At 63.1% G+C, this 103,607-nt stretch carries 77 protein-coding genes, 1 tRNA gene, 2 pseudogenes and 1 CRISPR repeat array; of the genes and pseudogenes, 63 read left to right on the top strand and 17 right to left on the bottom strand.

The features are described from left to right. Both GFD25_RS07335 and GFD25_RS12480 read left to right on the top strand, forming a co-directional pair. Window positions 1-2,738 (top strand): bacterial Ig-like domain-containing protein (locus GFD25_RS07335; protein ID WP_204314817.1); only part of this gene is annotated, 2,738 nt, incomplete at its 5' end. A gap of 214 nt (window positions 2,739-2,952) precedes the next feature. Continuing rightward, window positions 2,953-5,325: an alpha-L-arabinofuranosidase C-terminal domain-containing protein gene (locus GFD25_RS12480; protein ID WP_163231407.1), complete on the top strand. Its 2,373-nt coding sequence runs from the start codon at window positions 2,953-2,955 to the stop codon at window positions 5,323-5,325. A gap of 78 nt (window positions 5,326-5,403) precedes the next feature. On the opposite strand, the gene GFD25_RS07325 is transcribed toward GFD25_RS12480, so the two are convergent. Both GFD25_RS07325 and GFD25_RS07320 read right to left on the bottom strand, forming a co-directional pair. Further along, on the bottom strand, window positions 5,404-6,447 hold the full coding sequence (locus GFD25_RS07325) for a LacI family DNA-binding transcriptional regulator (RefSeq protein WP_163231405.1): 1,044 nt from the start codon (window positions 6,445-6,447) through the stop codon (window positions 5,404-5,406). 46 nt (window positions 6,448-6,493) lie between these two features. Then, window positions 6,494-8,041 carry a glycoside hydrolase family 31 protein gene (locus GFD25_RS07320; protein WP_163231402.1) on the bottom strand — a complete coding sequence of 516 codons (1,548 nt, stop codon included), beginning with the start codon at window positions 8,039-8,041 and terminating at the stop codon, window positions 6,494-6,496. Window positions 8,042-8,413: 372 nt separating this feature from the next. Between GFD25_RS07320 and GFD25_RS12210 the strand changes: the two are divergent. The 19 genes and pseudogenes from GFD25_RS12210 to GFD25_RS07220 all read left to right on the top strand — a co-directional run bounded on the left by GFD25_RS12210 (window position 8,414) and on the right by GFD25_RS07220 (window position 32,547). Beyond that, window positions 8,414-9,652 (top strand): annotated as a pseudogene (locus GFD25_RS12210) (ABC transporter substrate-binding protein). Between the two features lie 121 nt (window positions 9,653-9,773). Further along, entirely contained in the window at window positions 9,774-10,739 is a 966-nt protein-coding gene (locus GFD25_RS07305) for a carbohydrate ABC transporter permease (protein WP_163231396.1), read from the top strand. Beyond that, window positions 10,736-11,569 carry a carbohydrate ABC transporter permease gene (locus GFD25_RS07300; protein ID WP_163231394.1) on the top strand — a complete coding sequence of 278 codons (834 nt, stop codon included), beginning with the start codon at window positions 10,736-10,738 and terminating at the stop codon, window positions 11,567-11,569. The genes GFD25_RS07305 and GFD25_RS07300 overlap by 4 nt, the downstream gene beginning before the upstream one ends. A gap of 6 nt (window positions 11,570-11,575) precedes the next feature. Continuing rightward, entirely contained in the window at window positions 11,576-12,844 is a 1,269-nt protein-coding gene (locus GFD25_RS07295; RefSeq protein WP_163231392.1) for a glycoside hydrolase family protein, read from the top strand. A 200-nt stretch (window positions 12,845-13,044) separates the two neighbouring features. Further along, window positions 13,045-13,704, top strand: coding sequence for an L-threonylcarbamoyladenylate synthase (locus GFD25_RS07290; protein ID WP_163231390.1), 660 nt, complete (start codon window positions 13,045-13,047; stop codon window positions 13,702-13,704). After that, window positions 13,701-14,846, top strand: a complete 1,146-nt coding sequence (locus GFD25_RS07285; RefSeq protein WP_163231388.1) for an MraY family glycosyltransferase — start codon at window positions 13,701-13,703, stop codon at window positions 14,844-14,846. Before GFD25_RS07290 ends, GFD25_RS07285 begins: the two co-directional genes overlap by 4 nt. Window positions 14,847-14,904: 58 nt before the next feature. Continuing rightward, entirely contained in the window at window positions 14,905-16,449 is a 1,545-nt protein-coding gene (gene guaB, locus GFD25_RS07280; RefSeq protein WP_163231386.1) for an IMP dehydrogenase, read from the top strand. A 253-nt stretch (window positions 16,450-16,702) separates the two neighbouring features. Further along, window positions 16,703-19,597: a glycoside hydrolase family 3 N-terminal domain-containing protein gene (locus GFD25_RS07275; protein WP_163231384.1), complete on the top strand. Its 2,895-nt coding sequence runs from the start codon at window positions 16,703-16,705 to the stop codon at window positions 19,595-19,597. A 135-nt stretch (window positions 19,598-19,732) separates the two neighbouring features. Then, window positions 19,733-20,455: a LytR/AlgR family response regulator transcription factor gene (locus GFD25_RS07270; protein ID WP_163231382.1), complete on the top strand. Its 723-nt coding sequence runs from the start codon at window positions 19,733-19,735 to the stop codon at window positions 20,453-20,455. After that, a complete protein-coding gene (locus tag GFD25_RS07265) occupies window positions 20,455-21,801 on the top strand; it encodes an ATP-binding protein (RefSeq protein WP_163231380.1) in 1,347 nt (448 codons plus the stop codon). The genes GFD25_RS07270 and GFD25_RS07265 overlap by 1 nt, the downstream gene beginning before the upstream one ends. Before the next feature lie 116 nt (window positions 21,802-21,917). Beyond that, window positions 21,918-22,568, top strand: a complete 651-nt coding sequence (orn, locus tag GFD25_RS07260; protein WP_163231378.1) for an oligoribonuclease — start codon at window positions 21,918-21,920, stop codon at window positions 22,566-22,568. A gap of 22 nt (window positions 22,569-22,590) precedes the next feature. Then, window positions 22,591-23,451: a Cof-type HAD-IIB family hydrolase gene (locus GFD25_RS07255; RefSeq protein ID WP_163231376.1), complete on the top strand. Its 861-nt coding sequence runs from the start codon at window positions 22,591-22,593 to the stop codon at window positions 23,449-23,451. A 6-nt stretch (window positions 23,452-23,457) separates the two neighbouring features. Continuing rightward, window positions 23,458-24,873, top strand: coding sequence for a PIF1 family DEAD/DEAH box helicase (locus GFD25_RS07250; protein ID WP_163231375.1), 1,416 nt, complete (start codon window positions 23,458-23,460; stop codon window positions 24,871-24,873). 193 nt (window positions 24,874-25,066) lie between these two features. Continuing rightward, window positions 25,067-25,537 (top strand): hypothetical protein, encoded by a 471-nt coding sequence (locus GFD25_RS07245; protein ID WP_163231373.1) that lies wholly within the window; start codon window positions 25,067-25,069, stop codon window positions 25,535-25,537. 115 nt (window positions 25,538-25,652) lie between these two features. Next, complete coding sequence (locus GFD25_RS07240) at window positions 25,653-26,684, top strand: 3-isopropylmalate dehydrogenase (RefSeq protein WP_163231372.1); 1,032 nt, start codon at window positions 25,653-25,655, stop codon at window positions 26,682-26,684. A 77-nt stretch (window positions 26,685-26,761) separates the two neighbouring features. Then, window positions 26,762-27,967, top strand: coding sequence for a lipoate--protein ligase family protein (locus GFD25_RS07235; RefSeq protein ID WP_163231370.1), 1,206 nt, complete (start codon window positions 26,762-26,764; stop codon window positions 27,965-27,967). 109 nt (window positions 27,968-28,076) lie between these two features. After that, window positions 28,077-28,796 (top strand): Crp/Fnr family transcriptional regulator, encoded by a 720-nt coding sequence (locus GFD25_RS07230; protein ID WP_163231368.1) that lies wholly within the window; start codon window positions 28,077-28,079, stop codon window positions 28,794-28,796. A gap of 157 nt (window positions 28,797-28,953) precedes the next feature. Next, on the top strand, window positions 28,954-31,278 hold the full coding sequence (locus tag GFD25_RS07225; RefSeq protein ID WP_163231366.1) for a transglycosylase domain-containing protein: 2,325 nt from the start codon (window positions 28,954-28,956) through the stop codon (window positions 31,276-31,278). A gap of 135 nt (window positions 31,279-31,413) precedes the next feature. Then, window positions 31,414-32,547 carry an NADH:flavin oxidoreductase/NADH oxidase gene (locus tag GFD25_RS07220; RefSeq protein WP_163231364.1) on the top strand — a complete coding sequence of 378 codons (1,134 nt, stop codon included), beginning with the start codon at window positions 31,414-31,416 and terminating at the stop codon, window positions 32,545-32,547. A 126-nt stretch (window positions 32,548-32,673) separates the two neighbouring features. Here the strand turns inward: GFD25_RS07220 and GFD25_RS07215 are convergent, their stop codons facing one another. Continuing rightward, window positions 32,674-33,822 (bottom strand): quinone-dependent dihydroorotate dehydrogenase, encoded by a 1,149-nt coding sequence (locus GFD25_RS07215; protein ID WP_163231362.1) that lies wholly within the window; start codon window positions 33,820-33,822, stop codon window positions 32,674-32,676. 157 nt (window positions 33,823-33,979) lie between these two features. On the opposite strand from GFD25_RS07215, the gene GFD25_RS07210 reads away from it, so the two are divergent. The 19 genes and pseudogenes from GFD25_RS07210 (at window position 33,980) to cas2e (ending at window position 55,210) form a co-directional block, all read left to right on the top strand. Further along, window positions 33,980-34,783 carry a DeoR/GlpR family DNA-binding transcription regulator gene (locus GFD25_RS07210; RefSeq protein ID WP_152358172.1) on the top strand — a complete coding sequence of 268 codons (804 nt, stop codon included), beginning with the start codon at window positions 33,980-33,982 and terminating at the stop codon, window positions 34,781-34,783. 5 nt (window positions 34,784-34,788) lie between these two features. Continuing rightward, window positions 34,789-36,039, top strand: coding sequence for a galactose-1-phosphate uridylyltransferase (gene galT / locus GFD25_RS07205; RefSeq protein WP_163231360.1), 1,251 nt, complete (start codon window positions 34,789-34,791; stop codon window positions 36,037-36,039). 43 nt (window positions 36,040-36,082) lie between these two features. Continuing rightward, the gene (gene galK / locus GFD25_RS07200; RefSeq protein ID WP_163231358.1) at window positions 36,083-37,333 is read left to right on the top strand and encodes a galactokinase; all 1,251 of its coding nucleotides are present in this window, start codon (window positions 36,083-36,085) and stop codon (window positions 37,331-37,333) included. Between the two features lie 492 nt (window positions 37,334-37,825). Next, window positions 37,826-39,337, top strand: a complete 1,512-nt coding sequence (locus GFD25_RS07195; protein WP_163231356.1) for a DHA2 family efflux MFS transporter permease subunit — start codon at window positions 37,826-37,828, stop codon at window positions 39,335-39,337. A 112-nt stretch (window positions 39,338-39,449) separates the two neighbouring features. Beyond that, window positions 39,450-39,722 carry an ACT domain-containing protein gene (locus GFD25_RS07190; protein ID WP_163231354.1) on the top strand — a complete coding sequence of 91 codons (273 nt, stop codon included), beginning with the start codon at window positions 39,450-39,452 and terminating at the stop codon, window positions 39,720-39,722. Window positions 39,723-39,754: 32 nt separating this feature from the next. Further along, window positions 39,755-41,119 (top strand): PFL family protein, encoded by a 1,365-nt coding sequence (locus GFD25_RS07185; protein ID WP_163231352.1) that lies wholly within the window; start codon window positions 39,755-39,757, stop codon window positions 41,117-41,119. Between the two features lie 401 nt (window positions 41,120-41,520). Beyond that, the gene (locus GFD25_RS07180) at window positions 41,521-42,168 is read left to right on the top strand and encodes a tRNA (cytidine(34)-2'-O)-methyltransferase (protein WP_163231350.1); all 648 of its coding nucleotides are present in this window, start codon (window positions 41,521-41,523) and stop codon (window positions 42,166-42,168) included. Between the two features lie 33 nt (window positions 42,169-42,201). After that, the gene (locus GFD25_RS07175; RefSeq protein ID WP_163231348.1) at window positions 42,202-43,101 is read left to right on the top strand and encodes an A/G-specific adenine glycosylase; all 900 of its coding nucleotides are present in this window, start codon (window positions 42,202-42,204) and stop codon (window positions 43,099-43,101) included. 87 nt (window positions 43,102-43,188) lie between these two features. After that, window positions 43,189-43,848 carry a hypothetical protein gene (locus tag GFD25_RS07170; protein WP_204314816.1) on the top strand — a complete coding sequence of 220 codons (660 nt, stop codon included), beginning with the start codon at window positions 43,189-43,191 and terminating at the stop codon, window positions 43,846-43,848. A 229-nt stretch (window positions 43,849-44,077) separates the two neighbouring features. After that, window positions 44,078-45,304 (top strand): Fic family protein, encoded by a 1,227-nt coding sequence (locus tag GFD25_RS07165; RefSeq protein ID WP_163231346.1) that lies wholly within the window; start codon window positions 44,078-44,080, stop codon window positions 45,302-45,304. Window positions 45,305-45,308: 4 nt separating this feature from the next. After that, window positions 45,309-45,971, top strand: a pseudogene (locus GFD25_RS12550) (CRISPR-associated endonuclease Cas3''); the annotation flags it as partial. Between the two features lie 480 nt (window positions 45,972-46,451). Then, on the top strand, window positions 46,452-48,491 hold the full coding sequence (gene cas3 / locus GFD25_RS12200) for a CRISPR-associated helicase Cas3' (RefSeq protein WP_239512463.1): 2,040 nt from the start codon (window positions 46,452-46,454) through the stop codon (window positions 48,489-48,491). A 19-nt stretch (window positions 48,492-48,510) separates the two neighbouring features. Then, window positions 48,511-50,208 (top strand): type I-E CRISPR-associated protein Cse1/CasA, encoded by a 1,698-nt coding sequence (casA, locus tag GFD25_RS07155; protein ID WP_239512462.1) that lies wholly within the window; start codon window positions 48,511-48,513, stop codon window positions 50,206-50,208. Further along, complete coding sequence (gene casB / locus GFD25_RS07150) at window positions 50,205-50,906, top strand: type I-E CRISPR-associated protein Cse2/CasB (protein WP_163231340.1); 702 nt, start codon at window positions 50,205-50,207, stop codon at window positions 50,904-50,906. Before casA ends, casB begins: the two co-directional genes overlap by 4 nt. Before the next feature lie 88 nt (window positions 50,907-50,994). Then, on the top strand, window positions 50,995-52,221 hold the full coding sequence (cas7e, locus tag GFD25_RS07145; RefSeq protein ID WP_163231338.1) for a type I-E CRISPR-associated protein Cas7/Cse4/CasC: 1,227 nt from the start codon (window positions 50,995-50,997) through the stop codon (window positions 52,219-52,221). A 1-nt stretch (window position 52,222) separates the two neighbouring features. Further along, window positions 52,223-53,080, top strand: a complete 858-nt coding sequence (gene cas5e / locus GFD25_RS07140; protein WP_163231336.1) for a type I-E CRISPR-associated protein Cas5/CasD — start codon at window positions 52,223-52,225, stop codon at window positions 53,078-53,080. After that, window positions 53,077-53,763, top strand: coding sequence for a type I-E CRISPR-associated protein Cas6/Cse3/CasE (gene cas6e / locus GFD25_RS07135; RefSeq protein WP_163231334.1), 687 nt, complete (start codon window positions 53,077-53,079; stop codon window positions 53,761-53,763). Before cas5e ends, cas6e begins: the two co-directional genes overlap by 4 nt. Beyond that, a complete protein-coding gene (gene cas1e / locus GFD25_RS07130; RefSeq protein WP_338024634.1) occupies window positions 53,760-54,863 on the top strand; it encodes a type I-E CRISPR-associated endonuclease Cas1e in 1,104 nt (367 codons plus the stop codon). Before cas6e ends, cas1e begins: the two co-directional genes overlap by 4 nt. After that, the gene (cas2e, locus tag GFD25_RS07125; protein WP_163231332.1) at window positions 54,860-55,210 is read left to right on the top strand and encodes a type I-E CRISPR-associated endoribonuclease Cas2e; all 351 of its coding nucleotides are present in this window, start codon (window positions 54,860-54,862) and stop codon (window positions 55,208-55,210) included. The genes cas1e and cas2e overlap by 4 nt, the downstream gene beginning before the upstream one ends. Window positions 55,211-55,434: 224 nt before the next feature. Then, window positions 55,435-58,693: a CRISPR direct-repeat array (repeat unit 29 nt; unit sequence GTTTTCCCCGCACCCGCGGGGATGATCCG). Between the two features lie 258 nt (window positions 58,694-58,951). Here the strand turns inward: cas2e and GFD25_RS07120 are convergent. Both GFD25_RS07120 and murI read right to left on the bottom strand, forming a co-directional pair. Beyond that, complete coding sequence (locus tag GFD25_RS07120) at window positions 58,952-59,824, bottom strand: patatin-like phospholipase family protein (RefSeq protein ID WP_163231330.1); 873 nt, start codon at window positions 59,822-59,824, stop codon at window positions 58,952-58,954. Window positions 59,825-60,184: 360 nt separating this feature from the next. After that, entirely contained in the window at window positions 60,185-60,985 is an 801-nt protein-coding gene (gene murI, locus GFD25_RS07115; RefSeq protein WP_163231328.1) for a glutamate racemase, read from the bottom strand. A gap of 76 nt (window positions 60,986-61,061) precedes the next feature. Between murI and dapF the strand changes: the two genes are divergently transcribed. Continuing rightward, on the top strand, window positions 61,062-61,961 hold the full coding sequence (gene dapF, locus GFD25_RS07110) for a diaminopimelate epimerase (RefSeq protein WP_163231326.1): 900 nt from the start codon (window positions 61,062-61,064) through the stop codon (window positions 61,959-61,961). A gap of 78 nt (window positions 61,962-62,039) precedes the next feature. On the opposite strand, the gene GFD25_RS07105 is transcribed toward dapF, so the two are convergent. After that, window positions 62,040-62,684: a vitamin K epoxide reductase family protein gene (locus tag GFD25_RS07105; RefSeq protein ID WP_163231324.1), complete on the bottom strand. Its 645-nt coding sequence runs from the start codon at window positions 62,682-62,684 to the stop codon at window positions 62,040-62,042. Window positions 62,685-62,768: 84 nt separating this feature from the next. On the opposite strand from GFD25_RS07105, the gene GFD25_RS07100 reads away from it, so the two are divergent. After that, complete coding sequence (locus GFD25_RS07100; RefSeq protein WP_163231322.1) at window positions 62,769-63,653, top strand: PHP domain-containing protein; 885 nt, start codon at window positions 62,769-62,771, stop codon at window positions 63,651-63,653. Window positions 63,654-63,769: 116 nt separating this feature from the next. Here GFD25_RS07100 and GFD25_RS07095 read toward each other — a convergent pair whose 3' ends face one another. Further along, window positions 63,770-63,994, bottom strand: coding sequence for a DUF3107 domain-containing protein (locus GFD25_RS07095; RefSeq protein WP_163231320.1), 225 nt, complete (start codon window positions 63,992-63,994; stop codon window positions 63,770-63,772). A gap of 82 nt (window positions 63,995-64,076) precedes the next feature. Next, the gene (locus GFD25_RS07090; protein ID WP_239512466.1) at window positions 64,077-65,702 is read right to left on the bottom strand and encodes a phosphotransferase; all 1,626 of its coding nucleotides are present in this window, start codon (window positions 65,700-65,702) and stop codon (window positions 64,077-64,079) included. A gap of 179 nt (window positions 65,703-65,881) precedes the next feature. Here GFD25_RS07090 and GFD25_RS07085 point away from each other — a divergent pair, with 179 nt between their 5' ends. Beyond that, window positions 65,882-67,396: an ATP-dependent helicase gene (locus GFD25_RS07085; RefSeq protein ID WP_163231318.1), complete on the top strand. Its 1,515-nt coding sequence runs from the start codon at window positions 65,882-65,884 to the stop codon at window positions 67,394-67,396. An 8-nt stretch (window positions 67,397-67,404) separates the two neighbouring features. Here the strand turns inward: GFD25_RS07085 and GFD25_RS07080 are convergent, their stop codons facing one another. Continuing rightward, complete coding sequence (locus GFD25_RS07080) at window positions 67,405-68,895, bottom strand: zinc-dependent metalloprotease (protein ID WP_163231316.1); 1,491 nt, start codon at window positions 68,893-68,895, stop codon at window positions 67,405-67,407. Between the two features lie 54 nt (window positions 68,896-68,949). On the opposite strand from GFD25_RS07080, the gene GFD25_RS07075 reads away from it, so the two are divergent. Next, window positions 68,950-69,861, top strand: a complete 912-nt coding sequence (locus tag GFD25_RS07075; RefSeq protein ID WP_163231314.1) for a YlbL family protein — start codon at window positions 68,950-68,952, stop codon at window positions 69,859-69,861. A gap of 60 nt (window positions 69,862-69,921) precedes the next feature. Beyond that, window positions 69,922-70,347: a DUF3052 family protein gene (locus GFD25_RS07070; RefSeq protein ID WP_163231312.1), complete on the top strand. Its 426-nt coding sequence runs from the start codon at window positions 69,922-69,924 to the stop codon at window positions 70,345-70,347. 91 nt (window positions 70,348-70,438) lie between these two features. Here GFD25_RS07070 and GFD25_RS07065 read toward each other — a convergent pair. Next, a tRNA-Val gene (locus tag GFD25_RS07065) sits at window positions 70,439-70,512 on the bottom strand. A gap of 166 nt (window positions 70,513-70,678) precedes the next feature. On the opposite strand from GFD25_RS07065, the gene GFD25_RS07060 reads away from it, so the two are divergent. From GFD25_RS07060 to GFD25_RS07035, 6 genes are all read left to right on the top strand, one after another. Further along, the gene (locus tag GFD25_RS07060; RefSeq protein WP_163231310.1) at window positions 70,679-72,304 is read left to right on the top strand and encodes a DivIVA domain-containing protein; all 1,626 of its coding nucleotides are present in this window, start codon (window positions 70,679-70,681) and stop codon (window positions 72,302-72,304) included. Window positions 72,305-72,386: 82 nt separating this feature from the next. Then, complete coding sequence (gene dxr, locus GFD25_RS07055) at window positions 72,387-73,571, top strand: 1-deoxy-D-xylulose-5-phosphate reductoisomerase (RefSeq protein WP_163231308.1); 1,185 nt, start codon at window positions 72,387-72,389, stop codon at window positions 73,569-73,571. Between the two features lie 104 nt (window positions 73,572-73,675). Continuing rightward, complete coding sequence (ispG, locus tag GFD25_RS07050; RefSeq protein WP_163231418.1) at window positions 73,676-74,899, top strand: flavodoxin-dependent (E)-4-hydroxy-3-methylbut-2-enyl-diphosphate synthase; 1,224 nt, start codon at window positions 73,676-73,678, stop codon at window positions 74,897-74,899. After that, window positions 74,896-76,614, top strand: a complete 1,719-nt coding sequence (locus GFD25_RS07045) for an alpha/beta hydrolase family protein (protein ID WP_204314815.1) — start codon at window positions 74,896-74,898, stop codon at window positions 76,612-76,614. The genes ispG and GFD25_RS07045 overlap by 4 nt, the downstream gene beginning before the upstream one ends. Window positions 76,615-76,727: 113 nt before the next feature. Continuing rightward, a complete protein-coding gene (gene recO / locus GFD25_RS07040; RefSeq protein WP_163231306.1) occupies window positions 76,728-77,450 on the top strand; it encodes a DNA repair protein RecO in 723 nt (240 codons plus the stop codon). A 5-nt stretch (window positions 77,451-77,455) separates the two neighbouring features. Continuing rightward, window positions 77,456-78,247, top strand: a complete 792-nt coding sequence (locus GFD25_RS07035) for an isoprenyl transferase (protein WP_163231304.1) — start codon at window positions 77,456-77,458, stop codon at window positions 78,245-78,247. Window positions 78,248-78,378: 131 nt separating this feature from the next. Here the strand turns inward: GFD25_RS07035 and GFD25_RS07030 are convergent, their stop codons facing one another. The 3 genes from GFD25_RS07030 to GFD25_RS07020 form a co-directional block, all read right to left on the bottom strand. After that, the gene (locus tag GFD25_RS07030) at window positions 78,379-79,953 is read right to left on the bottom strand and encodes a glycoside hydrolase family 32 protein (protein ID WP_163231302.1); all 1,575 of its coding nucleotides are present in this window, start codon (window positions 79,951-79,953) and stop codon (window positions 78,379-78,381) included. A gap of 197 nt (window positions 79,954-80,150) precedes the next feature. Further along, a complete protein-coding gene (locus GFD25_RS07025) occupies window positions 80,151-81,569 on the bottom strand; it encodes an oligosaccharide MFS transporter (RefSeq protein ID WP_476727074.1) in 1,419 nt (472 codons plus the stop codon). Window positions 81,570-81,715: 146 nt separating this feature from the next. After that, window positions 81,716-82,780, bottom strand: coding sequence for a LacI family DNA-binding transcriptional regulator (locus GFD25_RS07020; RefSeq protein ID WP_163231299.1), 1,065 nt, complete (start codon window positions 82,778-82,780; stop codon window positions 81,716-81,718). Between the two features lie 280 nt (window positions 82,781-83,060). Here GFD25_RS07020 and GFD25_RS07015 point away from each other — a divergent pair, with 280 nt between their 5' ends. The 11 genes from GFD25_RS07015 (at window position 83,061) to GFD25_RS06960 (ending at window position 96,543) form a co-directional block, all read left to right on the top strand. Next, the gene (locus GFD25_RS07015; protein ID WP_163231297.1) at window positions 83,061-83,774 is read left to right on the top strand and encodes a hypothetical protein; all 714 of its coding nucleotides are present in this window, start codon (window positions 83,061-83,063) and stop codon (window positions 83,772-83,774) included. A gap of 59 nt (window positions 83,775-83,833) precedes the next feature. Further along, window positions 83,834-84,619: a sugar transferase gene (locus tag GFD25_RS07010; RefSeq protein WP_163231414.1), complete on the top strand. Its 786-nt coding sequence runs from the start codon at window positions 83,834-83,836 to the stop codon at window positions 84,617-84,619. A gap of 154 nt (window positions 84,620-84,773) precedes the next feature. Beyond that, on the top strand, window positions 84,774-86,237 hold the full coding sequence (locus tag GFD25_RS12475; protein ID WP_163231295.1) for a polysaccharide biosynthesis tyrosine autokinase: 1,464 nt from the start codon (window positions 84,774-84,776) through the stop codon (window positions 86,235-86,237). Further along, window positions 86,234-87,454, top strand: coding sequence for a glycosyltransferase (locus GFD25_RS07000; RefSeq protein ID WP_163231293.1), 1,221 nt, complete (start codon window positions 86,234-86,236; stop codon window positions 87,452-87,454). The genes GFD25_RS12475 and GFD25_RS07000 overlap by 4 nt, the downstream gene beginning before the upstream one ends. Beyond that, a complete protein-coding gene (locus GFD25_RS12190; protein ID WP_239512460.1) occupies window positions 87,451-89,295 on the top strand; it encodes a glycosyltransferase in 1,845 nt (614 codons plus the stop codon). The genes GFD25_RS07000 and GFD25_RS12190 overlap by 4 nt, the downstream gene beginning before the upstream one ends. Then, window positions 89,292-90,476, top strand: a complete 1,185-nt coding sequence (locus tag GFD25_RS06985) for a hypothetical protein (RefSeq protein WP_163231291.1) — start codon at window positions 89,292-89,294, stop codon at window positions 90,474-90,476. The genes GFD25_RS12190 and GFD25_RS06985 overlap by 4 nt, the downstream gene beginning before the upstream one ends. Beyond that, window positions 90,473-91,570: a glycosyltransferase family 4 protein gene (locus tag GFD25_RS06980; RefSeq protein ID WP_163231289.1), complete on the top strand. Its 1,098-nt coding sequence runs from the start codon at window positions 90,473-90,475 to the stop codon at window positions 91,568-91,570. The genes GFD25_RS06985 and GFD25_RS06980 overlap by 4 nt, the downstream gene beginning before the upstream one ends. Next, complete coding sequence (locus GFD25_RS06975) at window positions 91,567-92,643, top strand: acyltransferase family protein (protein ID WP_163231287.1); 1,077 nt, start codon at window positions 91,567-91,569, stop codon at window positions 92,641-92,643. The genes GFD25_RS06980 and GFD25_RS06975 overlap by 4 nt, the downstream gene beginning before the upstream one ends. 30 nt (window positions 92,644-92,673) lie before the next feature. Continuing rightward, window positions 92,674-93,804 carry a polysaccharide pyruvyl transferase family protein gene (locus GFD25_RS06970; protein WP_163231285.1) on the top strand — a complete coding sequence of 377 codons (1,131 nt, stop codon included), beginning with the start codon at window positions 92,674-92,676 and terminating at the stop codon, window positions 93,802-93,804. Window positions 93,805-93,834: 30 nt separating this feature from the next. Continuing rightward, window positions 93,835-94,848, top strand: a complete 1,014-nt coding sequence (locus GFD25_RS06965) for a nitroreductase family protein (protein ID WP_163231283.1) — start codon at window positions 93,835-93,837, stop codon at window positions 94,846-94,848. A 180-nt stretch (window positions 94,849-95,028) separates the two neighbouring features. Beyond that, entirely contained in the window at window positions 95,029-96,543 is a 1,515-nt protein-coding gene (locus GFD25_RS06960) for a lipopolysaccharide biosynthesis protein (RefSeq protein WP_163231281.1), read from the top strand. Window positions 96,544-96,753: 210 nt separating this feature from the next. On the opposite strand, the gene GFD25_RS06955 is transcribed toward GFD25_RS06960, so the two are convergent. Next, window positions 96,754-97,152 (bottom strand): HepT-like ribonuclease domain-containing protein, encoded by a 399-nt coding sequence (locus GFD25_RS06955; RefSeq protein WP_163231279.1) that lies wholly within the window; start codon window positions 97,150-97,152, stop codon window positions 96,754-96,756. A 95-nt stretch (window positions 97,153-97,247) separates the two neighbouring features. Between GFD25_RS06955 and GFD25_RS06950 the strand changes: the two genes are divergently transcribed. Then, a complete protein-coding gene (locus tag GFD25_RS06950) occupies window positions 97,248-98,678 on the top strand; it encodes an ATP-binding protein (RefSeq protein WP_338024633.1) in 1,431 nt (476 codons plus the stop codon). Between the two features lie 163 nt (window positions 98,679-98,841). Here GFD25_RS06950 and GFD25_RS06945 read toward each other — a convergent pair whose 3' ends face one another. The 3 genes from GFD25_RS06945 to GFD25_RS06935 form a co-directional block, all read right to left on the bottom strand. Then, window positions 98,842-99,363 carry an NUDIX hydrolase gene (locus tag GFD25_RS06945; RefSeq protein WP_163231277.1) on the bottom strand — a complete coding sequence of 174 codons (522 nt, stop codon included), beginning with the start codon at window positions 99,361-99,363 and terminating at the stop codon, window positions 98,842-98,844. Between the two features lie 60 nt (window positions 99,364-99,423). Continuing rightward, window positions 99,424-101,025: an aminopeptidase P N-terminal domain-containing protein gene (locus GFD25_RS06940; RefSeq protein WP_163231275.1), complete on the bottom strand. Its 1,602-nt coding sequence runs from the start codon at window positions 101,023-101,025 to the stop codon at window positions 99,424-99,426. 175 nt (window positions 101,026-101,200) lie between these two features. Continuing rightward, window positions 101,201-103,462 carry an alpha-galactosidase gene (locus GFD25_RS06935; protein ID WP_163231273.1) on the bottom strand — a complete coding sequence of 754 codons (2,262 nt, stop codon included), beginning with the start codon at window positions 103,460-103,462 and terminating at the stop codon, window positions 101,201-101,203. Window positions 103,463-103,607: the final 145 nt, after the last annotated feature.

The following is a 103,607-nucleotide window of genomic DNA, read 5'->3' as shown; positions in this document are numbered from 1 at the left end:
ATAGGTTTAGGCACCACCCATTCTGCCTAGAAGCCTCTAACTATTCCCACCCCTCCATCAGAACAGCAAACACGGTCTACGATTGGACGCTCATTGACAAGTACGTCAAGTGGGCGAAAAAATATGATCTGAAGATCGACTGGGTGTGGTTCGGCACCAACGGCTGCGGCGGTGCGGCGCTCGAATACGACCCGACCGGATGGGGATTCATGGCGCAGACCCCGCAGTGGACCCTGAAGAAGGACAGCAACGGCAAATACGTCTATTGGACCGATCTGAAGCCCAGCGTGGAACGGAACACCCCGTATATTCCGTCTGATCCGAAGGATCCTCATTACGAGTCGTCCAAATACCTCTTCGAGATGGAGAACAAGGCCGTCAGGGCCATGTTCGATCATCTGGCCCAGGTGGACACCACGCATCAGACCATCCTGTTCCAGGTGAACAACGAGGTCGACGGAGCCAAGAACTTCTTCAAGAACAACGAGACCTGGAAGAAGCTCTGCAACGAGCTTGCCGGACAGGTCAAGGAATCCGACTACGTGGTGGCGACGCGCATGAACTTCCACCGCGGCTATTGGGCCAACGGCATGAAGGACAACACCGGCCAGCACAAGGCTTTGGCGGAGTACGGTTCCCTGGAGAACATCGATATCATCGGACCGGATTCCTACGACCGCAATCTGGTGAATCAGCGCAACTATGCGGTGGACGCCGGCAAATACACGAGAAGCGGCATCGGACAGATCCCGGAAAGCTCGGGCAACAGCAACAACAAGTCCGGCCTGTATGCGGTCGTACTGCAGTCGGGCAATAGCGTGAGCTCCTGGCATCTGAACAATTCCCATGCGGCGAATGCGTCGTTCTCGTTCTACGGCGAGCCCAAGGACGGTTACGAATGGTATTACCAGTGGGTTCTCGGAACGATTCCGGAAATGCCGGTATCCGCCCAGCGGGCCACGAACTTCAATATCTCCATCAATAAGATGAACGAACTCATTTCGAGCCTGAACACCACCGACATGGCGGAGTTCAACTCGGGCATCGAAAGCCGAGGCCAGAAGGATCCGGACAAGCAGTACACCGGCACCAAGAAGCTTGGAGGACGCGACGTCACGTTCACCACTGATTCCGGTTCCGTGGCGTATGCCGCCTACGATCCCAAGACGCAAAGCACCTATGTGATGTCCGACGCCTTGGTGGACAGCGGCGATTCCGTGTTCAACCTCGGCAAGGGCATGAAGGCCACCGTCGGATATTTCGACAAGGAAGGATCCTGGGTGGAGACCGATCGCCGGGATGTGGCCGGCAACGGCGACATCGTGGTGAAGCCGACCGAGCTGGTCAGGGTGAGCACGGCCCCGACCGATGGCATCAACCGCGATGCGCTGGAGGACGCCATCAACGCGGCGGGCAAGTACACCGAAGGCGCATACACCGCTTCGACCTGGAACGCTCTGAGCAAGGCCCTGTCGGAGGCGAAGACGGTATATGACGCCAAGGATTCGACCCAAGCCCAGGTCGATGCCCAGACTCAGTCGCTGAATGCGGCGATCGACTCTCTCGAACAGAAGAAGGCAAAGGGTATCGCGGTCACCACTACGCCCACCAAGACCATCTATAAGGTCGGGGAGCGGTTCGACCCGAAGCGTCTCGCCATTACCGCCACGTGGAACGACGGCACGTCGACCCTATTGTCCGAAACGGAATACTCGTTGAGCGGCTTTGATTCCAAGACGATCGGCAAGAAGACCATCACGGTCGCGCTCAAGGGTTCCGATCCTCTGGTGACAACGACCTTCGCGGTTCACGTCAAGAACGAAGACGGGTCGATGGCCGACAAGGGCGATCTGCAGAGCCTTCTGGCCCAAGCCGCCCAGCTTGAGCAGATCATCGACAGTTATCCGGAAGAGCTTCGCCAGCCGTTCCTTGACGCGGTGCGCAAGGCGGGCGCGGTCAACGATAAGGTGAATGCGACTCAGGATGAGGTCGATGAGGCGCTGAAGCAGCTTCAGATCGCCATCAATACCCTGCTTGATTACTCGGATCCCGTCGACGGCATAACGATTACCAGTGCCCCGACGAAATCCACGTACAAGATCGGCGAGGAACTGGATCCGGCCGGTCTGGCGGTGATGGCCACGCGCAAGAGCGGCGAGCAAAGCCCCCTGTATGCTGAAGAATACACGCTTTCCGGGTTTGATTCCTCGGCCGCAGGCAAGGTCGCGGTGGTGGTGTCGCTGAACGCGAATCCCGCCAAAACCGCATCGTTCACAGTGACCGTGATCGCAGACGAGACGCCGGTGCGTCGAGACAAGCTGCAGGACGCGATCGATGCGGCGACCAGGCTGAACGAGTCGGACTACACGCAGCAGTCGTGGTCCGTGTTGGATCAGGCTCTGCGAAAGGCCCGGACGGTGCTCGCTGATTCCGATGCCTCGCAAGAGGAAGTGGACGCCGCGGCGGACGCCCTGAACGATGCGATCTCGGCTCTCGTCAAGATCAAGGACGAGGGCACTCCGTCAAAGCCGAGCGATCCCGGATCGGGCGATGGTCAGACCAAGCCGGGCAACGATCAGACCAAGCCGGGCGCCGACCAGAACAAGCCGGGCAACGATCAGGCCGGATCCTTGGAGAAGACCGGTTCCAGCGTCGTGCCGATGGCGGTGGCCGGCATGCTTCTCGCAGCCGTGGCGGTTGCTCTTTACGAAGTGAGCAGGCGGACGCGACGGCCGTGATGCCATGATGCATGTGCGGCAGGCGATCCGACGTGCAGGATTGCCTGCCACGATGCGGATGGGCGGTACAAACAGGGGGTGCGGTTCAGACGCGCCCCCTGTTTCCTGAATAACGAACATGAGGATTCTTCCGCCGGACCATTGGCAGGGCCGGGAAGCGGACCATCCTCCACGCATGATAAGACTGAACGAAAGCCGGAACATGATGAAACCAGTGTCCATCTCCGTCGCCGATGATGCGGCGGGAACGCCGATCAACCCGAACCGTTGGGGAATTTTCCTGGAAGACATCAGCATGTCGATCGATGGCGGCCTGAACTCGGATCTGGTGCGCAACGGCGCATTCGAATTCAGCGCCGCCGATTCGCCTCGATGGTCCTGGCGCACCGGCTGGCGGTTCCTGCATCGGGGGGATTCGGGCTTCCTGGATGCGACGGTGGACGTCGAGGATCCCGTCGCCCGGCAGAATCCCCATTACCTGTCCGTGCGTGTCACCGGCGGAACGACCTCCGCCGAGAACGAGGGGTACGATGGCATGCCCTTTGACGCGTGCAAGGATTATGAATTCACCGCGTGGGTGCGTGCACGATATGTCGAAGCGGGGGAGCCGGCGGAAGACATGCCGCAATCCGTCCGACTGTCGGTGCAGCTTACCGACGGGGCAGACGCCGTGCTCGCCCAACGTGTGCTGGATGTCCCGCTTGGACGAGGATGGGTGAAGGTCGAGCGGACACTGACCTCCGGGCGAACCTGTGACCGTGGCGCGTTGCGGCTGGTCGTGAACGATGACCACGCATGGCCGTGCGCGTCACGGCATGTCATTGTGGATGTCGATTGGGTGGGACTTCGCTCTGCGGAGCATGCGGCGAAATTGCCGATGTTCCGCAAGGATCTGGTTGACGCCCTTCGACGGCTGCACCCCGCGTTTCTGCGTTTCCCCGGCGGGTGCATCGCGCACGGCTATGCCGGCCTGGACAGCATCTACCAGTGGAAAACCACGATAGGGCCGGTGGAGCATCGCCGCCAGATGCCCACGGGGCGGGGAACCCACCAATCCATGGCCATCGGAATGCATGAATACCTGTTGTTGTGCGAGGCGATAGGGGCGCAGCCCGTTCCGGTGCTCGCCGCAGGGGTAAGCTGCCAATTCGCATTCGAGGGCGCGACGCCGATACCCATCGACCGCATGGACCAGTACATCCAGGACGTGCTTGATTTCATCGAATACGCCAATGGCGACGTCGATAGCGTCTGGGGCGGTCGGCGAGCCGCGAACGGGCATCCGCAACCGTTCAACCTGCGGTATCTGGGCCTCGGCAACGAGGACGCCATCAGCGACGTGTTCGAGGATCGTTTCAGCCGCATCCATCATGCGGTGCATGATGCGTATCCCGACATACAGGTCATCGGAACCCTGGGGCCGTTCATGGAAGGTGACGACCATGAACGCGGCCTGCGTCTGGCCCGACGTCTGAACCTGTCGATCGTGGATGAGCATGGCTATCGTTCCCCGCAGTGGCTGCTGTCCCATTTGGATCATTTCGACCATGTGGACAGGAATGGTGCCCGAATTTATTTCGGCGAGTATTCCGCACGGTCGAACGCCTTGGACGGAGCCTTGGCCGAAGCGGCGTTCATGGCCTCCATGGAGCGTAACGGCGATGCGGTGGCCATGGCCTCATACGCGCCGCTGCTGGCACGGGAGGGACATGAGCAGTGGAAGCCCAACCTGATCTACTTCAACGCTCGAACAGTGCACGAAACGCCGAATTATTGGGTTCAGTCCATGTTCGGCGAACATCGGACGGACACGGCGTTGCCGACATGCGTTTCGGGCGTTTCCGGCATGCGCAGGGCGTTCCCTGTCCGCATCGGGCTGCGCGCGACCGCCGAGCGCGCCGACTTCTCGGTAAGCGATGTCGTGGTGACGGACCGCGACTGCGATGATGCGAATGAGCCGCAGCGGATCCGTCTGAACGACGTCACCGTCCGTGACGGCGAATCCGAGCGTTTCCCCCTGGCGCTGGACGCGTCTTCGTACGACATCGACATGACCTTTGAACGTACCGATGGCGAGGGCGGTTTGGCCGTCTCCTTCGGGGACATCGAAGCCGGCGAATACGGCGAATGGTTCGTCGATTCATGGCAGAACCTGTACACGGGATTCAGGCGGGTCGGCGGAGGAATCCCCGATGAGCCATTGCCTCCTGTGGGTGGCGGAATAGTCGATGGAAAACGATACCGGCTCCACATCGAGGTTCGTGGATCCGACGGCACAGTGCGCGCGTTCCTGGATGGGCGCCTGCTGCAGGAATACCGTGACGATGGCGTCGAACGGCACGTCGTCGCCCAGGCGACGGCCGACAGCGCAACGGGCCGGATCTCCGTGAAGGTGATCAACGTCACCGAGGATACGCTCGACGCGAATATTCGCTTCTCGTCTCGCGGCGAGCGCTTCGGCGCCATTGCCGCCAGAGCGCTCGCGGGCGCCGAGGGGCCTGCCCCCATGCAATTGCGGGAGCGGCCGCTGGAACATGTGACGGTGCCTCCGAAGTCGCTGGTGGAGGTATTGATCGAACGCGCCTAGCTGAATCGCGAGCGTCGGTTCGTGATTCAGACGAGTGTGCGGAAAGCGTTTGTCGTCGCTTTCCGCACACGATATCGCTCATTCGGGCCACACGACGGTGGTGCCGCGACGGGTGATGCCCGTGGGCTCGATCAGATCGCAATGAGGGGCATCCGTCTTGCCGGACAGTCTCTCGAAGAGGATGCTCACCGCCTGAGCCGCCACATCCTGAGGACGTGTCGATACGTTGGTGACCGGCCATTGGAAGGACGTCGCCGACAGGTCGGAACAGTGGGAGACGACCGACAGATCGCGGCCCGGGACAAGACCCCGTTCGTTCAGGGTCCGAAGCAGCCACTCGGTCGGCCGGGGCTGTCTGACGATGATGCCCAGACGGTCGTCAGCATGCTGCAGCAACTGGTCCGCGCCGCGCTGGATGCCTGTCCAGCCATCCACGAGGCGCGGCACGATATTGAAGGTCAGGCCGCGTTGCTCGGCCCGCTCTCGGGCACCCGAAAAGAACTCATTGGCATACTGGAATTCATTCGCGTCGGATTCCATCTCATAGCCGACCATGGCGACGTGATGATGATTGGTGTCCGCCAATTCGTCCACGGCAAGACGCGCGGCCTCGCGCGCGTCGAAATCGACCACGTCAAGCCCCCTCGCGTTGTTGGGACGCCCGACCAATACCACGGGCATATTGAGATCCGCCGCGGTGGCGATCCGCTCGTCTTCGCGCCGCACGTCCATCAGGATGAACGCGTCGCAAATCGATTTTCCGGCAAGACGCTTCAGCGCGGAGGAGCCGTCATGCGTGGTGTTGATGATGACGTCGTAATCATGCCGGCGTGCCAGCTTCACGATCGCGTCGATGTACGGCGTGGTCTCGTTGGCGTCGAACGTCTCGTTCATCTCCGCGAACAGGGCGATGATGTTGGTCCGGTTCGTTTTGAGCGTGCGGGCCACGGCGTTGGGCTGGTAGTTCAGCTTGCGCATCGCGTCCTCCACGCGGCGTCTCGTCGCTTCGGCGACGACGCTTTTCCCGTTGATGACGAAGGATACCGTGCTTTGGGAGACACCGGCCAATGCCGCTACGTCCTTGCTGGTGGGCTGTCGGGTACCTGTATGTTTGACGGTCATATATCCTCTTGTGCGTAAGGGACGATTACGTTCGATGGTAACAGTACTAGTCCTGGCGGGTGAAACGCGGCAACCTGCCGAGGGGGCATGGGGTTTCGACGACGGTCGGCCCCTCGATGGTCTGCCCGTCGTCCGAATGCCACAGTCCGGCGGGAATGGCCACGCGACGGTACTTGGCGCCGCGCTCGGTGCAAGGTGCGACGATGATGTCGCTTCCCAGCATGAATTGGTCGGTTATGGTCTCCATGTCGGGGAAGTGGTAGGACATCGGACGAATGATGGGTTCCCCGGTCCGCGCCGCATGCTCGGCCAATCCAAGGATCGTGGGAAGATACCGTTCCCGTATCTCCAGCGCATGACGGACGGCAGCGAGATGGGCTTCGTCCAGCACCCTGGAAGGGGCCACGGAGAACTGCATCATGGGGGCGAGCGCGGCGATCTGCGCATAGCGGACGAAGAATTCCTGATCGACGCCGGAATGCCTGGCGCTGTTCACCTCGCCGCCGCCGATCATGTCCGGGCAGACGAAGGCGTGGCCGATCATGCCCTGCGCGAGCATTTCGGGGATCAGGGATCCGATGCCGGTCTCGTCCCATGCCGCCGGCTTGTCCTGCAGTCGCTGGGCGAGGGGCTGCCCTCCCATCTTCCAGCATGCGCGGAATTCGTTGAACGGGTAGCCGGCGCCGATGCGCGCCCATTGTTCGCACATGTCGTTGGACGTCATGGGCCGGTGCGAGCGGTCGTCGGGATGGAAGTCGTACAGATCGCCGCCGTCGAACTTGAAGCCGTCCACGCCCAGCGCGCGCAGCGCATCCAGCCTGTCCCGAACCCATGCGCAGGTAGCCGGGTTGCTGAGGTCCAGTACGGCGCTCAGCCCGTTCCACCAGCGGCGGATCGCAGTGCGCCCGTGCTTGTCCCGAAGCATGAGACCCATGTCTTCGAGTTCGCGGAACACCGCGGAATCCGGACTGACGAACGGCACCAGCCAGACGATGACGTTGAATCCACGCGCATGCAGCCGGTCGATCATCGATTGAGGATTGGGAAACGTTGCGGGATCGAACGTCCAGTTGCCGTAGTCGGGACTCCATTTGTCGTCGATCATCAGCACGCCGGCGGGCATTCCGGCCGCGAGCATGGAATCGGCGTATTCCAGCACTCCCTGCTGGGTGGGGTGATAGGGCATCTCTATCCATGTGTTGTATTGGGGTTTGGCGAACATCTCGAGCGCTGGAGTATTGCCGGACGGGGGAAAATGCTGATGGCAGGCTTCGAGATAGGCGTCCCGCAACGTGCCTCCCGGCGTCTGGCGGACCTTGACGGCATGATCGGATCGAATCGTGATGGAGTTCTGTCCGATGGCGAACTCGAAGGGGGCATCGTCCCAGATATACCGTCCCTTGGTGGATACGAGCAGGGGCGCGCTTTGATTGGACGCTTCGGGAAGTTGGCCGGGCTGATGCTGCCAGGTCGCGAGATCGCAACGGAAGTCCGTCGTCCCGTATGGCATGAAACGGCCATCGGTGACCCGTCCTCCCCACCAGCGCTCGTCGGGAAGCTGATGAATGATGGTTCGTGTGTTGTCGTTTGTCATGAGCGTTCCTATTGATTCGATCTCTTTTGTCCGATGCAGCAATGCATCAGAATTAATACGTATTATTAATCATTTTGGCGATGAAGTAAAGTCCGGTGTGCCGCGGTCGTGTGTGTGGTGGTGAATGGGTGCGGAGGCTTTCTGACACTACGGGACGACGCTTAATAGTGGTTAAATTCGTTGGTGTGCGACACGCCGTTAATTGCGCCCGGTGTACCGCGGTGGCATACTGAAGGCACATACGCAATAATACGTATTAAAAATGAAGGCAGTATCGAGGGAAGAAGGCATCGCAGCCTTCGGACCGTCGGCGTTGCACTTCGGTTTCCGACGGTGCCGGCGTTGGCGTCGTCATAGGAAAGGAAAACAGCAATGAAATTCTCCAAGGTTGCGGTCGCGGCCGTTGCGGCCGTCGCGATGCTGGTACCGTTGGCCGCATGCGGCGGGACTGCGGGATCAGGCAAGACCACCATCACGTATTTCGCATGGGAAAACGAGAAGATGACCAAGCCGATCATCGATGCGTTCGAGAAGGAGAATCCCGACATCCATGTGGAGATGAGCACCGCTCAGGGCGCGGCCAACGATTATGCGCAGACGCTGACCACCCGTGTGGCCGGCGGTCAGGTCCCCGATGTGTTCCACATGTCCATCGAGACGCGCAACGAGGTGCTGGACGCCGGTCTGGCCCGCGACATCACGGACGAGCCGTTCGTGAAGAACCTGCCTTCCACCGCCACCGACCTGTACACACGCGACGGCAAGGTCTACGGCATGTCGCCGACCGCATGGATCGGCGGCATCGTATACAACAAGGACCTGCTCAAGGAAGTGGGATACGATTCCGTCCCCGAAACGCTGGACTAGTTCATCGATCTCGGCAAGAAACTGCAGACGAAGAACATCACCCCGTACATGGAGGACATGAGCGTGGTCTCCGGCTCCTTCCAGCCGATGCTGGGCGGGTACTACGCCAAGCAGGGCATCAAGACCAGCGATTGGCCCGAGCAGGATGAAGGCGGCACCTTCGCCAAGCAGTGGACCCCGGTACTGGAGCAGTGGATGAAGCTCGTCGATTCCGGCACCCTGCCCAAGGAGAACGTGGGCGTCAGCAACGATCAGATCAAGCAGAGCTTCATGACCGGACAGCTCGCCATGTTCCGGTCCGGCCCGTGGGACTTCGCCGACCTTGACTCGTCCGGCGTGAATTACGGCATGGCCGCATTCCCCGCGGTCGACGGCGGCCAGCCCTACGTGGGCGGCGGTCCGGACTCCCCGTACGTCATCAGCTCCAAGATCGACGGCGACAAGCTCAAGGCGGCCGAGAAGTTCCTCTCCTTCATCAACAGCGAGGAAGGACTGAAACTCAAGGAGGAGAACATCGGCCAGATCTCCATCTCCCCGGCGTACAAGGCGAACGTCGCCCCGCAGCTCAAGGACCTGTACGACAAGTACGTGACCAATGGCGATTTCTACTGGGTGAATTGGACCCGCAACGGCACCGTGATGGGCCAGGAGATGGCCTCCCAGTTCCAGCTCCTCGTCCAGGGTCAGTCCACCATCGCCGACGTCACCAAGGACCTCGACGCCAAGTGGGCCGACTCCAAATGATCGGCTGATCGGCTGACCGGCTTCATAACTCGGATACGTTTCTTTCCATCTTCTTCGTCCGAGCGCGTACGCCTCGCCCGGACGAAGACCTTCCAATATGCTCCAGAAAGGCAATGCTGACATGTCTCGTCATGACCAGTCGCAGGAAGTGCCCGCCGGTGCATCATCGGCTGGTACCGGCAGCGCCCGGACGCCGTGGTACAAAACCGGCAAATTCGCCGAATCGGCGGCTTCCACGGGATTCCTGTTCCCCATCATCGTGGTGTTCCTCGTACTCACCGCCGTTCCCCTCGTGCAGACCATCTACTATTCGTTCACCGACTACAACGGTTTCCAGCAGCATCCGAACTTCATCGGGCTGACCAATTACCAGAAGGTGTTCACCGACCCGTCGCTGCTGGTGGGCCTAGGATTCACGGTGCTGTTCGCCGTGACGACCACGCTCATCACCACGGCATTGGCCATCCCGCTGGCGGTCGCGCTGAACTCCAGGTTTTACGGACGGTCCTTTGCCCGGTCGCTGTTCTTCTTCCTCGGCGTCCCCTCGCTGATCGTGCTCGGTCTGGTGTGGCAGTACATCCTGTCTCCGATGAAGACCGGCGCCCTCAACTCCGTGCTGGTCTCTCTCGGACTGAAATCGGTGCCCTGGCTCGCCGACGGCAACCTCGCCCGCGCTGCGGTGATATTCGTGGCCATCTGGGCCGCCGTCGGCTGGCATGCCACCCTGTACCTCGCCTATCTGCAGGCCGTGCCGAAGGACCTCTACGAGCAGGCCGCGGTGGACGGCGCGAACGGCTTCCAGCAGTTCATCCACATCACGCTGCCCCAGCTGGTGCCCGGCATCGTGGTCTCCACATTCCTGCTGATCACCAACGGGCTGAAGGTGTACGACCTTCCGTTCGGCATGACCAAGGGCGGTCCTGGGTATGCGACCAACACCATCACCCAGTCCATCATCGTCCAGGGCATCTCCCAATCACAGTATGGATTGGGTTCGGCGCTTGCCGTGCTCTTCACGATCGCCTGCATGATCGTGGTTCTCGGACAGCAGGCCATTACCGGCATCATCACCAGGAGGTTCGCATGACACCGTCGCAACGCGCGCAGGTCGGCAGGATCGTTCGCACAGTACTCATCAATGGCCTGGCCATCATCATGGCCATCCCGCTCTACTACATCGTCATCAACACCTTCAAAACCACGCTCGATATGTCCAAGTCGCCGTTCGGCCTGCCCGAGCACTGGACATTGCAGCATTATGCGGATGTGTTCGGCACGCTGCCCATCGTGCAGAGCTTCATCAACTCGATCATCGTGACCGTGGCCGCCGTGTTCCTCGAGGTGATGATCGGCGCGTTGGCCGCCTACGGCATGATCCTGAAGGACAGCAAGTTCACCGCCGGCGTCGGAGCCGTGCTGATGATCGCCTTCTGCATCCCCGTGCAGGCCACGCTGATCCCGTTGTACAAGATGGAGGCGAAGGTCGAGCTGGTCGACTCCCTGCTGGGCCTGGTCATCCTGTATCTCGCCAATTCGATCTTCTGCTACATGCTCACCATCGGGTACATGCGCAAACTGCCGATGGAGGTTCTGGAGGCCGCCCGCATCGATGGCGCCGGGCCGTTCCGCATCTTCCGCGTGATCGTGCTGCCGATGATCACGCCGATCCTGGCGACGGTGGTGGTCTTCCAGACGCTGTCCACATGGAACGACTTCATGCTGCCGAACATCTTCCTGACCTCCACCGACCTGCGCACCGTGATCCTGCAGGTGTACAACGCCATGGGCCAGTTCACGACCGATTGGCCGGCATTCATGACCATCACGGTCATCGCCCTGGTCCCGGTGGTGATCTTCTTCATCTTCTGCCAGCGTTGGATCGTTTCCGGCCTGGTGGCGGGCTCGGTCAAGGGCTGATGCGTGATGTCACGACAGTCCCTCATCATCAGCGGCGTCCCGTGGTTCGACGACCGTGGCCATACGGTGAACGCGCACGGCGGTTGCATCGTCGAGGACGACGGCCTGTACTACCTGTTCGGCGAATACAAGACCGATGAGGAGAACCGGTTCGCGGGATTCTCCTGCTACTCGTCGCCCGATCTGGTGCATTGGACGTTTCGCCGCATCGTATTGCCGCAGCAGGTCGACGGGCTGATGGGGCCGGGCCGCATCGGGGAACGCGTCAAGGTCATGCGGTCCCCGACAACCGGCCGGTATGTGATGTTCATGCATTCCGACGATCTGGAATACGGCGATCCGCATATCTGCTACGCGGTCTGCGACACCATCGACGGCGATTACTCGTTCGCCGGACCGTTGCTGTTCGGGGGCGAACCGATACGCCGCTGGGACCTGGGCGTATTCCAGGATGAGGATGGCACCGGCTATCTGCTCGTGCATGAGGGCGACATCTACCGGCTGTCCGACGACTATTGTTCCGCCCGGGAACGTGTGGGCGAAGGCATCGCCATCGGCGGCGAAGCGCCCGCAGCGGCCAAACTGGGCGGGCGCTACTGGCTGCTGTTCTCCGGCAAGACCTCATGGGACTGCAACGAGAACTATTGTCTGTCCGCGCCATCGATGGATGGTCCGTGGACGTATCAGGGGCTGTTCGCGCCGGAAGGCACGCAGACCTGCAATTCGCAGGCCCTGTTTGTGCTGCCCATACGTACCTCGAACGGCGTGACGGCCATGTTCATGGGCGACCGTTGGTCGTTCCCGCATCAGGCCTCCGCGGCGAGTTATGTTTGGCAGCCGCTGGCGATGGACGGCGGAAGACTGCGGCTCGAACGGTATCTGCCTTCATGGGATCCGGCAACCGGGCTCGGGGAGCCATTGGACGGACACCTCATTGATGTCGGGTTCCATTCATGCGTTCCGGGGGATTCGGTGAGGATACCGTTCCACGGCTCACGCGTAGCGTTGGCCGGGCGCGCCGATCCATGGGGGTCGTATGCCCGGATCGGCGTCGAGTCGGCGGACGGCGACGTGGCGACGGAACCGATCTACGTGAGTTTCTACGCCAAGTCGCCGGATGAAGGCTATCGGTATGTCTCGCCCGAACTGCCCGAGGACGATTACGCCGTCACCGTGACCGTCACCGGCGAGGTGCCGCAGTGGAGCGACAAGACCGGTCAGCGGTTCGGCTCGGTAGGGGCGGTGGTCGATGTGAAAAACGCCATCGTGCGGTAATGGGGTCGTTGACGCCGACGGGATCCAGATCGCGTCGTGCCGACGCCTCTGGATGGGTGTCGGTCATACGCCGGCACGTGCCTCGTCGTATCCGTCATGCAGCATCGCGCATGCGTGCACCGCAAACGACCCTCCGCATGAGAATCCGGCAATGTCACCGTACGATGGTGCAATGGTAGGTTGTTGGATCAGGAGGTGCCATGAGCGCGGTTGAAACGGTGAACGAGGATTCCCTCGCCGAGGCGAAGCGGATCATCGAGGCGGGCGGACTGGTCGTCATCCCCACGGACACGGTGTACGGCGTGGCCTGCGACCCGCGTAACCGGGCCGCGATCGCGCGCATCTACGAGGCCAAGCATCGACCCCGTTTCAAGGCGCTGCAGGTGCTGCTCGCCGACATCGACCAGATCGACGGTCTCGGCCTCGACCTGCCCGCACCCCTCAACCGGCTCGCCGCGCAGTTCCTGCCCGGAGCGTTCTCGCCGATCGCCGTCGCCCGCGACGACTGCGATCTGGCCACCATCAGTCCCACGCCGAACGGCACGCGCACGCAGGGCATCCGCATCCCCAACTCGGCCACGACCCTGCGCATCCTGAACGCCACCGGTCCGCTCGCCGCGTCCAGCGCCAACCGTTCCGGATCCGAAAGCGCGCAGACCGTCGAGGAGGCGCGCGCCGCGCTCGGCGACATGGTCGACCTGTATCTTGACGGCGGCCCCACCCAGGGTCACGTCGCCAGCACCGTCGTCGCCGCGAACCCGCTGTCGCGCGACGGCATCGACATCCTGCGCGAGGGCGTCATCCCGCAATCCGTGATCCGCAAGGCGATCCACATGAACGGCGGCGGGTTCGGCGCATGAGGATCTACCTGCTCATCGCCGCGCTGGCCGGCGGCATCACCTACCTCGTCACCCCGCTCATCCGCCATCTCGCCATCCGCATCGGCGCCGTCGGCGAGGTGCGCGCCCGCGACGTGCACACCATCCCGACCCCGCGCATGGGCGGCCTCGGCATGCTGATCGGCTTCCTCGGCGCGATGATCATCGCCAGCCGGCTGCCGTTCACCGCCGACCTGTTCCAGACCAGCCGCCAGGCGTGGGTCGTCATGCTCGGCGCGGTCTCGATCTGCCTGATCGGCATGGCCGACGACCTGTGGGATCTCGATTGGATGCTCAAGATGTCGGGCCAGCTGCTGACCGCCGTGTTCGTCGCATGGGGAGGCCTGCAGATCATCTCCCTGCCGCTCGGCTCGCTGGTGACCGCATCCCCGAGCATCTCGATCACGATCACCGCGTTCCTGATCGTCGCCTCGATCAACGCGGTCAACTTCGTCGACGGATTGGACGGCCTCGCCTCCGGCATCGTCGCGATCGGCGGCATCGCGTTCGCGATCTACTCGTACATCATCGCCCGGTCCTCGCCTTCGTACGCGTCCATGGCGACGCTCATCGACGTGGCGATGGTCGGCATCTGCGTCGGCTTCATCATGCACAACTGGCATCCGGCCAAACTGTTCATGGGCGACTCCGGGTCCATGCTGCTCGGCTATCTGATCACCTGCGCGTCGATCATCATGACCGGCCGCCTCGACCCCGCCTCGATCCACGCGAGCATCTACCTGCCGGTGTTCATGCCGATCCTGCTGCCGATCCTCGTGCTGTTCCTGCCTGTGCTCGACATGTGCATGGCCATCGTGCGGCGCCTCGCGAAGGGACAGTCCCCGATGCACCCCGACCGCATGCACCTGCACCATCGCATGCTCAGGATCGGCCATTCGGTGCAGGGCGCCGTGCTGACCCTGTGGGGCTGGGCTGCGCTGATCTCCTTCGGCTCCCTGATGATCCTGTTCTTCAAGGCCCGCTACGTGGCCATCGGCATGGCCGTGGCCGCCGTGATCCTCACGATCATCACCATGTACCCGTACCTCAAGCACCGCATCCCCGAAATCCGCGAGGAAAACGCCGAGATCGAGCGGCGCGCGCGGCATATCAGGGAGGACTGACGGCCCCGCATATCACGGGCGCGTGTCACTCGTCAACACGCGTTCATATAGTGGGTCTATGGCTTTAATTCCTGACACGAATGAGAACAACTACGCCCCGCTCCCTCCGATCTTCTCCCAGCTCGGCCTCGCCTATGACGATGTGCTGCTGCTGCCGAACGAGACGGACGTGATCCCGTCCGAAGTGGACACCACCACCCACCTGACCCGTGAGATCACCATGAAGGTCCCGGCGATCTCCGCCGCCATGGACACCGTCACCGAATCCGAGATGGCCATCGCCATGGCCCGCAACGGCGGCATCGGCGTGCTGCACCGCAACCTGTCCATCGACGACCAGGCCGCCCAGGTCGACGTCGTCAAGCGCTCCGAGTCCGGCATGATCACCGACCCGCTGACCGTCAACCCGGACGTCACCCTCGCCGACCTCGACAAGCTGTGCGGCAAGTTCCACATCTCCGGCCTGCCGGTCGTCGACAAGGACAACAAGCTCGTCGGCATCATCACCAACCGCGACATGCGCTTCATCGCCTCCGAGGACTACGACCACCTCAAGGTGCGCGACGTCATGACCCGCGAGAACCTCATCACCGGCCCGTCCGACATCTCCAAGGAGGACGCGCACGACCTGCTCGCCAAGCACAAGGTCGAGAAGCTCCCGCTCGTCGACAACGAGGGCCACCTGACCGGCCTGATCACCGTCAAGGACTTCGTCAAGACCGAGCAGTACCCGGACGCCACCAAGGACGCCCAGGGCCGCCTCCGCGTGGCCGCCGGCGTCGGCTTCCTCGGCGACGCGTGGCAGCGCGCCTCCGCCCTCATGGAGGCCGGCGTGGATGTGCTCGTCGTCGACACCGCGAACGGCGAAGCCCGCCTCGCGCTCGACATGATCCGCCGCATCAAGTCCGATCCGGCCTTCCGCGACGTCCAGATCATCGGCGGCAACATCGCCACCCGCTCCGGCGCCCAGGCCATGATCGACGCGGGCGTCGACGCCGTCAAGGTCGGCGTCGGCCCCGGCTCCATCTGCACCACCCGCGTGGTCGCCGGCGTCGGCGTCCCGCAGCTCACCGCCGTGTACGAAGCCGCCCAGGCCTGCAAGGCCGCCGGCGTGCCGTGCATCGCCGACGGCGGCATCCACTACTCCGGCGACATCGCCAAGGCCCTCGTGGCCGGCGCGTCCTCGGTCATGCTCGGCGGCGCGCTCGCCGGCTGCGAGGAGGCCCCGGGCGAGAAGGTGCTCCTGCACGGCAAGCAGTACAAGCTGTACCGCGGCATGGGCTCGCTGGGCGCGATGGCCCCGCGCGGCAAGAAGTCCTACTCCAAGGACCGCTACTTCCAGGCCGACGTCACCTCCAACGACAAGGTCGTTCCGGAAGGCGTCGAAGGCGAAGTGCCGTACCGCGGACCGCTGAACGCCGTCCTCTACCAGATGATCGGCGGCCTGCACCAGTCGATGTTCTACATCGGCGCGCACAACATCAAGGAGATGAGCGAGAAGGGCCGCTTCATCCGCATCACCGACGCCGGCCTGCGCGAATCTCACCCGCACGACATCGTGATGACCGCCGAGGCCCCGAACTACTCCGGCTTCCACAACTGACCGATGTGATCGGCCCGATCGGCTGACCTGATCGCACGGCCGGCCGATCACGGCAAGGGCTCCCCGTCTCTCCCGAGGCGGGGAGCCCTTGCCGTCATACCGAACATGCAATAACACTCCCGGTTATGCAACGAGGCATTCCGGACGCATGCGCTCCCGTAGATTCGAAAGTGCGGAACGAACCGTCACGGTCGCGGACGACCGACGAACGCGGACGTTCCCGCACACCAGCAGAAGAAACGAAGGAGACACCATGCTCAGCATCAATATGGACGATGTCGTCGCCGTATTGAAAAACTGTATGCCCTATCTGATCGCCATGGCCGTCGCGCTCGTCGTGATGATCGTCATCGTGGCGCTCGCCGGCAAGATCGTCAAGCAGCAGGCCGGCACCAAGCTGCTGCGCGGCACCACGCTCGTCGCGTTCTTCACCGCGATCGTCGTGATCCTCAATGCCGTGTGCTACGGCCCGATGGCGAACCTGCTCGACCTCGTGTCCGGCTCCGGCTCCATCTCCGCCGAATCGTCGGCCGAGGCGTCCGCCCTCACCGAGGAGCTGACCGACGAAGGCATCACCCTGCTCCAGAACGACGACGACCTGCTGCCGGTCAAGGCCGGTTCGAACATCAACGTGTTCGGATGGTCGTCGATCAGCCCGGTCTACGGCGGCACCGGCTCCGGCGCGATCTCCGCCGACGCCGAACTGGTCACCCTGCTCGACGGCTTCAAGAACGCGGGCCTCAAGACCAACACCGAACTGTCCGACTTCTATTCGAAGTACCTCGCGACCCGTCCCGAACTCGGCTACTTCGAGCACGACTGGACCCTGCCCGAGCCGCCGGCCTCCTCGTACACCGACGAGATGATCGCCAACGCGAAGCAGTTCTCCGACACCGCCGTGGTGACGATCTCCCGACTGGGCGGCGAGTTCGCCGACCTGCCCACCGACATGCAGTTCGACTCCGACACCGAGAAGTACAAGGAGAACTCCGACGAGTACCAGGACTTCCCCGAAGGCACGCACTACCTTGAGCCCAGCCAGTCCGAGAAGGACCTCATCAAGCTCGTGTGCGAGAACTTCGACAACGTGATCCTCGTCTACAACGGCGCCAACACGCTCGAACTCGGCATCGCCGACGAATACAGCCAGATCAAGAGCGTGCTGTGGTGCGCCGGCCCCGGCCAGACCGGCTTCAACGCGCTCGGCGACATCATCGCCGGCAACGTCAACCCGTCCGGCCACGCCGCCGACACGTTCGTCTACGACCTGACCAAGACCCCGTACTTCAACAACATCGGCGAATTCGAATACACCGGTGCCGACGACCTGTCCTACGAGGCCGAGGGCTTCTTCACCTCCGGCACCACCTCGCCGCACTTCGTCGACTACGTCGAGGACATCTACGTCGGCTACAAGTTCTACGAAACCGCCGCCGACGAAGGCCTCATCAAGTACGACGACGTCGTGCAGTACCCGTTCGGCCACGGCCTGAGCTACACCACGTTCGACCAGAAGATGGGCGACGTGACCGTCTCGAACGGCAAGGTCAGCTTCGACGTGACCGTCACGAACACCGGCGACACCGCCGGCAAGGACGTCGTGCAGGTCTACTACAACCCGCCGTACGTCAACGGCGGCATCGAAAAGGCCAGCGCCAACCTCGTGACCTTCGAGAAGACCAAGGAGCTCAAGCCGGGCGAATCCGAAACCGTGGCCATCGAATTCAACCTCGAGGACATGGCCTCCTACGATTCCGCCGACGCGAAGGCGTACGTGCTCGACAAGGGCGACTACGAGATCTCCGTGAACGCCGACTCGCACACCGCGCTTGACTCGAAGACGATCACTGTCGACGAGCGGACCGTCTACGACGGCAACAACGCGCGCAGCACCGACCGGACCGCCGCCACCAACCACTTCGACTACGCCGCCGGCGAAGGCATCACGTACCTGTCGCGCGCCAACCACTTCGCCAACTACGACGAGGCCGTGGCCGCGCCCACCGACTACGAGATGCCGGCCAGCGCCAAGGAAGGATTCCACAACAGCCACAACTACGATCCGAACGACTACAACGACGATTCGGACGAAATGCCGACCACCGGCGCGAAGAACGGCCTCAAGCTCGCCGACCTGCGCGGCGCCGATTACGACGATCCGCAGTGGGACAAGCTGCTCGACCAGATGAGCGTCAAGGACATGGACGAGCTGATCGCCCTTGGCGGCTACCAGAACGTCGCGGTCAAGTCCATCGGCAAGAAGCTCGTCTACGACGCCGACGGCCCGGCATCCATCAACAACAACTTCACCGGCCTGTCGTCCATCGGCTTCCCGTCCGAGGTCATCATCGCCTCCACCTGGAACAAGGACCTCGCCGAGAAGTTCGGCGAAAGCATCGGCCGCATGGCCAACGAGATGAACGTGACCGGCTGGTACGCGCCCGCCATGAACACGCACCGCTCCGCGTTCGACGGCCGCAACTTCGAATATTATTCGGAGGACGGCGTGCTCGCCGGCCACATCGCCGCCCACTCGATCATCGGCGCGCAGTCCAAGGGCCTGTACGCCTACATGAAGCACTTCGCGATGAACGACCAGCAGATCGCCCAGAACGAGATGCTGTGCACGTGGGCCCGCGAGCAGGCCATCCGCGAGATCTACCTCAAGCCGTTCGAGATCGCGGTCAAGGTCGGCGGTTCCAAGGCCGTCATGTCCTCGTGGAACTACATCGGCAACAAGTGGGCCGGCGCGAACGACGACCTGCTCAAGAGCGTGCTGCGTTCCGAATGGGGCTTCCAGGGCATGGTCATCACCGACGGCTTCCACTACACCGGCTACATGGACTCCGACCAGGCGATCCGCAACGGCACCGACATGATGCTCAAGAACTTCGACGTGGCCACCAACCACGTCACGGATCAGACGAGCGCCACCAGCGTGATCGCGATGCGCAACGCCTGCCACGACATCCTGTACACGGTGGTCAACAGCCACGCCTACGATCCGTCGGTCAAGACCGAGACCCCGGTCTGGCGCATCGTCGCCATCGCGGTCGACGTGGTGCTCGGCCTGCTGCTCGTCGGCGCGGAAGTGCTCGCGGTGCGCAGGTACCTCGCCCGTCGCAAGTCGGGCGTGACGGTCGCCTGAACCGTGAACCGTACACGGGCATGACCCGCGACACGGGTTGAACGCGAAGGCGGTCATATGTAGCGTTGGCTCATATGACCGCCTTCGGCCATGCCCGGGCGTCATGAGGAGCAGTCGCAGGAGAAGAGACCAGCCATGATCAGTGTTGCCGTCATCGATGACGATGCGCGATACGTCGCCACCATACGCGACTATCTCACGCGCTACGGCGAGGAAGCCGGCGTGCGGTTTCGCATCGACGGGTTCGCCGACGGCGAGGACATCGTGGAACGGTACGGTGCGGGCTACGACATCGTGCTCATGGACGTCGAAATGCGGTCGATGGACGGCATGACCGCCGCGCGACGCATTCGCGACGTCGATTCCGCCGTGATCATCATCTTCATCACCAACATGGCGCAGTACGCGATCAAAGGCTATCAGGTCGACGCGCTCGACTACGTGCTCAAGCCGATCTCGTACTTCGCGTTCTGCCAGACCATCGCCAAGGCCGTGCGCCGTCTGTCCGAACGCCGGACGGACGGCGGCGGCCGGCATCTGGTGATCAACTCGCGCGGCAACGTGAGCCGCGTGCCGCTCGCCTCCGTCATGTGGATCGACAGCAAGGGTCATCGCGTCGCGTACCACACGGCGAACGGCGTGTTCGAATCGACCGTCAGTTCGATGAAGGAGCTTGAGGAACAGTTGAAGGACGACGATTTCTACCGTTGCGCGAACAGTTGCCTGGTCAATCTCGCCTACGTGCGTTCCATTCAGGGATCGACGGTCACGGTCGGCGGCAACACGCTGGAGATCAGTCGCGCCCGGCGTGCCGGATTCGTCGCCGCGCTCACCAGCTACGCGGGAAGGATGGTGTGATGCTTCCGGTCATCGGCAATCTGATCACGTCCGATCCGCCCAAACTGTGGGTCGTGCTCGCGGAATGGCTGGCATGCATGGTGATCGTGCTCGCGTATCCGAAACGGCGGGCCGTATGGCTGCGCTGCGTCGTGGCCGTCGCGTCGTTCGCGCTGATCGCCGGCATCCAGTACGGCCTGCTGCTGCAGCAACAGGGCGGGATCACGGCGGTATGGTTCCTGCTCATGCTGCTGTCGGTCGTCGCCATGGGAACGTCCGTGGCGTTGTGCTGCGAGATGGGCGTCGCCCTGGCCGTGTTCTCGACGCTGCGTGCGCTGAGCATGGCCGAGTTCGCGGGATCCCTGGCATGGCAGCTGACGTTCTTCGCCACGGATGGCGACGAGCCGGGCGTCGACATGGCCGTGGCCGCAGGCATGCTCGTCGTGTGCTACGGTCTGCTGTTCCCCGCGTTCTTCCTGATGGAACGGAAGCTGGGCGAGCGGCTGGACTACGCGACGTTCGATGTGACGTGGGGCGAAGTGGCCGTGTCGGTCGGCATCTCGCTGTTCGCGTTCGTGCTGAGCAACGCCCGGCTGGTGAGCACGTCCAATCCGTTCAGCGGCACCACGACATCCGAAGTGTTCAACGTGCGCACGCTGGCCGCCGCCGGCGGTCTGATCTGCCTGTACGCCTACCTGTTCCAGCTCGCCGAAGCGCACACGCGCAAACGGCTCGACGCCGTCAACCAGGTGCTCGTCGCGCAATACGCGCAATACCAGCAGTCCAAGGAAAACATCGACATCATCAACCGCAAGTACCACGATCTCAAGCAGCAGCTCGACGTGCTGCGCGCCGAAACCGACGAAGGCAAGCGCAACGGCTACCTCGACGGCATCGAGGAGAGTCTTAAGGAATACGGGGCGCGCGTCGTGACCGGCAACGGCGTGCTCGACACGGTGCTCACCAGCAAAAGCTCGCTGTGCGCGCATCTCGACATCGCGATGACCTGCGTGGCCGACGGCTCGCTGGTCGACGGCATCGACGCGATGGACCTGTGCACGATCGTCGGCAACGCGCTCGACAACGCCATCGAGGCCGAGGAGCGAATCGCCGAGCGCGACCGGCGGCTCATCAACGTCTCGCTGTCGCGGCTCAACGCATTCGCCGTGTTCAAGGTCGCCAACTATGCGCCCGAACGGCCGGAACTGCATGACGGGCTTCCCGTGACCACGAAATCCGACCGGACCAACCACGGGTTCGGCATGGCCAGCATGCGTCACTGCGCCCGCAAGTACGGCGGCGACATGACCGTCGGCTGGCGTGACGGATGGTTCGAGCTGCAGGTGCTGATCCCGCTGGCGTCATGAGCGCGCGTGGTGCCGGACTCGTGGCGGCTGACCTGTAGGGCTACTTGTAGCGGCGGCGCGCTAGCCTGTACTGTTCGATACAGGACGAGACGACATCCAAGGAAAGGTGGCACACGATGGTGGACAGCCATGATGCGGAAACGTACAGCGCGAAGGATTCGCGACTGATCTGGATCGATTGCGAGATGACCGGACTCGACATCTTCGGCGGCGACGAGCTGGTCGAGGTGTCCGTCGTGCCGACCGATTTCGACCTCAACGTGCTCGACGAGGGCGTGGACTACGTTATCAAGCCGTCCGAGGTCGCCGTGGCCCATATGAACGACTTCGTGCGCAACATGCACACCCGCTCCGGCCTCATCAACGAATGGGAGCGCGGCCTGTCGCTTGCCGAGGCCGAGCGGAAGGTCACCGAATACGTGCTGCGGTTCACCCCGGACGGCGTGCGCCCGCTGCTCGCCGGCAACACCATCGGTTCCGACAAGAAGTTCCTCGACCACTACATGCCGAACCTCATGAGCCACCTGCACTACCGCAGCGTCGACGTGAGCACCCTCAAGGAACTCGCCCGCCGCTGGTATCCGGCCGTGTACGAGAACCGTCCTCCGAAGAACGGCGGCCACCGCGCGCTCGCCGACATCATCGAATCGCTCGACGAACTGCGCTACTACCGCGAGGCGTTCATGGCCCCGGCCCCCGGCCCGGACGAGGAGACCGCAAAGCGCATCGCCGCCGACGTCGTCGCCACCAGCATCCTCAACAAGTAGGCAAGTAGGTAAAGGAATCCGCATGACCGCAGCCGACTGGACCGAGATCACCGGTCCCGCAGACATCCGACTCGTCGTCGCCGACATGGACGGCACATTGCTGGACGAACACAGTCAGATCCCGTCCGGGTTCTGGCCGATGCTCGAACGTCTGCAGTCGCGCGGCGTCGAATTCGTGCCCGCATCCGGCCGCCAGTACGCCACGCTGCGATCCATGTTCGCCGACCGCGTGCCGCGCGAACTGTCATATATCGCGGAAAACGGCAACGTCGTCGTCGCGGACGGCGAACTCATCGAGGTCCACGGCGTGGACGTCGCCGTCTCGCGTGCCGTCGTCGACATGGTCGACACGGCCGTCGCGAACGGCACGCACGACATCGGTCTCGTGCTGTGCGGACTGAACACGGCGTACATCCAGCGCACCGATCCCGCGTTCGTGGACGAATGCCGCAAGTACTACCATGCGCTCGAGATCGTGCCCGACCTGCACGCCGTGCTGCCGAGCGTCGAACGCGGCGACGAGACGATGCTCAAGCTCGCGATCTTCGACTTCGGCGACGCCGAGTCGATGGCCGGCGACCTGCTCGGCGACATCGCGCGCGACTGGCAGGTGGTCGTCTCGGGCGCGCACTGGGTCGACATCATGAACCCGCAGACCGACAAGCGGCGCGGAGTCGAGGCGTTGCAGCGTCATCTGAACGTCGCCCCGGCGCAGACCGCGGTGTTCGGCGACTATCTCAACGATCTCGAAATGCTGTCGGCCGGCGAGTACTCGTTCGCGATGAGCAACGCGCACCCCGATCTCAAGGCCGCCGCGCACTACATCGCGCCCACGAACGTCGACCACGGCGTGCTCACGGTCGTCGATCGCCTGATCGGCTGAGATATCATGCGGCAATCCGAGGCGCTGGCGATCCTTGAGGCCGGCGCGAACGTGTTCCTCACCGGCGCGCCGGGCGCGGGCAAGACGTATGTGCTTAACGAGTTCATCACCGCGGCACGCAAGGCCGGCGCGTCGGTGGCCGTCACCGCGTCGACCGGCATCGCGGCCACGCACGTCAACGGCCAGACCATCCATTCGTGGAGCGGCGTCGGCGTGGCGACCTCGCTCACCGCGAACCTGCTGAAAACCATCAAGACGCGTCGCCGTCGCAAGATCGAGTCCGTCGACGTGCTCGTCATCGACGAGGTCTCGATGATGCACGCATGGCTGTTCGACATGGTCGATCAGGTGTGCCGAGCGGTCCGCCGCGATCCGCGTCCGTTCGGCGGCATCCGGGTCGTCCTGTCCGGCGACCTCTACCAGTTGCCGCCGGTGAGCGTTTCCGGGCGCAACAACGATCTGATCGCGCCCACGCCCGAATTCGTCGCCTCGCGCGAACGCTACGCCAAGGCCGGGCTGAATTCGGAAGGGTTCGTCACCGAATCGCTGGTCTGGCGCGAGCTTGACCCGGTCGTCTGCTATCTGACCGAACAGCATCGTCAGGATGCCGGTCGCCTGCTCACCGTGCTCACCGACATCCGCGACGGCCGGGTCGACCAAGCCGACCGCGACGCGCTCGTCACGCGGCTCGGCGTCGCGCCCGCGCCCGACGAGGTGGCCGTGCACCTGTTTCCGGTCAACCGGCAGGCCGACGGGCTCAACGACATGCGGCTCGCCCGGATCGCCGCCGACGAGCATGTGTTCCATGCCGAGCAGGCCGGGCCGGCGAATCTCGTCGAACGGCTGAAGAAGAACATGCTCGCGCCGGAGCGTCTGGTCCTCAAGGCCGGAGCGGCGGTGATGGCGCTGCGCAACGACGCCGACCGGCAGTTCGTCAACGGCTCGCTCGGCACGGTGCGCGGATTCGCGCCCGAAGCGAAGGGCGGCTGGCCGATCGTCGAATTCGAGAACGGCAACGTGGTGACGATGAAACCGGCCGCATGGGAGATGATGGACGGCGAAACGGTGCTCGCCTCGGTCAATCAGGTGCCGTTGCGGTGCGCGTGGGCGATCACGATCCACAAATCGCAGGGCATGACGCTTGAGCGGGCGATGATGGACCTGCGACGGACGTTCGCGCCGGGCATGGGATACGTGGCGTTGTCGCGCGTGGAACGGCTGGATGGGCTGTTCCTGGAAGGTGTCAACGAGCGGATGTTCCTCGTCTCGCCGGACGCGGTGCGATTGGACGGGACATTGCGGGAACGGTCCGACGAGGCCGCCGATCTGCTCGCCCGGGAGGGCGCCGATGCGTTCGACCCGGCTGTGCGGGAGGGCGGGGACGGCGGCGACGACGAATTCGCACAGGGCGAGCTGTTCTGAGGAACCGCATACGGACTGAGTCTCCTGGGAAAGTCTCGCAAATGAGCCGATTTGAGACTTTTGGCCGAAGTGGCCACGTCATGCCGGTTTCAAAAATGCGACGCGGCGGTGAGACGAAAGACGCTCTTACGGTCGCCGCAACGGCCGGTTCTGGTACAGTGTCGTGGGTTTGCCCCTCCATGGGGCGGCACCGTTGACAACCGAAGACAAGAAGGAGCTTGCCGTGGCCGCTGAAGGCGCACAGAAGAAGAACATCAAGGTCATCATCATCGCCGCGATCGTCGCGGTCGTGGTCGTCGTCGCAGCCGTCGTCATCGGCGTGAACGTGTTCGGCGGCCCGGACGTGGCGACGCTCAAGGCCGATTGCGCGACCGCGTCCGACGAGCTGCGCGTGACGCAGAACGACTACAACAACCTCGTCAACGGCGACGCCGCCACGGCCTCCGCCTACACGAAGGACGATGTGAGCGACACGTCGACCCTCGACAAGCTCAACGACGAACTCGCCGCCGAAACCCCGGAACTGGCCTCCTGCAACGTGGACGCGGATTCCGAGTACGAGACCGCGATCGAGAACATCAAGAAGAACACCGCCTGGTACCAGGAGCACACCAAGTCCCTGCAGGCCGCCGTCGACGCCGTCAACGACAGCCTCAAGAAGTGACCCCGTGCGGGACGGGCGGCGAGCCGGCCGGACGGTCGGCCCCGCGCGTCCCGCGATGTCCACAGGCTGAGCGGTTCGCGGCCGGCCTGCGGGCGCGCGTGTAGTCTCGCCTGCTATGAGCAAGACATACACAATCGCCGTGATCGCCGGCGACGGCATCGGCAAGGAAGTCACCCCGTGGGCCCAGCAGGCCCTCGAAAAAGCCGCCGAAGGCGTGGCCGACTTCACCTACGAACCCTTCGATCTCGGCGCCGAGCGCTATCTGCGCGACGGCGCCATCCTGCCCGACGACGAGCTGGAACGCATCAAGAAGACCGACGCGATCCTTCTGGGCGCCGTCGGCGACCCGCGCATCAAGGCCGGCATCCTGGAGCGCGGCCTGCTGCTCAAGCTTCGCTTCGCGCTTGACCAGTACGTGAACCTGCGTCCGTCCAAGCTGTACAAGGGCGTCACCTCGCCGCTCGCCAACCCGGGAGACATCGACTTCGTGGTCGTGCGCGAAGGCACCGAGGGTCTGTACTGCGGCGCCGGCGGCGCGGTCCGCCGCGACACTCCGGCCGAAGTCGCCACCGAGGTGTCCATCAACACCGCGTACGGCGTCGAACGCGTCGTGCGCTACGCCTTCGAGCTGGCCATGAAGCGTCGCAAGCACATCACGCTCGTGCACAAGAAGAACGTGCTCGTCAACGCGGGCGACATGTGGCAGCGCATCGTCGACCGCGTCGGCAAGGAATACCCCGAAGTCACGCACGACTACTCGCACATCGACGCGGCCACCATCTACCTCGTCTCCGACCCGTCCCGCTTCGACGTGATCCTCACCGACAACCTCTTCGGCGACATCCTCACCGACGAGGCCGGAGCGGTCGTCGGCGGCGTCGGCTATTCGGCGTCCGGCTGCATCAACGCGTCCAACGAATACCCGTCCATGTTCGAGCCGATCCACGGTTCCGCCCCGGACATCGCCGGCAAGGGCATCGCGAACCCGACCGCCGCGATCCTGTCCGCCGCGATGCTGCTCGAACATCTTGGTTTCGACGACGCCGCGAAGAAGATCCACACGGCCGTGGAGGCCGACATCGAGGAGCTCGGCTCCACGAAGCGCTCCACCGAGCAGGTCGGCAAGGATATCCTCGCCCGCATCTGACGCGCATCTGACGGATTCGCGCGGGAATTCCCGCATGTGAAGCCCTGCCGGCAACGGCGGGGCTTTATCATTGCCGCATGAGCATATTGCGGGGCGAATGCAAGACGGCGGGCGGCAAACTGGTCGCCGTGAACGTGACGGTCGATGACGCGGACGATGCGGACGGCCGGACCGTGACCGACTGCCGGCTGGACGGTGACTTCTTCATCGACGGCGACGATGATGCGGCGCAGGGACTGATCGGGGCGATCGAACGCGCGTTGACGGACGGCGAGCGGATCCGACCGGTGATCGAACGGTACGCGACGGTGACGGGCGTACGGCTGGTCGGCGTCGACGCGGCGTCGATCGAAACGGCATTCGCGAGGGCGACGGGCGCGGACGATCGCCCGGTCCGGCTTCGCCTCGCCCGACATGACGGCGGAGAGACTGCGTCTGGCCGGCCCGACGATGGGGCAGGCCCATTGACCCCCTCAGTCGGACAATGTCCGACAGCTCCCCCTATCAGGGGGCGCAAGGAGGTTTTGGGTCCTGATGGCCGATCCGGCCGTTCCACTGACGAAGAGGATGAAGAGAATCAAGCGTTCGAACGGCGCTGGGCCGGGCTGCACCCGACGGTGATCCATGACGTGCCGCGCGAGCCGGCGGACCAGATGACCGTCGACGAGCAATGGGCGCGTGAGGTCGCGTCCGGCAAGCGTCCGGCGACCATCCGGTTCTGGGAATGGGCCTCGCCGGCCGTGGTAGTCGGCCGGTACCAGTCGATTCGCGACGAGGTCCATGAGGACGCCGCGGTCCGGGAAGGCTTCTCCGTCGTGCGTCGGTGCACGGGCGGCGGCGCGATGTTCATCGAACCCGGCAACACGATCACGTATTCGCTGTACGCTCCGCTGCCGTTCGTGGCGGGCATCGGCGTGGAGGAATCCTACCGCCTGTGCGACCGATGGCTGATCGGCGCGCTGCGCGAACTCGGCATCGCCGCGCGGTTCGCCGGCATCAACGACATCGCCTCCGACCGGGGCAAGATCGGGGGAGCGGCGCAACGCCGCTTCCCCGGACGCGATGGCGGCCCGGGCGCGGTGCTCCACCACGTCACCCTCGCGTACGACATCGACGCGGACAAGATGGGGCGGGTGCTCAACGTCTCGCAGGAAAAACTGTCGGACAAGGCCGTCAGATCGGCGCGCAGGCGGGTCGACCCGATGCGCACGCAGACCGGTCTGGACCGGGAGGAGATCGTGAGGAGACTGGTGGCGTACCTGCGGGAACCGATTACAATATGAACAGTCGTGACACGTCGGGAACGACCGGCGCCGGGGCCGACATGCGTCGGACGGTGCGGTCCGCCGGCGGACGGCAGGGATGGCAACGGCGGATGGCAAGGAAGGTGCGATGAGCGCGAACAGGCCCAACGAGATACCCGATCAGGGCAACACCCTGCTGCATACCGCGCTGTTCGCCCAGGTGTCGCCGGAGCAGGCCGAGGAACTGCTGCCGTATCTGATGGAGGCGCACTACGACAAGGGCGAATGCATCTTCCGCGAAGGCGACACCGATCATCGCATGTACCTGCTGGAATCCGGCAAGGTCAAACTGATCCGCACGTCGTCCGACGACCGCGTGCAGCTGCTGTCGATCCATGCGCGCGGCGAGATACTCGGGGAGATCCCCGTATTCGATCCGGACGGCGGCCCGCGCACCGCGTCGGCAGTCGCGATGACCAGCGGCACGCGCGTGGTCTGGCTGGAACATGACGCCCTGTTCGACTGGCTCGGCAAATACCCGCGCGTCGCCGTGAACATGCTGCAGGTGATGGCCCGGCGCATGCGCGAGAACAACGAGCGCATCAGCGACCTCGTGTTCATGGACGTGCCCGCGCGCCTCGCCAAGACGTTGGTCAATCTCGGCAGCCGGTTCGGCGAACCGGTCGAGGAAGGCCTGCTCGTGCCGCACGACCTCACGCAGGAGGAGATGGCCCAACTGGTCGGCTCGTCGCGCGAGACCGTGAACAAGGCGCTCACCGATTTCTCGAACCGCGGGTGGATCGCGCGCAAGGGGCGTTCGGTCATCATCTACCAGCCGGGCATGCTGATCCGCCGTTCCAGGCGTTGAGTCCCGACGGGCGGACACGTTCGGGGCCGACGGGCGGACCGGATGCGCGGGGCCGGTTCCAGCGGATATCCAGCAATCGCCATGGTGTTGCGGGTTTTGTAACAAATCCGTTGGCCGGTGAGGCGGCGACGGGTCCCGGTATACCCGCCCCTTTAGAATGAGCACCATGCCCAAGAAGAATCCTCTGACAGTATCCCGTGTGGTATCGCTGGTGCTGGCCTATCTGTCGCTGTGCGTCGCAGGCGGCGTGGTGTCCAGCGTGCTGCTCATGCCCGGCGTGTTCGCCGCCAATCGCGTGGCGCAGGCCATCGTGCCTTCGCTGCAGGTCGAGGGCATCGACTTCGACGTGACCAGCCTGCCGCAGAAGTCCAAGATCTACGCGCAGGACGGCACCACGCAGATCGCCGAGTTCTATGAGGACAACCGCATCGTCGTGCCCATCAAGGACGTGTCCCTGACCATGCGCCAGGCCGTGGTCGCGCGTGAGGACCGCCGATTCTTCGAGCATTCCGGCGTCGACGTGCAGGGCGTCCTGCGCGCGTTCGTCTCGAACTATCTCAAGGACACCAACCAGGGTGGTTCCTCGCTGACCCAGCAGTACGTCAAGAACGTGCTCATCACCACCGCCGAACGCGACAATGATCCGATCGCCCAGTACCATGCCTCAGAGGACACGTACGCGCGCAAGATCCGCGAGATGCTCATCGCCGTGCAGATGGAGAAGAAGTACTCCAAGCTGGAGATCCTGCAGGGCTACCTCAACATCGCGCAGTTCGGCGCGAACCGCCTGTACGGCGTGGAAACCGCCGCGCAGTATTATTTCGGCGTCTCCGCCAAGGACTTGAACCTCGTGCAGTCGGCCACGATCGCGGCCATCACGAAGAACCCGCAGAACTACGACCCGTCGATCGAGGCGAACCAGAAGGAGGCGCAGAAGCAGCGCAACATCGTGCTCGACCTCATGTGGGAACAGGGGTTCATCAAGGACAAGAGCGAATACGAGACCGCGCGCAACACCCCGATCGCCGACACGCTGAGCATTCACCCGATGACCTCCGGCTGCGTGAACGCCGGCGACTACGCGTTCTTCTGCGATTACGTGACCCACAAGATCCTCAACTCCGAGGAGTTCGGCAAGACCCAGGCCGCGCGTGAGCAGCTGCTCAAGGAAGGCGGCCTGTCGATCGTCACCACGCTGGACGTCGACGCGAACAAGCTGCTCATGGAAACCGCCCGCAACACGATCCCGCCGACCGATCCGACCGGATTCGAGATCATGATGGCCTCGGTCAAGCCCGGCACAGGCGAGGTACTCGGGTTCGGTACGAACCGCTATTACGCCGTGGGCGATACCGGCGACGACCAGACCAAGACCTCGATGAACTACATGGTCGACCAGGTCGACGGCGGCGGTTCCGGCTTCCCGGTCGGCTCGTCGATCAAGCCGTTCAACATGGTCGCCTGGCTGCAGGCGGGACGGTCGGTCAACGAGAACCTGCAGACCAGCACCGCGTACACGACCAACGAGTTCGCGTGCGACAACTACAACGGCAAGTCGACGATGTACTACGGCACCACCGAATCGTGGAAGGTGACCAACGCGGACGGCGGCAACGTGAACCCCGAAAGCCCGCTCAACGGTCTGGTCCGCTCGCACAACACCACGCAGGCCTCGATGGGCGCGGTCATCGGCCTGTGCCGCGTGGCCGACGCGTTCACCGCAGTCGGCTACCATGACGCCGCCACCGGCGAGACGATCGACAAGAACGAGACCGTCTACAGCCCGTCCATGATGATCGGTACGGTCAATGTCTCCCCGCTGACCATGGCCAACATGTACGCCACGCTCGGCGCGGACGGCGTCGAATGCACGCCGATCGCGCTGAAGAAGGTCACGCGCAAGACCGGCGAGGAGATCGCGGTGCCGAAGGCCAACTGCCATCAGGCCATAGACAAGGACATCGCGCAGACCGTCGCCTACGTGCTCAACCAAGGTACGATCCGCGCGGACGGCGCCGGCCAGTTCGCCAAGCTGCCCAGCGGCCGCAAGACCTTCGCCAAGACCGGTACGAACGAAACGACCTACATGGCCACCGGCGGTTTCATCCCGAACGAGATCGCCACGTTCGTGCTCATGGGCGACGTGCAGGCCCCGTACCAGAACCAGGTCGCCAACGTCGCCATCAACGGCGTCTACCGCAGCTACTGGGATGGCGGCACGATCGCGGCCCCGGCATGGAAGGCGTTCATGGACGCCTATGCCGACAAGAAGGGCATGGGAACCGACGTCGGCAAGGATTACGGCAACGCGGCGAGCAAGTACACGACCAGCACCGGCGGCGTCACCTCGATCCAGGGCGTCACGTCGTCCGGCAGCACCGGACGACTGTCGTCAGGCAACACGAACTCCAACTCGACCGGCACGACCACGCAAGGCACGACCGGCGACGAGAACGACGACAACACGACCAGCGGTCAGTGACGGTCGCCGGCGGCAATGCTCCGGCAGCCGTCTACGTAGCCGTCCGACCGGTCTCGTAGTCCACATGAACGCCCGTCCCCGCGACGGGCGTTCGTCGTACAATGGGCGAGGACAGCACGCGAAAGGACGGCTCTTATGAGCGACAAGGATGACAAGTCCGACAAGAAAGCCAAGAAGACCAAGCGCGAGGCGAGCCTGTTCTCGCCGATGCCGTTGCGCGGCCTGACCGTACGCAACCGCATCTGGATGCCTCCGATGGACACGTATTCGGCGGTGGCGCGCGACGGCAAACCGACGCCGTTCCATTACCAGCATTACGTTTCGCGCGGCATGGGCGGATTCGGCATGATCATCGCCGAGGCGACGGCCGTGTCGCCGGAAGGCCGCATCTCGCCATGCGACGTGGGCCTGTGGAACGACGATCAGGTCGAAGCCTGGCGCTGGATCGTCGACGGCGTGAAAGAGACGGGCGCCGTGATGGCCGTGCAGCTCAACCACGCGGGTCGCAAGGGTTCGACCGGTTGCTTCGGCGTGGGCTATTCCGGCGACAGCGTGCCCGTGGAGGACGGCGGCTGGCAGACCGTGGCGCCGAGCCCGATCGCCTATGGTCATTACGCGATGCCGCGCGCGCTGACCGTGGACGAGATCCATGGCATCGTCTCGCAGTTCCGCGATGCGGCGGCGCGTGCGGTCACGGCGGGATTCCAGGCGATCGAGATCCATGCCGCCCACGGATATCTGATCTCGCAGTTCCTTGACCCGCTGATCAACGAGCGTGACGACGAATACGGCGGTCCGCTGGCGGGGCGCATGCGTCTGCTGGTCGAAGTGGCCGATGCGATCCGTTCGGTGATTCCCGATGACATGCCGCTGCTGGTGCGTATCTCCGCGACCGATTGGGCCGCCGGCGGCTGGGATCTCGACCAGACCGTCGAGGTCGCGAAGACGCTGAAGGCTCACGGCGTCGATCTTATGGACGTGTCGACGGGCGGCATCGTGCCGAACGTGACGATTCCGGTCAAGCCGAACTATCAGGTGCCGTTCTCCACGCAGGTGCGCGACCGCGCCGGATTGCCGGTCACGGCGGTGGGCCTGATCACCAAGCCGAAGCAGGCCGCGAAGATCGTCGCCAAGGGCGAGGCGGATGCGGTCGAGATCGGACGCGCGGCGCTGCGCGATCCGTATTGGCCGTTGCGTGCGGCCTCCAAGCTCGGCGTGCCGGTGGCGGATGCGCCGTATCAGCCGCAATACGTGCGCGGCGCGTACTGAGCGAACGCCCAAAAAAGACCGATGGGTAGTCAAAGGGTCGCGCATATCAATGCGGATAACCTTTCGACTACCCATCGGTCGGCTTCGCTGCCGGCTCCCCTGACAAGGGGAGCCAAGATGATGTTGTCACGCGTCGGCGCCGACGGCTTCGGCGACGCTGCCGTAGCCGTCTCGGCGCAGCAGTTCGGCCAGTCCGCGCTTCAACACGGTGATCTGCTGCGGTCCGCGGTACATGAGTGCGGAGATGAACATCACGAGGCTCGCTCCGCAGCGGATCTTCTCATATGCCTGTTCGGGAGTGAACACGCCGCCGATGCCGGCGATCGCGAACCGGTCGCCGTATTCGCGGTACACCTGACGGACCAGCGCATTGCTCGCGCGATACGTCGGGCCGCCGGACAGGCCGCCTTCCCAGTCGCGCGGAATCTCCATGCCGGTGCGGTCCTTCTGCAGGTTCGCGAAGCTCACGCCCTGGACGTTATGCTCGGCGAGCACGTCGAGCAGTGCGCGGAACTCCTCCCAGCTCTTGTTGAGCGGCATCTTGACGAGCGTCGGCTGGGGGCGGTCGATCCTGTCGAGCGCGGCGAACAGACGGTCCAATGCCTCCGGCGTTTCGGTGAACGGCTCGCCGGCGTGCGTGTTCGGGCAGGACACGTTCACCTCGACCATTGCGGTGCGTCCGGCCGTGCGGCGCATCGACGCGCAGTAATCCTCGATGCCTTCGTCCAGATCGCCGCACAGGGCGTCGTTCGTGCGTGCGATCGACACGGAGACCTGCATGTCCTTCGCCTTCGTCCACGCCTTTTCCGCGCGTTCGATCACCTTGTCGGAGCCGATGTTCGCGAGCCCCACGTGCACCATCATCGAATCGTATTCGGGCAGACGGTGGAACCAAGGCTTCGGATTGCCCTTGCACGGGCGGGCCGTGGTCGAGCCGACCGTCTCGAAGCCGAAGCCGGCGTTGTCGAGCAGCACCGGCATGTCGCAGTTCTTGTCGAGGCCGGCGGACAGGCCGAACGGGTTGGCGAAGTCCACGCCCATCACGTTCGTTTCGAGGATGGGGTCGGTGTAGTCGAGCATCTCGCGAAGCAGCCACATGAGCGGCGGGATGTTCTTGGTGACGCGGCAGAACTCGATCATCTGGTCGTGCGCCACGTCGGGCGTGTGGTTGAACACGAAATACGGCTTGATGATGTGCTTGTAGCCGAAGGTGAAGAGGTCGCAGGTGGCTTTGTTCACGGCGTCGTGCCAGAAGCTATCAGATACATAGGTCATGCGTCCCATTGTGGCACCGGCGGGGGAGAATCGGAGTCGCGCCGCGCGTGAGGTTTTGTGCGGTTCGGATGAGTGATTTGTGTATTTCTCGGCGTGTTGTGGTGCGAAACGCTCATTTCGGTTTGGTTTGTGAGCTTATGTGTGCGATAATGTTCGAATGATTTCGTCACAACGTCAACATCTGATACTGAGCAGGCTGCGCACCCGCGGTGCGGTGCGCATCACCGCGCTGAGCAAGGAACTCGGCGTTTCCGCCATGACCATCCGCCGCGACATCGCCGAGCTGTCCGACAAGGGACTGCTCAAGCGCGTCCACGGCGGCGCCGTGACCACCAGTACGTTGCTCAGCGAACCGCTGTTCTCCGTGAAGTCGCAGATGGACATCGGTTTGAAGGACGCCATCGCGCAGGAGGCCGTCAGATACGTGGCCCCCGGCGACGTGATCGCCATCGGCGGCGGCACCACGGCGTACGTTTTCGCGCAGCATCTGCTCGAATCCCAGCAGTCCAGCGGCATCACGATCCTCACCAACTCGATCCCCGTGGCCGAACTCGTGCAGGCCCTCGAATCGAAGGACGTCGAAGTCATCGTCACCGGCGGCGTCATCACCCGGTCCAACTCGCTCGTCGGCCCGATCGCGGACAAGGTCGTCGCGTCCCTGCGCGTCAACACCGTGTTCCTGGGCACGCATTCCGTGTCGCTGCCTCGTGGCTTCCTCATGCCCAACTCGCTGGAGGCCGCCACCGATATGGCGATGATGGACATCGCCGATCGCACCATCATTCTTACCGATCACACCAAATGGAGCTGCACCTCGCTGTCGCTGTTCGCACGCTTCGACCAGGTGGATACGGTGATCACCGACGACGGGCTCGACCCCGACTCGGCGAGCAAGACCAAGGAATTGGTAAAGGAGCTCGTGCTGGCCCACCAGAGCGAGCAAACGGAGGAAAGTGAGTGATTCACATGGCAGATTTTGCCAACTACGAACCGGGTGCATACGCGAAGGAGCACATCCGCATCACGCCGACCACGCTGGCCGACGGCCGTGACTTCTTCTACCTGGACGACGATCCGGAGTACGTGTCCGGCAAGAAGACGCGCGAACTCAAGGATCCGCGTCCGCTCGACTACCGTTTCGCGCCGCACCTCGACGCCGACGGCAACGAAGTGCCGTACGCCGCGCCGCAGATGCGCCGCGACCCGCTGACCGGCGACTGGATCCCGATGGCGACCGCGCGCATGAACCGCCCGATCACCGCAGGCCCCGGCGCCACCGCCAAGGGCAACCCGCTGGCCGCGCGCAAGCCCGGCGACCCGTACCAGGACGGCGAAGTGCCGGACACCGATTACAACGTCGTCGTGTTCGAGAACCGCTTCCCGTCGATGGTGCGCGTGCCCGGCGAAGACGATTCCGTGAAGTTCGTGAACGGCAATCCGCTGTGGGAGCAGAAGCCCGCCGCCGGCCGCTGCGAGGTCATCTGCTTCGACCCGAACGAGAACGGCCTGCCGGCCGACCTGCCGGTGACCCGTCTGCGCACCGTGGTCGAGGCGTGGGCGTTCCGCACCGCCGAGATCTCCAAGATGGAGGGCATCGAGCAGATCTTCCCGTTCGAGAACCATGGCCAGGAGATCGGCGTCTCGCTCGCCCACCCGCACGGCCAGGTCTACTGCTACCCGTTCATCGCGCCGAAGATGGAAAAGGAGCTCCAGCACACCGAGGCCTACCACGACAAGACCGGCGGCAACCTGCTCAAGGACATCATGAACGCCGAAATCGAAGCCGGCGAGCGCATCGTCATGCGCAACCATTCGTGGGTCGCCTACGTGCCGGCCGCGGCCCGCTGGCCCCTTGAGGTGCATGTCGCCCCGGTGCGCGACGTGCTCACGCTCGACCAGCTCGACGATCAGGAGCGCTGGGACCTCGCCTCGATGTACTCGCATCTGCTCAAGCGCGGCAACGCGTTCTTCGACAAGGGCGACGGCAAGGGCATGGACCTGCCGTACATCGCCGCCTGGCATCAGGCCCCGGTGCGCGACCCGCGCCGCGAGAACTACCGTCTGAACCTGCAGTTCTTCTCGTTCCGCCGCGCCGCCAACAAGATCAAGTACCTCGCCGGCTCCGAATCCGGCATGGCCGCATGGGTTTCCGACACCACGCCGGAGCTCATCGCCAAGCGTTTCCACGAGCTGGGCGACGTGGACATCGCCGACTGACCGAGATCGTCCACGCAGATCGCAAGCAAGGAAAGAAACACCAATGACTGCTGTTGAATTCATCGAACCGATTTCCCACGAGGCCGGCGTCGAGCAGGCCACCGCGCTGTTCGCCAAGACCTACGGCGTCAAGCCGGAAGGCGTGTGGGCCGCTCCGGGACGCGTCAACCTGATCGGCGAGCACACCGACTACAACGCCGGCCTGTGCCTGCCGATCGCGCTGCCGCACCGCACGTTCATCGCGCTGTCCCCGCGCGACGACACCAAGGTGCGTCTCGTGTCCGACGTGGCGCCCGACAAGGTCGCCGAAGCCGACCTCGACGGCCTTAAGGCCCGCGGCGTGGACGGCTGGGCCGCCTATCCGACCGGCGTGGCGTGGGCGTTGCGCGAGGCCGGTTTCGACAAGGTGCAGGGCTTCGACGCCGCGTTCGTCTCCTGCGTGCCGCTCGGTTCGGGCCTGAGCTCGTCCGCCGCGATGACCTGCTCGACCGCGCTCGCTTTGGACGACGTGTACGGCCTCGGCTACGGCTCCTCCGACGCGGGTCGCGTGACGCTCATCAACGCCGCGATCAAGTCCGAGAACGAGATGGCCGGCGCGTCCACCGGCGGCCTCGACCAGAACGCGTCCATGCGCTGTACCGCGGGCCATGCGCTGCTGCTCGACTGCCGTCCGGAGCTCACCCCGCTCGAGAACGTCTCCCAGCAGGAGTTCGACCTCGACAAGTACGGCCTCGAGCTGCTCGTGGTCGACACGCAGGCCCCGCACCAGCTCAACGACGGCCAGTACGCCCAGCGTCGCGCCACCTGCGAGCAGGCCGCGAAGATCCTCGGCGTCGCCAACCTGCGCGTCACCGCCGACGGCATCGCCAAGGCCGACGACCCGTTCCAGGCGCTCAAGGAGACGCTTGACGCGTTGCCGGACGAGACGATGAAGAAGCGCGTGCGCCACGTCGTCACCGAGATCGAACGCGTGCGCTCCTTCGTGCACGCCTTCGCCAAGGGCGACATCGAGGCCGCGGGCCGCCTGTTCAACGCTTCGCACGATTCGCTTGCCGCCGATTACGAGGTCACCGTGCCCGAGCTCGACGTGGCCGTGGCCGTCGCCCGCAAGAACGGCGCCTACGGCGCGCGTATGACCGGCGGCGGCTTCGGCGGTTCGATCATCGCGCTCGTCGACAAGGGTCGCAGCCACGAGGTCGCCCAGGCCATCGCCGACGAGTTCGAGAAGCAGGGCTTCCACGCGCCGAGGGCTTTGGCTGCCGTGGCGGCGCCGAGCGCGTCGCGTGAGGCGTAATCGCAGTCCGGTGGACTGCGATTAGCCACGGCCGAGACGAGCCGATAGGCGAGTCGAGGTGATGATGAGTCGGCCGTAGGCCGTCCGTAATTGCAGGACGTGGCGGCGCCGAGCGCGAGCCGATAGGCGAGTCCGAGGTAATGATGAGTCGGCCGAAGGCCGTCCGTTGTTGCAGGACTGCCGTGGCGGCGCCGAGCGCGAGCCGCGAAGCATAGCGCGACACGCCCGGGCGTACTTACGAAAAATCGAAAACCGTATTACGATCACGTCTCGTCTTGAATAATCGCATGCCATATGGTGTCTTTTCCGCCGTGTGGCATGCGATTTTTTGTTGCCGACCGTGACCCGGACGTTAGGGGTTGTCGGCGCTCGCCAATGAAGTCGCACACCGCAATCCCGCGGCAATCGTCACGGGAACGGCGATGTGCGGCCGCATGCTTTGACGGGCGCCGCGCGACGGCAACGACATCGATATGAAGAAGAGGATTTCCGTTGTCCGTCAACCAGACAACCGTTCGTAACATCCAACCGTCCAACGAAACGTCCGCGGCGAACGAGCCGCAGCATTTCGACCATCCGCACAAGATCATGCTCGGCCTGTACATCAGCGTGTTCCTGGGCATGCTGTCGGAAACGTCGATGAACATCACCCTGCCCGACCTGATGACCGATTTCGGCATCTCGTCCGGCACCGCGCAGTGGATGGTCGTCGGCTACATGCTCGCCATCGGCGTGGTATTGCCGTGCGTGGGCTTCATGCTCAAGTGGGTCAAGGCCAAGACGCTCGTATTGTTCGCGCTGGCCTGCTTCCTGATCGGCGCCATCGTGTGCACCGTCGCGCCCACCTTCCCGATCCTGCTGGCCGGCCGCATCATGCAGGGCGTGAGCACCGGCATCGCGCTGCCCACCATGTACGCGGCGATCATGCGCGTGTTCCCGCCGCATAGGATCGGCGCGGCGAACGGCGTCGCCGGCCTCGTCATCATGTTCGCTCCGGTCATCGGCCCGACCATCGCCGGCGCGCTCATCGGCGCGTTCTCCTGGCGTGCGATCTTCGCTCTGTTCGCGCTCGTCGCCGTCATCGCGATCGTATGCACGGCGCTGTTCTTCGTCACGCCGATCGAACGCACCCGTCCGAGGGTCGACGTGGTATCCATCCTCGCCTCGGCGATCGGCTTCGGCTGCCTCGTCGCCGGCGTGAGCCTCATCAGCGACATGGGCTTCTCGGCCGTCGTCATCGGCCTGCTCGTCGTCGGCGTGATCGTGCTCGCGTTCTACGCACATCGTCAGCTCACCATCGATGACCCGCTGCTCGACCTGCGCGCGCTGGGCATCGCCGCGTTCCGCACGCCGGCCATCATGATCAGCTGCTCGTTCTCCTGCACGCTCGCGTTCATGTATCTCGTGCCGCAGGAACTGCAGCGCGGCATGGGTCTGAGCTCCACCGTCGCCGGTCTGCTCATGCTGCCCGGCGGCGTCATCAACGCGCTGTGCACGCTCGCCGCCGGCCGCATGTTCGACCGGTACGGCGCGAAACGTCTCGTCTGGGCCGGTGCGGTGCTGTCCCTCATCGGCGGCGTGCTGTTCTGCATGATCGGCGTGTCCACTCCTGTCGCGCTGTTCCTCGCCGCGCACATCATCGTCATGGTCGGCATCCCGTTCATCCAGCAGTCCGCACAGTCCGCCGCGCTCAAGTCGCTGCCGGGGCGCATGGCCGCCGACGGCAGCACGATCATGAACACCATGCAGCAGGTGTGCGGCGCGATCGCCACGGCCGTGGCCACCTGTCTGCTCGGACTTGGCCAAGCGAACTACACGGCCGCCGGCGGCACGAACCCCTCCCAGGGCTTTGTGGACGGTTCCCGTTACGGCTACCTGTTCGGCATGGCGCTCGTGGCGGTCGTGCTGGTGCTCTCCTTCCTGCTCAAGGAGCATCACGAGGAGCCCAGGCTCGTGCCGGTGAGCGTGACCGCCGACATGCCAGTGGCCGAACTGGCCATGTGACACCATGGCGGACGCCGCCGCGCTGGACCACGACGGACGTCGAAACATGAACCTGCGGGTGACTCCCTATACTGGAAGTCACCCGCATTTTTCGTCTCGATCAGGGAGCCCCATGAACAAGGCAATCATCACCGTCGTCGGCAAGGACACCGTCGGCATCATCGCACGCGTCTGCACCTACCTGTCCCAGCACAACGTCAACGTGCTCGACATCTCCCAAACCATCATCGACGGTTACTTCAACATGATGATGATCGTCGACTACGCGAACTCCGACAAGGAATTCAGCGCCATGGTCGGCAACCTTGAGGATCTCGGCGACGACATCGGCGTGCGCATCCGCTGCCAGCGCGAGGAGATCTTCACCAAGATGCACCGAATCTGAGCCTCGCCGGACCGACCGAAAGGAACTTGACCATGCTGAACATCATGGAGGTCCACGAGACCAATCAGATGATCGAGCAGGAAAAACTCGACGTGCGCACCATCACGATGGGCATCTCCCTGCTCGACTGCGCGGCCGACACCGTCGACGAGACCTGCGACAACATCTACCGCAAGATCACCACCTACGCCAAAGACCTCGTCGCCACGGGACAGGCCATCGAACGTGACTACGGCATCCCGATCGTCAACAAGCGCATCACCGTCACCCCGATCTCGCTCGTCGGCGCCAGCTCGTGCAAGACGAGCGCGGACTTCGTCAAGATCGCCCATGCGTTGGATCGTGCGGCCAAGGAGGTCGGCGTCGATCTCATCGGCGGCTACTCCGCGCTCGTCTCCAAGGCCATGACCCCGGCCGAGCGCCTGCTCATCGAATCGCTGCCGCAGGCCCTCACGGAAACTGACATCGTCTGCTCGTCCGTCAACGTCGGCTCCACGAAGACCGGCATCGACATGAACGCCGTCGAGCTGCTCGGCCGCGTCATCAAGGACATCGCCTACAACACGCGCGACAACGACTCGTACGGCTGCGTCAAATTCGTCGCGTTCTGCAACGTGCCCGACGACAACCCGTTCATGGCCGGCGGCTTTCACGGCGTGACCGAAGGCGACGCGGTCATCAACGTGGGCGTGTCCGGACCGGGCGTCGTTTCGCGTGCGCTCGATGCGGCCAAGGGCAAGGATTTCGAGTTCCTGTGCGAGACGATCAAACGCACCGCGTTCAAGATCACGCGCGTCGGTCAACTCGTGGCGCAGGAGGCTTCGCGGCGGCTCGGCGTGCCGTTCGGCATCATCGACCTGTCGCTCGCCCCGACCCCGGCCGTGGGCGATTCGGTCGGCGAAGTGCTCGAAAAGATCGGCCTCGAACAGGTCGGAGCGCCCGGCACCACCGCGGCGCTCGCGATGCTCAACGACCAGGTCAAGAAGGGCGGCATCATGGCGTCCTCGTACGTCGGCGGCCTGTCCGGCGCGTTCATCCCCGTCTCCGAAGACAAGAACATGATCGACGCGGCGGCCTCCGGGTGCCTGACGCTCGAAAAGCTCGAGGCGATGACCTGCGTGTGCTCGGTCGGCCTCGACATGATCGCCATCCCGGGCGACACGACGGCGGCCACGATCTCCGGCCTGATCGCCGACGAGGCGGCCATCGGCATGGTCAACCAGAAGACCACCGCCGTGCGCGTCATCCCGGTGTACGGCAAGGGTGTGGGCGAGATGGCCAACTTCGGCGGCCTCATGGGTTACGCGCCGATCATGCCGGTCAACAACACCTCGTGCGAGGCGTTCGTGACCCGCGGTGGCCGCATCCCCGCCCCGATCCACTCGTTCAAGAACTGACGCGTTGCGTTAAATATTGGCTGAGTTAAGTACCAGCTGAGTTAAATGCCAGCGTACGTGACCGTGGTGCGGCGGGGTATATGCATCGTGACTGTAAGACTTGGGCAAGCGCCCTAGAGCATGTCACGATGCATATACCCCGCCGCACCACTGGTTAGATACGTTCCTATTGGACTTACGCTTCGCAACGGTGCTACTAAAACGAGCGTGGGGTCGGGATATGCGTTTCTCGACCGTATGACTTGGCCGAGCGGCCCGGAGCGTGTCGGGGAATGCGTATCCCGACCCCACGCGGGCACCGCACCGCACATTGTCATTCGAAACGAGTGACAGTCCTTCGGGCAGGGGCTGTTTTATGCTCGGGTGACGGAAATCGTACACGACAACAGACGGTGGATGATATGACGGAGCAGACGGAAGCGCAGAACCCCGAGGCCAAAGTCGAGAAGATGTTCGAATACGGGTACCGCAAGTCCAATTACGGGCCGGACGAGCTCGTGACCGACGCACACGGCAACCCGATCTCCGTGGTCGACGCGATGCTGTCCGCCGAGGACGCCGCCAAGGCCGAAACCGCGACCCCGCACCTGTGCTACTACAGCCCGCGCATTCCCGGAAACACCGGTTCTGCGATCCGCCTGTGCGCGGTGACCGGCACCATCCTGCATCTGGTCGAACCGCTCGGCTTCAACCTGCGCGACACGAAGCTGCGCCGCGCCGGCCTCGATTATCACGACATGGCACACGTCGTGCTGCATCCGAACTTCGACAACCTCGTCGAATCCATGCCGAACTCGCGCATCATCGCGTTCACCGCGCATGCGACGAAGCTGTACACCGAAGTCGAATACAAGCCGACCGACATCCTCCTGTTCGGCCCCGAACCGGGCGACATCCCCGACCCGATGGACATCATGGCCGGGCCGCACGTCGCCGAACAGGTGCGTCTGCCCATGCGTCCGTCCCTGCGCTCGCTGAACCTCACCAACTGCGCGTCCATCGCCATCTACGAGGCATGGAGGCAGCTTAATTTTGCCGGCGGCAGGTAAACAGTCGGCAACCGGTAAACGATTTCGCATCGTATGAACGATCTTCAACGTAACGAATCCGTCCGCCGCAAACTCGCCGCATGGTGGGATACGAACGCGCGCGACCTGCCATGGCGATTCGGACGGACGACACCTTGGGGCGTGCTCGTCTCCGAAGTCATGAGCCAGCAGACGCAGATGAGCCGCGTCGTACCGTACTGGGAGACGTGGATGCGCGCATGGCCCGACGCTGCGGCGCTCGCGGACGCGACCACGGCCGAGGTGATCACCGCATGGGGCCGTCTTGGTTATCCGCGGCGGGCATTGCGCCTGCAGGATTGCGCCCGTGCGGTGCGTGACCGGTACGCCGACGAACTGCCGCGCACCTATGACGAGCTGACCGGACTGCCCGGTATCGGCGACTACACGGCGTCTGCGGTATTGAGTTTTGCGTTCGGCGAGCGGATCGCGGTGATCGACACGAACATCCGTCGCGTGCTGTCGCGCGTGTTCCTCGGCGAGGAGTCTTTGGGAGGCTCGGCCAAGCCCGCCGAACGTGAGCTGGTGAATCGCGTGCTGCCGGCGGACGCCGCCCGATCGGTGACGTGGAACCAGTCGGTGATGGAACTCGGCGCGACCGTGTGCACGGCGAAACGTCCGCTGTGCGACGTGTGCCCGGTGGCGGAGCATTGCGCGTTCCTCGCAGCAGGGCGTCCGGGACTGGGGGAGCGGCGCACCCGTCCCCGCCAACGGTTCGCCGGCACCGACCGGCAGGTGCGCGGCATCGTATTGGATGCGCTGCGTGGGTTGCCGGATGGGCAATCGGTGCTGGAACGAAGCCGGATCGAGTCGCTGTGGGCCGATCATGTCCAGCTTGACCAGTGCATCGCCTCGCTGGACGAGGATGGACTGATCGACATGCTGCCGGACGGCGGCGTCCGGCTGCCACAGTGACGTGCGGTTCCGCGGGAACGGCAGCGTTCGTTGCCGGGACCATTGGCGGCGAATCGCGCCGGACGGCGTGGTATACACTGGGGGACTATGGTACAGCGGAAGTCGGTGCGGCCAGACGGGCGGCGTACGTCGCGCAAACGCAAGATCAGCAAGCGGCAAAGGGCGATCTATCGTCGTCGCCGGATCGTCGTGTTTCTGGTCCTGACGATCGTGGTCGCGCTGATCGGTTTCTGCGGCTATAGCCTGTTCCGTGGCATCGGCGCGATCGGCGCGGCCATCAATCATGACGAAATCTATGCGATTTCGCGTGATGCGGTGCCTGATCCGCCGAAAACCGGCGGTATTACGGACTGCGCCAAGGGTACGGTGAGTCTGTCGCTGGTTCCGGCCGCGCAGAGCGTTCCGGTCGGCGGATCCTTGGATTTCACCGCGACGATCACCTATACCGGTTCCAGCAAGACCGGATGCCTGATCGACGGGTCGGACGGAAACCGCGTGCTGACGATCACGTCGGGCAGCCAGACGATCTGGAAATCCGACGTGTGCCCGGTCGACTCGCGTCTGCTGCTGATGAGCAAGGGCGATTCCGACCGGCAGCAGATCACCTGGAACGCGAACGCGACCGGTTCCGAATGCAAGGCCGACGCGTCGCTGCCCAAGGTCAACGCCGGCACGTACACCGCGCGGCTCAGCCTCAAGGACCAGCCCGAAGTCACCAGCGACCCGGTGACGATCACGGTGCAGTGACCTTGTTCTTTGTCGAAACGGGCGACGTGTCATACACTGGGATGCTGTGTTCCGCATATGTGGCAAATGCCGCGCGGGAGTGATCCGGATAAGTAGAACGGGTTGATGAGTTCCCTGCAGGCGCGGGGGTGAATGGCGGAAGCTTATGGTATCATTATTTATAAAAGATAATTATAAAAGGTTTATATTAAACAGATATTGCGATAACTGTTCTCACAAAGGAGTGTTCATGACAGATACGGCGATGATTCCACTATCGGTGCCCCCCATGGGGAAAGAGCTACATTTCTGGCGTCCCGATGACGACTTGTATCTTTCTCGATCGGAACGTAAACGCGAAACAGGTGAGTACTATTCCGCAATCCCGGCGCGTATTGCGGATGTGTTATTCGATATTCCATCCGACATCAGCGCCAACTTGGAGGAATCTGCACGTGCGTTGGGAGAACTGGATGCGTATGCGGCGGCCAGATTCGGATCGAAAAGCCGTGTGATCGGACCTATGTCATCGATTCTACTGCGCACGGAGTCCACGTCCTCATCGCAGATCGAAAATCTGACTGTTGGCGCGAAGAATCTTGCGTTGCAGGAACTCGGCGAGGGAACGGGCGGCAACGCCGCAGTGGTGGTGGGCAACGTGCGCGCCATGGAATCCGCATTGGCATTGTCGGAGGATCTCAGTGAACGAAACCTGTTGATGATGCATGACGCGTTGCTTTCCGCGCAACCGGGATGGAAGTTGTACGCCGGAAGATTTCGCACCCAGCTGGTGTGGGTCGGAGGAAGCTCGTTCGGTCCGGTCCATGCGAGACATGTCGGTCCTCAGTCGGACCTGGTCGAACCGCTGATTCGCGATATGCTGGATTTTCTGCGCCGTGATGATATTCCGGTGGTGATGCAATGCGCCGTCGCCCATGCCCAATTCGAAACCATCCATCCATTCGTCGATGGCAATGGCCGAGTGGGACGTGCACTGGTCCATGCGATATTGAGGCATAAGGAACTAGTCCGTAACGTGACGCCTCCGGTATCCGCAGGCCTGCTTACGGATACGGAACGGTATTTCAATGCGCTGATGGAATACCGTTCCGGAGATGCACGGCCGATCGTCGAATGCTTCGCATACGCCTGCCGCTACGCCGCAACGACGGGCATTGAACTGATCGATCGGTTGACTGAACAATTGACCGTCTCCAGAAATGCCTTGAAAGGGATTCGCCAGGATGCCGCGGCATGGAACGTGCTGCCGGCACTCATCGAACAGCCGATCATCAATCAGGAATATGTGGTCTCCCACTTTGGAATGAGTCCGATGACGGCTCGACGTGCGATTGGCACATTGGCCGACCGAGGCGTGCTGACGCAGATCAAGGGCGGCAGAAGAAATACGGTATGGGCTCATCGAGGCATACTGCACGTTCTGGATGAATACGCCGCGCAACTGAGAAGGCGGTGACGCCATGCACGACGTTCATTTTCCTAAGGGCCGTCCGAATCTGCCTGCCCAAGCGTTGTCGATGTGGGCGAAAAGCGTGTATCTTGATCCGCGCGACGATCGTTATCTGCAGCTGTGGCAGCATCTGGAGGACACCGGCGAGATCGCATTGCGCGTATGGGATGAATTCGTCGCCGACGATATCAGGGGATTGATCGGCAAGGACATCGGTTCAGAGCATGCAGCCAGACTGCTGTATCGGTTCATCGCGACGATCCATGACATCGGCAAGGCGTCTCCCGCCTTCGTGGTACAGGTGCCCCGTCTTGCCGATAAGGTGCGCCAGACCGGGCTTTGTATCCATCCCGGTGTCGGCGACAGCCCGGACCGGTCGCAGTACCGTCATGAACTCGTCGGTTGCTGGACCGTCGAATCGTGGATGGCCCGCAAGGGTCTGCGCACGGGAAGCGGAACGTTGGCGCACGGTATCGCCGGCATTGTCGCCGGGCATCACGGCACATCGTTGACCGACGGCAAACAGGAGTTGCTGCATCGATGGGATTGCGAACGGTTCTCCGGTGACGAAGCATGGCAGAACGTGCGGTTCGAGATGCTTGACTGGATCGCCGAAGCCACTGGGATCGAACCGATCCTGCGGGAGCTGCATGAGCGCCCTCTGCGCAGGAGGACCCAGATTCTGCTGACCGCACTGGTCATCATCGCCGATTGGATTGCCAGCGATAGCAGATTGTGCCCGCTGAATGAACCATCTTCGGACGACCGAGACGAGAACCGTTTCGACCCGCAGCGTCGCGCGGTGCTGGCATGGAGCATGCTGGGATTGCCGAGACCGTGGAATCCCGTGCAGATATCGCGTGATCCTGACGCACTGTTCGCACAACAGTTCGACATCCCCGGAGCCGAACTGCGTCCGGTGCAGCGCGAAGCCATCCGCATAGCCCAGACGATGAGCGAACCAAGTCTGATGATCATCGAAGCCAACATGGGCGAAGGCAAAACCGAAGCGGCATTGCTGTCCGCGGAGATTCTCGCATCGCGATTCCATTGCGGCGGCATCTACTATGCGTTGCCCACGCAGGCGACCGTCAACGCGATGTTCGGTCGTGTGCTGGACTGGATCGGACATCTGCCGGCCGCCGACCGGTGCATGGTGACGTCGCTGTTCCTTGCGCACGGCAAACGCGAATTGAACGACGAGTACGAGACGCTGCGGGAACGTTGGTTCGACGACGGTCACGGACTTGACCTCTCTCTGCGGACGAGATCTTCGGCGGGCTACGTCGACGGCGATACTGACGGCGTCGGATCGTCCATGGGACTGCAGGCCGTGGTCAATTCATGGCTGACCGGCCGCAAGCGCGGCAACCTGTCCGATTTCGTCGTCGGCACCATCGATCAGGTGCTTATGGCGGGTTTGCGTTGCCGGCATGTGGTGCTCAGACATATGGCGCTCGCCGGCAAGGTGGTGATCCTGGATGAGATCCATTCGAACACCGCATATATGAACGTATACATGGAAACGGTGCTGGCATGGCTGGGCGCGTACGGGGTGCCGGTGATCATGCTCAGCGCCACGTTGCCGCAATCGAGACGTAAGGCGTTCCTGAATGCGTACCGGCATGGGTCGCATGCTGCGGATGCGGTGGAGAGCGTAGAAAAACGTTGCCAAACGGGCGGGGATGCTGTCTCTGCACGGCCGCAAGGCAGAAAAAGATTGCTGGATCGCAAAGCGCGATATAACCGCTCAATGATATCGTCGGCATTGTCGTCCGCATCGGCATCGGCAGAGGATGATGCCGGATCGGTTACACGCACGGCTGGCACCGCGCCCGATGCCGTTTCCGGAAAGCCGGATCTGCGCTATCCATTGATCTCGGTATCCAATGCCGAAGGTTTCGCCGACATATCTCCCGAACCGTCCGGTCGAGCCGCGGATGTAACCGTCTCCATGATCGCGGACGATGACGATACGTTGGTCGATACGCTGAAGACCTATCTGCAGGACGGCGGCTGCGCGGTCGTCATCCGCGATACGGTCGCACGGGCGCAACATACGTATGATCTACTGTCCCAGCGTATGAATACGGACGTTATGCTGGCTCACTCCCGCTTCCTGGCTTGCGACCGTGCCCGTATCGACCGTGAACTGATCCGACGCTACGGCAAACGCGGCGACAGGAATCGTCGCAGCGGCATCGTCGTCGCCACGCAGGTCGTGGAACAATCGCTGGACGTTGATTTCGACCTGATGATCACCGACGCGGCTCCGATAGACCTGATCCTGCAACGTGCGGGCCGTCTGCACCGGCATCGGCGCGGCATAGGGGAGTGCGAGCGTCCTGAGCCGCTGCGTCATGCGCGTATGATTATCACCGGCGTGGAGGAAGTCGACGATCGTCAGCCTCCGCGGTTTGCACGAGGATTGGAACAGGTGTACCAGCGGTATCTGCTGATGCGGTCTCTGTCGGTGCTGCGCATCGGCGCACAAGGCTCCACGACGATCCGTGTTCCGGATGATATCCCTCGACTGGTTCAAACGGTGTACGGTATCGGCGATATCTGTCCGGCTACATGGAGATCCGGCAAGTACGGTGAACGGTCGGCGCGCAACGACATGGAAGGGGTGATCGCGAACAGCGAGAACCAGGCAGGTCAGCTGCGGATCTTCACGCCTATGGATCGTCGCCGGCCGTTCTCGCTGGATGGGTGGCTATACGTGAACCTGCCCGATCCCGATGCTCCGGGCCGTTCACGGGAACAACTGGTATCCGCCGGTGTGCGCGAAAGCGACGATTCCTTCGAGGTCATCGTGCTGCAACGAGACATGGACGGCAATCTGCAGCTGCCGTCGTGGGCGTTTCCGTCATCTGCGCCGTTGCCGGCAGGGACCGGAGTCCCGGATCGGCAACAAGTCAGGGACATCCTGTCCTGCACGATCTCCCTGAGTCGGTCTTCGATGAAAGGCTGCGGCGTCGACGCGATCATCAAGGCGCTGGAGCACGCCGTTCCGGAGCAATGGGACGTATACATGGAGAACCGCGAGCTTGCCAGACAACTGCTTGTCGTGCTGGACGGCGATGGAAGCGCGACATATGCCGTCGATGATTCGAACAAGGAAGGTGAGATAATGAAAACGCTGCATGTGCGCTATTCGAAGGAGAAGGGGCTGACGGCGGATGTCGAATAATAGGGTTTCGTTCAATCTGATGGACCGTTCATGGATTCCGGTCACGATGCTGAACGATGGAAGGCACAGGGAACTGTCCATCATCGAAACATTCGAACAGGCGAGTGCCATCAGGAGCATCGACGGGGATATTCCGTTGCAGCGGTTCGCGATCGTCCGCATGCTCGTCGCCATCCTGTACGGCCGTTTCGGCAACGACATCACCGCCGAGGAGTGGAAGGAGGATCTCTACGACCACGGCGCGGATGATCCCGGCATCATGCAGGCGATACGCGATTATTGCGAGACATGGCGTTGGCGATTTGACCTGTTCGACGACAAGGTGCCGTTCTATCAGGTCGCCGGACTGCATACCGCCAAACATGAGGTCTCCGGACTGGAACGATTGATCTTGGACGTGCCGAGCGGCGAACCGCTGTTCACGACACGACTGGGCGAAGGACTGCGGTCCATCAGCGCGGCGGAAGCCGCACGATGGCTGATCGCCATGCAGGCGTACGACGCCTCGGGCATCAAATCGGGAGCGGTCGGCGATCCCCGCGTCAAAGGCGGCAAAGGATATCCGATCGGGGTCGCATGGGCCGGGCACCTTGGCGGATATCTGATTGAAGGAGTGAATCTGTGGCAGACGCTGATCCTCAACTATGCGGGATGTGAGGCTCTGGGACTCGGCGCATCCGATGCCCGATGGGCGGAGGATGCCCCGGTATGGGAGCGCGAACCGTTGGGGTCACCGCCCGCCCGGGGATTCGACCAGCCGGCCGAACGAACCGCGGACACGTCGTTCTTTCACGGACCTGCGACATTGATGACATGGCAGTCCAGGCGAATGTTGCTCGCTCATGAGGACGAAACGGTCACCGGGGTATTGGTGTGCAACGGTGACCGGCTGAAACCGCAGAACGGACAAGACTATGAGACGATGACTGGTTGGAGGCGCAGTCCGACACAGGAAAAGGCTTTGAAACGATCATTGGTCTATATGCCGCGCAAGCATGATCCCGCACGCGCGCTATGGCGTGGACTGCCGCTACTGACCTGCGGCGAGGACACGAACAACGCCAATACGGACAATGCGTTGCGACCATATACCATGACATGGCTCTCCCATGTGCGATCCTCGATGAGGTGGAACGAGACGGTACCTGTCCGGTTGCACGCATTCGGCGTCGAATACGGCAACAACGACGCGGTCATCGATACCGCCATCGATGACGTGCTCGACCTGAACCTCATCGTGATCACGTCACGGAACCCGAATATGGGACAGATGCTGCGACAGGCCGTCGACAACACCGACCAAGGCGTTTCCGCGCTGCGCATGCTGGCCGCCAACATCGCATCCGCGGCCGGTCTGCCGTCCGAGTCGGCACAGCGACGGGCATCCGAGCTGGGATACGCCACGTTCGATCGTGCGTTCCGCCAGTGGGTGCGTGGCATCGATCACGACGACGATCTCTATGAGCTGCAGGCGCAATGGAACCGTACCGCCAAAACGATCCTTCTGCGTCTGTCGGCGCAGATCACCGCACAGGCATCTCCTCGAGCCATCGTCGGCAGGGACATGACCGACGCTAACGGCACCGTTCGACATTACAGCGTGGCGCTCGCGGAGATCTGGTTCAGAGGCAAACTGAACTCTATTTTTCCAAAGGACGCTTCGATCCCTGAGCCTGCCGTTGCGGAACCATCACAAGACAAGGAGACTGAACAATGACGGAACAAGACAAGAAAGCACGGGATTTCCCTGTGCCCCGCCTCACCGCGTTCGGCATGTGGGTCAGCGGCCAGGCGCGCCGTCTGGCGACGGGAGGCCGTGACGAAGCAGATATTCTCCGTGCCGGATATCTGCGGAACGATCCATACTCCACCGCAGCGGTGGCACGTCTGCGTCACGCCGCAGGACATGAGGTAGGAGTCGATCCCGACGTGCTCGTCTGGACGATTCCGGATCCCCTGAAACCGGATGTCTGCGGGACGGACGCCAACCAGTATGCCGACGGTCCATCGCCTCGCGAACGTGCCGCACACGCCGCACTCACCCTGTTCGCGACGCACCAGCAGTCGATCCACGACAAGTCGATGCATACCGATGCGGATGTGTCCATGGGACGCGCGGTGGGCCGCATGGCCTGCGACAATTTCAATGAAGCCGGCATCCGGCGAATGTTCGGCCAGCTGCAGACGGCCAGCAGCTGGAAGGAACTCGTCCGTCACGCCCGCGGCCTGACAGGTCTGCTCAGACGTGAGCGGATCGCATTGAACTATGGTCTTCTGGCACAGGACCTGCTGGCGCTGCGATCCGATCGTGAACGCGCAAACGCCGTGCGCACCAGATGGGGGCGGGATTTCCAAAGCGGCTACCGTCGCAAGATGACCGACGACAGTGCCGGGGAATCATCTGAAACCGTCTGATCCATTCGAATCGACCCTCGTGATCCGAAAGCGTCCGGACCAAACATCAGTCACCGTGTCATTCCATGTTTTTAGAAAGGAACCAATCATGAACGCACACGACAACTCGAGCCGCACCATCGTGGAAATCCATATTCTGGAGACGACCGCGGCAGGCAACCTGAACCGGGATGATACGGGAAGCCCCAAAACGGTGGAATACGGCGGTGTGACCCGTGCCAGAGTCTCCAGCCAGGCATGGAAGCGGCCCACCCGCGAGGCGTTCAGGGAACTGCTGGATCCCCGTGACCTGGGTGTCCGTACCAAGCGGGTCGTGGAACTGCTGCGCGGTCGCATCCTCGAACAAGCACCTCAGGCGGACGGGGAACTGGCGACCAAGGTCGCGGAAAGCATCCTCAGCGACGGAGCCGGCATCAAACTGACTAAGCCGCGGGCGAAGAAAAACGCTGCGGGCGATGCCGACGATGAACTACAGCAGTCAGGCTATCTGCTGTTTATGGGCAACCGTCAGTACGATCGTTTGGCAGATGTCGCCGTGGAGGCGTTGGCGCAGGACGATCCGGTCAAGTTCGTGAAGTCGGAGAAGAAGCGTATCAAGCAGATCGTGACGGACGACCGGTCCATCGACGTGGCGTTGTTCGGCCGCATGGTCGCCGACGCCACCGATCTCAACGTGGATGCGGCGGCACAGGTCGCCCATGCCATCAGCGTGCAGGCCGTCGACGCGGAATCCGATTTCTTCACCGCGGTCGACGACGTCAAGCAGGGCAGCGATGACGAAAGCGACGCCGGAGCGGCCATGATCGGTCAGATCGAGTTCAACGCCGCGACCTACTACCGGTATGCGAATGTCGATGCGAACAGGCTGAACGACACGCTGGGCGATGCCGGCGCGACCGCCAAGGCCGTCGCCGCGTTCGTGCACGCGTTCGTCACCAGCATGCCGAAAGGCAAGATCAACACGTTCGCCCAAGGCACCCTGCCGGATCTGGTGGTGGTCAACATCCGTGACACGCAGGCGGTGAATCTCGTCGGCGCATTCCAGAAGCCGGTCGAACCCGATTACGTACGTCATGCGACCGAGGCATTGGTGCGGCGAGAGAAGGAGTTCGACGATGCGTATGGCATCGCGCCGGTGAATACATGGGCGGTGCGCGTCGGCGACGCGACTGAGGCCGTCGAAGGACCGGACGGGCTGGTCGAACGGCGTTCCACCCTGCGTCAGATGCTGGACGGCATCGAGACGGTGGTCGCGCAGCGACTTTCGGAACAATCGGGCCGGCTGACGCCGCAGACGGGCGCTCAGGAGTCGTGATATGCCGGTACTGCTGATGAGATTGGCCGCCCCCATGCAGTCATGGGGTGCGAGCAGCCGATTCACCCGCCGCGAGACCGAGATGATGCCGACGAAAAGCGGTGTCATCGGCATGCTGGCTGCCGCGTTGGGCATTGGCCGGGATGAACCGCTGACACGATTCGCCGGGTTACGGTTCGGTGTACGCGTCGACCAGCCGGGAACCGTGATGTCTGATTTCCATACGGCGGAGGATCTGAAGAACGAACGTCCCGGAAGCTCGAAGAAGGAAATGCTGCCGCTGTCGGTTCGATACTATCTGCAGGATGCCGTATTCTTGGTCGGCGTCGAGAGCCGGGACGGCAACGAGCTTGAGCGATACCGCCGTGCACTGGCATCGCCGTACTATCCGATTTTTCTCGGACGACGATCCTGCCCTCCCGACGGTCCGATACAGACATGGATGTCGGACGAGACGCTGGAGAATGCGTTGCGGAATGCACCGTGGCGTGCCGACGGATGGTACCAGCGCAAGGTGCTGCGTGGCGCGGCAACCTTTCCGGAACGGTGCTTCGCACGTATCGTCGTGGAGCCGGGAACCATGAAACCTGATGCGAATGATGAGGACAGGGGCGATTTCATCGACACGATCGCAGACGAGCCGGTGAGCTTCGATCCTCGCGAACGCCGGTGGAGGACGCGAGGCATCATGCAGCTTGCCGATGATGCGAAGCCGACTCCGACCGTTGAGGTGATGAAAGGCGTCGGTCATAGCGTCACCACCGACGGAGGGGATGCGATATTCGACGCCGTTCGCAACGCCATGCAGGATTCCGAAGACCCTCGCGACTTGCACGGTTCGAAGGAGGAAACGCGATGACACAGTTCACCAGAATCATGGTGGATCCGCACAGTCGTCATGCTCGCTGGGCAATGACATCGCTGGAACGACAGCATGCCATCATCTCCAGATCGCTGGATCCGGATCACGCCGGAGACCGACGTTCGCTGTGGCGTCTGGACAAGGGGCGGAACGGAACACCGAGCCGACTGTACATCGTGTCCGATGCTGTCCCGGATATCCGAGTGTTGCATGATGAACTCGATGTAGGGGCGAATGACATGGCATCCTGCGCATACGAGCCGTTCCTCGACCGCTTGCGTATCGGACAGGAATGGGGATTCCGCCTTCGAGCCAATCCGACCAAATCGATCGTCTCCGCAGAGCGTGGTCGGCGTGGTCGGCGCGTAGGCATCTGTCGCATTGACGAGCAGCTGCAATGGCTGGAACGAAAATCGCGGGAATGCGGATTCCACATGCCCATCAATCGTTTGGAATTACCGGAAGTGATGGTAAGGGACTCTCGAGCGGTTGATTTCATGCGACAAGGCTCGACTGTCACCCTGACATCGGCCGTATATGACGGCGTGCTGGCGGTTGATGATCCCGAGTTGCTGCGCGGTGCTTTGTTGAACGGCATAGGGCGAGCCAAAGGGTATGGGTTCGGATTGTTGACATTGGTGCCGCTGATGGGCGATCGTCGTACGGGCGGCGGTGCATGATGAGCAATGTCCCGGGCGTCAGGCCACCGTCGTTGCCGTCATTGGTGCGCATGCAGGATCGTATGACGTTTCTGTATGTGGAGCATTGCGTCGTCAACCGTGTGGACAATGCAGTGACCATCACTGACTCGCGAGGCACTGTCCACGTTCCGGCCGCCGCGTTAAGCGTGTTGATGCTCGGACCCGGCAGCAATATTACTTATGCGGCGATCTGTTTGCTGGCAGAGTCCCGTTCTACCTGCATATGGGTCGGAGAGAGAGGAGTAAGGTACTACTGCCACGGTGCGTCGCTCGCCCAATCCTCGCGTCTGCTGGAAGCACAGGCGAAACTGGTGTCGTCCGAACGCACCCGGGTGAAGGTCGCTCGCCGTATGTATGCGATGAGATTCCCGAATGAGCCAACGGACGGCCTCACCATGCAACAGTTACTTGGCAAGGAGGGAACGCGGGTCCGGCGCGCGTACGAACATGAGTCCGAGCGCACCGGTGTCCCCTGGTCGGGCAGATCGTACAAGGTCATGGATTTCGACGATGCCGATGACGTGAACCGTGCGCTGTCCGCAGCGAACACGGCGCTGTATGGCGTGGTGCATGCAGTGATCGTAGCGTTGGGATGCGCGCCGGGACTGGGTTTTATCCATGCGCGGAACGAACGCAGTTTCGTTTATGACATCGCCGATCTGTACAAAGTCGACATCACAGTGCCTCTCGCATTCGATCTGGTGTCCCAGCAGGTCGAGGACGTGGCCTCGGCCGCTCGCAGAGCGGTCCGCGATCGTATGAAAGACGGCAAGTTCCTGCAACGATGCGTACGTGACGTGCGATCCCTGCTGCTGACTGATGACGAGCTGGCAGCGGAGCCGCTGGATGCTCAGGACATCACCGCGCAACTATGGGCAGGTGCGTCGGGATATCGGGATGGAGGGCGGAATTATGCTCCTGAACGATCTATTGAGGAGGGCTTGGATAAGACGCGCGGGTATACCGATACCGATATAAGTGCGCGGATTCCCGTCAATGACACGGATGATAGTTATGCGTGGTATGAGAATCCGGATGATATGATGAGCGCGCCGGACGATTGTTGTGAGGGTCGATGATTGTCGTGGTGCTGACGGTGTCTCCGCCGAAGCTGCGCGGACACTTGACCAGATGGCTGCTGGAAATTTCGCCGGGCGTCTATGTCGGCAAGGTCTCGGCTCGCGTGCGAGAACTGTTATGGAACCAGATTCTTGACAATATCGGTAGTGGACGTGCCGTCATGGTTTATCCCGCAGATAACGAACAAGGCATGTCATTTAAAGTGCACGGACAAGAATGGTCACCGGTCGACTTTGACGGGCTGACGCTCATCATGCGTCCGAATGGCAGCCGTCGGCAACGCTCATACGGGAACCGTAAAACCGGCTGGAGCAACGCCGCACGTTATCGGAAATACGGTCGTTGAACGTGGCGGCATATACGTATGAGCAGGATATATCTAATGATGTGGTTGCCAGCATTATCTAAAGCGGACAGATATGCCGGCGAAAGCTGCGGGAAACGATGCATCAGATGTTGGTGAGACTCGAATGTGCAGTTGCTGCGTACATGACTGGATTCGTTGTCGGCACTGTCACAATCGAATTTTTCCGCTTGCTTTTATTCGAGATTTCCGTTTAGAATCAGACTGTTTTCCCCGCACCCGCGGGGATGATCCGGCGCCAGCCAGGAATTCACCGCCACGGTCACGGTTTTCCCCGCACCCGCGGGGATGATCCGGCGCCGCACCCATACAGCTTCGTCGTGGACGAGTTTTCCCCGCACCCGCGGGGATGATCCGTCGTACTGCGCGGTGCAGGTGACGTTCGCGGCGTTTTCCCCGCACCCGCGGGGATGATCCGGCCGAGCGGCATATCGGCGGCGGTGACGTCAAGTTTTCCCCGCACCCGCGGGGATGATCCGAGGTCAGCTACTACCCGCGCGGCGACGGCCTCGTTTTCCCCGCACCCGCGGGGATGATCCGGCCGCTGCAATGAGTGATTCCCTGTACAGCCAGTTTTCCCCGCACCCGCGGGGATGATCCGCGTTCACCAACTTCTCTCTGCATAACAATACCGTTTTCCCCGCACCCGCGGGGATGATCCGGAAGGCAGGAAACCGGGCTATGTGGTCGTGCGGTTTTCCCCGCACCCGCGGGGATGATCCGAAATGACCGACAACACCGATATCTCGCTTGAGGTTTTCCCCGCACCCGCGGGGATGATCCAGGGGAAAAATCGCTGGTTCTATGAAGATATGCGTTTTCCCCGCACCCGCGGGGATGATCCGTGCTCGGCCGGGACGGCTGGAAGTGCGCCATCGTTTTCCCCGCACCCGCGGGGATGATCCGGCACCGCACCCATACAGCTTCGTCGTGGACGAGTTTTCCCCGCACCCGCGGGGATGATCCGACGTTGAATATCACCTGCAAGGTCAATGCGACGTTTTCCCCGCACCCGCGGGGATGATCCGCACAGAAAGGCCCGCGCATGAGCATCGACATCGTTTTCCCCGCACCCGCGGGGATGATCCGCCAAGGCCGGCCGATCCGTTGCCGGAGGCGCGGTTTTCCCCGCACCCGCGGGGATGATCCGTCGAAGAACGCGGTGCGGTCAGGGATGTCGCCGTTTTCCCCGCACCCGCGGGGATGATCCTGATAATGACGCCGATCGCGTTACCGACGATATGTTTTCCCCGCACCCGCGGGGATGATCCGGAAGAAGACCCAATCGAAAAAAAACCATCGAGTTTTCCCCGCACCCGCGGGGATGATCCGATGCGAGTGGGTCAGCTCGAAAGATGCGCGCCGTTTTCCCCGCACCCGCGGGGATGATCCGAGACGCCGAACGTTTGTCGTAACGCTGTTGTTGTTTTCCCCGCACCCGCGGGGATGATCCGCCGGCCAACGCGGCCACGGCCTCGGCATGGTCGTTTTCCCCGCACCCGCGGGGATGATCCGTTCGTGCTGCCCCATGAGGTCGACGTGAACGGTTTTCCCCGCACCCGCGGGGATGATCCGGTGCACAGCCGCGACGTGATGCGCGACCTCGTGTTTTCCCCGCACCCGCGGGGATGATCCTACCTCTGGCGCTACCACAGCAAAGGCCGACCCGTTTTCCCCGCACCCGCGGGGATGATCCGAACTGGCGGACGCGCGGCAAAATGCCCGGCACGTTTTCCCCGCACCCGCGGGGATGATCCTAACACCCGACAGCATGTTAATTACACCGTTAAAGTTTTCCCCGCACCCGCGGGGATGATCCGTTCCGCAAGCAGGAACATGACGATCAACGTCCGTTTTCCCCGCACCCGCGGGGATGATCCGGTCATGGACGCCGACCCCGACGCGGCCGGCTAGTTTTCCCCGCACCCGCGGGGATGATCCGCGGTGCTGTCATTGAGCATGAAACCGCCCTCGGTTTTCCCCGCACCCGCGGGGATGATCCTTCGCCGGTGTCCATGTTCCAGTAGTTCAGGCCGTTTTCCCCGCACCCGCGGGGATGATCCGCGCCGTACTGCACCCCATCCCTGAGGTTGCCGGTTTTCCCCGCACCCGCGGGGATGATCCGGAATGATTCACGGAAAAGCTCACGCACGTTTTGTTTTCCCCGCACCCGCGGGGATGATCCGGTTTGTTGATAATCCCACGCCAGAGCTTGCGGGTTTTCCCCGCACCCGCGGGGATGATCCGGACGCCATCATGGCAAAGAAGGACAACGCGGGGTTTTCCCCGCACCCGCGGGGATGATCCGGCCGGGCCGGGTCTTCCTCCCTCATCCGGTCAGTTTTCCCCGCACCCGCGGGGATGATCCGGCGCTTACAACTCTCGGCACTGACGCCACATTGTTTTCCCCGCACCCGCGGGGATGATCCGTGGAAGGCCGATGACCTCAAGGAGGTCGCCGGGTTTTCCCCGCACCCGCGGGGATGATCCGAAAACGCCCCGCCCGGCAAGCAGTGCGGCTCAGTTTTCCCCGCACCCGCGGGGATGATCCGCCGGGCCAGCAGGTCAGCATCCTCCTGCGCTTGTTTTCCCCGCACCCGCGGGGATGATCCTGGTTCGACGGGCTTGCCGGCCCGGACAACGTGGTTTTCCCCGCACCCGCGGGGATGATCCGTAACAGGAATTGGGCGGTTTGGTCTTGTTTTGGTTTTCCCCGCACCCGCGGGGATGATCCGGCATAGATCGATGCTGGGTCGAAGAAGCGCAGGTTTTCCCCGCACCCGCGGGGATGATCCGCCGTCCAGCAGCGCCTTCTTCTTCGGGTCGAAGTTTTCCCCCGCACCCGCGGGGATGATCCGCTCCTTGCCTCGCATTCGATGGGCAGGCCGGCGTTTTCCCCGCACCCGCGGGGATGATCCGTCGCCGAGGAACGCCTTGATGCCGGTGTCCGGGTTTTCCCCGCACCCGCGGGGATGATCCGTCGGCAAATGGATACCCGCCGGCATGGCCCAAGTTTTCCCCGCACCCGCGGGGATGATCCGTTATGACGCCATGTCAGGCTATAGGCCTGAGCGTTTTCCCCGCACCCGCGGGGATGATCCGCATGCCGGCCGTGTTCGGCACCTCCACGGCCAGTTTTCCCCGCACCCGCGGGGATGATCCGCCGGCAGTACGACCCACGCGTGGATGAAACCCGTTTTCCCCGCACCCGCGGGGATGATCCGGTCAAGATCACCCTCAAACAGGCCACAGCCACGTTTTCCCCGCACCCGCGGGGATGATCCGGAACGGTTCGAGGCGAACATGCGCGGCGTGAAGTTTTCCCCGCACCCGCGGGGATGATCCGGGCAAGGCAGCGGTTTTTTGAGCTGACCAGCGTTTTCCTCGCACCCGCGGGGATGATCCGCGGACTACCGTATAAGTACATCAGGCTCAATTTTTTCCCGCATCCGCGGGGATGATCTGTTGGGTGAGGCGCAACTCGGCCAGGAGTGCGAGTTTTCCCCATGCCTGCAGTGATCCGCCGCCGGTGGTTAACGCGACGATGATTTTTCTGTTGTTCTCCGTACAGGAGGGATAACCTCGTTGTGGTTATTGCTTGCCGATTTGCGCCTTGGCTATGTCTTATTCGTGTTTTCGTGTTCTAAAGAGCATATTTCGGCGGTAAACGACGATCAGGCACCGTATGGAATCCGGTTATCCGATATCGCCGGTCCCGTCCGATCAGCTTGCCAGGAATGCGGGGATCGCCTCGGCGGCGGCGTAGCCGGCGCGGTACATGCGCTCCAGGCCCTCGAACGACTTGCTCAGCGTCGACAGGCCGTACAGGCTTTCGGGCGCGAGGATGAGCACGCGGCCGTCCTTCTCGTATTCCTTGGCCAGCGCCACCTCGTCGTTGTACGTCTTGTACCGTTCCATCAGCCGTTCGGCAGCGGCCGGATACGAATGGCGCAGGATACGCGCCGGCGCGATGTCCTTCTTCTGCTCGCGCAGCACGTCCTTCAGTCGCGTGAGCACCAGCACCACGCGGTCGTAGCCGTCGTCCAGGGCCTTCTGCACCGGCACCGGGTCGGCGATGCCGCCGTCGAAATACGGCACGCCGTCGATCACGTACGGTTCGCAGGCGACTGGCACCGCGCTTGACGCCTTCATGATGTCGAAATCGTCGTAATGCACGTCCGACTTGTCGAAATACTTGGCCGAGCCGTCACGCGCGTCGCACGCGATCACCGTGAATCCGGTCGGATTCGTCTCGAACGCCGCGTAATCCACCGGATACTCGCCGTCGTGGTTGCTCAGCGTGCCGTACACGTAGTCGAGGTTTGCGAAATTGTGGTTCTTCACGAACGAGTCGAAGCTCGCGTACTCCTTGCGGAATGCGTATTCAGTGTAGAACTTGTGGTTGCGGCCGTGCTGGCCGGAGATGAACGAGACCATGTTCGCGCTGCCCGCGGAAACCCCGTAGCAGTGGTCGAACGCGATGCCGTCCTCAAGGCAACGGTCCATCACGCCGGCGCCGAAGATCGCGCGGAACCCGCCGCCCACATCGATCAGCGCCGTTTTGTGCCGTGATTCCTGCAGCTGCGTGTCAGCCATACCAACCCCCAATGCCTATCCGTATGTCTTGCCTGAGCTTACGTGCCCAGCCGGGACAAACCGGCACATCGGCCGATTGAAATTGTGCGGTCCGGCCGAGAGTGCGGAATATGCGGGGCGATCCGAAGATTGCTTCCGTGTTTTGCCCCGCAACCGGCACGCCTCACGGGGCGGTTGCCGACAGCATCCGTGGTTTGCCCCGCAGACACCATCCTTAGCGAGGCGAGTCGCCGAGATTATCCGTGGTTTGCCCCGTTAAGAGTGCCGTTTGCGAGGCAAATTCCGGGCAATCCTGTGAGCGGCCCCGCAAACGGTGGCCCTGGCGAGGCGGATCGCGGCAAACGTGGCGGAACTGCCCCGCTACGGGCGTTGCCGCCCCAGCAGCTCGCGCGACAGTGCCGCGATGCGTTCGCTCGGATCGGAATTGGCGAGTTCCACGCCGCCTGCCGCGTCCTCGGGGGCGAGCTTGCCGAGTGATTCGAGGACGACGCCCAAGTGACGCACCGTGCCTTCGTTGCCGTCGATGATCGCGGTGGAATCCGGCAGCAGTTCGCGGAAATAGTCGCGGTAGAACACGAAATGCGTGCAGCCGAGCACCACCGAATCGATCGAATCGAGATCATATTGGTCAAAGTAGCCGTGCAATGTGCGCATCACGAGGCCGTGGTCGCCCAGCCGGCCGTGTTCGACGATCTCCACCAGACCAGGGCACGGTTCGGGGAAGATCGTGTTCTCCGACTTGAACCGGTCCATCAGCGCGGCGAATTTGTGCTCGCGCAATGTCAACGGGGTTGCGGCCACGATCACGCGCTGCGGCTCGTGTCCTCCATCCGCCCGGTCGCCGCGGTCGCAGGCGACCTTCAACGCCGGTTCCATGCCGATGATCGGAATGTCATAGTGCTCGCGCAGATCGTTCACCGCCGCGGACGTGGCCGTGTTGCATGCGATCACCACGGCCTTCACGCCTTGTTTCACGAACTGTTCCACGATTGCGAAGCTCAGCTCCCGCACCTGCTCCGGCGTTTTCGTGCCGTACGGGGCATTCGCCGAATCGCCGAAATACAGCACGCGCTCATGCGGCATGTCACGCATGATCCGCCGCGCCACCGAAATGCCGCCCAACCCGGAATCGAACACGCCGATCGGTGCCGTCGAAGCCATGCCGTCTGCCTCCTGGAAATCGCCTATATGGACGTTCACTAGAGTACTCCGAACACCGCGCGCTAGAGTGACGATCATGAGCATTCCGCAAGTTGTATACAAGGCCCACGCCACGGGCAACGATTTCGTCGTCTACGCCGATCCGACCGGCGAATACGAACCCACGCCCGACGAGGTGCGTTTCCTGTGCGATCGTCATTTCGGCATCGGCGGCGACGGCCTGATCCGTCTCGCACATCCGTCCGACGTGTCCGATCTGTCCTCGGCCCAGGTCGCCGAAACCGAGGCGGGCGGAGCCTCATGGTTCATGGACTACCGCAATGCGGATGGCAGCCTCGCCGAGATGTGCGGCAACGGCACGCGCGCGATCACGTTGTTCGCGCAGCGGCAGGGCTACGCCGAACTGGCCGGGGGAGCGCCGTTCCGGCTCGGCACGCGCGCCGGCGTGAAGACGCTCACGTCGCTGGGCGAGGTCGCCGGATTCGGCAAGGACGTGTTCCAGGTGGACATGGGCGCGTGGAAGCGCGGCGAGACGGACGCGTTCGACGTGACGATCCCTGGCACCGACGGTTCGGCGCGCGGCACGTTCGTGGATATGGGCAACCCGCATGTGGTGGCCGTGATAGAGGATTCGTTCGCGACGCTGCCGCCCGTGGAGTCATTGGACCTCGTGACGAAGCCCGAGGTGCATCCGGCGTTGGAATCCGATCAGAACGTCGAATTCGTGCGCATCGACGACATGGACGAGACGGCGGACGCCGGTGAGGCGACCATGCGCGTCAACGAGCGCGGCTGCGGCGAGACGCTGTCCTGCGGCACCGGCCTGTGCGCGACCGGCATCACGCTGCGAGCCAAGACCGGCATCGACCATTGGACGATCGCCGTGCGAGGCGGCACGCTGCGCGTCGACGTGAGCGACACGGACGTGAAGCTCACCGGCTCGGCCACGCTCGTCGGCCGCATCGAACTGCTGTAGGGGCCGTCATGATTGCGATGAACGGATAAAACCGCTGATAATGCACCAACGCTGAAGGTGAGATAACGCTCCGTCATCTCACCTTCCGAAGATCGCCGCGCCGTCCTTGATGAGAATCAGCGCCACGATCGCGACGATCCACACCGCGTCGACCATGAGATCGTAGTTGAGCCGGTAATAGGTGCGCAGCCCCTGCGAGCGCGCCGGCAGCCCCTGCACGGTCACGGTCGCGTGGCTGAGGGCCATGAACTGGATCGTCGTGGAGAACATCAGCGCCAGGCACCACGGGCACAGCGCGTTGATCACGAACAGCGACTGCGAGGTCAGCCAGTACGAATACGCGAGCGCCGCGAGACCGCCAAGCCAGGTGCAGGTCGCGAACCAGCGTGGCACGGCCACACGCGACAGTCCGATCACCGCGATCGTGACGAACACGGATTCGGCCGCGATGCCGAAGAACGCGTTCGGATAGCTCAGTCCGCCGAACTTGACGATCTCCGACTGCCAGGATTGGGCGACCGTCGAGCAGGACAGCACGCTGTTGATGTCGCAGTCGAGGATCTGGTTGGGGTCGCGCGCCAGCTTGAGCGTTTCCGCCGACAGCACGAACGAGACGGCCAACGCGACGGCGGACGCGACGAGCATGACCAGATACGTCCATGTCGCGCCGTGGCGGCGGCCATCGAGCCGTTCGATCGTGTTCGAGTCCTGTTCATCGGCCATACGAAACCCCTTCCATGATGGTCGTCGTTGATGACGGCATGTCTTTCGGCATGGTTGTGCCCGTGTTCAGATTACGATGGTCGTATGACTCGCGTTGACATTCCCTCCCAACCGCCTCGCACGGGATGGGACCTGCATTGCCATACGGTGTTCTCCGACGGCACGGAGACGCCGGCCGTTCTGGTATCACAGGCTCGTTCGCTCGGCTTGCTGGGCGTCGGCATCGCCGATCATGACACCACCGCGGGATGGTCGCAGGCGGAACGGGCTTCGAGCGAGACGGGATTGCCGTTGCTGCGCGGCACGGAGATCACCGCCGACGACGAGGGCGTGTCGGTGCATATGCTCGCGTTCCAGTATGATCCGCGCAATCGTCATATCTGCGAGCTGTTCGCGACCACGCGCGCCTCGCGTCTCCAACGCGTGCGACGCATGGTGGAATTGCTGTCGTCCGACTATCCGATCACCTGGGACAGCGTGCTGGAGCAGGTGAAGGAGGGGGAGCGGACCACGATCGGACGGCCGCATATCGCCGACGCCCTGGTTGCGGCCGGCGTGTATCGGACCAGGTCGGATGCGTTCGCCGACGCGGTGAGCACGGCCAGCCGCTATTACATCCCGACGCCGTCGCCGAGCACGCATGAGGTGGTGCGCGCGGTGGGGGAGGCCGGGGGCGTGACGATCGTCGCGCATGCGGGCGATCTGAGCCGCAATCGTCGGCTGCTGTCCGACCTGCAGATCGAGCGTCTGGTCGACGAGGGACTCGACGGGTTGGAGATCTGGCATCGGGGCAATACGCCCGAACAGCGCGAACGGCTGCTTTCCCTGGCCCGGCGCTACGATCTGCTGGTCACCGGAGGATCGGACTGGCATGGCAAGGGCAAGCCGAATACGTTGGGGGAGAACCTCACCGATGAGGCCACCGTCGCCGAGATCGTGCGTCGTGGCGCGATCCCGTTGTGGAAGTAGGGATGATGCGAAAGGGCGGTTCCGATGACCCGGAGGGGTGTCGGAACCGCCCTTTCGCGTGCCGTCCGCGTCGCATGCGCGATGATGCGCAGACGGCATGATGAAAAACCGGCCGGTCAGAGCGCGCCGAAACCGACGGCGTGCTTGGTTTCCGAACCGATGATCGCGTAGCCGAGCGCATCGGCGGGCACCACGATATGACGGCCCTTGTCGTCGGTCAGTTCGATCGGCTGGTGGTCGGCTACGGCCTTGCCGATCACCGCGTTCACTTCGTCCGCGCTCTGTTCGGTGCTGAACGTGACGGTGCGCGCCACGTTGCGGATGCCCAGTTCGATGTCCATATGATGCTCCTTCGTGCGGTTGATGCGGGTTCTTGGTAGATCCGTGCTCTATTGTGCCAATCGGCGGCGATGGCCGGGCCCGTTACGCTTTCGGCGTGGTTTCGCCGGTGTCGTCGTCGTCATCGGCCTGCGCCGTCTGCGAGGCGGTGTTCTGATGCGCGTCCGGCGCCACGGTGCGCGTGATGCCGGTACGCGAGGCGAGTCCGAGCTGCGCGTCGCGCAACGCACGCTCCTCCTGCTCGAGCAGCGGGATGAGCACGGTCTGCGCATCCTGCTCCTGCTGGGTCGGGCCCTGCGCCTGATGCACAAGATCCTGATACGGCTGCGAACGGTATGCCTGGGGCTGGCCTTCCGGGGTGTCGTCGGACGGTTCCGCCGCGAACATGGCCCGCGCCTCGTCCGGGCTGATCGCCATGGTCTGCGAGCTGGACGGCGAGGAGGCCGCGGCCGGCACCGACGTCGGCGTACGGTCGGAGGTCGCGTCCGAAACGTGTCCGGGAGTCCGGTCGGAGGTGCGGTCGGACACGATTTCGGCCGATCCGGTGCGATCCATGTCGCCGGTCGCGTCGGACGGAACGGCCGTGGACGGACGGGAGGATGCCGGGGCCTGGGTGTTGGCCCGGGTGCCCGCCTGTGCGTTGGCCTGTGCCAGACGGCGTTCGCTGTCGCGCAGCAGCGTGCCCACGGTGATTGTGGACGGCGAACGACGTTCCTGCGCGTCGGCCGCGGAACCCGACGAGGAACCGGCCGCCGCCGGACGGCCCGATGCCGCAGCCGCCGCCGGAGCGGGTGCCGAGGCGGCCTTATGCGTGGCCACGCCCAGCTGGTGCGCCAGCCGGTCGACCTGGGCCTTGAACTGCATGATCTTCACGTTGTCGGCGCGGTTGAGCGCCTGGATGAAATCACCCACCTGCTCCATTTGCAGCCACAGGTTGGCGCGCAGCATGATCAGGTCGTCGAGACGTGAACCCATCATGCGTCCGTACGATGACAGGACCGCGTTACGATGCTCCTCGTCCAGCTTGGCGAAGATCCACGCCAGATCACGCGCCGGATCGTTGACCTGCATGCCCTGCCAGTTCGTGACGGCCGTGATCGTCGAACCGGAATACAGCACGTCGCCGTCCACGAACCCGCCATGCACGAAGCAGGTGCCGAACGACCACAGGCCGTCCGTGGCGATGATGCGCTCCCAGCTGCCCGTGATCTCGGACGGAATATGGCCCGCCGAACGCAGCCTGCGGATCCAGCCGGTCAGCTGCGCGTGAATCTGCGACGTGCCGAATGCCGGATAGCCGCCGGTCTGCACCATCGTGCCCGGCAGACGGTGGATCGCACCGATCGCGGTGCCCATCGCGGAGCAGTCGTCCAACGTGAGCAGGTCGAGGTTGCGGGCCACGCCGTCGAGATGGTTGATGACCATTACCGCGATGTCGCCGGTCGGCCCCTTGCCGTCCTCTCCCTTCTGGAACGCGACGACCTGATCGAGGGCGAACCCCAGACCACCGGGCTCGCGCGCCTCGGCCAGCACGCGGGCCGCGCGTACGCGTCCCTGCAGACGCTTGCGTCCGGCCTCGGTACCGGACGCAAACACGTCGTACTGCCGTCCGGTCGCATCCAACACGATCGCCTGATCGATGCCGGCGGCGGAATCGGCCGCGTTCGACGGGCCGGCCCCACGCACCCCGGCGACGGTGATGCCCGGCATGGCCGCAGACGCCAGGGCCGCCAACTGGAATTTGCTTCGTTCACTCACAGTTACACCCTAATACATGCCGTGACGCAAACCGCGTGTTGCCGTACCGTTGTTTCGCTTCGTGAGCCCCTTTGCTCCCCTCCGCAACGCGCATGGTGCGCCGGTCCCGTGGGAACTGCCACAATGGACGCATGACAAGTGCGGACGGCAAACAGGCGGAAAGCATCCTCGAAGGACTGGACGAGGCGCAATACCATGCGGCGACCACGGTGCACGGGCCGGTGCGCATCATCGCGGGCGCCGGCGCCGGCAAGACGCGCACGGTCACCCGGCGTATCGCCTACGCGTGCGCGAGCGGCGCATGGGAACCGGCCGGCACGCTCGCCGTGACGTTCTCGGTGAAGGCCGCGGCCGAAATGCGTTCCCGTCTGCGCTCCCTCGGCGTGGGCGACGCGGTGACGGCGGCCACGTTCCATTCGGCCGCGTTGCACCAGCTGCGCCGCGTCTGGGAGGACATCTGCGACGCCCCGTTCCCGCACGTCGCCGACGACGGCGAACCGCGGCGCCTCGTCGCGACCGCCATGCGGCAGGCCTGCGGCGGCATCGAACTCGACGACCTGACGGTGCGCGACGTGCAGGCCGAGATCAACTGGGCGAAGGTGTCGCTGGTCGCGCCCGGCGACTATCCGCGCGTATGCGCGTCCCTGCACCGCCGTCCGCCGGCCGACCTCGACCCGCAGCGCTTCGAGGACGTGTACGAATGCTACGAACGGGAGAAAACCGCGCACGGGCTGATCGACTTCGACGACATCCTGCTGATCGCATGCCACGTGCTCGACGAGTTCGACGAAGCCGCCGAGACGATCCGCAGATCCGTGCGGTGGCTGACCGTCGACGAATACCAGGACGTTTCGCCATTGCAGCATCGGCTGATGACACTGTGGCTGGGAGACAACCGTGACGTGTGCGTGGTAGGGGACCCCGCGCAGACGATTTACTCGTTCGCCGGCGCGAGCAGCTACGACCTGCTCGCGTTCGCCGACCAGTTCGGCCCGTTGGCGGCCGACGTGAGCCTGAACGTCGATTACCGTTCCACGCCGCAGATCGTCGGGTACGCGAATCGTGTGCTTGCCAGGTCGCCCGAACGCGCGGACTACCTGCGGCTGACGTCGGCGCGCGACGACGGCGCGCGCGTCAGTCACATGGTGTACGGGACGGACGCCGAGGAGGCGCGCGGGGTGGCCGGACGCATCGCGAACATGGCGGCGCGCGGCGTCGATCCTGCCGACTGCGCGATCCTCACCCGCATCAACGCGCAACAGCAGGTGTTCTGCACGGCGCTGCGCGAAGCCGGTCTGCGCTACCGCGTGCGCAGGGATGCCGGATGGTCGGGAAGCGGGGACGATCCGGTCGGGCGGCAGGCATTGCTCGAATCGCTGGGCGTGGACGGTGGCGCGCAGCTCGGCGCCGTGACCGTGTCCACGATCCACGCGTCCAAGGGCCTGGAATTCAGGCATGTGTTTCTGGTCGGCTGTTCGGAAGGACTGCTGCCGTACGGTTCGCCGACGGACGGCGACGCTCTCGAGGAGGAGCGGCGGCTTGCCTATGTCGGCGTCACCCGCGCGGAGGATTCGCTGCACCTGTCCTACGCGCGCACCAAGGATGGGCTGGCCGCGCGCGAACGCGTGCCCAGCCGTTTCCTATAGGATCCCGTCTACTGCTGCGGACCGTCCCCGGTCTCGTCCGTCGCGTCGCCGCCGTTCTCGTCAAGCAGCTTGCTGAGTTCGGCATCCCAGTCGATGGCCGCGCCGGTTCCATCCGACGTGCTGCCGGCCGTCGCGTCCGTGGCGGAACCGTCGCCGTCGGCAGCGACATCGGCCGCAGGACGTTCGTCGGGCAGCGACGGCAGCAGATCCGGATGGCCCCACTTCGCGTCGCGGGCCTCTGCGCCCTCGGCGGCGCCGATCCGCTCCCACAGCGCCGCCGCCTCGCGCATCCGCTTCGGGCGCAGTTCGAGGCCCAGCAGCGATTCGAACGTGCGCTCGGCCGGACCGCCCACCGCGCGTTCGCGGCGGATCATCTCGCGCAGCTGTTCGATATGCGCGATATGCGGCATGCCGGCACGCCACGTCACGCAATCGACCCAGCCCTCGACCAAGGCGAGCAGCGTCTCCAGAGAACGCTTCGCCTCCTGCTGCTCCGGGGTGTCCGCGATACCGACCTTCGTCAGATTCACCGCACCCGAAATCGCCTCGGGATCCATACTCGACGCCTCGCGCAGCTGCTCCTCCATCGCGTCGAGATCGATGTCCACGCCGCGCGCGTACTTGCCGATCAGCGCCTCGAAACGCGGCATCAGCCACGGCACGGCCGCGAACAGACGCGCATGCGCCACTTCGCGCAACGCAAGGAACGACATGACCTCGCCCACGGGAATATCCAGCGTCTTCGCGTATTCCTCGACGTTCTGCACGATCAGACCGCCCGCCGGGTTCGACAGCAATGCGATGCCCTGGTCGAAACAGCCGCGCACCTCATGGGACAGGTCGCCGGCGGCGCGCCCCAGCTGCATGGCGAACGACGTGTTGCCGAGCAGCCTCATCAGCTGGGCCGGGTTCTTCATGCCCTCGGGAATCGGGATCGACACGGGGCCGGCGAACACGCCGGCGATCTCGCCGTCGAACGAGTCGCCCAGACGATCCGAGATCACCGAGGCAAGCGCGTCGTTCATCGACTCGGCCACCGGCGCGGCGAATTTCGCCCACGCGTCGATCGTGCCCTCGACCCAGCCCGCGCGGGTAAGCACTTCGGGGCTGCCCGTCACCGGATCCATTTCGCAGGCGGTGTCCAGCCACAGGTTCGCCTCGCTCATCGCCCGCCGTGCCGCGGCGCCCGATTCGGCGCTGACCGAAGCCGCCGATCCCTCGCCGTTCGCCTGCTGCAACGCGATAGACTTGGCGAGCTTCACGTTGATCGGCCCCTCGGACATGGTCTGCTGCATTTCGCTCGGCGTGTTCAGCCCGCCCGTCGTGAACGCCTGCATCAGCGCCTGCACCTCGCTCGGCTTGGGCAGCTTGGAAGGATCCTGGCTCATGAGCTGGTCCTTGATCGCATCCGGCAGGTCATTGAGCTGCTTGAAGGCCATTTCGCCCTGGATCGGGCCGAAGCATTCGATCAGCCACCGGTGGATTGCGTTCTCGTCCATAGTCGGTTCCCCGCTTCATGTGTTAACGTCGGTTGGTTCCATAGTATGGGAGGTATGCCGAACATGCACACGAAACGCCAGTCTCACGCCAAAGGCATATTCCGTCGGGGCGCCTCGCGCGCGATGCGCTCGTTCCTGCGTCACCCGATCGCCGCCATCAAGGCGTACTACGGCATCGGCACCCAGGTTCCGGCCCGCTATTTCGCCGGTTCGCTCGCGATGCTGCTGTCCGTCGTCGTGCTGTGCCTGCCCAGCGCCTACGCCGTGGAAGGGCCCGGGCCGACCGCGAACGTGCTCGGCGAAACGAACGGCAAGGCGATCATCACGGTCACGGGAGCGGACACACACGACGACGGCGGCAAGCTGCTGCTGGTCACGGTGAACGCGTCCGGCGTCCCCGGCTATCCGGTCACCAACGCGCAGGCCGTATGGGCTTGGCTCGACCCCGACCAGACCGTCATGCCGCAGGAGGCCGTCGTCCCCGTCGGACAGACCGCCGAGGAATATCAGAAGGAAAGCGAGCGGGAGATGTCCTCGTCGCAGACCGCCGCGACGGCCGCCGCGCTCGCGTATGCGAAGAAGCTCGGGCTGGACACGGACGGCGTGAAGGTCACCATGCACGTCGATGACATCGGCGGTCCGTCCGCCGGCATGATGTATGCGCTCGGACTGATCGACAAGCTCACGCCGGAGAACGAGACCGGCGGCAAGACCATCGCCGGTACCGGCACGATGTCCAAGAACGGCAAGGTCGGTGCGATCGGCGGCATCCGTCTCAAGATGCTCGGCGCGAAGCGTGACGGCGCGACCTGGTTCCTCGCGCCCGAATCGAATTGCGACGAGGTCGTCGGCCACGTGCCTCAAGGACTGCGCGACGTGAAGGTCTCGACGCTTGACGACGCGTACCGCGCGCTCGTGGCCATCGGCAAGGGCGAAGGCGACGACCTGCCGCACTGCGTGGCCTGATGCCCGCTTTTCGAGACGCGCCGCGCTCGTTAACGCACCTGTTCCCAGCTTGTTGCTAATGTGTGTTCCGTGAATCAAACGGCATCTGATAACGCTGAAGAGTTCGGTTTCCACCAAGGAGACATCGTTCAGGAATGGTTGTGGGACGACGACGTGGACGATTCCATCCGCGCCAAGATCGAGAACCTGACCGGCGAGGATCTGGTCGACGAGGATTATGACTCCGCCGTGGACGGCGTGATCATCTGGTGGCGTGACGGAGACGACGAGGACGAGCTGTCCGACGTGATCGTGGACGCCTATGCGGTGCTCGGCGACGACGGTCCGCTGTGGGTGCTCACCCCCAAGCCCGGACGTCCGGGAGCCGCGAGCTCCAGCACCGTGCAGTCCGCCGCGAAGACCGCCGGCATGAACGCCGCAACCCCGCTGACCATCAGCAAGGACTGGAACGGCATCCACCTGCGCGCCTTCGGCAAGGGCCGCTGAGACCGATCCGCGGCCGAACGAGGCCGTCAGGCATCCGATACGACGAATGCCGCGCCCGACCCGTACGTCGGACGCGGCATTCGCGTAATCGTGGGCGATGAGGGACTCGAACCCCCGACGTCCACCGTGTAAAGGTGGCGCTCTAACCAACTGAGCTAATCGCCCGCGATGCACTACCATAGCGTAACCGGCAGGACGTGTGCGACACGGCGTGGCTGCCGCGTCCGGTCGGCGCCGTGTGCGCGTCCGCGCGACCTGCGGCGCGCATGAGTCGAAAGCGCAACGTACAGTTGGTTCACGTCAGTACTTATCCATAGGAGGTTGATATCCGATGGCGCAGGAAGCTGAAGCCGAACGCGGCGGGTCGTCCATTGCCCGTGCCTCGAATCGCAAGCAGGGTTACGATACCGGGCAGGTCGACGCGTTCCTCGAACGGGCGCACGCGCTCTACGACAGCGACGAGTCCGCGCTGACGCAGCAGGATATCCAGAACGTCTCCTTCGACCTGGCCAAGGGAGGCTATGACATCGCGCAGGTGGACGCCGCGCTGTCGCGTCTGGAGCGGGCCGTCGTGGATCGCCAGACCGCCTCGCAGATCGCCGAACAGGGCCGTGTCGCATGGCGCGCCCAGACCGAGGAGCTGTACCGCCAGATCGCCGAGCACGCTTCTCGCGCGCCGCGCGAACGATTCCGTGACGGCCAGAAGAAGCGTCCCTCCTATGACCGCAAGCAGGTCGACTCCCTGATCGACGACGTCGTCGACAAGGCGGCGGCATCGCTCGGCGTGGACGGCATGGACGCGAAGGACGCCGAACGGTTCGCGAATGTGACCGCCGCCTCGGTGAGCAATGCCATCTTCACGCAGCGCAAGGGCAAGCGCGGATATGACGAACGACAGGTGGATTATTTCCTGAACGCCTGCGTTCGCCTGCTCAGCCGCATCGAGTCCTTCGCTCGCGTGTCCGATCTCATGCACGGCGAAGGCGAGGAGACCGCCGGCGAAACGGCGGCAAATCCCGCCGGCCAGTACGGCGGTGTCGCCCCTCTGTTCCCCGCCGGCGCCACGCAGCAGGCGACGGCCGCGGCATCCCCGGCCGTGTCGGATGCCGACAAGGAATCCTTCGACGCGTTGCACAAGGCCGAACAGGCCATCTTCACCGCTCCGGCCGCCGCTCCGGCCGCCACGCCGGTGGTTCCGCCCCAGCCGTCCGCGGCGGTCGAACCCGCACCGACCGTTCCCGCTCCGGCACCGGTGGCTCCGTCCTTCGCTCCGGCCTCGGCTCCGCAGGACGATGCGACGCCGTCCGTGACCGCGACGGCGGACACGGCGACCTCGGTCGCCGCCCAGCCGCAGGACGACAAGCCGTCGGTGCTGCCTGGCGCCGGCGCGCATGCCGCCATAACCATCGACCCCGACTCCTCGCTCGCCCAACTGGCGCATATGGCCGAGGCCTCGCAGGAAATGGACGCGCCGAGCGCGTTCCGTCCCCATATGCCGAGCCTGTCGACGCCGAGCGTGCCCTCGGTGGAACAGATCATCGCATCCGTCAGCGAGCCCGAACCCGCAACCGACGGGGCCACGACCGAAACCTTCTCCCCGGAGTCCATGGCCGACGCCATGCCACAGTCCTTCGCGCCGGCGGTCAAGCCCGTCCGCTCGACGCCGCGCGGCCGCGTAAGCCAGTCCGTCGTCGCACAGGAACCGGCCGTCGCCGAAACGCCGGCGCCCGCCGCCGCTCCGGCCGCCATTTCGGTCTCCGCTCCGGCCGCCGCGACGGTCGCTCCCGCGGCCCCGCAGTCGTCCGAGGACGGCGCCGACCATGACGACGCGGCGTCCCAGCCGAAGGAGAAGCAGGGCACCACGGTGTTCCCGTCGCTGTTCCCGCCGGTCGACACGGACATCCCGGACCTGTCGTTCCCGTCGCTGTACGGCGGCGACGACAAGAAGCACGAGTAGCAAGGCCGCGGCCGCATCGGCGGCCACCGGCGGGCGCCGTGGCAAACGGCGCGACAAGACACTCAGCGAAGAAAGGCGCAACGTGAAACAACAGGCGTCGGTCGTCATCCTCGGATCCACCGGATCCATCGGCACCCAGGGTCTTGACGTCATCTCCCGTCATCCGGACCGGTTCACCGTCACCGGTCTCGCAGCCGGCGGCTCCCATGTCGAATTGCTGGCGCAACAGGCGGCGAAATTCCATGTGCCGCAGGTCGCCGTGGCCGACAAAAACGCCGCCAAGGCGGTGCGCGAGGCCCTTGACCGGGCCGGAGCCACGTACACCAGCGTGCAGGCCGGGCCCGACGCGGTGATCGGCCTGGCCGGATCCGGTGCCAGCGTCGTGCTTAACGGCATCACCGGTTCCATCGGCCTCGAACCGTCGATCGCGGCGCTCAAGGCCGGTTCCCAGCTCGCCTTGGCGAACAAGGAATCGGTCGTCGCAGGCGGACACCTGCTGTTCGGTTCGCAGACGCGCGACAACCAGATCAACCCGGTCGATTCCGAGCATTCCGCGATCTGGCAGTCGCTGCGCGCCGGCACGCACGGCGAGGTCAGCAAGCTCATCGTCACCGCCTCCGGCGGCCCGTTCCGTGGGCTCAAGCGTGCCGACATGACCGGCATCACGCCGGAACAGGCGCTGAACCATCCGACCTGGCATATGGGCCCGGTCGTCACCATCAATTCGTCCACGCTGATGAACAAGGGCCTTGAGGTCATCGAAGCGAGCCGCCTGTTCGACATCGCCCCCGATCGCATCGATGTGACCGTGCATCCGCAGTCCATCGTGCATTCGATGGTCGAATTCTGCGACGGCGCGACGATCTGCCAGGCTTCGCCGCCGGACATGCGACTGCCGATCGCGCTCGGCCTGTCCGCGCCCGACCGCATGGACGACGTCGCCGCGGCCTGCGATTGGACGAAGGCCGCCAATTGGACGTTCGAGCCGCTGGACGACGAGGCGTTCCCCGCCGTGTCGCTGGCACGTCACTGCCTGAGCGCCTCGGAAAAGCATACGGCGGTACTCAACGCGGCCAACGAGCAGGCCGTGCACGCGTTCCTCGACCATCGTCTGCCGTACCTCGGCATCGTCGACACCGTCAAGGCCGTGCTCGACGAGATGGACGCCGAACTGCGCGGCGATCCGTTGTTCGAATCCGTGGAGGAAATGAGCCGAATCGAATCGGAAGCCCGCCGTCGTGCGGACGATCTGATAGACAAGCAGTAGACACTCGAGAATACGGGCCGTGCGTTCAACGCCGGCCCGTAACCATGACCAGACCCGTGCAAAGGGAAACGAACCAGACCATGAACCTGTCGAATGCCGAATCCATGTCCGAGACCGCAGACGCGTCCGTCGCCAAGCCGTTCCGCAAAACCGGCGATCCGGTCGCACTGACCAGCGAATCGCCGCTGCACCCGCGCCGCAAGTCACGCCGCATCATGGTCGGTCCGGTGCCGGTCGGCGGCGGCGCACCGATCTCCGTGCAGTCGATGACCAACACGCTCACGGCCGACGTGCCCGCCACGCTCCAGCAGATCGCCGAGCTCACCGCGGCCGGCTGCGACATCGTGCGCGTCGCCGTGCCCAGCCAGGACGACGCCGACGCGCTGCCCGAGATCGTACGCAAGTCGCCGATCCCGGTCATCGCCGACATCCACTTCCAGTCCAAGTACGTGTTCCAGGCCATCGACGCGGGCTGCGCCGCGGTGCGCGTCAACCCGGGCAACATCCGCAAGTTCGACCAGGTCGGCCCCGACATCTGCAAGGCGGCCACCGACGCGGGCATCTCCCTGCGCATCGGCGTGAACGCCGGATCGCTCGACAAGGAGCTGTACGCCAAGTACGGCGGCCCGACCCCAGAAGCCCTCGTGGCGTCCGCGCTCAAGGAGGCGCGCATGTTCGAGGACGTCGGCTTCCACGACTTCAAGATCTCCGTCAAGCACCACGACGTGATCACGATGGTCGAGACCTACCGTCTGCTCGCCTCGAAGGGCGACTGGCCGCTGCATCTCGGCGTCACCGAGGCCGGCCCGGCATGGCAGGGCACCATCAAGTCGTGCCTTGCGTTCGGCGCGCTCTTGGCCGAGGGCATCGGCGACACGATCCGCGTGTCCCTGTCCGCGCCGCCGGTCGAAGAGGTGAAGGTCGGCTGCAAGCTGCTCGAATACATGGGCCTGCGCCCGCGCAAGTTCGACATCATCTCCTGCCCGAGCTGCGGCCGCGCGCAGGTAGACGTGATCCAGCTCGCCTCCGCGGTGACCGAAGGCCTCAAGGACGTCACCGCGCCGATTCGCGTGGCCGTCATGGGCTGCATCGTCAACGGCCCGGGCGAGGCTCGCGAGGCCGATCTCGGCGTGGCGTCCGGCAACGGCAAGGGCCAGATCTTCATCAAGGGCAAGGTCATCAAGACCGTGCCCGAAGACCAGATCGTCGACACGCTGCTCACCATCGCCAACGACATCGCCGCGCAGATGGAAGCCGACGGCCAGGTGCCGGCCGGTTCCACCGGCCCGGTCGTCGTGCCGATCCAACACCCGAACCGCGCGGCATGACGCAGCGGGAACGGCAGGACGCATCGTCGGCCGCGCCGCGTCCATGGACCCGCGGGCGGCGCCTGATGCTGCGCCTGCCGATCTTCGTCATGCTGCTCGGCATGCTGGTCTACGTCTCGAACGCGACCACCGTGCCATGGGACAACGAGCCGACCGGCCGCACGATCGCCTCGCTCGCCGCGGACACGTCCGTCACGTTCGCGAATCCCGATCACGTCACGCTGCACGGCATCGGCGACTACGACGTCGCGCAACACGAAACGGCCGTCACCGCGACGCGGCCTTCGACCGGCGAAACGCAGCGCATCCACGTGCTGATCCGGGAGCCGAAGACGTCCTCCGGCAACGGCACGGCGCTGCGCGATCTGCCGGCCGTCGTGTTCATGCACGGCGCCGGCCACGGCGGCACCCCGGACGATTCGTTCGGCGACATCGCCACCGACATGGCATCCGCCGGATTCGTCACCGCCGTCATCGACAAGCCGATCTGGTCCACCAACGACGTCACCCGCGACTATCCGGCGTCGGCCGCCGCCTACGATCAGGTCATCGACTATCTGCGGAATCTTTCGAACGTCGACGGGACGAAGGTCGGCATCTACGCGACCAGCGAATCGACGTGGATCTCCACGTACCTGCTGGAACGGGACCGCGACGTCGCGTTCCAGGTCCTGCTCAGCCCGATGGTGTACTCGCCCCGCCAGTCGCTCGGATTCCTCGCCGCGCAGGATTTCACGCTCGTCGGCGCAAGCGACGGATACCAGTCGATCGTGCGTCGCGTGTTCAACGCCGACACGTCGCTGCTCGGCCTGACGAACCTCGACCTCGACGGCATGCCCGGCAAATCGGCCTATTCGATCCCCACGTTCGTGGCGTACGGGTCGAAGGACGTGATGACCGCGCAGGTCGACGGCACCGAAACGATCTTCGACCTTGCGCGGCGGACAGGCAATGCCGACGTCACGGTGCGCGCCTATCCGATCGCCAACCATGTGATGCGGCTCGGCAGCGACGAGGAGGACGGTACGCCGTTCGCCGACGACTACGCGCGTGACGTCGTCGCATGGGCGGCCGGCACCGTGGCGGGTCTCACGCAGACCAGCGAACGTGTCGCCGGCGATTCGCTCTACCAGTCGATCGCTGTGCCCGACGATCTGGGCGCACGGCGAGGGCTGACCGTCTATGGATTGGCGTTGCACATCTCGATGATCGCTCTGCTGCTGATCTGGCTGACCACGACGATCGTGGCCGCCGCGGCGACGATCCGGGTGCGTCTGCATGGCCGACGCAACGCGTTGGGATTCACCAACGGATTCGGCGGCGCGATGCTGACCCTGACCCTGACCACGCTGGCGACGATGCTGCTGTTCGCCGCCGGCCTCGGACAAGTGATCATGGGCGTCGTGCGGCTCGCATGGGGGAGTGCGCCGGACGCGGATCCGGGCATCATGCGATGGAGCTGGCCGGTCATCCAGATCGTCTGTACCCTGGTGGTGTGGGCGTGGAGCGGCGTGTTCGCACGGCTGATAGAAGTGGCGGCCGTGCGCGGCATCCTGCAATGGCCGCCGCGGTCCGGTTCGATCAGGGCCGTGGTGAGCGGACGCGAGCCAGTGCTCGCCTCCACGCGGCTCGGGCGCGTGCTGTTCTGGATCACCGCCGTCGCGATGGTGCATATACTGTTGTTCTTCGCGTTCTGGGGACTGTTCGTGTATTAGCGTTGGTTGGATTTGGTGTGAATGTGTCGGGTGTTTCGCCCCCTCAGTCAGCTTCGCTGACAGCTTCCCCTTCAGGGGGAGCAAACCAGACGGATACGGGAAGGAGCCGTGCCATGCCGCTGTACCGTGACGAGGCCGTGGTGCTGCGCACCGCCAAACTCGGCGAGGCGGACCGCATCATCACCATGCTCACGCGCGGCCACGGCAAGATCCGCGCCGTCGCCAAGGGCGTACGCAAGGTCAGGAACCGTTTCGGCGGCCGTCTCGAACCGTTCATGCGCGTCGACGTGCTCATCGCCACCGGTCGCTCGCTCGACGTCGTCTCCCAGGCCGACGCCATCGCCGCATACGCCGCTCCGATCTGCGCCGACTACGACGCGTACGTCGCCGCCGGCGTCATCGTCGAAACCGCGGACAAGCTCGTCTCCGCGGAACACGAGCGCACCCCCGTGCAATACCAGCTGCTCATCGGCGCGCTGAACGCGCTCGCCAAGCACGCGCATGCGCCTGCCATGGTCGGCGACTCGTACGTCATGCGCGCGCTGGCTCTGGCCGGATGGCTGCCGCGACTGGCCGCCTGCGTGGTGTGCGGCGACCCGGCCGGCTCGCCCGCGTACCTGTCCGTGGCGTCGGGAGGCGTGATGTGCGCGGCCGACCATACGCCGGACTCGCATCGGGTCGAGCCGGTGGTGCTGAACCAGTTCGCGGCGCTGGTGCGCGGCGACTGGACCGTGCTCGATTCGGGGGAACTGCTGCCGGACACGCGCCGGTTGGTGGAGGAGTGGAGCGAGTACTACATGGAACGGCCCATTCGTTCACTGCGGTTGCTAGATTAGCGCTTATGGCTTTTGAGAACGTCGACTACACGTCGCTGGACATTCCGGCGGCGCCTTTTTCCGACCCGTCGATCATCCCCGATTTCCCGAAGAACAAGGTGCCCCGTCATGTGGGCGTGATCATGGACGGCAACGGCCGGTGGGCCAAGCAGCGCGGCATGATCCGCACCAACGGGCATCAGGCCGCCGAACCGGTGGTGTTCGACACGATCGCCGGCGCGATCGAGGCGGGCGTGCGCTACCTGTCGCTGTACACGTTCTCGACCGAGAACTGGAAGCGTTCCCCGCAGGAAGTGCGCTTTCTGATGGGCTTCTCGCGTGAGATCATCCACCGCCGCGTGGCGCAGATGGACGAGTGGGGCGTGCGCGTGCGCTGGTCGGGACGCCGTCCGAAGCTGTGGAAGTCGGTGATCGACGAGCTTGAGGTGGCGCAGGAACGCACCAAGAACAACAAGGTCATCGACGTGGTGTTCTGCATCAACTACGGCGGCCGTGCCGAGATCGCGGACGCGTGCGCGGCGATCGCGAAGGAGGTGCGCGACGGACGCATCTCCGGCGACCGCGTCACCGAGAAGATGATCGCCGACCATCTGTACCTGCCCGACGTGCCCGACTGCGATCTGGTGATCCGCACGTCCGGCGAGCAGCGCACGTCTAACTTCCTGCCGTGGCAGGCCGCCTATGCCGAACTTGACTTCGTGCCCGAACTGTTCCCCGACTGCGGACGCGAGGTGCTGTGGCGGTCCATCGACCATTACGTGCACCGCGACCGTCGCTTCGGCGGGGTGACCAAGTAGCGTCTCCGGTTCCCGGTATCCGCCCCGATGATCACGGGAACCGAAAAACCGCACGATAACGCACAGAGGCCGGAATCACATTGGCGTGATTCCGGCCTCTGCCGTGTTCATATGAATCAGAGCGAGGAGAACTACTCCAGTCCGATGGACTTGAGGTGGTGGATCTTCAGGCTGTCGACCTTCAGCGAACCGGACTCGGCCACCAGCTTGACCGCGCGCGGGCCCTCGGAAGCGTAGGCGTAGGAGCTCAGGACCTGGTGGCCGTGGTTCACATACACCTCGACCGAACCGCGGTCCACGAACACGCGCAGCTCCAGCTTGCCGGTCAGCTCATCCACGTCGAGCGGCGCGGCGCGATAACCACGGTCACCGTTGGCCATCGCACCACGGTCGACCACCACGCGGCCGATCTGCTCGTCGAAGCCGATCGCCGTGTAGGCGCCGTCGCCGGTCGCGTGCACGCGCAGGCCCGCACGTTCCGCAGTGGAGACATCCAGATCGATCGTCATTTCGATCTCCACGGCCTCGGCGTCGTCCAGCAGCAGCTTGTCGCCGTCCTGTGCCAGTTCGATCGCGCCGAAGTCGATCGTGTCCTCACGCAGACCCTCGACCTCGGCGACCGGCGCGGTGTGGATATCGCCGCACCGGTCGCCGAGCGTGATCTCGCGGGGGAGCGTCAGCTGGCCGCACCAGCCGTCGTCCTGCATCGGGATCGGCTCGATGAACGGGCTCATCCAGCCGTACATGATCTGGCGGCCGTCGCGTCCGGGCGTCTCGGTGTCGCCGGCCGCCGTGTTGAACGACTGCGGGGCATAGAAGTTGTGGCCGCAATCCCACAGGTGGAACTCGGTTTCCGGCACGAACGCCTCGCCCGGCGTCCACGAACCGATCTGGTAGCCGGCGGCCGAGGTGCTGTGGCTGTCGAATCCCTGCTTCTTCGCGCCCATCGCCGAGTAGCCGATGACCCACTTCTCGTTGCCTTCCGCGTCGCGGATCGGGAAGAAGTCGGGGCATTCGAGCATGAACACGTTCGGATCCGGATGCTGGAACAGGACGGTCTCGAACGTCCAGTCGACCATGTCGCTGGAGGAGTACAGCCACATCTGGCCGCGCTGCTCGGCGGAAGAGACTCCGAACGTCATCCACCACTTGCCGGCGGTCTTCCAGACCTTCGGGTCACGGAAGTGCCAGTGGACCTTCTCGCGCGGGCAGTCGACCACCATGCCGCGCTTGGTGACGTGCGTGAGGCCGTCGTCGTCCGGTTCGGCGAGCATCTGGACCTGCCATTCGCCGTCGGAGCCGTCCACGCCGTTGGCCCAGCGATGACCGGTGTAGAAGAACTTGACCTTGCCGTCGTCGCCGATGACCGCGCCGCCGGAGAACACGCCGTTCTTCTCCTGTTCGAGGCTCGGGGCGAACGCGATCGGCTCGCGGCGCCAGGTCACCATGTCGGCGGAGGAGACGTGGCCCCAGTGCATCGGGCCCCACTGGGTGCCGTACGGATGCAGCTGGTAGAAGACGTGCCAACGGCCCTGATAGAAGCACAGGCCGTTCGGGTCGTTGATCCAGCCGCCGTTCGAGGCGATGTGGAACTTCGGATACCAGCGGTCGTTGCGGGTGGCGGCGAGCTTGGCGACGCCGGCCTCGGCCTTGGCGAGTTCTTCGTCGTGGTCCTTGATCGGGGTGTAGATGGGGGATTCGCTCATCGTTGAGTTCCTTTCTGTATGTTGTGCTGTTGGATCGAAGTACGGATATCCGTCGCCGATTCCCCGCCGGCGACGGCTGCAAGTAGGTGCGACGCCCGGGCGGAAAAGGGGAAACGCTACCGGGCGCCACGAATCGGTGGGCGGCAGGGGCGGGGTGCGGCGTGATACCCGTCCGCCCTTGTCCTGCCGTCGGGGGATCAGGCCTTGGCCGCTTCCATCTGGCGCAGCTGCTTGTCGGTGTAGAACGGGTCGCCGCCGACTTCCTGATCGTCCTTCTTGATGATGAAGAAGCCGTAGATGAGCGCCGCGAGCACGATGGCGGAGATCAGCCAGAAGGTGACGCGCGAGCCCATGTCGTTGTCCGGCAGGAGGCCCTTCATGTAGTCATGGAACGCGCCCAGCGGGGTGGAGAAGATGATCTGGCCGACCTGCGAGGCGATCTGGAAGCCGACCATGTACAGCGTGGCCGACAGCTTGGTGTCGAAGTGCAGGGTGAAGTAGCGGAACGCCGGCAGGCAGAACAGCGGCACCTCGATGGAGTGGAACAGCTTGACGATGGAGACGGTGATCGGATCGTGGAACACGCCGCACAGGCCGATGCGCAGGAACATGACGGTCGCGCCGAGCAGCAGGGAGTTGCGCACGCCGATCTTCTTCATGATGATCGGCACGACGCCCATCATCGCGGACTCGAGGAAGACCTGGAAGCCGTTGAGCGTGCCGTAGGTGGCGTTGCCGATTTCGGCGGTCGGGAACAGGCCGGCGTAGTAGACCGGGAACATCTGCTGGTCGAACACGACGTAGAAGGTGTTGGTGAACAGCATGAAGACGATGAGCACCCACAGGGTCGGCATGCCAAGCACGCCCACCATCTCCTTGAACGTCGGGCCGGACTTCTCTGCCTTCGGATCGGCGGCCTTCTTGAGCTCGGCCTTCTGCTCGGTCGGGATCCACAGCAGGTAGATGCACAGCATGACCAGGCCGCAGGCGGAGCCGACCCAGAAGTTGATCATCGGGTTGACGTTGAACATGAAGCCGGCGCACAGGGCCACGATCGCGTAGCCGAAGGAGCCCCAGGCGCGCGACTGGCCGTATTCGAAGTTGAACTTGCGCGAGTAGCGTTCGGTGACGGCCTCAAGCAGCGAGCAGGCGGCCATGAAGCCGGCCGACAGCACGATGGAGCCGAGGAGCGCGCCCGCCCAGCGGATGGAGCCGCCGGCCGCGAGCATCGGATGGTAGATGAACTGGACGAACGGGCCGACGAGCGCGGCGATCACGGAGATCACGATCACGAGGTTGCGCTTGATGCCGAGCTGGTCCTGGATGGCGCCGTAGGCGAACATGATGACCATGGTCGCGGCGGAGTTGATGGAATAGATGGTGCCGATCTCGGTGCCGCTCAGGCCGAGGGACTCCAGCCAGATGCGGAAGAACGACCACCAGACACCCCATGAACAGAAGAACATGAAGATGCCGAACGAGCTCTGCAGGTAGGAAGGATTCTTCCATGCCGCGGTCTTGCTTGCTGCCATTGCATTTCCCTTTTCTCTTGCGGCCGCTGCCATGCGGCCGTCTTTATGCGATGTTGCGGTTGGTGTTGTTGTTTGGGGTTCCACTCGGGGCTGCCGCGCCCTTGCGGGGAATCGTGGTTTCAGTATAAAGCGTCAAACGATTTACGTCAAACGATTTACGTCGTATTCGGCGTGTCGTGTCAATCGATTGACGTTCAAAGGTCGAAAGACGACAGAACGAGTTCGAAAACTCAGTCGAGGGAACGGTTTTCGCCGCGCACCGATTCCTTCTCGACCAGCGTGCAGTGAATCTTCGCAGGCATCGGCACGTCAAGCGCAGGCAGGGGCGCCGTGGTCTTCGGCCGTTCGAATGCCGCGAGATCACGGTCCGGCTCGATCATCGATACGAGCTTGACGGCGGCCCAGTAGCCCATCTCGTAATGCGGCAGCTCCACTGTGGTCAGCTTGGGCGCCAGCGTCTCCGCGAACACGCGGTGGTTGTCGACGCCGACCACCGACACGTCCCGTCCGATCGTCAGTCCGCGCCGTGCCGCGCATTCGTACACGTACCATGCGCGGGCGTCGTTGAAACAGAACGCGCCGTCCGGATTCGCGCGGTCGAACAGGTCGCTCACGGCCTTGAGCGCAGGCCCGTTGTTGAGCACGTTCGTCACCAGCGACTCGTCGAAAGCGCGTCCGGCGTCTTCCAGCGCGCGCCGATAGCCCTCGAGGCGGCCGGCCTGCGCGATCAGCGGCTCCAGGCAGCCGATGTAGGCGATACGTTCGCATCCCGCGTCGATCAGGCGTTTCGTCGCGTCGTAGGCGATGCGGAACTCATCCGGTTCGATGCTCGCGAATCGTCCCTCGCGGTCGGTCGCATCGACCAGCACGAGGGGCCAGTCCCTGAGGCTGTCGGGCACGTCGACGTATCGGTTCGACATCTTCGCGTACATGAAGCCATCCACGCCGTATCGTTTGAGCGTGGCGATCTCGTCAGCCTCGTTCGAGGTGCCGTCCGTGTTCACCGTGAGCAGCATGTATCCAAGCGAGCTGGCCGCGTCCTGCGCCCCGAGGATGATGCCGCCCGCGTACGGCGTGGTAGCGACCTCCTCGCTGACGAAGCCGAGAATGCGCGTCTTGCCGGTGCGCAGGGAACGGGCCAGCGGGTTCGACTTGTAGCCGAGGGCGTGCGCGGTCGCGCGCACCCGGCGGGCGATTTCCGGCTTGACGCGTCCTTCGTCGCGGTTGTTGAGCACCAGCGACACCGTGGATACCGACACCCCTGTCCGGCTTGCTATTTCCTTCATCGTCGTCATACGTCAAACGATACACCCCGTGCGGCGGCAAGGCGGGGCGACGCGGCGGTAGAGGTGGCGGGCCCGTGATGGAGCGGAGCGGAAAGTCTTTTCCGTGCTGACTGCCTTACCCCCTCGTCAATACCACAACGGGGTAAGATTCGACGTTCGACACGCCGAATGGGGTGAGGAAAGGGTTTTCCGGGGCAATGGAGGGGGATGCCGTTTCGTACACTGTCCCTACGACCCCTCCCTCTGTGGGCTGTGCTGGGGTGAATGAAGTGACGCAAGAGGGAGGTGGATGTTGTCATCCGTGGAACCGGTCCGCGAAGTCGTATCGTCGACTGCCGAACGGCTTGGCCTGATGTCTCGCCAGCGGATGGCGAATACGTTGCACTGGCGTTCCGTCGTCAACGCCGTGCTCATGGCAAGTGACGCACTGATGTTCGTCATCGCCGAAGCCCTTGTGCTCGGGCTGCGCCGCGAACCGGCGCCCGCGCATGCGACGCGTTTCGATCTGCCCGTCGACATCGCCGTCTGCCTGCTGGTCTCCGCGGTGATCTGGGTCGTGTGCCTGCAGGTCGTCGGCATCTACCATCGTCATGTGATGGGCGACGGCTACCGGGTCAACCTGCTGGTCATCCAGGCCGGCCTGACCTGCTGGCTGGTGCTGTGCGCGCTGTGCTTCCTGATGGAGATGGACGTTTCCCTGACCGGTCTCAACCTGACCGTCGCATGCGGCGTGCTGTTCACCATGATCGAACGCATGGCGCTGCGCCCGGTGGTGCGCAGCCGGCGCAGGAATGGCTCCTTCGCCTACAACACCGCCGTCGTGGGCTCTCCCGAAGGCATCCTGGAGACGCTGCGCATCCTCGGTCAGCGCCAGCAGCTCAACTACAACCCGACCGTCGTATGCCCGGTGCGGTGGAACGCGACGACCTGCCGCGTGGAATCCGATCCCGACGTCGCCGCATTGCGTGACAACCTTACGGGGGGGGTACGCGGTGCGAGCTGATCGGGTATGACGGCACCGATCTAGCCGAACGGCTCGTCGAACGCAACGTCCAGACCGTGATGGTCTGCGACGTGTTCCACCGGTTCTCCGACCAGTTCAACACCTTCTCGGTGGGCATGGAATCGATGGGCCTCGACGTGGCGCTCATCACCTCCGCCGCCGACGCGGCGGGCCATGAGACGCAGATCCGCTCGATCCAGGACACCACCATCCTCACTCTGCGCCTGCCGCAGTACTCCACCTCGATCCGCATCGTCAAGCGCACGTTCGACGTGATCCTGTCGGCGCTCGCGCTCATCGTATCCGCGATCGTCACCGTGCCGGTGGCCATCGCGATCAAGCTCACCGACGGCGGTCCGGTCTTCTACACGCAGCAGCGCGTGGGGTTACGAGGCAAGCCGTTCTCCATGATCAAGTTCCGCTCCATGGTCGTCAACGCCGACGCCCTCAAGGCGGAGCTCGCCCGGCAGAGCGGGCAGGAAGGCCGTTTCATCTTCAAGATGAAGGACGATCCGCGCATCACGCCGGTCGGCAAGTTCATCCGCCGGTTCTCCATCGACGAACTGCCGCAGTTCCTCAACGTGCTCAGGGGCGACATGTCGATCGTGGGCCCGCGCCCGCCGCTGCCCGAGGAGCATGCGCAATACAACCAGATCTACGCCACCCGCATGCTCGTCAAACCCGGCATCACCGGCCCCTGGCAGGTGTCCGGCCGTTCCGACCTGTCCGCCGAGGAAAGCGAACGCCTCGACGTCGCCTACGTGCAGAACTGGTCGATCATCGGCGACATCGTCCTCATGCTGCGCACGGTCTCGGCCGTGCTGGCCCAGAAGGGCGCCTACTGATCGGTTGCGGCTTGCGCCGTGCCGCTCAGACAAACTTTTTGCAACCACCGACCGCAGGATCTTGCGGCACCTGATTCCCACAGCGCCAATTTGACGGTCCTGCCTCAGAACACACGAAACCACAGCACATACAGGAACGAAGGACGGAACAACAGTGACCCTCGCGGATATTCTCGGCACGCTGAAGAAACATCTCGTCGCGGAACTCGTCGTACTCATCGTCGTGCTGGCGGGCGGCTTCGTCTTCGTCAGCCGCCAGACGCCGGTCTACACCGCCACCGCGCAGATGTTCGCCAGTTTCAACCACAATATTGGGGATAACGGTTCGAACAATGGCGAGCAGGATCCCGCAGAGCTTGGATTCAACCAGATCCAGACAGAAAACACGTATGTCACATCAATGCTGGAGACCTTGCCAACGCTCGTGACTACGCCGGCAGTGCTTCAGCCGGTCATTGCCGATCTCGGACTCAATACGTCGGTCGCTGAGCTCAGCGACCAGATCGCGATCGGCACCTCGTCGTCGTACTTCGTGAATATTTCGGTCAACGACACCGACCCGCAGCGCGCGGCCGACATCGCCAACGCGGTCGGCGACAGCCTCAAGACCCAGCTGTCCGACGATTCGTACTCCTCCGAAAAGACCTACGTGCTCAGCTATCTGAACCTGTCGGTGGTCAAGGAGGCCTCTGCGCCGGCCGAACCCAGCTCTCCGAACGTGAAGTCGTTCATGTTCAAGATGGCGCTCATCGGCCTGGTCGCCGCCGCATGCGTCGGCCTGATCATTGAGGTGCTCGACAACCGCCTGCGTCAGATGGCCGACCTGCAGCGCATCGTGGCCGCACCCGTGCTCGGCACCATCATGAAGGACGCCGCGTTCCGGGACGCCAAGCCGGTCGTCGTGGCCGACCCCGCGAGCAACGCCTCGGAAAGCGTGCGCCGTCTCGCGCTCAACCTCGCGTTCATCTCGCCCGACCGCACGAACCGGTCCAACGTGATCGTCATCACCTCGAGCGGCGCGCACGAGGGCAAGACCACCATCGCCGTGAACCTCGCCGCGGCCCTGGCCGAAAAGGGCGAGAAGGTGCTGCTCATCGACACCGACCTGCGCAAGCCGTCGGTCGCCCGGCATCTCGGGCTCAACGGCGCGGTCGGACTGAGCCATCTGCTTACCGGCCAAGTCAAATCCACCGACGCCATCCAGCAGTACTGGAAGCCGAACTTCCACATCCTGCCGGCCGGCGACCAGACCACGAACCCGAGCATCCTCATCAACTCGAACTCCATGAAATCCCTGCTCGACGAAGTGTCCGGCCTGTACGACCATGTGATCGTCGACACCACGCCGCTGCGTGTGGCCAACGACGCCGTCGTGTTCGCCAAGGACGGCGCGCGCATGCTCGTGGTCGCCAGCCAGGGCGTCACCATCAAGAAGCAGCTCAAGGACGCCATGCAGGAACTGGCCATGATCGACGTGCCGCCAGTCGGTTCCGTGTTCAACCTGATGCAGGCCAAGCAGGGCGGCGACTACTACTATTACGGCTCCTATGCCGAGCACGAAGGCAGAGGACTTCGAACGTCGCTGCTGGGCAAGTTTGCAGGAAAGGACCGCGCATGAGCTGTTTGCAGATGAAGAATGATGGCAAGATCCGCGTGCTCATCATCCAGGAGGCCATGGGCGGCTGCGGCCGTCATGTCGTTGACCTCGTGAACGGGCTCGATCCGCTGCGGTTCGAGATCACGGTGATCTACGGCACCTCGCGCATGGACGACTACTACCGCGCGGCGCTTCCTGGTATGTCCCAGCATGCGCACATGATCCCGTGCTCGGATCTGGTGCGTGACATCAGCCCGAAGCACGAGCTGCGCGCGCTGCGCACGGTCGCCCGTGTGATCCGCGAATTCAAGCCGGACGTGGTGCACTGCCACAGTTCGAAGGCCGGCGTGATCGGCCGTGCCGCGGTGCTGCTCGGCGGCGGGCGCCGGATGAACGGCGTCAGGCGAGTGTTCTACACGCCGCACGCCTACTCGTTCCAGGCCCCCGAGTTCTCGGGAGTCAAGCGTGCCGTGTTCGTTGTGTTGGAACGCCGGATGAGCCGCCGCGTCACCGACATGACGTTCAACGTGTCTGCGGGGGAGCGGCAGGCCTCCTTGGTGGAACGGATTGACGACCCGGCCAAGTTCGAGGTCGTGTACAACGGCATCGCCGACGAGCCGGTGCCTTCGCGCGCCGAAGCGATGCGTCTGCTCGGATTGGACGGGGTGATCCCTGACGGCGCCCCGGTCGTGGGCGTGACCGCGCGTCTGGTCGAACAAAAAGATCCTATGACCTCTCTCGCCGTGGTACGCAAGGTCATCTCGATACGTCCGGACGTGCACGTCGTCTACGTGGGCGATGGGCCGTACGAGGATGAGATGAAGCGGTACTGCGCCGACCACGGCATCGCCGACCGCGTTCATTTCGCCGGATACCGCACGGACGCCGAACATGTGGTATCCGCGTTCGACGTGTATCTGCTCACGTCGCTGTACGAAGGCATGCCGTATTCGCTCGTCGAGGCGCTGCGTGCCGGCGTGCCGATCGCCGCGACCGACACGGCCGGCAACGACGAGATCGTGCAACCGGGAGTCAACGGCATGCTGTTCCCCGTCGGCGACCCCGCCGCCGGCGCCGACGTCGTGATAGACCTGCTCGACCATCCGATGCCGGCCGATCAGGTACGTCGCACCTATCTCGAACGGTTCACCGTGGACCGCATGTTGGATCGGATCGCCGCGCATTACGTCGGAGAGCCGATGACGGACGATACGGACGGCAAGGAGACGGCGCGATGATCCTGCTCAAACTCTGGTACCGTTTCACAGGCCTGCTGCTCAAGGCCCTGTACCGCGTCATCTACGGCCGGCACCTGACCTGGGGCAAAAACCTGCATATGCGCAAGGGCTTCCAGGCCACCTGCGACCGCGGCGACAGCGGCAAGGTCGGACGCATCGTGATCGGCGACAACGTGTTCTTCAACAACGGCTGCGCGCTGCACGCGATGGACCTCATCACCATCGGCGACGAGACGATCTTCGGCGAGAACGTGAGCGTCTACGACCACAACCACCGTTTCTCCGACCCTACGCTGGCCATCAAGGAGCAAGGCTATTCCACCGCACCGGTCACGATCGGCCGGCATTGCTGGATCGGTTCGAACGTCACCGTGCTCAAAGGCGCCGCGGTCGGCGACAACTGCGTGATCGGCGCCGGCTGCGTGATCAGCGGCGACATTCCCGCCAACTCGGTTGTGAGGCTGGACTCGGCATTGCGCATCGAACAGGTGCGGGTACCGTCCGACGTGAACGGTCGCGGTGACGGTAACGATGCCACCGTCACGGATGTCGCGGCTGGAGTGGATTCCGCGGAATCCAAGGATGCCGCTGGCATCACAGGTGCTGTGGGCGACGAAAACCGTCCGACCCGCGTGCTCGTGCTTGACACCGTCATGGACCGCGGCGGTGCCGAAACCATGATGATGAACTACCTGCGTCACATGGACCGTTCCAAGGTCACCTACGATTTCCTCGTCAATCGCACGTACAAGGCCGCCTATGAGGACGAGATCGAGAAGCTCGGCGGCAGGATCTACCGCATGTGCCCGATGTACCCGCAGTACTTCGGCCGGTACAAGAAGGAATTCCGTGCGTTCCTGAAGAAGCATCCCGAGTATCGGATCATCCATTCGAATCTCGAGGAACGCAGCTACTTCGGCCTGCGCGAGGCCGCGAAGGCCGGCGTGCCGGTGCGTATCGCGCACGCGCACAACCGTCCCGTCGGCTTCGACGTGAAATCGGTGTTCCGCGAATACTTCCGTATGCGCCTGCCGCGTTACGTGACCCACATGTTCGCGTGCGGCGAGGAGGCCGGCGACTGGCTGTTCGGCCGCAGAAACCGTGACCGCGTGATCCAGCAGCGCAACGCCATCGACACGGCGCAATACCGGTATGATCCGGCCGTTGCGGCCGAGGTACGCGCCGAATTCGGCACGGCCGACGGCACGTTCGTGCTCGGCCATGTTGGCCGGTTCTTCCCGCAGAAGAACCATGAGTTCCTCATCGACATCTTCGCCGCGTTGCATGCGATCCGCCCGGACAGCGAGCTGTGGCTGGTCGGCGGCGGTGAACTGAACGACGAGTTGAAGAACAAGATACGTGAGAAGGTCGCCGCTCTTGGTCTTGGTGACGCGGTGCGTTTCCTCGGCGTGCGCTCCGACGTGAACCGCATCATGCAGGGCATGGACGCGTTCGTGTTGCCCAGCCTGTTCGAAGGACTGCCGGTCACCATGATCGAGGCGCAGTCCTCGGGACTGCCGTGCACGATTTCCGATCGCGTGCCGATCCAGTGCGACGTCACCGGCAACGTGCAGGTCGTGGCATTGGATGCCGCACCCGAGGAGTGGGCGAAGCGCATTCTTGCGCAGGCGGAGTCGTATTACGGCGGCAATGACGTGGCCGCTGCCGAAGGCGGTGCCGCGTATGCGGTCAAGCGAGAGCAGGGACCGGAACTGGTCACCAAAGCAGGATTCGACATCGTCGCCAACGCCGAGTGGCTGCAGCGTTTCTACTTGGACGAGCTCGCCAAGGCGGAGGCGGCCGGCCGTGCGATGGAACATGTCGGAACGAGCAGTCAATGAATGTGGACGCCATCGCCAACATACGGCACATGACGCGCAAGGAGCGTCGCCAGCGCAGGCTCGCTCTCGAACTGCGTAACAAGAACACGCTCCTTGCCCTTATCGTGCCGGTGATGATCGCGGCCAAGATCATGGTCGCATATGTGTTGCCGGATAAGTATTTCTACGACAACAACCGTATGCTGCGTATGATGCTCGGCACGGCCGGCGATATCGCGTGGAGCGGCAGCTACGAAATCGCCGCCGACCTGTTCCGCAGCATCAACTTCGCTGGATTGGAGACGATGGTCGACTGGTCGATCTGCTTGGGCATCGTTTTCACGACGTTGGTGGTGTTCATGATACTGCGGGCCGATGCCCCGGACTTCCTGCAGTCGCTGTTCATCCTCGCGACCGTGGGACTGCTCAACATCTACATCTTCACGATCGGCAAGGATATCATCCAGTTCGCTTTTTTCCTGGCCGTATACGTGGTGCTGGTCCTGCCGGTCGATAATTCGTTGATCAAAGTATTGTTGAGTTGCGGTGTCCTGTACTATGAGAGCACTTTTTTCCGCGCATATTATGTGATGATCGCCGCGTTGATTTTTGCGGTTTACGTGATCCTCGAGTTTTTCCGTACTCGACGTCAATTGGGATTCGTCTCGATGACGATCATCGTTCTGCTGCTCATCGCGACGATTTATGCCATGATGGTGACGGCTCAGACCATCATGCCTGACGAATACCAGCAGATCATGGACTTGCGCGCGGGATATGACATAGCGTTCGGCGATAGCGCCGATTCTGCGACCTTGATCCTCAATGTGATTCCCGGCGAAAACCTGCCCATATTCATGGTCAATTATGTCATCAATGCATTTCGCATGATGATACCCATCGAACTGGCGATGCGCGGCGCCTTTTATCTGCCGTTCTTTGCATTCCAGTGCATGGTGACGGCCTATATGGTCAATCTGTTGCGTCAGATCAACAACATCAACGAGCCGACGTTATTCCTTGCGCTCTGCGTGTTCCTCGGATATGCGCTTGGCTCCTTCATTTTCGAGCCTGATTTCGGATCCTGGACGCGCCATGAGGCCGCCACGTTCCCGGTATTGCATCTGCTCGTGCTCAACCAGTACCAGAAAGTGCCGCTCACCCAGGAGGAGCGTCTGCTCGTGAAAGGACTTGACTCATGAACACGCTTCACGTCGCATTCTTCTCCGGCGACATCACCCGTTCCGGCGGTACCGAAAACGTCTCCATCATGATCGCCAATGCTCTGGCCGATCGACAGGATCCTGATATCAGGATCAGCTTCATCAGCCTGTTCGAGGAGAAGTCGGAACCGTTCTTCCCTATTGACCCGCGTATCGGCCGTTTCACCGTGTATCCGACCGTCACGCACGGCATCCAGCATTACTTCGACACGGTCCGCCGTCTCAAGCGCATCGTCAAGGATCAGCACGTCGACATCCTCGTCGACATCGACGGCATCCTCGACATATACTCGCTGCCGCTCAAGCGGTCCACCGGCGTCAAGGTCATCTCATGGGAGCATTTCAACTACCATCAGAACCCCGGCGTGCCCTACCGCAAACTCACCCGTCGTTGGGCCGCCCGCAAGGCCGATGCGATCGTCACGCTCACCGAGGCGGACAAAAAACTGTACGAGGACAACGCGCACCCCAAGTGTCCGGTCATCGCCATCCCCAATCCGATGCAGCAGATCACGCCCGAACCGGTGTATGACGCGGACTCCCGCACCATCGTCAGCTCCGGCCGACTCACCTACCAGAAGGGCTTCGACATGCTGGTGGACGTGGCCGCGCAAGTATTGCCGAAGCACCCTGATTGGCGTTGGCTGGTATTGGGTGAGGGCGAAGACCGTCCGATGCTGGAGGAGAAGATCGCCAAGGCCGGTCTTGGCAAGCAGCTGATCCTTAAGGGGCGCGTCGACAACATGGCCGATTACTACCGCAAGGCCGCCATGTTCGTCATGACCTCGCGCTTCGAAGGCCTGCCGATGGTGCTGCTCGAAGCTAAGGCATACAAATTGCCCATCGTCAGCTTCGACTGCGAAACCGGTCCCGCAGAGATCGTGATCGACGGCGTGAACGGCGATCTGGTCAAGACCGGCGACATCGCAGACATGGCCGAACGAGTCAGCCTGCTGATCAACGATGGCGAGCGTCGTGTCCGGTATTCGGCGCATGCCGATGAAGGAATGGACTGCTTCGATCGTGCTTCGATCATCGCGCAGTGGAACCGGCTGTTGAAGGGAGATGAATGAACAGCGTTGCCAAGAGCACGGATTCCGGCAAAGGAAGAATCGCTTGGGTGGATTACGGAAAAGGCCTTGCGATCATGCTGGTTTTCTGGGGACATACCATATGTCCGGAGCCGGCTCTGATATTTTTCTATGCATTCCATATCCCGCTGTTTTATGCGCTTTCGGGATTCGTGTTTTCGATCCGTCGATATCCGTCATTCGGTCCTTTCGTATGGCGCAAATTCCGCACGCTCATTGTTCCCGGCGCCTTCTTCGGATGCATTATCAAGATATGTCAGTATGTAAGAGCATTGATCCATGGTGAAATGCCCATATCTCCCGTGCAGACGCTGATCGGTGTCTTTGTGGAATTGCGGGGCGGTGCTTATGAATTTTTGCCATGGTTTTTCCTAAGCCTGTTCATCATCGAGCTCGTGGCGTACTGGGTCATGCGCGCAGGCGTGTCACAGGCATTCATGCTGGCAATGGCGTCGATCGCGGCATTGATCGGATATTGCTACGGTACCTACATCGATCGTACGTTTCCGTGGTGCCTGGATACCGTTTTCACTGGGTCGTTTTTCTTCGTGGTGGGTTTCATTGCGAAACGCCATTGGCCTGCCATAGAAGAAAAAACGCTATCCGGGAAGACCCCCTGCCTGATGCTCTGCCTGCTGCTGTTCATCTGCAGCGGCGCAATGAGCTGGTGCAACGTTACGTTCAGCGGCGAGTGGCTGGACGTGTACTCGAACACGTTCGGTTGGATCGTGTTCTATGTCCCCGCGGCCCTGTTCGGCATTGGCGCCGTCGTGATTGGGTTGGTGATGCTCTCTCGCTCATCGGAATGGTCGGTTTTCCGCGGAGCGTTGAACTACTTGGGGAAGAATTCGCTCGTCTTCTATGTCATGAACCACGTCGCTATTTATGCTTGGACGGATCTTTTCGACTATCTGGGCATCACCGATTCGGGCCAAGTGACGGTCTGGCATACGCAGCTGTGGCAAGGATTGCTGATCGTGGCGTTGTCCATCCTGTGCTGCTGGCCGATTGCCGTGATCATGAATCGTTATCTCCCCGCCGTACTCGGCAAATAAAAACTGTAGAACACTCGTGAAAGGAACAGTATGAAATCGGTCGCCTTGATCACTTACCACGCCGCGCACAACAACGGATCATTCCTGCAGGCGTTCGCCACTCAGCGCAAGATCCAGCAGCTCGGATACGACTGCGACATCATCGACTTCTCCACGCCCCGGCAACAGTACCTGTACGACGTGTACAAGAAGGTGTCCGGACCGAAGGATGTGCTGAAGAACGCCTATGCGCTGTTTCATCACAAGCTGATCCAACGTCGGCACGACGATTTTGACCGGCTCATTCACTCGGCGTTGTCGCTGACGCCGAAGTTTTACGAGGACCTCTCACAGATGGGGGACTTGGAAAGCAAGTATGACGTGTTCGTCTCCGGTAGCGACCAGATCTGGAACATGGACGCATGGGACTACAGTGACGCCTACTTCCTCTCGTTCGTGCATGACAAGCCGAAGGTCTCCTACGCGTCCAGCATGGGTGGGCATATCCTCGACAAGCGTGGCGACAAGGCGCTCGCCGACCGGTACCGTAGGTTGCTGTCGGATTATGCCGCGATTTCTGTACGTGAAAAGACCGCACAGGAATATCTCACGCAGGTCATCGACAAGCCGGTCACGCAGGTCATCGACCCGACGTTGCTGTTGAATCAGAACGATTACACGGACATTACCGCGCCGCGGCTGGTCGACGAACCGTACATCTTCTATTATGCGATCGACTCTATCGAACTGAACGACAGTGCGGCCAAGGCCGTGCAACAGTACGCCGAAGCCACGGGTCTGCCCGTCTACGTGATGTTTACCGGCAACAAGTCGTACGGACTGAAGAAGTACGGGTTCCATTTGCTGGAAGTCGCCGCCCCGAACCATTACCTGAGCCTGATCAGGAACGCCGAGCATGTGCTTACCGCGTCCTTCCATGGCACCGCGTTCTCGATCCTGTTCGAAAAGCAGTTCCATGTGGTGCGCGGCAAGCGTAACGGCAAGGTCAACATGGACGATCGCATGAGTTCGCTGCTGTCCACCTGCGGACTGGACGACCGCAACCTCATCGAAGGCGAAGCATGGAGCGACGCCGCGGTCGATTATGCGGACGTGCGTCCCCGTCTGGACGTCGAACGCCGGCGTTGTACCGATTTTCTCGAAATGGCACTGAACGGCTGAATGATCGAACGAACGACGAAGGAGATGACGATGAAGAGCATATTGAAGAAGCTGACTCCGGAACCGGTCATCGCGTGGCTGCGAGGCGTAGAGTCAGACCTGAAGCTGTACCATGAGACGATCCGCCAGATGAGGCGGTTCCGTCGCAGCTATGCGCGACGCGGAACCGTCGGGAAAACGCAGGTGGAAAGCCGTCTTATTTTCTTCACCCATCAGATCGAAAAGGGTCTGAGCCACGAGCATTTCCGATATGGATTCGGCAAAACGGTACTGGCACAATTCGCCCCGTTGCTGAAGCAGCTGAAGAACATGGATGCCAACGTACAGTCCAATCCCGTGTGGATATCGGCACTCGATGCATTACACGAATATCGTGTTCGCCATGAGGAGGTGAACAAGGATCTCGCCTATGCCCGTAAGCTTTTCGATCCTGCCATCTGGGATGCGATCGGAGAAGCGGATGGGGCGCACGGCGGTATTCTGGTCATCAAGGCCGCCGACAAGGCGGATAATGCATCCCGACCGTTTCGCGAACTGTCCGAGAGCCGTCATTCGCTGCGTGAATTCGCCGATGAGCCTGTGACGGCGGACGAGATCATGCCATGCATCGACGTCGCCATGCGTACGCCGTCCGTGTGCAACCGACAGCCGACCCGCGTGCACGTCATCACCGATCCTGATGTGATCTCCAAGGCGATGCCTTTGCAGGGCGGCTACCGAGGCTATGCTATGCCGCCTGCGCTTGTGCTCATCACCGCTGACAACCGTGCGTTCATGAGCCAGGATGAACGTAACGAGGGCTTCGTGGATGGTGGCTTGTTCGGCATGTCGCTGCTGTTGGCGTTGGAGGAAGCGGGGCTGGCCGCTTGTCCGCTCAATACGATGCTTCCCGCCAAGCGAGATGATGCGACCCGCAAGCTGCTGCACATCCCCGACAGTGAGTTTCTCGTCATGTATATCGCGGTCGGCCATTTCCTGCCTGAATCGAAGACCTGCCGGTCGCAGCGATTCAAGGCTTCCGACATCACCACGGTGATCGCATGAACGGAGGGGCGAAAGCGAACGCGGGTATCGGGCGAACACGGATAGGCAGCTCGTCTTCCGCAGTGAGCTATCGCTCCGGCCAAACGTATGACGGCAAAACGCTTGGTCTGATAACGGGATGGACCGCGAGTGCGCTAATCGCATTCGGCTTACGCAGGAATACACGATGGGAGGATTGATATGGTTTCGCAGCGTAGGGCGGGCGCGATTCTTGGGTATCTGAATGTGCTTGCGAAGAATTTGGTGAATCTGTTATATGTGCCGCTGCTGTTGCATTTCTTGGGGCAGGGAGATTACGGCGTATTCCAGATGACCAATTCGGTGGTTTTTGCCCTGGCCTTGCTGAGCGCCGGTTTTTACGGCAGCTACGTGCGTTTCTATATGCGGGAGCGGACGCACGGCGATGAGCAGGGTATCCGACGATTGAACGGCATATTCCTGCTCGTCTATATCGTCGTCGCCTGCGCGTGCCTTGTCTGCGGGTTGTTGCTGGTCATGAACGTGCATGCCCTGTTTTCCGGGGGTTTGACCGATCGTGAGGTAGGACTGGCGCGTGAACTGTTGATGATCATGAGCGTGAACGTCGCCGCTCAGCTGATGTCCACGCCGTTCGATTCCTATGTCGTGGCGCATGAGCGGTTCGCATTCCAGCAGACCAGACAGTTGTTCACCACGCTGGCGATGCCGCTGCTTGCGATCCTGCTCCTGTACGCAGGCATGGGGGCCGTGGGCGTGGCCTGTGCGCAGCTTTCCGTCAGCCTTGTGCTGTTGTTCCTCAACATCCGATATGCGGTGTTTTCCCTTAACATGAGATTCATGTTCACCGGTCTGCAATGGAACATGTTCAAGGCGATCGCCATGTTCAGCTTCTGGATTTTCCTCAACCAGATCGTCGATATCGTGAACAACAATGTGCCCAATTTCCTGTTGGGCGCCATGGCAAGTTCCAGTGTGGTCGCCACGTTCGCCATCGCCCTGCAGATCAGGAACATCTTCTTCTCGATGAGCACCACCATGTCGAACGTATTCGTGCCTCAGATCAACAGGATCGTCGCCGAGCACGACGACAACGACCGACTCACCAAGCTCATGACCAGGATCGGAAGGTATCAGATGATCCTGTTCTGGTTCATCTTTGGCGGATTCGTGGTCGTCGGCCAGAACTTCGTAAGGATCTGGGCAGGCGATGCCAATTCGGACGCTTACTGGCTGAGTCTGGTTATGACGTTGCCGGTCATGATCCCCTTGACGCAGACCACCGGCATTGAGATTCAGCGCGCGAAGAACCGTCACAAGGCACGTAGCCTCATCTACCTTCTCGCGGCGGTGATCGATATCGTCATCAGTGTCCTGCTCATTCCGTCAACCGGTTACTGGGCCACCGCATGGGGATACACGGTGAGCATTCTGTTCGGCACGGGCCTGTTCATGAACTGGTACTATCACTGTCGGATCGGCTTGGATATGGGATATTTCTGGAAAACCATGATGCCGACCATTATTACCAGTATCGGAGTAATCGCGATCTGCTGGTTTATCGTTCATGTCGCCGTGCTGCCTGATTTGGCCAGCTTGCTTGTGTACGGAATCGTCTACTGCATCGTCTATGCGGTGGCGGCGTGGCTGTTCATTGCGCGAAAGCAAGAACGAGGCATTATCCAAGACAGGCTGCATCGTCGAATGCTGCGAAAATAACGAATGCGCGCTTAGCGCAACATCTAGTGTTTTCATAACAACATTAATGGAATCTAATGTTAGGTAGATTAATGTTGTTATGGAAACATTAACCTACAGACTGTAGGCTGGGCCATCTGATCGACGCCGAACACATGTTTTCATGATGGGCGCATGGCCGTCCGTAGCATTCGTCTCCTCGCATATTGCGCGACACCGATCGGTTTGCGGTCAGATACGCGGCACATCAAACAGTGCATCGGTGCGTGCCGTGACGTGCTGCAGCTCGTCGACGTACGGTTGCAGCACGTCGATCACATGCGGCAGCTCCTGTGTGACTGCCTGATGCAGACGTGCGAAATCGAGTTCATCGTAATCGTGGACGATCCAGTCGCGGGTGCCTGCGATGGCTTTCCATTCGGTCTCCGACTCGGCATCGCGAAATGTGCGGGACAGACCTTTGACATGTTCCCCTACACGTGCCACGGCCATTGCGACGGCGTTTTGCGTCTTGTCGTCCGCATTGAATTCCGCCAACGTCATGTTGCCGAGAAAGCGTTGGGCATCGCGCATCGCACGGATAATGGCTGGGTGATGAACTTGTGTGGTGGATCCGGTGTAGAGTCCCATACAGCGTCTAATGTTTTTACGACAACATTAATAATGTATAATGTTAGATAGATTAATGTTATTATGAAAACATTAATCGTGTAGACCGTGGTTAAGTGGGTGAAGGCATGGACTTCGTAGGCAGGAGTGAGGAGCTCGGCACGCTGGACTACCACTATTCATTGGATAAGTTCCAGATGATCGTGGTGTACGGACGTCGTCGCGTCGGCAAAACCGCGTTGTTGTCCAGATTCTGTGAGGATCGTCCGACGCTGTGGTTTACGGCCAAGGAGCAGAGCGCGGCGATGAACCTGCGCGGCTTTTCCGCGGAGGCCCGACGGTTCTTCGGAGAGACCGAGGACAGTGGTCCGTTCAGGACGTGGGAGGACGCGTTCTCGTACGTCGCTCGAAAGGCCGGAGAGGATAAGCGGCGGTTCGTGTTCGTGTTCGACGAGTTCCCGTACGCGGCCGCCGTGGAGCCGAGCCTGCCGTCCGTGCTGCAGATAGCCATCGATCACCAGTTCAAGGACACCCGGATCATGATGGTGCTGTGCGGCAGCAACGAGGGGTTCATGGAAAGCAAGGTCCTCGGCTACCACAGCCCCCTGTACGGAAGGCGCAACGCGCAGATTCAGCTCAAGCCGTTCGGCCTGTTCGATGCGTGCCGCATGATGCCCGAGAACTCCGACTGGAAGGATCGCATCCAATACTATGCAGTGTTCGGCGGCACACCCTACTATCTCGAGCAGATCGACCCGACGAAGTCGTTCCAGGAGAACGTCATGGTGCAGTGCTTCAGCCAGTCCGGCCTGCTGTATCAGGAACCCATGATGCTGCTACGTCAAGAGCTGCGCGAACCGGCCGTATACAGCTCCGTGCTGGACGCGATCGGTTCGGGGCGGACAAGACCGAAGGAGATCGCCGAATATTCCGGCATCGAACAGAACGCGATCGGAGCGTACCTGCGCACGCTCGAACAATTGAAAATCGTTGAACGGCAGATCCCGTTCGGCGAAGATCCGGTTCGTTCCCGCAAAGGGCTGTGGAAACTGCGCGATCCGTTCTTCGCGTACTGGTACCGGTTCGTCGCGCCGGCCACGCAGATGATCGATGCGCAGCGGGGACGCGCGGCCGGCCGTGTCGGCGTCGAAGGGCCGGCATTTGACACCTATGTCGGTCAGCAGTTCGAGATCATGTGCCAGCAGTGGCTGCTTCGTCATTACGATGAAGGTCAGAACGAGTTCGTTCCGACATCGATGGGCAAGTGGTGGGGCAACGATCCAATGCGCCGTGAACAGGCCGACATCGACATCGTCATGGTCGATTCGTTCAACCGCAAGGTGTTGTTGGGCGAATGCAAATGGCGGGAGAACGTGAACGAAACCGAGACCATTGACACGCTCAAAAGCAGATCGCCGCTGGTGAAGGAATCGGGGGAGAGGATCTTCTACTTATTCACCAAGCATCCCACAGGCGAAGCGACCCGACGCAAAGCCGAACTGGAAGACAACCTGCATCTGATCGACGCCGAACACATGTTTTCATGATGGGCGCATGGCCGTCCGCAGCATTCGCATCTCTGAGTGACGCGGAATGTCAGCCGGAAATACGGATTATCGGCCGGAAGATGACGCTGCCGATGAACGATGCCCGCTGCCTTGTCCTGAGCCGGTCCACCGGTGTGGGGTGATGCAGCGGGCATGGCTAATTTCAGTGGAGCTGGCCTTCGGTGAGGAAGAAGGCGTGGGCGTCGCCGTGGCGCTTGTTGTCGATGTAGCGGCGGAACAGGGCAAGACGTTCGACGGTGCTCTTGGCGAGCGGCTGGGGGAGCGCGTCGAGGTCGAACCAGCCGACGTTGAGGCTCTCCTCGTCGCCGACGAACGGGGTCGCGTTGCCGCCGGGCTTCAACGCGCACAGGAACGAGTGATCCATGTACATCGTGTTGTCGCCGTTCGCGTACGTGGTGACCTTGTCGGAGGAGATCACGGCGACCAGATCGGTGACGACCGCGTCCACGCCCGTTTCCTCCTTGATCTCGCGGATCACCGTGTCGCCCGGCTGCTCGCCCGGCTCGTTGATGCCGTAGACCATCGCCCACTCGCCGGTATCGGAACGACGGCCGAGCAGGATGCGGCCGGAATCGTCCAGCACGCAGCCGGTCACGCCCATGAGCCAGAGGAGATCATGACCGATCTTCTTGCGGAGTTCGAGTACAAAGTCCGGAGTCGGCATAGATAAGTCCTTTCATAACGGAAATGGCTCCCCGGATTAGGGGGAGCCAAAGGAATGAGATCAGTCCGCCGAGCCGGCCGCTGCGCGTTCGGCCATCCAAGCCTCGACCTCGTCGATCTGCTTCGGGATGCCGGCGGAGAGCCATTCGGGGCCGTGCTCGGTCATGAGCACGTCGTCCTCGATGCGGATGCCGATGCCGCGCATCTCCGGCGGCAGCAGCAGGTCGTTCTTTGCGAAGTACAGGCCCGGCTCGATCGTGAAGATCATGCCCGGGGTGATCGCCGCGCCCTGATACGACTCGTAGCGGGCCTGCGCGCAGTCGTGCACGTCGAGGCCGAGGTGATGCGCCACGCCGCAGGCGAGCCAACGGCGGTGCTGCTGGCCGTCGGGGGAGAGCGATTCCTCCACGTCCACCTTGAGGATGCCCCACTCGTGCAGCCGCTCGGCGATCACGCGCATGCAGGCGTGGTGGATGTCCGAATACGTGGCGCCCGGTTTGGCCGCCTCGAAACCGGCCTGCTGGGAGTCGAGCACCGCTTGGTACAGGCGCTTCTGCAGGTCGGTGAACTTGCCGCCGACCGGGAACGTGCGGGTGATGTCGGCCGTGTACAGGCTGGTGACCTCCACGCCGGCGTCGATGAGCAGCATGTCGCCCTGACGCACCACGCCCGTGTTGCGCATCCAGTGCAGGATCGGCGCATGCTCGCCGGAGGCGATGATCGTGTCGTAGCCCAGGCCGTTGCCCTCCTCGCGGGCGTTCGAGTTGAACGCGCCTTCGAGCATGCGCTCCGAACGCGGCTTGTCGATCACCTGCGGCAGGCGGGTGAGGATGCGGTCGAAGCCGTCCTTGGTGGCGGCGATCGCCTTGCGCATCTCGCCGATTTCGTACGAATCCTTGATCATGCGGGCCTCGGACGAGAACTCGTGCAGCTTCGCGTCGTCGGCCGCGTTGCGGTCCGGATCGGAGAATCCGTTCGCGCGGCGCACGTCGTCGACCAACGCGGTGACCTGCGGATCGGCGTCGGCGATCACGCGCACGCGAACCGCGCCGGATTCGGTGCCGACGTCCTTGCCGAGCGCGTCGGCCAGCTGCGCGATGTCGTGTGTCTCCAGGCCGGTCATCGCCTGCAGTTCCTTGAGACCGGCGCGCGGGCCGACCCAGTACTCGCCGTAATGCGCGTCACGGTAGTAATCCGTGGTGCTGTTGTCCGCGCGCGGGGCCACGAACAGCTCGGCCGTATGCGTCTTGCCGGCCTGCGCCTCCTCGGAATCCGGGTCGATCGGGTTGAGCACGAGCACGGCGCCCGCCTCGTAGTCCTCGCCCAGACCGGTGTAGTAGGCGAACGAGGTGTCCGGGCGGAACATGTAGTCGCAGTCGTTGTTGCGCACCTTCGGCTGGCCGGCCGGGATGACGAGGCGCTCGCCTGGGAAGCGCGCACCGAGCTTGGCGAGGCGCTCGCCGATGTACTTGCTGGATTCGAGCGGCTGCGCGTCCGGTTCCTGATTGTCCCAGCCGGTCTTCATGAACTCGGCGAACACGTCGCTGTTCGGCCTGAGGGAACGGTTGTTCACGCGCTCCTCGAGCGGCTGATCGTCGCCGGGGGCCTGCGCCTGTTCCTGCTCCTCGTACTCCCTGTCCTTCTCGGTCAACACGTCGGTCACCGTTGCTGCTCCTTATCTTGCGATCGTTCCACGCGACGATCCTGTTGCTCTCTGTCGCTTGCATATCGTAGCCCAGTCCGTATGCCGACGACGTTACGTGCGATCGCGTGGACGGCGGATGTCCGCATGGCGGACGGCGCGGCGAGCGAGCCGCGACGTGAGCGAGCCGCGTGCGTCAGTCGCCGCAGACGCGCAGGTGGAAGATGCGCGACAGGTTGTCGCCGGCGTCGATCTGCGGATGCAGGTCGCAGTTCGACCCGTCCACCAGCGCCAGCCCGACCTGCGCGAGCTCGTCGCCGTAGCGCGGGCGGTGCGGCGGCATGTCGAAGCCGATCTCCTCGATCGCGTAGCGTAGATCGTCGCGCAGACCCTGCAGCCGCAGGTGACGTACCGGCATGTTGACGCCGGTGCGGGTCCGGTAGTAGCCGACGAGCGCCTCCTGACGGTTGTCGGAGACGACCATCCAGGCCGCGTCGTCCGGGTCGAACGGCATCTGGTCACGGCGGAACGGGGACAGCAGACGGTACAGCCTGCCGTTGCCGATCAGCGGGGCGAAGCGTTTGACGACGTCGATCTGCCAGTGGATCCGCCGGCGTTCGTCGTCGGTGAGCGTGCGCGGGTCGAGCTCGTAGCCGAACACGCCGAACATCGCCACGTCGCCGCGCGTCTTGAGCGATGCGACGCGGCCGGTCTGCGCGTTCGGCACCGGGGTCACGTGCGCGGCCATCGAGTCGAGCGGGTATACGAAGGACGTGCCGTACTGGATGCGCACGCGTTCCATCGCGTCCGTGTTCTCCGAGATCCACGTTTGCGGAGCGTAGGCGAGGATGCCCGGGTCGGTGCGCCCTCCGCCGCCGGAGCAGCCTTCGATGAGCAGGTCGGGGAAGCGTTTGGCGAGACGGGAGATCAGGTCGTAATATCCCAGCACGTAGCGGTGCTGCAGCTCGCCCTGCCGTTCGGCCGGCCACCGGTCGGAGAACACCTCGGACAGGGAGCGGTTCATGTTCCATTTGATGTAGTCGACGTCGTTCTCGCCGATCACGCGCGACATGGCGTCAACCAGGTAGTCGCGCACCTCGCCCTTGGTCAGGTCGAGCGGATACTGGTGGCGGCTGATGCTCAGCTCGCGCGTCGTGTCGCCCAGCACCCAGTCGGGATGCTCCATGTACAGCGCCGAATCGGGGTTGACCATCTCCGGCTCGAACCACAGGCCGAACTTGAGTCCCAGCGCGTGCAGCTGGCTGGACAGCGGCTTGAGTCCGTTCGGGAACTTCTCGCGGTTCGGCGTCCAATCGCCCAGTGACGTGTCGTTCCAGTCGCGGTGGCCGAACCATCCGTCGTCGACCACGACGAGCTCGATGCCCAGATCGGCGGCCTGCCTGGCCACCTCGAGCATGCCCTCCTCGTCGATGTCCCAGTAGAACGCCTCCCAGGTGTTCAGCGTGATCGGGCGGCGCCGGCCGCGCCACGGGCCGCGCACGAGCCTGGTGCGCAGCAGCTCGTGGAAGGTCTGGCTCAGTTCGTTCAGGCCGTTGCGCGAGTAGGCGAGCAGCGCCTCCGGCGTCTGGAAGGACTCGCCCGGCGCCAGATGCCACGAGAACAGGTCGGGGTTGATGCCGATGCGCATGCGCGCGTCGCTCATCGTGTCCACGGCCACGTCGGCGTCGAAGTTGCCGCTGTACACCAGCGTCATGCCGATCGCATCGCCGTGCGATTCGGTCGTGTTCGGACGGGCGAGCGCGATGAACGGGTTGGCGTGCTGGCTGCTGCGTCCGCCGAGGCTGGACACGCCCTGCAGTCCGGTGCGCAGCCTCGCACGTTCGACGTTGCATTCGCGCGACCATGCGCTGGTCAGCGTGATCATGTCCCAGTCGGAGTCGGGCAGGTCGAGGCTGGCGCTGAACGCGCCTTCGATGGTGATGTCGTGCGTGCCGGCCGAGGTGAGCCGCATGCTGCGGGCGATGACCGGCGCGTGTTCGAACAGCGTGTACGACAGGGTCATCTCGAGGCCGATCTGATCGTCGCGTAACAGGACGTCCAACGTCTGCGCCTCGCCGGGATGCTCGGCGTAGGTGGCGGGCAGGCCGTCCAGCGGCGGCTTGCCGTCGGTGATCGTGTAGCCCGCGTACGACAGGCGGATCGCATGGGAGCCGCGTTCGTCGTGGGCGGTCAGCGCGCATGGCCTGAGGTCGCCGGAGCCGGCGACCGGGTATTCCTGGCGGATCTGTTCGAGCGAGAACACGCCGCGGTCGTCGCTGACGGACAGCGTGTCGCGGAACAGGATCTCCTGCAGGTCGCTCAGCGGGCCGTCGTCGCGCAGGCGCGGGCCGAAGTACAGGTGGTTGAGCTCGCCGCCCTCCAGCACGCGGAACACGTAGCTGATGCTGTCGTTGCGCAGATGGAACTGCCTGTTCTGCTCGAGATACGAGATGCTCATGACGGCTCTCCCTTGATGGTGGGGTCTGATGGCCCGCGATGGTTCCAGCATATTACCGGAAAACACGCGCCACCGTGTTTAGTTAACTGATGGATTGAGTGGCGACGCTGACGCTCGCACCATGCGTGGTGTTGTTTGAAAAACG

It is taken from the genome of Bifidobacterium aerophilum (genome assembly GCF_010667685.1).
In the GTDB taxonomy this organism is placed as follows: domain Bacteria; phylum Actinomycetota; class Actinomycetes; order Actinomycetales; family Bifidobacteriaceae; genus Bifidobacterium; species Bifidobacterium aerophilum.
This window is presented reverse-complemented; position numbering and strand designations above follow the sequence as displayed.

Excerpts from the sequence above, each read along its gene's own strand:
- GFD25_RS07185 (WP_163231352.1), top strand. The coding sequence starts at position 39,755 with ATGCTGAACATCATGGAGGTCCACGAGACCAATCAGATGATCGAGCAG.
- GFD25_RS07225 (WP_163231366.1), top strand. The coding sequence starts at position 28,954 with ATGAGCACCATGCCCAAGAAGAATCCTCTGACAGTATCCCGTGTGGTA.
- GFD25_RS07320 (WP_163231402.1), bottom strand. The coding sequence starts at position 8,041 with ATGACAAACGACAACACACGAACCATCATTCATCAGCTTCCCGACGAG.
- GFD25_RS07295 (WP_163231392.1), top strand. The coding sequence starts at position 11,576 with ATGTCACGACAGTCCCTCATCATCAGCGGCGTCCCGTGGTTCGACGAC.
- GFD25_RS07095 (WP_163231320.1), bottom strand. The coding sequence starts at position 63,994 with ATGGACATCGAACTGGGCATCCGCAACGTGGCGCGCACCGTCACGTTC.
- cas7e (WP_163231338.1), top strand. The coding sequence starts at position 50,995 with ATGAACGCACACGACAACTCGAGCCGCACCATCGTGGAAATCCATATT.
- GFD25_RS07045 (WP_204314815.1), top strand. The coding sequence starts at position 74,896 with ATGACGCAGCGGGAACGGCAGGACGCATCGTCGGCCGCGCCGCGTCCA.
- GFD25_RS07210 (WP_152358172.1), top strand. The coding sequence starts at position 33,980 with ATGATTTCGTCACAACGTCAACATCTGATACTGAGCAGGCTGCGCACC.
- GFD25_RS07090 (WP_239512466.1), bottom strand. The coding sequence starts at position 65,702 with ATGCCGGGCATCACCGTCGCCGGGGTGCGTGGGGCCGGCCCGTCGAAC.
- GFD25_RS07015 (WP_163231297.1), top strand. The coding sequence starts at position 83,061 with ATGTTGTCATCCGTGGAACCGGTCCGCGAAGTCGTATCGTCGACTGCC.
- GFD25_RS06960 (WP_163231281.1), top strand. The coding sequence starts at position 95,029 with ATGGTTTCGCAGCGTAGGGCGGGCGCGATTCTTGGGTATCTGAATGTG.
- GFD25_RS06945 (WP_163231277.1), bottom strand. The coding sequence starts at position 99,363 with ATGCCGACTCCGGACTTTGTACTCGAACTCCGCAAGAAGATCGGTCAT.
- casA (WP_239512462.1), top strand. The coding sequence starts at position 48,511 with ATGGACCGTTCATGGATTCCGGTCACGATGCTGAACGATGGAAGGCAC.
- GFD25_RS12190 (WP_239512460.1), top strand. The coding sequence starts at position 87,451 with ATGATCCTGCTCAAACTCTGGTACCGTTTCACAGGCCTGCTGCTCAAG.
- GFD25_RS06965 (WP_163231283.1), top strand. The coding sequence starts at position 93,835 with ATGAAGAGCATATTGAAGAAGCTGACTCCGGAACCGGTCATCGCGTGG.
- GFD25_RS07325 (WP_163231405.1), bottom strand. The coding sequence starts at position 6,447 with ATGACCGTCAAACATACAGGTACCCGACAGCCCACCAGCAAGGACGTA.
- GFD25_RS07220 (WP_163231364.1), top strand. The coding sequence starts at position 31,414 with ATGAGCGACAAGGATGACAAGTCCGACAAGAAAGCCAAGAAGACCAAG.
- GFD25_RS07085 (WP_163231318.1), top strand. The coding sequence starts at position 65,882 with ATGACAAGTGCGGACGGCAAACAGGCGGAAAGCATCCTCGAAGGACTG.
- GFD25_RS07285 (WP_163231388.1), top strand. The coding sequence starts at position 13,701 with ATGAGGATCTACCTGCTCATCGCCGCGCTGGCCGGCGGCATCACCTAC.
- GFD25_RS07255 (WP_163231376.1), top strand. The coding sequence starts at position 22,591 with ATGACCGCAGCCGACTGGACCGAGATCACCGGTCCCGCAGACATCCGA.
- GFD25_RS07010 (WP_163231414.1), top strand. The coding sequence starts at position 83,834 with ATGGTCTGCGACGTGTTCCACCGGTTCTCCGACCAGTTCAACACCTTC.
- GFD25_RS07265 (WP_163231380.1), top strand. The coding sequence starts at position 20,455 with ATGCTTCCGGTCATCGGCAATCTGATCACGTCCGATCCGCCCAAACTG.
- GFD25_RS07035 (WP_163231304.1), top strand. The coding sequence starts at position 77,456 with ATGGCTTTTGAGAACGTCGACTACACGTCGCTGGACATTCCGGCGGCG.
- GFD25_RS07180 (WP_163231350.1), top strand. The coding sequence starts at position 41,521 with ATGACGGAGCAGACGGAAGCGCAGAACCCCGAGGCCAAAGTCGAGAAG.
- GFD25_RS07165 (WP_163231346.1), top strand. The coding sequence starts at position 44,078 with ATGACAGATACGGCGATGATTCCACTATCGGTGCCCCCCATGGGGAAA.
- GFD25_RS07120 (WP_163231330.1), bottom strand. The coding sequence starts at position 59,824 with ATGGCTGACACGCAGCTGCAGGAATCACGGCACAAAACGGCGCTGATC.
- GFD25_RS06970 (WP_163231285.1), top strand. The coding sequence starts at position 92,674 with ATGAAATCGGTCGCCTTGATCACTTACCACGCCGCGCACAACAACGGA.
- GFD25_RS07100 (WP_163231322.1), top strand. The coding sequence starts at position 62,769 with ATGACTCGCGTTGACATTCCCTCCCAACCGCCTCGCACGGGATGGGAC.
- murI (WP_163231328.1), bottom strand. The coding sequence starts at position 60,985 with ATGGCTTCGACGGCACCGATCGGCGTGTTCGATTCCGGGTTGGGCGGC.
- recO (WP_163231306.1), top strand. The coding sequence starts at position 76,728 with ATGCCGCTGTACCGTGACGAGGCCGTGGTGCTGCGCACCGCCAAACTC.
- guaB (WP_163231386.1), top strand. The coding sequence starts at position 14,905 with ATGGCTTTAATTCCTGACACGAATGAGAACAACTACGCCCCGCTCCCT.
- dapF (WP_163231326.1), top strand. The coding sequence starts at position 61,062 with ATGAGCATTCCGCAAGTTGTATACAAGGCCCACGCCACGGGCAACGAT.
- GFD25_RS07290 (WP_163231390.1), top strand. The coding sequence starts at position 13,045 with ATGAGCGCGGTTGAAACGGTGAACGAGGATTCCCTCGCCGAGGCGAAG.
- cas6e (WP_163231334.1), top strand. The coding sequence starts at position 53,077 with ATGACACAGTTCACCAGAATCATGGTGGATCCGCACAGTCGTCATGCT.
- GFD25_RS07170 (WP_204314816.1), top strand. The coding sequence starts at position 43,189 with ATGGTACAGCGGAAGTCGGTGCGGCCAGACGGGCGGCGTACGTCGCGC.
- galT (WP_163231360.1), top strand. The coding sequence starts at position 34,789 with ATGGCAGATTTTGCCAACTACGAACCGGGTGCATACGCGAAGGAGCAC.
- GFD25_RS07060 (WP_163231310.1), top strand. The coding sequence starts at position 70,679 with ATGGCGCAGGAAGCTGAAGCCGAACGCGGCGGGTCGTCCATTGCCCGT.
- GFD25_RS07080 (WP_163231316.1), bottom strand. The coding sequence starts at position 68,895 with ATGGACGAGAACGCAATCCACCGGTGGCTGATCGAATGCTTCGGCCCG.
- cas5e (WP_163231336.1), top strand. The coding sequence starts at position 52,223 with ATGCCGGTACTGCTGATGAGATTGGCCGCCCCCATGCAGTCATGGGGT.
- GFD25_RS07305 (WP_163231396.1), top strand. The coding sequence starts at position 9,774 with ATGTCTCGTCATGACCAGTCGCAGGAAGTGCCCGCCGGTGCATCATCG.
- GFD25_RS07270 (WP_163231382.1), top strand. The coding sequence starts at position 19,733 with ATGATCAGTGTTGCCGTCATCGATGACGATGCGCGATACGTCGCCACC.
- GFD25_RS06980 (WP_163231289.1), top strand. The coding sequence starts at position 90,473 with ATGAACACGCTTCACGTCGCATTCTTCTCCGGCGACATCACCCGTTCC.
- GFD25_RS07105 (WP_163231324.1), bottom strand. The coding sequence starts at position 62,684 with ATGGCCGATGAACAGGACTCGAACACGATCGAACGGCTCGATGGCCGC.
- GFD25_RS07250 (WP_163231375.1), top strand. The coding sequence starts at position 23,458 with ATGCGGCAATCCGAGGCGCTGGCGATCCTTGAGGCCGGCGCGAACGTG.
- GFD25_RS07030 (WP_163231302.1), bottom strand. The coding sequence starts at position 79,953 with ATGAGCGAATCCCCCATCTACACCCCGATCAAGGACCACGACGAAGAA.
- GFD25_RS07020 (WP_163231299.1), bottom strand. The coding sequence starts at position 82,780 with ATGACGACGATGAAGGAAATAGCAAGCCGGACAGGGGTGTCGGTATCC.
- GFD25_RS06935 (WP_163231273.1), bottom strand. The coding sequence starts at position 103,462 with ATGAGCATCTCGTATCTCGAGCAGAACAGGCAGTTCCATCTGCGCAAC.
- GFD25_RS07000 (WP_163231293.1), top strand. The coding sequence starts at position 86,234 with ATGAGCTGTTTGCAGATGAAGAATGATGGCAAGATCCGCGTGCTCATC.
- GFD25_RS07175 (WP_163231348.1), top strand. The coding sequence starts at position 42,202 with ATGAACGATCTTCAACGTAACGAATCCGTCCGCCGCAAACTCGCCGCA.
- ispG (WP_163231418.1), top strand. The coding sequence starts at position 73,676 with ATGTCCGAGACCGCAGACGCGTCCGTCGCCAAGCCGTTCCGCAAAACC.
- GFD25_RS07190 (WP_163231354.1), top strand. The coding sequence starts at position 39,450 with ATGAACAAGGCAATCATCACCGTCGTCGGCAAGGACACCGTCGGCATC.
- orn (WP_163231378.1), top strand. The coding sequence starts at position 21,918 with ATGGTGGACAGCCATGATGCGGAAACGTACAGCGCGAAGGATTCGCGA.
- galK (WP_163231358.1), top strand. The coding sequence starts at position 36,083 with ATGACTGCTGTTGAATTCATCGAACCGATTTCCCACGAGGCCGGCGTC.
- cas1e (WP_338024634.1), top strand. The coding sequence starts at position 53,760 with ATGATGAGCAATGTCCCGGGCGTCAGGCCACCGTCGTTGCCGTCATTG.
- GFD25_RS07275 (WP_163231384.1), top strand. The coding sequence starts at position 16,703 with ATGCTCAGCATCAATATGGACGATGTCGTCGCCGTATTGAAAAACTGT.
- GFD25_RS07075 (WP_163231314.1), top strand. The coding sequence starts at position 68,950 with ATGCCGAACATGCACACGAAACGCCAGTCTCACGCCAAAGGCATATTC.
- GFD25_RS06955 (WP_163231279.1), bottom strand. The coding sequence starts at position 97,152 with ATGGGACTCTACACCGGATCCACCACACAAGTTCATCACCCAGCCATT.
- GFD25_RS07235 (WP_163231370.1), top strand. The coding sequence starts at position 26,762 with ATGAGCATATTGCGGGGCGAATGCAAGACGGCGGGCGGCAAACTGGTC.
- casB (WP_163231340.1), top strand. The coding sequence starts at position 50,205 with ATGACGGAACAAGACAAGAAAGCACGGGATTTCCCTGTGCCCCGCCTC.
- GFD25_RS06975 (WP_163231287.1), top strand. The coding sequence starts at position 91,567 with ATGAACAGCGTTGCCAAGAGCACGGATTCCGGCAAAGGAAGAATCGCT.
- GFD25_RS07240 (WP_163231372.1), top strand. The coding sequence starts at position 25,653 with ATGAGCAAGACATACACAATCGCCGTGATCGCCGGCGACGGCATCGGC.
- cas3 (WP_239512463.1), top strand. The coding sequence starts at position 46,452 with ATGGTGACGTCGCTGTTCCTTGCGCACGGCAAACGCGAATTGAACGAC.
- GFD25_RS07300 (WP_163231394.1), top strand. The coding sequence starts at position 10,736 with ATGACACCGTCGCAACGCGCGCAGGTCGGCAGGATCGTTCGCACAGTA.
- GFD25_RS07230 (WP_163231368.1), top strand. The coding sequence starts at position 28,077 with ATGAGCGCGAACAGGCCCAACGAGATACCCGATCAGGGCAACACCCTG.
- GFD25_RS06985 (WP_163231291.1), top strand. The coding sequence starts at position 89,292 with ATGAATGTGGACGCCATCGCCAACATACGGCACATGACGCGCAAGGAG.
- GFD25_RS07215 (WP_163231362.1), bottom strand. The coding sequence starts at position 33,822 with ATGACCTATGTATCTGATAGCTTCTGGCACGACGCCGTGAACAAAGCC.
- cas2e (WP_163231332.1), top strand. The coding sequence starts at position 54,860 with ATGATTGTCGTGGTGCTGACGGTGTCTCCGCCGAAGCTGCGCGGACAC.